Source organism: Aequorivita sp. CIP111184, assembly GCF_900489465.1.
Taxonomy (GTDB): Bacteria; Bacteroidota; Bacteroidia; order Flavobacteriales; family Flavobacteriaceae; genus Aequorivita.
This window is the reverse complement of sequence record NZ_UEFQ01000013.1, coordinates 749,729-865,071: the sequence shown is the minus strand read 5'-3', so window position 1 is coordinate 865,071 and position 115,343 is coordinate 749,729. Positions and strand designations below refer to the sequence as shown.

Below are 115,343 nucleotides of genomic sequence, written 5' to 3'. Positions count from 1 at the left end.
CTTCCTTCAACCTTCTTTCAATTTCAAAAGCTTCGGGGGCTTTTATATCTTCAAGATTAATTCCGCCAAAAGTTGGTGCAATGTTTTTTACAGTTGCTATGAATTCATCAATGTTTTCTGTACCTATTTCAATATCGAAAACATCAATATCTGCAAAAATTTTGAAAAGTAACGCCTTACCCTCCATCACAGGCTTGGAGGCTTCGGGACCAATATTTCCCAATCCCAAAACCGCAGTTCCGTTTGAAATTACAGCTACAAGGTTTCCTTTATTTGTGTACTTATACACATTATTGACTTCCTTTTCAATTTCAAGACAAGGATCTGCAACACCGGGTGAATATGCCAAGGAAAGATCCCGTTGTGTTGAATAACTTTTTGTTGGAACCACCTGGATTTTACCAGGTCTTGGTTTTGCGTGATATAGTAAGGCCTCGCGACGTTTGCTTTGCTTGCTCATAAGTTTCAATTTTGTAATTTACAAAGTTACTCGGTTAACCGAAAGGAAGCAATTTTAATGGTTAATCTTTCAGGAAGTTTATATTGCGCGTCAATCCAGAAAATTTTGTGCGTTTCACTGCACTGTTCTTAAATATTTTCTGAAAAACTTCTTCGGTTATTTCTTCCCAATCTTTTTTGGACATTGAGAGCATTTCAGGATTTGGATTAAAAAGTGGTTCGTTGTGCGGTTTACTGAAACGGTTCCACGGGCAAACATCTTGACAAATATCACAACCAAACATCCAATCTTTAAAATTACCTTTTTGAGATATTGGGATTTCATTTTTCAGTTCAATCGTAAAATAGGAAATACATTTACTGCCGTCTACAACTTTATCTCCAACAATTGCATTGGTGGGGCAAGCGTCTATGCAGGCAGTGCAACTTCCGCAGTGGTCTGTTACGGGCGTGTCATACTCCAAATCTAAATCAACAATTAATTCAGCAATAAAATAGAAAGAACCCAATTGCTTGGTGAGTAAATTGCTGTGCTTGCCAATCCATCCCAAACCGCTTTTTGCGGCCCAAGCCTTGTCTAAAACCGGCGCAGAATCTACAAACGCCCGACCGTGCACATCGCCAATTTCTGCAGAAATGAAATCCATTAATTGCTTCAGTTTTTCTTTTATGACGAAATGATAATCGGCGCCATAAGCATATTTTGAAATTTTATAGGTTTCTGAAGTTTGCATTTCCGAAGGAAAATAATTCAGCAATAAAGAAATAACACTTTTGGAATCTGGAACAAGTAATGTGGGATCCAACCTTTTGTCGAAATGGTTTTCCATATAGGCCGTTTCACCATGCATATTATTGTTGAGCCAATTTTCAAGACGCGGTGCTTCTTGCTCCAGAAATTCAGCTTTGCTTATTCCGCAGGAAATAAAACCAAGTCGTTTTGCCTCGGCTTTTATTAATTGCGAATATTTTGAAGAATTCTGAATCACCCAATTATCTTAAATTGAATTTTAAAATAGCATTTTTTGGCTTAAGGGTAATTAATGGTTTGATTTCAATTGGTGTTTTCTTTTCAGAAATTTTATATTTCCACATAATTTCTGCAATAGCCAAAACCATTTCATACATCGCAAAATTATTGCCAATGCACATTCTAGGACCGGCGCCAAAAGGAAAATATTGTCCAGAAAAATGGCTGGAATTAACTTCTGAAAAACGTTCGGGTTTAAACTTTTGTGGTTCGTCCCAGTTTTCAGGATTTGTATGAATTTCCAACAAGGAAAAAAGCAAACTTGAATTTTTCGGAATTTTCATTCCATTAAATTCATCTTCCTCAATATTCACACGATCAATAAAATAGGCTGGAGGATACAACCGAAGCGATTCTTCAATAACGTTTTTAGTGAAAGGACAATTTTTTATAAAGTCCATTAAAGTTTCTGATTCCTCTTTTGCTTCGGTTATTTCAGCATGAAGTTTTTCTTGAATTATAGGATTTCGGGCTAGCAACTCACAAGTAAAAGTCAGTGCGTTTGATGTGGTTTCGTGACCTGCCGTAAAAAGAATTAAAATTTCGTCAATCAACTGACCTTCTTCCATAGCGCTACCATCTTCATAGCGCGCATCCAAAAGCATATCTAATAAATCATCTTCACGTTTGCCAGAATTTCTTCTTTGATTAACGAGTCTTTTCAAAATTGTACGTGCTTCTTCAGTTTCTGCTATATGTTTTTTTATTTGTCCGCTTAATTTAAACCACCATCCCAAATAGGGTTGACGCAACTCTTTCACCAACATTTGCTGCGCAGATTCCGTTATTTGCTGAAGTTTGTTTATTTCATTTTGATCAACCGCACTACTGAAAAGTGATTTCACCACTGTTTGAAAAGCCAAATCATTAAAAACAGGGAAAATATCTATTGGTTTATCTGTTTCAATTTTCAGCAGTTCCGTTTTAATAGCTGCATCAATTGTGTCTAATAGATTTATCAATTGTTTTTTATGAAAAGCTGGCTGAATTAATTTGCGTTGTTTTTGCCAAAGTTCTCCTTCAGAAGTTAACAATCCAAAACCCACATATTTTGAGAGATCTCGAGTTTGGATTGGTGATTTTTTATAATTTCTATGATTTTTTTGAAGTGCATATTGCGCAAAACCAGCATCACGTGAAAAAATAACCGAATTTCCAAAACCTAATTTTAACCGAAAGGTATCACCTTTGGTTTCAAAGTTTTTATGGTGAAAAGGCAATGGATTTTTAAGGATTTGGGTTGAATGTACCAAAAACCGAAAAGCAGAAACAGATGGAATTTTTTTTGTTTCCATAGTATTATTTTAAAACAATCCGCCTTGGGAAGGGCCTTTTAACTTGCCAAGATGTTTGTAGGCAGCTTCTGTTACTTCACGGCCACGAGGCGTACGCATAATAAATCCTTGTTGAATCAAAAATGGCTCATAAACTTCCTCAATGGTTTCGGGACTTTCAGAAACCGCCGTAGCTATTGTAGAGATTCCAACGGGGCCACCTTTGAACTTTTCAATTATTGTTAATAGAATTCTGTTATCCATTTCATCTAAGCCATGGGCGTCAACGTGTAAAGCGTCTAACCCAAATTTTGCAATTTGGACATCAATTTTACCATTTCCTTTTATTTGAGCAAAATCACGGATTCTGCGTAAAAGTGCATTTGCAATTCGGGGTGTTCCCCTACTTCGTCCAGCAATTTCAATTGCGGCTTCCATTGAAATAGGCACGTTTAATATACCTGCACTACGTTGCAAAATTGTGGTCAGTAATTCTGTGGTGTAATATTGTAATCTGGAAGAAATTCCGAATCTAGCACGCATAGGTGCGGTTAATAAACCAGAACGTGTAGTAGCGCCGATGAGCGTAAAAGGGTTTAAATTTATTTGAACCGAACGTGCATTTGGTCCAGATTCAATCATAATGTCAATTTTATAATCTTCCATTGCAGAATACAGGTATTCTTCAACAATTGGGCTCAATCGGTGGATTTCGTCAATAAACAAAACATCTCGCTCTTCAAGGTTAGTAAGTAATCCAGCAAGATCTCCCGGTTTGTCTAGAACTGGTCCCGAAGTAACTCTAATATTTACATTAAGCTCGTTTGCAAGAATATATGCAAGGGTTGTTTTTCCCAACCCAGGAGGTCCGTGAAACAAAGTGTGATCCAATGCTTCACTACGCAAATTTGCTGCCTGCACAAAGATTTGAAGATTTTCCAAAGCCTGATCCTGTCCCGTAAAATCCTCAAAACTGAGAGGACGGAGTTTTTTTTCAATATCCAGTTCCTGTGGCGAGAGGTTTTCTCCGGTGGGATCGAGGTGTTCGTTCATAACACAAATATAGCAATCCTTTGGAAGCTACTTTAAAAAACAAAGCCATACTTTTCAGTATGGCTTTTGAATAAACAGTAGATTCCTCACTTCCTACATATTATTAACTCAATAGTGTAAAGATAATGCAAAGTGTCGAAAATTTTACTACGTAGTACTACGGATTTCTTTGCATAAAAAAAGCCTTTCAAAATTGAAAGGCTTTTTAATTTTATGTTTTCAAAAAAGATTAGTGGTCCATCTCGTCTTCATTATCTTGAAGCGGGACGTTCTGGGGAATAAAATCCTGTCCAGGAATCACGTAATCTGTTTCATCTTTATTGAGTTTACTATAATCGTAAGACCAACGGTACACGTGTGGAATAGGACCATCCCAGTTTCCGTGGATGTGCTTTATTTCGGAAGTCCATTCTAATGTTGTGGCATTCCAAGGGTTTTTCGGACCTTTTTTTCCGTAGAAAATAGAGTGGAAAAAGTTGTATAAAAATACTACTTGAACACTAATAGTAATTATTGCGAAAATGGTCATCACAACGTTTATATCTGCCAAATCATCAAAATAAGGAAAGTTTGTATTTGTATAATATCTACGTGGCAAACCTGCCATACCGACAAAGTGCATTGGGAAGAAAATTCCGTAGGCGCCAATGGCTGTTACCCAAAAGTGAATATAACCAAGTTTTTTGTTCATCATTCTACCTTGGAACATCTTCGGGAACCAATGGTAAACTCCTGCTAACAATCCGTAAAGTGCAGAAATACCCATTACTAAGTGGAAGTGAGCAACAACGAAATACGTATCGTGTACGTTAATATCAAGAGCACTGTCCCCAAGAATAATACCTGTTAAACCACCTGTAATAAATGTAGAAACAAAAGCTATGGAGAATAACATTGCAGTGTTCATCTGCAGATTTCCTTTCCAAAGTGTCGTGATCCAGTTAAAAGCTTTTACTGCTGAAGGAATAGCAATCAACAATGTTGTAAAGGTAAATACTGACCCCAAGAATGGATTCATCCCTGAAATAAACATGTGGTGACCCCAAACAATTGTTGAAAGGAATGCAATAGCGAGAATGGATGCGACCATTGCTCGATATCCAAATATTGGTTTTCGGGAGTTTGTTGCCATTACTTCAGAAACAATACCCATTGCAGGAAGAATTACAATGTAAACTTCAGGGTGGCCTAAGAACCAAAATAGGTGTTCAAATAATACTGGAGAACCACCTTGATGGTGCAATACTTCACCAGCAATATAAATATCTGAAAGGAAGAAAGAAGTACCAAAACTTCTATCCATTATTAACATTAATGCTGCTGAAAACAATACTGGAAAAGAAACAACACCAATAATTGCTGTTACGAAAAAGGCCCAAATTGTTAATGGCAGACGCGTCATGGACATACCTTTTGTTCGAAGGTTTATAACAGTAACTATATAGTTAAGTGATCCCAATAATGACGAAGCAATGAAAATTGCAATAGATGTTAACCAAAGAGTCATACCTGCACCCGAACCAGGGATAGCCTGCGGCAAAGCACTCAATGGAGGATAAATTGTCCACCCAGCTGATGCTGGTCCAGCTTCAACAAACAATGAAAATAACATTATTATGCTAGAAAGGAAGAATAGCCAATAAGAAACCATGTTCAAGAAACCGGAAGCCATATCACGTGCTCCAATTTGTAGGGGGATCAAAAGGTTACTGAATGTTCCGCTCAACCCAGCCGTCAATACAAAGAATACCATTATGGTACCATGAATTGTTACCAATGCAAGATAAATACTAGGATCCATAACACCATCTGGCGCCCATTTTCCCAAGAATATTTCAAAAATAGTGAATTTATGGTCTGGCCAGGCTAATTGTAACCTGAACAATAAAGACATTAATATACCAATAATACCCATGAACAAACCTGTAATTAGGTATTGTTTAGAGATCATTTTATGATCTTGGCTAAAGATATATTTAGTTACAAATGTTTCTTTATGATGATGCCCGTGATCGTCGTGGTGATCTTCTACTGCGTGGACCTGTGCGTGTGCTGACATATCTTTTTAAGCTAAATTTTATTTATTTTATTTGCTAAGTTGTTCTGCCAAGGTGGGCTGTTCTGCCAACCAGGCTTTATAATCTTCTTCTGATTCTACTATAATCTTCATCTGCATGTTATAGTGACTAACTCCACAAATTTTGTTACACAGAAGCAAGTAATCAAACTCATACGGGTCTAAAGTTTCTTGACCCGCGGCAGTAAGTGCAATATTTTTATCGGTTCTAATTTTATTTATTCGCGCCACTTTTTCAACTACTTTATCATTTTGCCTCATTTCTACAGTAGTTATTGTGGGGGTAAAAGCAAATTGAGTAATCATTCCTGGAACACAATTCATCTGTGCTCTAAAGTGTGGCATAAATGCTGAGTGAAGAACATCTTGTGAGCGCATTTTGAATAAAACCTTTCTACCTACAGGCAAATGTAATTCAGTAACTACTTTGTCATCCTGTCCGTTCGGATCTGCAGGGTCAACTCCTAATTGGTTAATACCTTCAATTAAACGAACATTCGCTTCCCCGAGTGTATTGTCGTTTCCGCCGTAGCGTGCCTTCCAGTTAAACTGCTGTGCATAAAGTTCAACAACCAGAGGGTCATCGTCCTTATCAACGTTCATAATATCTGTCCAAGTAAAAAGGCCATAAATAATAAGCCCTGCCAGAACAATTACAGGAATAATAGTCCAAATAAATTCCAACTTATCATTATCTGCATAGAAAGTTGCTCTTTTGGTTTTATTTCCTCTGTAAACAAAGGCAAAATAGTGCAACAACCACTGCGTAAGAATTCCGACGAAGAAAATAACAATCATCGAAATTAACATCAGATTATCTATTCTGGCTCCATGCTCTGATCCTGATTCGGGTAAAAGAACATCTCCCCAAAGCCAGAAAGTAACAATCGTTAAAATATACATAAAGGCGAGAAAGCCCATCATCAAATAACCGTTCATGTTATTGTCCTTATCTGATGCTATTTCAGAATGTGTTGATGGCTTAACCTTTGCCAGTTGGAATATTCTGTTCATTTGCCAAACAGAAATTCCAAAAAGGATGATTACTAGTATAACTAAAAATGCGGTCATCTTATAATATCTTCTTTAAACTAAATGATTAAAAATGGTAGTTTTCACTTTCTTTAATATACGGATCATTTTTCGGCCTTAAAGAAACTTTGCCGAGTCCTGTTCCAACAATAAAAATAAACAATCCCATAAAGAACAAAAACGCTGCTATTTCCGGAATTCCAAAACTCCAATTGTGACCCACCGTTGATGGCATTACCAAAAGGAAAATGTCTATATAGTGTCCTACCAAAATAAATACGGCTGCTATAACAACGAACCAAGGAATTCTCTTATAGTCGCTATTCATCAACACTAAAATTGGCATTACAAAATTAAGGATAAGCATTCCGAAAAACAACACTTTATATTCTTGTATTCTAATGATAAAATATGTTACTTCTTCTGGAATGTTTGCGTACCAAATTAACATAAATTGACCGAACCATAAATAGGTCCAGAAAATACTGAAAGCAAACATAAATTTTGCCAAATCGTGCAAGTGCTTATCACTCACAAAAGGTACCAGCCCCATGTTCTTTAAGTGAATGGTAACGAGAGCAATTACGGTAATTGCTGAAACAAACATACTTGCAAAAATATACCAAGCAAATAGTGTGCTGTACCAGTGCGGCGTCATGGACATAAACCAATCCCAAGACATAGTAGCTTCAGTAAGAAGGAAGAAAATCAAGAAGAACACAGACGCCTTAAAGTTTTTTCTGTGAGGTTCATAATTATTTGCTTCTGCTTGTGCCAATGAGTTTTTTCTTGAAAAATAGCGGTACAAGTTCCAACCCAGAATATAGATAACAGCTCGTATTAAAAAGAATGGAAAATTTAAATAGCCAGCTTTACCCTGAAGAATTTTATCATCAGCCACCAATTCGTGATTTTGCCAAGGATAAAAATGTGTTCCAGCAAAAACTACTATTAAAAATACTATTACAGAGCCGGGCAACAAATAGGAGGTAATACCTTCTATAATTCTATAAAGAACTGGAGACCATCCTGCAGACGAAGCATATTGAATAGCGTAAAAAACCAAAGCCCCCAAAGCAATCATCATAAAGAAAAATGCAGCAACAAAGGTTGCGGACCAAGGTCGTGTTTGTAATTGGTGCAGTACATGTTCTTCGTGAGAAGCTACTCCATGACCTTCAGGTTTTAAATCTGTTGCATGCTCCATGGCTGCATCAGAATATCCTTCTTGTCCACGAGCTTCATCCACAAAATTTGCAGTATTCTCTTCACCGTGGGTTACAACAGCATGTTCTTCGCCGTGATGACCTTCTTGTTCGGCCATTATCTCTTTTACATCGTCTATAGTTTTCGGTGTGGTTAAAAACCCGAAGATTATTCCTGCAAGCCCTAGGACTATAAGAACAATAGAAAACAGTTTTAAATTTCTTGGTAGCGTGTACATATCTTTAGCTATTCTCTTTTAAATCTTTATTTAGGTTCCAATTCTGAAGCAGTATTACCTCCTGCGGGCTCCATTTCAACTTTTGTAGTATCTGTTTTTGCGCCAGCTTGGTTAGTTTCCAAAAAACTTGGTTCTCCGTTAAGTGCTGCTTTAAGATCCATTACATGCATAGCAATTTGCCATCTTTCCTTTTCATTGGTTTGTGAAGCATACGAGCCCATTGCATTTAGTCCATAGTTTTCTACATGATATATACCTCCTGGCACAATATTACGTCCTGGATCTGCATAACTAGGAATCCCCAAAAACTTTTCGCGTGTTGCCAATATTCCTTTCCCATCACCTTTGTCTCCATGACATACGGCACAATATATAGTATATAATTGATTACCTACCGCTAAATTTTTTTCAGTTACTTCGTAAGGATTTTTTAACTCTGCTTTCGCAAGTTCCAATCCTTGAGTAGTATTTTCATAATCATAAGGTGTAAATCCACGTGGCACGGTATGCTCAGGCGGAGTCATTGCTTCCTGTTGATTTGGGAATACACCATACTCTCCATAAGTTTCATAGCCTACTGGGGCATACATGTTTGGAAAATACTGATAGTTCGGTTTTTTATCGTTAAAACAAGAAACCAAGGTTGCAGATGCAATAATGGCAATTCCTATGTTTATAAGTGTCTTCATATTAATGGTCTTGCTCGTTTTCAATTAAACTAATCTCCGATGCGCCCGTATCATATAAAAATTTAGTAAGCTTTTCAACATCGTGGTTCTCTACATCTATTTCCACTAAAAAATGGTCATCTGTTGTACGAACATCAGGATTTTCAGCTTTTTTAAAAGGCCAAATCTTACTTCTCATATAAAATGTTACAACCATCAAGTGAGCTGCAAAAAATACGGTAAGCTCAAACATGATAGGAATGAATGCCGGCATATTTTGATAGTATGTGAAACTTGGCTTACCCCCAATATTTTGAGGCCAATCTTGAATCATCATATAATTCATCATCAACACGGCAACACTTAAACCTATTAATCCATAGATGAATGAAGTGATGGCAATACGTGTTGGCGCTAATCCCACAGCATGGTCCAAACCATGTACTGGGAAAGGCGTGAAAACTTCAGATATATGATAATTTGCTTCACGGGTCTGCTTAACGGCCTGCAACAACAGGTCATCATCTGTATAAATAGCGTGTATCTTTTTTGAAGCCATAACTAGTTGTTGTTTTTTAGCATTAGTGCCTGTCCTGCCCAATCGTCGCGTTTAGCTCTTCCTGGGAAATCACTAATTATCTCGTCTAATAAATCATATTCGCGATCGGTCATTCTACTCACCTGTTCAAAAGTGAAAATTCCCAATTGGTGAAGTTTTTGTTCCATAACCGGTCCAACTCCATTAATTTTTTTCAAATTGTCTTGTTTTTGAAGGGCAGGATCGAATGTACCAACACTGGAAAGCAGGTTGTCTATTTTACCTCGATTAGCTTCAAAATTAATATCATTATTTTCTACATCTTCATTCGTCTCATCAAAAGCGCTATCAAAATGCTTTCCTTCCACATTAGCTGAAGGGCCAGCATCTGCTGGATACTCCTCTACAGTTTGTAGGTGACTATGGTCATCACCGTGTTGAGCACGCAATCTTTTAAAAGATTCTCCAGAAGATTTCAAAATTGTTTTTACTTCTGCCTGCGCAATTACTGGGAATGTACGAGCATAAAGAAGAAAAAGCACAAAGAAGAATCCAATAGTTCCCATAAACGTTCCGATATCTACAAATGTAGGCTGGAACATGGTCCAAGAAGAAGTCAATCTGTCTTTACTTAAATCCACTACAATTATATCAAAACGCTCAAACCACATCCCGATGTTAATTATAAGTGCAACAAAGAAAGTCCACATAATATTTCTTCTTAAGGATTTAACCCAAAGAGAAAGGGGGACAATAAGGTTACAGATAATCAAGGCCCAAAACGCCCACCAGTATGGTCCGGTTGCCGCACCAAAAGAAAGGTATGTATAGTTTTCATATGGTACACCAGAGTACCAACCAATGAAATATTCAGTAAGATATGCAACTGTTACAATACCTCCAGTCAGCAATATTACCTTATTCATATATTCAATATGAAGCACGGTTATATAAGCTTCAAGGTTTGATACTTTACGCATAATAATAAGTAGCGTTTGCACCATTGCAAATCCAGAAAAGATTGCACCCGCCACAAAGTAAGGAGGGAAAATGGTACTGTGCCATCCCGGAACTACCGAAGTAGCAAAGTCAAAGGATACAATTGTGTGTACAGAAAGTACCAAAGGCGTAGCCAAACCTGCCAAAACAAGTGAAACTTCTTCAAAACGTTGCCAGTCTTTCACACGACCGCTCCATCCAAAACTAAGGATTCCGTACATTTTTTTCTGAAATGGACTTGTTGTTCTGTCGCGAATCATAGCAAAATCAGGTAGCAATCCTGTCCACCAGAAAACCAGCGATACAGAAAGGTATGTTGAAATTGCGAACACATCCCAAAGTAGCGGTGAGTTGAAGTTTACCCAAAGCGATCCGAACTGGTTTGGAATTGGAAGTACCCAATATGCCAACCAAGGACGTCCCATGTGGATAATAGGAAACAATCCTGCTTGTACTACAGCGAAAATAGTCATCGCTTCCGCAGAACGGTTAACGGCCATTCTCCATTTCTGACGGAAAAGTAATAATACCGCAGAAATAAGTGTTCCGGCGTGTCCAATACCTACCCACCATACAAAGTTTGTGATATCCCAAGCCCATCCAATGGTTTTGTTCAATCCCCAAACCCCGATTCCGGTTGAGACTGTATAAATGATACAACCCAATCCCCACAAAAATGCGACAAGGGCAATGGTAAAAACAATCCACCAAGATTTATTGGCCTTTCCTAAAACTGGAGCTCCTACATCTACACTGATGTCATGATAGGACTTTTCTCCCAGAACTAACGGCTCTCTTATAGGTGCTTCGTAGTGTGACGACATATTTAATTCTTAAATAATTGGTTCTTGACTAAAATTTTTATACTTCCGTTGTATTCTTTATCATCGCGTGGTAAAACACATTAGGTTTGGTACCTACATTTTCCAAAAGGTGATACATACGTTTATCTTCCTTCATTTTCGCTACTTCAGATTCTTTATCATTAACATCTCCAAATACCATCGCTCCAGTTTCACAAGCGCTAGAACAAGCAGTATGGAATTCACCATCTTTAATTGCTCTTCCATCTCTCTTGGCATCAAGGATGGTTTTTTGGGTCAATTGGATACACATGGAACATTTTTCCATAACCCCTCGAGAACGAACTACAACATCTGGATTCAGTACCATTCTACCTAGGTCATTATTCATGTTGTAATCAAACTCATCATTTTCATTGTATAAAAACCAGTTGAAACGACGTACTTTATAAGGACAGTTGTTTGCGCAGTAACGAGTACCCACACAACGGTTATAAGCCATTTGGTTTTGACCTTGACGCCCGTGTGAGGTAGCAGCAACCGGACAAACAGTCTCACAAGGTGCGTGATTACAGTGCTGACACATTACAGGTTGAAATGCAACCTCTGGATTTTCATAAGCTGGAACTTCTACTACTTTATAACTATCAAAAGCAGGAAGGTTTTCAAGAGTTTCAATTTCTTCTTTGAAAGATTCGCCAGCAGAATAGTATCTATCAATACGCAGCCAGTGCATATCTCTAAATTTTCTAACTTCCTCTTTACCAACTACAGGAACGTTGTTTTCAGCGTGACAAGCTATTACACAAGCGCCACAACCAGTACAAGCATTTAAGTCTATGGAAAGATTAAAGTGAGGTCCTACAGTTTCGTCAAACGGGCTCCAAATATCTGCCTTTTTATCACGAACTGAAATTTCATTATGGTCATAATCTGTCACCGGAACAGAATTCCAATATTCTTTATCTTTAGTATTGAAAATTTCAAGCGTAGTTTCCTTTATAATATCATCGCTTCGACCCGCCATTGTGCTTTGCAACTGCACACAAGCAAATTCGTGCATTCCACTAGCTTTTTCAATAGAAACTTTTTGAATGTTAGAGAAGTTTTGATAAAGTGGGTACGCATTTACACCCGTCTGCATTTCTTTTTGAATGCCAACAGCAGTATTTCCATAACCCAAAGCTAAACCAACAGAACCTTTTGCCTGTCCTGGTTGGATTATTACAGGTATATTTTCAACTACCACATTCCCCATTTTCACATTTACATAGCTTCCATTTAAAGCTCCGTTGGAAACATGTGTATTCTCAAGATCTAATGCTTCAGCATCTGCTGCCGAAACTGTAAGGTAGTTATCCCAAGAAGCTCTGGTTATTGGATCTGGAAATTCTTGTAACCAAGGGTTGTTGGCTTGTTGACCATCTCCTAAACCTGTTGAAGTATATAAAGTAAGATCATAACCACCTTCTTGCATAAATGCTGAAAGTGCTCCATTGGAAGTACTTTCTTCCATCATCCCAGTTCCTTCGGCAGCAGAGTTTACTTCCTCCATTACCATTTCAACATCGCTGGCAATAAAACCATCGTGAAGGGCTTGGTTCCAAGAACCACCTGCCAACATGGAAGTAGTCCAGTTCTCTTTTATATAATCATAATATTTTTTTGAATTGCCTGTCCATTGCAAAATACTGTCTTGAAATTGACGCGTATTAAATAAAGGACGGATAGTTGGTTGCGCAAGGCTATAAGTACCTTTCTTTATTTGTGCATCGCCCCAAGATTCTAGGTAATGAGGTGTTGCAGCAACCATTTTTGCAAGGGACGCAGTTGCATCTTGCTTCATTGCAAATGCAAGAGTCATTTCAAGTTTTTTGTAGCCCTCTGTAAATTCTTTACTATTAGGGAAGGAATACACAGGGTCTACACCTACTGTGATTAGACCTTTAACACTTCCTGAAACAACACCATTAATAACGTTCATTACTTCAGTATTGCTACCTTGTCTTGTAAGTAATGGCTTATTAACATCAATAGCTTCACTGCCTGCATTAAAATTTAAAGCCATGGTTTGGGAAGCTAAATCTGGCAAACTAGTTATCAATAACGCTTTGCCTCCTGTTTTTTGTAGTTGTGCTTTTGCTTTGTTTACAGCATCAGCAATATTTTCTGGTAAGCCTGAAGCACTTCCGCCCGTCAAAGCTTTTAAAATCTCTAATTGTTGTGAAGGGGTTGCACGAACACGTTTATCAGCTTTTGCTCCTGTTAAAGTAAGGTTAGCCTCAAATTGAATGTGGCGAGACATCTTTCCGTTTTTAGGAACACGTCCTTGCGCGTATCCTTTGCTATAGCTTCCACCTTGCCAATCTCCCAAGAAATCTGCACCCACAGAAACAATTACTTCAGCTTTTGAAAAATCGTAATCTGGTAAAGCGCGAGTTCCGTATTTATTCTGAAAAGCATCTAAAGCTCCTGAACAAGAAACGGTGTCATAAACAACGTGGCGGATGTTAGGATATTTTGAAGTAAATTCAGAAATCAATTTTGAAGTAGATGGGCTTGCGAAGGTTTGCGTAAGCAAAACAACATCTTTCCCAACCATTTCATTCATCTTCTGCGCAACGGCAGTATCAAACTCTGGCCAGCTAACTTCAGCACCGTCCACCATTGGGCCGGTCAATCTATTTTTATCATACAATGATAGAACTGAAGCATGCACTCTTGCATTTACACTTCCGCCATTCACTGCTAAATCGTTTCTTTCAATTTTAATCGGACGGCCTTCACGTGTTTTCACCAAAATATTAGCAAAATCAAAACCATCAGCCATTGTTGAGGCGTAATAGTTTGCAATTCCAGGAACTATCTCGTCCGGTTGAACCACATATGGAATTGATTTCACTACTGGTCCTTCACATGCTGCCAAAGTTGCAGCAGCTGTAGTAAAGCCCACATATTTTAAGAAATCACGACGCGTGGTTGAAGAAGACTCCAACGCCGACTTATTGCCAAGAAATTCGTCCGTTGGTATTTCGGTTACAAACTCATTGTCCTGTAGTGCCTTCACTATTGGGCTGTCTTCGTTCAGCTCTTCAACACTTTTCCAGTATTTCTTGTTTGATGCCATATTAGTATATGTAATAATCCTTTTAATTAATTAATAGTGACATTTGCCACATTCCAATCCGCCCATTTCGGCGATTGTCAACTTTTCAACTCCATACTTTTTTGAAAGCTCCTCGTGTATTTTGGCGTAATATTCATTATTTTCCAAATTCACATTAGTCGTTCTATGGCAATTGATACACCAACCCATAGTAAGTGGGGCGAATTGTTCAACAACCTCCATTGTCTGAATCTCACCGTGGCAAGTTTGACATGCAACACCAGCAACCGTAACGTGCTGTGAGTGGTTGAAATATACGAAATCAGGCAGGTTGTGGATACGAACCCATTTTACAGGTTCAGTTTTTCCAGTATACTGCTGATTGGCAGCATCCCAACCTACAGCTTTGTATAGCTTGGCGATCTCACCATCGTAAAATTCTTTTGAGTATTCAGGAGTAGCGGTTTCTGGAGCAACTTCTGCAATATTTTTGTGACAGTTCATACAAACATTCAAAGAAGGTATTCCAGAATGTTTACTTTTTCTTGCAGAACTGTGGCAATAGTTACAATCTATCTGATTATCTCCAGCGTGAATTTTATGTGAATAATGAATTGGTTGAACAGGAGCATATCCTTGGTCAACGCCAACTTGCATCATATAGCCATAAGCAAAATAACCAGCAGCAAGGATTAAGAAGATTGAAAACACCAAAACCAAAAACTGGTTTTGAACAAAAGCTTTCCAAATTGGAGTACGCTTTTCTTTTTCTTCATAAACCACTCCGTTTGCCTCAGCAATTCTTTTCAAAGTGTTTGTCACCAAGAAAAGCATTATCACTAACAATAAGAAGATAAGTGCCAAAGCACCTAAAACCAAACTATTTGAAACACCACCTCCTGTATTTTGACCACCACCATCTGCTGGAGCCGCAACAGCTGCAGTAGGTTCAGCTTTTGGCTGACTGGTATAAGCAAGAATATTATCAATATCTGTTTCTGAAAGCGCAGGAAAAGCCGTCATTACAGTTTTATTGTTCTCTTCAAAGATTTTTACAGCAGTTGGATCACCTGAAGCAATAAGCGCAGAACTGTTATGAATCCATTTGTAAAGCCAATCTCTATCATATTTATCTGCAACATTACGCAGAGCTGGCCCAACTGCCTTCGCATCCAGTTTGTGACATGCGGCACAGTTTGCCTTAAATAAAGATTCGCCTGCAGCTACATCTCCACCAGCATCGGCTGGAGCCGCAACAGCTTCAGCAGCAGAAGCTACATCAGCAGGGGTATCCTGAGAATATATGGTAGTTGAAAAAGTTAGTAAAAACACTAACAGTAGAAGCGGCAATTTTGAGCGTAGATGTATAAAATTCACCTTTTTCATACTAATGGTTAAATTATGGTCGATAGTTTGGAACAGAATTAGTTACGAATAACTTAAATCTTTATGTTGATTCTGTACCACAAATAAAGGCACAAAAGTACATTATAAAGTCGATTTTGAAAATGCAAACAAAGTGTTAACTATTAATTTATATTTGTTCTAAATAATAATTTTGTGCCTCCTCAAGTTATTAAGTTTTACATTTGCACCAAAGATTTATTTATATGAATAGCCAAAATGTGTTCAAACTTTTTATAGCCAGTATTTTAATTATTTCTATTTCTGGTAAGACTCTTGCGCAAACTGCAACTTTAACCGTTAACCAAGATCCAAAAATCACTCAATTACTGGAGCTAAAAAAAAATCTTGAAAAGGAAAATAAACTTTCAGACGGCTATACCATACAATTGTATTATGGCGAGTTGGACAAAGCAAACCAAACACTCAGAAAATACAAGGGAAGCTACGGTAACTGGCCTGCTTCTATTGAATACGAAACACCGAATTATAAGGTTTGGGCAGGAAATTTTTCCTCGCGAATCGAAGCAGAAAGGGCATTGATTGAAATTCAAAAAAGCTTTTCAGCGGCATTTATATTAAAGCCGGAAAGAAGAAAATAAGGAATTATAATTTTAAGCGTTTTCGCTCTAAAAGCAGCGCTTTTTTTAGTTTAAACGCACTCGATTTGCAATTTAGATCAAACCTAACCTTAACCATATCTTACTCTAAATAATAGCTTACACGCAATAAAAGACCATTCAGCACTGTTTGATGCAGCATATTTAAAGTTAGTTTAAGAAGCTTATCCGCGAATTGCCTGAATAGCGCTCTATTCAACTTCTGCAAAATAGGATAAGCTGGCAAAAAACTTTGACAATAGAAAATCTGCAACCAAAACCATATTTAACGGTAAAGCATATTTAGGTCAATATTACTCGGTTAAAAATAGTTTCAACCTTTCCGTATCAATTGTCGTTACCTTCAACTTTAAGCTCTTCTTTCTGCTATTAAAACCCTTTAAAAGAATAAAGCTAAATCATCATTATAAATGCAATCCTTTTCGGTAAGTTCCATTTAAAATTTCATTCGATGAAGTCTTTCATCATTGAGCTAAAGCAGATTCTTATAGTTGTCATAAACAATTTTAATAACTGGTTTCGAGCTATCGGGAATGATTTTTCGTAATTCGGCATACGTTTAATCAGAATCGATTATTTCGTTTTGCTTGAACTCATAATTTAGAAAACAGTCTTTATGTTTGTAAATTCTGAAAAAAGAAGAAGTGTAAAAAAGAAACATTTTTTAAAAGAAATGTTTATCCAGAAATTCATTCTAATGGACATCCAAAAAATTTGAGGTTACTCTCCTATAGAGAATTTCCAGTTCTGCTTAAATAAAAAGCGACCTGAAAAAATGATTTTCAGGTCGCTTAAAAGTTTATTTATTACTGAATTATTTCAGTTTTTTCTTAATCATAACTTCTTGGAACGCTTCAATAACATCGTTCTCATAGATGTCGTTATAGTTTTTAACTTGAATACCGCAATCGTATCCTTTTGCGACTTCTTTCACGTCATCTTTAAAACGTTTCAATGAAGCAAGTTCTCCAGTATAAACAACGACTCCTTCTCGAATTAAACGGATTCCAGAGTTTCGGAATATTTTTCCGCTTGTCACCATACATCCTGCAATAGTACCAACTTTCGAAATTTTGAAAGTTTCGCGAATTTCAGCTGTACCGGTAATTTCTTCTTTCATCTCAGGAGAAAGCATTCCTTCCATTGCATCTTTTACGTCGTTTATTGCGTCGTAGATGATTGAATAAGTTCGGATATCTATTTCTTCCTTATCTGCAATCTGGCGTGCGTTACCCATTGGACGAACGTTGAAACCGATAATGATTGCATCTGAAGCCGAAGCCAACAAAACATCACTTTCAGTAATTGGACCAACTGCTTTGTGAATTATATTTACTTGAATTTCTTCAGTAGATAATTTCTGGAATGAATCTGTTAAAGCTTCTACAGAGCCATCGACATCCCCTTTAAGAATAATATTCAATTCCTTAAAGTCTCCAAGAGCGATACGTCTTCCAATTTCATCAAGTGTAATGTGTCGTTGTGTTCTCACAGACTGCTCACGCTGAAGTTGTGTACGTTTTGTAGCAATTGTTTTTGCTTCGCGTTCATCGTCAAATACGTTGAATTTATCACCTGCTTGTGGCGCTCCATCCAAACCAAGAACAGAAACTGGGGTTGATGGTCCCGCTTCCTTAACGTTGTTACCGCGTTCATCTTGCATTGCTTTAACCTTTCCGCTGTGTTGGCCAGCAAGAAGATAATCTCCAACTTTTAGGGTCCCGCCCTGTACCAATACAGTTGAAACATAGCCACGACCTTTGCCGAGGAATGCTTCCACAACAGTACCATATGCCTGACGATTTGGGTTTGCCGTAAGCTCAAGCAATTCAGCTTCAAGCAATACTTTTTCAAGTAATTCTTTTACACCCTCTCCAGTTTTTGCTGAGATATCATGGGACTGTATTTTTCCGCCCCAATCTTCTACCAAAAGGTTCATTTGAGCAAGTCCTTCTTTTATTTTTTCAGGATTTGCTCCTTGTTTATCAATCTTATTTATGGCAAAAACTATTGGAACACCTGCCGCTTGTGCGTGGCTAATGGCTTCCTTAGTTTGTGGCATTATGGCATCATCTGCTGCAACTACAATAATTGCAAGGTCAGTAACCTGCGCTCCACGGGCACGCATTGCAGTAAATGCTTCGTGACCAGGAGTATCAAGAAATGCTATTTTTTGGCCACCATCCAATTCTACACCATAAGCACCAATATGCTGGGTAATACCACCAGATTCTCCCGCAATAACGTTTTCTTTACGGATATAATCCAAAAGAGATGTTTTACCGTGGTCAACGTGACCCATTACAGTAACAATAGGAGCACGTGGCTCAAGATCTTCTGCCGCATCAATTTTTTGATCGACTGAATCGCCAATATCAGCAGTTACAAATTCTACTTCATAACCAAATTCTTCAGCAACTATACTTAATGTTTCAGCATCTAGACGTTGGTTCATTGTTACCATCATTCCCAATGACATACAGGCTGAGATAATTTTGGTTACTGGAACATCCATCATTGTTGCCATTTCACTGGCTGTAACAAACTCGGTAACTTTTATAAATTTGCTATCTGCTTCTTGTTGTGCTAGATCGTCCTCAGATTTTTGACGGTGTGTATCTCGTTTCTCACGTCGGTATTTTGCGCCTTTTCCTTTAGAGGATTTTCCTTGAAGTTTTTCCAAGGTTTCGCGCACTTGCTTTTGTACTTCTTCTTCGCTTGGCTCTTCTTTTGGTGTATTGCTACGTCCTTTTCGAGCAGGGCCACGATTATCTTTAAAGTTACTTCCACCGCCTGCAGCACCAGTTTTAGGTGCCTCTTTACTTATACGGCGTCTTTTGCCTTTTTGGGCTTTTTTATCGTCAGCTTTAACCTCTTTTTTCTTTTCAGGTTTTTTAAACTGCGAAAGGTCAATTTTTTGACCTGTAAAGTTTGGACCGTCAAGTTTACGATACTGGGTTGTAACCGTATCTGAATCTTTTGGTTTTTCTTCCTTAACTTCTTCCTTTGCAACAGGAGTTTCCTGAACTTTTTCAACAGGTTTCTCAACCTTTTCCTCTTTAACAGGAGCAGCAGGGATGGGAACTACAGGTTTTTCTTTCGGTTTTTCTTCAACCTTTTCAGCTTTAGGCTGTTCAGCTACAACTTCAGGCTTTTCAGGTTTTTCTTCTTTTTTGGCTTCCTTAACCTCTTTAGCCTCAACTGGTTTTTCTTCAGCTTTTGGCACTTCAGGTTTTGGCGCTTCTTTTTTAGCTTTTCCAGCATCGAGGTCAATTTTACCAACCTGTTTTGGCCCCTCTAGTTTAGCCTCCGCTCTTATAACACGGGAAGCTTCTTCCTTTTTATTCTTTTCTTCAAGCTCACGTTCACGCTCCAAACGGAATTCTTCCTTTTCTTTGCGCTTTTCTTCACCTACTTCTTTGGAAGCTACTTTTTTACTCTTGTCGGTTTCAAACTCTTCAAAAAGAACTTCGTACTCATCACCCGTTATTTTGGTGTTGGGACTTGCGTCCACATCGAACCCTTTGGCACTTAAAAATTCCACGGCACGATCCAACGAGATGTTGAACTCACGTAATACCTGACTTAGTCTTTTTGTTTTTACTTCAGCCATAAATGCTTTTTCCTATTTTGTCTTTTTAAAAAATTTGTATAAAAGTAATTAAAGTTTTAACTACTCTTCAAATTCTTCTTTTAATATATTTATTACATCACGAATGGTCTCTTCTTCCAAATCGGTTCGTTTTACCAAATCGTTGATGTCATGCTCCAGTATACTTTTAGCAGTATCTAAGCCAATTTTATGAAATTCTTGAATTATCCATCCTTCTATTTCATCAGAGAATTCGCTTAATTCCACATCTTCTTCTGCGCCTTCACGAAGCACATCTATTTCATAACCCGTTAATTGTCCTGCCAAGCGAATGTTGTGCCCGCCGCGACCAATTGCTTTACTTACTTCTTCTGGGCGAAGAATAACCTCAGCGCGTTTTTTAACTTCATCAATTTTTACCGAAGTAACCTTTGCAGGGCTAAGCGCCCTAGTTATATATAAGGTCAGGTTGCTGGTATAGTTAATTACGTCTATATTCTCGTTACCAAGTTCACGAACAATTCCGTGTATTCTAGAGCCTTTCATCCCAACACAAGCTCCAACGGGATCAATACGATCATCATATGAGTCTACAGCTACTTTTGCTTTTTCACCTGGAATTCTAACTACTTTTTTAACAGTTATTAAACCGTCGAAAACCTCTGGAATTTCCTGTTCAAATAATTTTTCAAGAAAAACAGGTGCTGCGCGGCTCATTATAATTGTAGGCTTGTTTCCTTTCAAATCCACGCTTTCAATAATTCCACGAACGTTATCACCTTTTCTGAAAAAATCTGAAGGGATTTGTTTTTCCTTAGGAAGAATTATCTCGTTGCCTTCATCATCTAGAAGAATAACGGCGCGATGACGAATGTGATGCACCTCCGCAGTATAAATTTCACCTTCAAGATCTTTGAACTGCTTATAGATAATGGTATTATCGTGTTCGTGTATTTTTGAAATAAGGTTTTGGCGAAGCGCCAAAATTGAACGACGACCAAGGTCAATCAATTTTACTTCTTCCGAAACATCTTCTCCAATTTCAAAATCCGGCTCAATTTTTTGAGCGGCACTCAATGAAATTTCCTCATTCGGGTCTTCCACTTCGCCATCTGCAACAACTATACGGTTTCTCCATATTTCAAGATCGCCCTTGTCTGGGTTCACAATAATATCAAAGTTGTCGTCGCTTCCGTATTTTTTTTTAAGAGCGTTTCTGAAAACGTCTTCAAGTATCGCCATTAGCGTTACTCTGTCTATTTGTTTATCGTCTTTAAATTCCGAAAAAGAATCGATCAGTGCTAAATTTTCCATATCAATCCAATTAAAATGTTATCATCACTTTTGCTTCTACTATATCTTTATAAGGCAGAGTCACCTCTTTTTGAACGGTCACTTTTCCTTTACCAACTGGTTTGGGCTCGCGTGCAGACCATGTTAAAGTACAACTTTCGTCGTCTGCGGAAATAAGTTCTCCTTCAATTTTCTCTTCTTTTTTGGTTTTCACCTTTAGGTTTCTACCAATATTTTTTTTGAACTGCCGTGGTAATGTCAACGGTTCTGAAGCTCCGGCCGACATAACCTCTAAAGAAAAATCATATTCCTCACGGTCCAAATTATGTTCAATTGCTCGGCTAACCGAAATACAATCATCTACCGTAACGCCTTTATCGCCGTCCAGAATGACCCGTATTTGGTTGTCTTCAGAAATATTTAGGTCGATCAAAAACATTGATTTGTTTTCGTCTAGCGCACTTTCCAGCAGTTGTGCTACTTTTTCACGCATCATTTTAAGCTATAAAAAGAGGGGACTTTAGTCCCCTCAGATAGTTTCGTATCAAATTCGGTGCAAATATACTACATTTTTTAATATTATAAAAACCAAGCTCAAACGATTTATTTTTGTAATTTAATGGTTCAATAAAACAAAAATAACCAATCAATTTATGAAACGAATTCTCGTCCCTACAGATTTTTCCGAACAGGCAGAAAATGCATTAAAAGTAGCCGTAAAACTCTCCAAAAAACACAATAGCGAAATTTACGTGCTCCATTCAATGGAAATGCCACTTCACCTTGCCTCATCATCAGATTCTGGAGCTCTTCCCGAGTCCCTTTTCTTTATAAAACTTGCCGAAAAAAGATTTAACGACCTTCGAAAAAGTACATATTTGGATGGAGCTGCAATAAATGAAGCAATAGGCCACAATGAAATTTATGAAGATATTGAGGAGGCCTGCAAAAAAAACAACATAGATTTAATAGTTATGGGCTCCAATGGCGCTAGTGGTTTTAAGGAAATGTTTGTGGGTAGTAATACCGAAAAAGTGGTGCGGACCTCCAAAATTCCCGTACTTGTAATAAAGAATAATCACCCTGAATTCAATATAAATGATTTTGTTTTCGCTACCGACTTTTCCGAAGAAGGCCGCGGATCATTAGACAAAGCACAAAAATTTGCTAAAAAAGTAGGGGCTAAAATGCACTTGCTCTTTGTGAATACTCCAGCAGATTTTAAAACTTCAGCACAAGCACATAACATTATGGAAAATTTCGTTAGGGGCATGGGAGTTGAAAATTACACGCTTAACATTTATAACGACACTTCAGTAGAAAAAGGTATTCTCAATTTCGCACAACAGATTAAAGCACAATTAATAGGAATGGGCACGCACGGCCGCAAAGGCATTTCGCATTTCTTTAATGGCAGCATCAGCGAAGACATGGTGAATCACGCTAATATGCCTGTGATAACCTTTAAAATTTAAACACTAAAAAAATATTTTTTTCTAAAGCCTGCGATCAATCAAATCGACAGGCTTTCTGCTTAATGGAGGGAACCGAATTACTTCTATATCTTGAGAAGAAGCAAATTCAATTTTTGGCGCCACACGTAATTTTGCGCGGAAATGATCTTTTATCTCTAGTAATAACTCTTCGGAAATAGTTGAAGAAGCAATCTTTATCAGTATTTCATCGGTACCCAATTCATTGTGAAAAACCTCAATAACATAGCTTTCTATTCCAGAAAAATCATTGAGAATATTATACATCGCTGGCGGATAAAGTGTGGTTCCTTTATATTTAATCATTTGCTTTTTACGACCTACCACGGGGCCTAAGCGCAAAGTGTTTCTGCCGCATTTGCAAGGTAAAGTATAAGCTTGAACCATATCGCCAGTTTTAAATCTGAGTAATGGCATAGCTTCAACACCCAAAGTTGTTATGGTCAACTCGCCTACCTCACCTTCAGGAACTGGTATATTGTTTTCATCGAGAATTTCAGCAATTATAAGTCCAGGATGGTGGTGGCCTCCTTTGTGAATTTCACATTCATTAAAAGCCGTACTCATTTCGGTGGAAGCATAAGTTGAAAAAAGTTCAATATCCCAATCCTTTATAATCTTTTTCGCCAAAATGTTCAATGAAAAATCTTGCTCACGAATGGGTTCTCCGATGCAAATAGCAGCTTTAACTCCTGTGTTTTTTAAATCGATATCGTGCTGCTGTGCATACTCAATCAATTTTAAAAGAAAAGAAGGGACAGTAATTAAATAGGTTGGCTTGAACTTCAAAATAGAATCCCACTGAAGCTCCGGAATTCCAGAACCAACACGAATAATGCCCGAGCCCAGTTTTCTAGCCCCTAAAAAATATGCTAATCCAGCCATAAATCGGCGGTCCATTGTTGTCATTAATTGCAAAGTATCTTCTTTGCCAATACCGCAACAGGCAAAAGAAATTGCTTCGTTATATGCCAAACGCTCTAAATCTTTATCTGTTAACGCAAATGTAACAGGATCGCCCAACGTGCCTGAGGTAGTTACATAATCAATAATTTCAGATTTAGAAACACAGATAAAATCATTGTTGAATTTTTGAAGATGATCCTTCGTTGTAACAGGAATTTTCTGGAGGTCTTCCAGAGTTTTTATTTCCGATATCTGAATGCCATTCTCTTTGAAAAAGCGTTTATAAAACGGAGAGTTTTCATTTAAATACTTGATCGTTTCCTTTAGTTTTTCTTCTTGAAAGGTTTTTATTTCAGCCGTTGAAGCTTTTTCTATTTCGGGAATCATTCTCCTAATTTTTTTAAATAATGGGCGATAATTTCTTTGTCTGGAACTGTTGTAATTTCCTTAGTCAAAGCTGTTTCAAAAGCTTTTTTAGCAGCAGCATCATACTTTTTTTCAAAGTAATACTTTCCTGTTAAATAATAGGCCTTCCAATACTCGGGATTTTTTTGTTGTAACCCAGAAAGAGTTTCGGCAGAAATAGTTTCCTTGTTTTCTATTGCAGTTTCAACCTTGCGCTCCAAAATTCGGTATTCTTCATAGTTTTTGTATTCTTTGGAATGCAAAAAAGGATCTTCGGGCACATTCCCTTTTTGGGTTGAAATAGTTTTTTTTGCAGGGTTTCCTTCCCTATTTTTGAAAATATCATTCAAATCATACTCCACAAATTCTCCCAACTGATACGGATTTGATGAAACCCAAACTTTTCTGCTTTCGGGCTTAAATACAATGCCATGGTGTGCCAGTAATTGGTTTAATGCCTTTTCGTTTCCGAATCCAATTTCTTTATTGTTTAATCCTTGTTTATTGCGAAGAACGGCAACTGCATCAGGCACATTCAGTTTATCTTCTTCAGAAATCAATTCCTCCATTCTTTCAAAACGATACATTGAGTGGCTTTCAGCAATCCATTTCAAATTTCGTTCGTCGTTTTTGTATGTTTCACTTTGAAAATGATTGCTACAAATCAATTCGTCTGTATTTTCAACTTCATAAACACCAAAATTATCTGGCGCGACTTCAATAATTGCAGCTTTTTTGTCCTTCGCGCTTCCCACAAAAATAGCTTCAGAAACAAAAACTTCGCGTTTTCTGGCAATGGCAACCGCTTCTTCAATGGTTGAAGCGTATTGTAAGATTTCCCGGGTTACTATGGAAATAGGAGTTTTTGCAACAAACGGGATTTCAGATTTTCCTGCATTGATAGTTACCGTTAAACCTTGATCGTTCATTCCCGAAACCACACCTATCATTCCTCCCCAAGTGACCGACATAAATTTGTGGCCTTCGGAAGGGTTTACGAATGCTATTATTTTTTCTTTTGCAAAATCATCACCCGCATAAAAGTCGAAATTTCTTCCTATTAGCAACTCACCGTCGGCAGTTTTATCGCCCCAAACAGCAAAAGCAGAACAGCCAACAAGCATCAAGTCCTGCAGCGCATGACCTATATCGTGTGCACCGTGCAAATAAAGTAACCGTAAATATGGTTCCCCAATCTCACTAAAATTTGAAGAAGAAAACTGTGAAAGACCGTAAATTTCAGTTTTGTATTCCTCCGGAATGTGCAGGTACATTTTGCGGTTATACCAAGCCAAAAACTTTCGAAGTAAATATTGCTGCGTTTTTGATGGCACCAAATTTTCCACTTTGTTGAAGAAAATAGCTTCTTGTTTTTGCATTAAATCCTGTGTTAAGCTTCCAGTGATTTCACCTATTTGCAGTGGATTCCCTTCCACGTAAAGCTCCCACTGGCCTTTTTTGTTTTTTAGAAAAAAATTGTTTCCGGCGACAAATGTTGAATCGTTTATTTTTACTTTTTGTGGGATTGTTGCATCATAACCACTAACATCGGGCCGATCGTGAAGGGATTTTGAAACTCCGCATGAGTTCAAAAAAGCTATAAGAAATGTAAACGCAAAAAACCGTTGCAAATACTTCATTTTAACTGCTTTGTTTTTTCAGTTTTTGTACTAGTTTGTTTGTTCTTTCAAAAGTTCGGTTTTCTTTATAATCAATCCATTTTTGGCCCATTGTTTTCCTCAATACGTTTTCAAAATTTCGCATAAAAAAAACATTGTAGAACATGTTCCCCAAACGGCCCAAATGTCTTGGAAAAGCACGAAGCGTCATGGAGAAACCGCCGTCCAAATATTTTATATAATGCCAATATCCGCTGGGCATATATAGCGCATCACCGTGTTTCATAGTAGTGTGAATACCTTCTAGATATTGTAGTGCGGGATATTTTTCAAAATCAGGATTGTCCAAATCTATGCTTTCCAAATTGTGTACGGCAAAAGGAATTTTGTACAAATATTTTGTTTGTTTGGGTGAAAAAAGTATCACGCTTTTTGTGCCGTGAAAGTGAAAATGGACCAAATCTGCCAAGTCCATATCATAATGCGGCAAGACTTTGGAACCTTCACCTCCGAAAAAAAGAACTGGAAGTCTTTTGAAAAATTTCAATCCAATGTCTGGGTATTCAAAATCCTTTAAAAGTTCGGGTAATTTTACTTTTAAATCATAAAAAAAGATACGTAAATCTGTTGGCTGTGTTTTTATCAATTCAATATAATCTGCCATTTTCATCTTTGTGGCAGGCTCGGCAGAGTTTTGATTTCCTTTGGTGGGTTCGTTATTGTAAAGCGGCACTATTTGATCTGCGGCGTGTTGTTGAATATAATCCAAATTCCATTTTTGGAAAGCTTCCCAATTTTGTGTCAAACCTTCAATAAGAACGGGCTTTTGCGGTTTATAATAATTTTCAATAAAATCTTTCTTTGAAATATTTTGAACTCGTTCTACCGGTGTTGTTTTAATATGTTCCATCTTTCCAAAGTCATTAAGTGATTTCTTCCTTTTTTGTAGCTTCTAATATTTTGTTAAGCAAATATTCGCTACCCAATATTTCCGAACAAGTAACCACACCACTTATGGTAACGCCCAAAATACCGTGCATATTTAAACTTTGACCCGTGAAATACAGATTTTTGATTTTAGTTCGAGGAGAAACAAAAGATTTTAAAGGATTGTTGGCATCCTTCACATAGCCGTACATAGAACCTTTATTACAACCAATATAATCGCGATAAGATAAAGGCGTTGAAGAGTAAACAGATTCAATACAATCACGAAGATTCGGGAATTTTTTCTCTAATTCTTTGATGATTATTTCAGATTTGTAGGCTTTAAATTCTTCGTAGGTTTGGCCGCGATCATTTTTTTGGGCAGCAGTATTAAAAGTATCTGCCCAAGGCGCAACTTCGTCAAAGTGCATATAAGTCATCACCGTAATATTATCCCCATATTCCTCCTTATCCTTTTTAATTCCCATAGAAATCATATAGGCTTCGGGCCAACTTTCCTGGGTATAATTATGGACATTCCATATGGATTTATAATCTTTGAAATGGTAATAATTATAGTTCAAATATTTAAAGCAGTTGGGTTTTAAAACCAGATAAAGACTGAAAGCGGCAACGGTGCTTTCAATATTTTCGATGCGACTGGTATATGATTTTCTGAAATTATCCTGCCCTATCATATCCAAAGTCATCTTTGGATCAACGTTTGAAATAAAGATATCGCCGTATATGGTTTTTCCGTTTGCAGTTTGCACGGCTGTCACCAATCCATTTTCTGTTTCAAATTTTGTTACTTCGTGGCGTTTATAGGCTTTTCCTCCTTTTTCACGAAATCGAGCCAATAGTGCTTTTGTTATTTGGCTTCCACCGTTGATGCAACGATATGAACTTTCAATGTATGAATTTACAGAAAGCGCATGCATATAAAAGGGTGTGCGCTCCCCTTCACCAGCATAAAGCAAATTGCTGCCGCCCAATACGGCGCGAAGCTTTTCGTTTTCTGTTATGGAATCTATAAATTCCTTTGCTTTTATTTCAAAAAGTGCGGTGTTTTCATAATAAGGTTTTCCAAGTTTTAAACCGTAAAGTGGGAAAAACCCGCAGGTATCTTGCATTTTTTGGCAATAGAAATTGATTGCTTTTTCCTCTTCGGGAAATTCTTCAAGTAGTGTTTTTTTGAAATTTTCGTACCCTTGGGCATGCCTATATTCCTTGGGGTCGTTGTCAAAAGTAATTCTGTCAAACCCATCCTCGTCCATTTTTTTTAGAGTGATATCGTCCAAAATATCCAAATACTTAAAATATTTGTACAAATTTTGACCTTCAGACAGGCCTCCAATGTAGTGAACACCTGTATCAAAAATGGTTTTATCTCTTACAAAAGTTTGCAGGTTACCGCCAAATTGTTGATTTTTTTCGAGCACACAAACGCTATAACCTTCCCTGGCAAGAATAATTGCAGAAACAAGTCCGCCAAGTCCACTACCAATGATAACTACATCATATTTTTCACTCATTCTGTTGGGTTTCCCGATTGTTTAAAGATACTAATATTAGTATTTCCGTACACATTTTGATAGCCTAAGGTACTAATATTTTCGGTTTGCCCTAAAATAGTTTCTTTTAATAAAACAATGGTTTCTATAGAAAGATTAGGCAATTGTTGTATCACTTCCGAAGCCATTTTTTCTGAACTGAAAATCAAAGTTTCAGTGTTTGGGGGCAATGTGTTTTGAATTGATTCTGCAAAATGAAGCCTTCCATATTTTTGGGTAATGTAACTGTTTTGAAGTATTGTTCGGGTTTCGGCATTTTCAATAAAACTATAAATTTTTCGATCGGGACCATCGAGGGTCAAAAGAAAATCAAGCTGACCTGAATCATCCGAAATGTGAGCAATAATTCCAGTTTTGTTCACGCGCCGGATGATTTCAAAATAACTTGGTGCGTTTATCTTTAAATCCTTTTTTACTTTTCTGTAAATCTCATCGCCTTTATAGCGATATTCTTCCAAAATTATTCTGTGGAAATACTTCGGACCTTCCATCTTTTCGCGAAGTTTCACAAATTCACTTTTAAAATAGACACCTATTTTCTTTGCCTGTTGGGTATGATTTTCACCAAAATAATTTTCGTTTGCCTTAATACGTGGTAAAATTTTAACCGTAATACTTCCGTCTTTTATAATTGGGCTACCCTTTGGATTTACCTCACTATTCCCATGAATTAAAACTGGCAGAATGTCCAAATTAAATTGATTTGCCAAATAAAATGCGCCTTTGTGAAAACGTTTTATTTTATTGCTATTGCTACGAGTTCCCTCTGGAAATGCCATCAGCGAGTAGCCTTGTTCTATTTTTTTCTGAAGTGGCCCTAAACTGTTTTCAATACCGCTAGAAACTGGATAAAAATCTGCCCGCTGCACGGCTTTTCCAAAGACTGGCGAATTATAAACCCAATCATTCACTAAAAAACAGATTTTTGGATGTAACATTCCAACCGCCAAAATATCAAGAAAAGAAGTATGGTTGGCTATAATGACAGCTGGTTTTGAGAAATTCTCTCCAGTTTCATTAATTACTTTTTTCTTCACAAAAGGATTTGTGTACAGTACAGATTTCATAAATTTTGCAATCACTTTATGAAACCAACCCATTTTAATTTTTTTGCTGATAGGCAATATCGGCATCAAAGTGATGCTATAAATTGATAGACAAATCCCGCCCAAACCGAAGTAGCCGAAAGAAAATAGCGAATGAATGAACATACGCGGTGTTATAGGGCGTTTTGTATTGCTGCCAATAAAAAGTTTAAAAAGCAAAGGCTGGACAGTAAACGACGTAAACATGGCTGAAAAAATACCAATGATCGAAACGATGGAGATGGAATACAGTGCAGGATGTTTTGCAAAAACTAAAACTCCAACGCCCAAAATCGTTGTCAACACCGAAAGCATAATCGAGGTTTTGTGGGTTGCCATAACTTTTTCGCCAGTTCGCAATTCCTTTAGTAAACCTTTGGTCATAAAAATACTGTAATCTATGCCTAAACCAAAGATAAATGTGGAAATGATAATATTGAAAATATTAAACTGAATGTGAAAAAGCCCCATAATTCCGAGCGTTAAAAACCACGTAATAAATATGGGAACAGCCGTAACCAGCGTAAGCGCAAAACTACGGAAGAAGAGGAAAAGTATAAAAAGGACTGCAATCAAGCAATATCCTATTAGGCTATTGAAATCACTTTTAAGGTTGCCCAGAAAAGTCTCGTTCATCTCTTGGCGGTCAATTACAATTGTATTCGGAATTTTCTTAAAAGCGCTTTTTATTTCAGAGGCATTGTCGTCTTCTAGTTTTATTAATGTAGTAATGGTCGTGAAATCTGCTTCTGTTGTTATGTAATCTTCCAAAAGCACAGAAGGAATTTGCTGGTAATCTTCGGGTTTCAGCGTATTAAAATCGTTATCCAAAAATGCATAAAACTTGATGAATGTGGTAGGTTTAAATCCTTTTTCCGCACCACTTTCAATCAAATTGTTTTCTGTGCTATCCTTTCTGGCTTCAGTCCAAAACTGTTCCCATTGCGCGATTTTTTTTCGTTGGTCCTTTTGCGAATGTACTAAGGCGCCTATTGAACTAAAACTACTTATTTTACCCTCCTCTTTCAGCAATTGCAAAGTTTCGTGGATGGAATCATTCAGCTGCAGCGTCCCCTCAACAGATTTTCCGTAGGTTGCCAAATAGACTGATTTTGATGAAATATCCGTTAGTTCATCCAAATGTTGCATTGCGGCTTTTATTTCCGCAGGTTCATAATTTAGTTTTGAAATGTCTTTGTTGAATTCTACTTTGTGATACGTAAAAATGCTTACAATCAACACCAATCCCAATCCAATAAGCAACCATTTATTTTTGTGAAAAGGATAGTCTGCTACTTTGTCCAAAACGTTGATTTGCTGTTTCCGCGAAAGCGGATTTTTGTAAACCAACGGAATAAAGAAAAGTGCAAAAACAGAAGCGCCTAAAACGCTAACTGCGGCAAAAATTCCCAAATCTTGTAAGGCTTGCGAATCTAAAAACAGCAGGCATAAAAATGCCAAAGCTGTAGTAAGACTACTCATCAAAATAGGCTCTGTAACGTCTTTGTATAAACCTTCTAGTGTTTCGTTATTACGGATATGAGTTAAAATATGCAGGGAATAATCTAGCGTTACGCCCAATAAAACAGAACCAATACCCAAAGAAATAGCCGAGATTTCTTCGCGAATTAAAAACAGCAAAGCAACAGCCAACAAACCACCGAATAGTGTTGGAATGAAAAGAATTATAGGAACGTAAAGTTTTCTATAGAAGAAAATGAAGACTAAAACAAGCAACGAGAACGCGATGCCAACGGTAAACTGAATATCTCTTTTAATTTGCTGCGCATTGGCGACTGCGATAAGCGCAGCTCCAAAATATTCACTACTAACATTTCCAGAATACTTTAGGTTCAATGCATTTTGAAGCTCGTGAAGTTCTTCAGCAAACTTGGTGTTTTTTGCCGTTTCACTACTTGAAAACTTGGGGGTAATAAAAAGAAGAATGTTTTTTTCGTCTTTGCTCACCAAAAAACCATCCTTTAAAACAAAGTCGTCTGTAACACCGAGCTGCCGTAATTTTTTTAATGCGATGAATGAAAAACCCAACGGATCTTTTAAAATAATATCTTTTGATACAATGCCCGATGGAGAAATGAGTGTTCTGTAATTAGCCTCCGTGATAGCTGAAATACTGTCTTTTTGAAGTTTTCCTGATATGTTTTTGTAATCTTTTTTATCTAAAAAAAGTGGAAGGTTTTCGTAAACAAAATCCATTGTTCTCAATAAATCGTCATCATTTACTTTTCCACGAATATTTTTTACATATTTTCCGGAATGAGCCTGCAGGCTATCCACAAATTCCGTGGCATATTGGGTAAGTTGATCTACAGTTGTTGTATCATCTCGATGGATGTTTACAATAATTTTATCTGTGAAATTTACTGTTTTAAGAACTTTTTGAAGATCTTGATTTTCACTATTTATTGGAATTAATTTCGAAATATCTTCTTCAAAACGAATTTGGGAAACCAACAACATAAGCCCAAAAAGCAACAATAGCAAGGCAAACGCACTTGCTATTTTATTTTTCAATAAAAATTGATATGTTTTGAAAAACCAGTTACCCATTATCAAGAATCTTTTTCCGTTCAAACAACGTTAAGAAAACGTAGCCCACAATTCCGCATGCTACAGCCGCTGTTACCGAAAGCGCCAAACTGCCGACAATATAGGATTTTAAATATTTCATCAGCTCCAAACTTGGATCAATCTCTGTCATGGATAGCACAAAATTTTCACCCAAAAGCCAGCTGCCCAATTTAAGACTGAAATAAAGTATTAACGGTATAAATGGAGGAAGACTCACATTTGAAAAAGCAAAGGCAATTACTTTATTTAAATTTAAAAGCAAAGCCAAAAAGATTACAACTATTGTGTGAAATCCCCAAATTGGAGAGAGTCCGATAAAAACACCCAGTGCGATGGAAAAAGCTTTCTTTTCAGAAGAGTCGTCACTTCCCAAAAAGTCCTCCATTATAAACCGTTTGAGTCCTTTTTTTTTTAATTTTCTGAAAAGATTTCGGGGCATTATATAAATAAAGGTAACAAGTACAAACCACGTATTTAAAATACTAATCCGCGTAAAATCTTTGAAAGGACGAAAATGTGAAACGCGATCTTCCAACTCGTAATGTACCTGAATTGGGATGTTTTTTACTTCGATATCGCTCCACGCTGCTTTTACAATTGCTTCAATTTCAAACTCAAACTTTTTAGTGTAAAATTTCAGTTTTTTCATCGCAAAAAGTGGATAAAGCCGAAAGCCAGATTGCGTATCCTGCAAACGTTTTCCTGTTTCTACCCAAAACCAAAAATTGGAAAATTTATTCCCAAAACTGCTCTTTTTTGGAACGCCAAGCTGGGTCATATTCCGCGAGCCGATGAGCAGGAGTTCTTTATTTGTTTCGTTTTCCAATGCTATAATAAACGCTGGAATATCTTCAGGAAAATGCTGTCCGTCACTGTCAATTGTAATTGCATAATTATAGCCCAGACTATCAACGTGCTTAAACCCCTGCCGCAGCGCGCTGCCTTTGCCTTTGTTTTCTGAAAGATGAATTTGTTGGATTTGCGGAAACTGACCCAATATTTCATATGTGGAATCTGTGGATCCGTCGTTTACAATAATAACATCTTCTGTGTAAACCAAAACGCCTTCAATAACCTGTTGCAGTGTTTTGTAATTATTATAGGTAGGAATAATTACACAACATTTCAGGGTTTTGAATTTTTCTGAAATTAGTTTTGGATCCATTGAGTGTTATTTTCAAAAATCTGAGAAAAAACCTGTAGCATTAATTATAAAAATACAAATCTAGTTCGGGCAAAAGTATGTTTTTCAACTATAAGTTTCAAAATTTCGGCAAATGTTTAAACACGAAGAGAAATTAGCTTTTCTCAATCCTAATACTTTTTTCTGCCAGCAGTCTATTATATGTTTTAAGAAGAGTCACTATTTTTTCGGCTTGCTCTTTTTCAAGCACCCGAATTACTAATTTCACTTTATCCACTTTTCCTTTTTTATCAAGAAAACCAACAAATATATTTATGAACGCTTCATTGGAGCGATAAGAAATATCCTGAAAATCATAAGCTCGTGAAAAATCGAATAAAATTGGTTTTGAATAAGGTTCATCACCCCTGCTTCTCATTATCCACAATTTTAAATAATCCCCCTCAAAGCTAGCGCGATACGGACGTGTAGTGCTTTTTGCATCAAACGTGTAACTGTTTATTTTTTCTAATATTTTAGACTTTAATTGCTCTATTGAAAGCGATGATGGCGGTGGGACATTTCGAAAAACTTCAACTGCGCCATTTTCAAAATTTATTTCTTTTATTTCTGATCGTGGAACTGTAAACGTAGGTCTGTTAGGATTATGAAGATATTTAATACTCTCATTGTCCGTTTCAACTATCTTAGCATTAATCGTTTTCTTTCCATTTAAGTAAATAATGTCTTGGGCAAAAGTGCTTGAAAAATTTAAAATCAATAAGATGAAGCAAAATTTGATAACCATACTATTCTTTCTTTAATAAAATTTTTGCTTGCGTAAACTGGGAAGCGGCCTCAAGAAAGGCAACCATTTTTTTCCAATTGGCGTTAGGTTCGTAATTGTGTTTATAGAATTTTTGAATTTCTATTAAAAGCTTGTTCTCATTAATTGTAGCCTTACTTAAAAAGCCACCGGTTTCGTTTTCAACATTGCTATTAAGGTTTTCAATTCCTGAAACTGAATAACCATCTGGAATATTAAGTGTAAGCTGATAGTTATAGGATCTGGGATAGCTCATATAAATGTTGTTTGACCTTCCCTTTTCTTTATTACTTAAATCCACTTGGCTTCCCAACATTTTTCCTAAATCCAATATATAATTTTTCCCTGCAGTTTTAATTAGATCGTTATCAATTGTAAATTCATCTGTATATTCAAAAGAATCTTTCTTTCCAAATCTTCCGTTTTTAGAAATTTTAAAAGAATAATTATCAATTTCCAAACTGTATTCGCCAGCGGTTCTTTCTTTGATTTTCTCCTGCTGTTTATCTTTCAAGTTTTTAAGTAATGCTGCGTATTCCTTTTTATATTTTTCCTTGTCCTTTTTGTTTCTCACTCTGTCAAGAATGGGTTCTGTTTCATATTTTTCGTGATCTTCGTAGACATAATCATAATACATCAGCATATTTTTTTGTTCGTCCAACTTCGTTTGTCCATTGTATTCAAATGATCTGTTTATAGAGATACCAGAAAAATCTGGTGCAATCGTCAAATTCGTTTTCTCTGTAGAATTGTTTTCTTTATAATTAGAGGTTGGCAATTTTACGGTTTCAATATCTTCAATATGTTTTCTATCAACAACTTTTAGCGCATAGGCACTAGTATTTTCAAGTAATGGTGAAATTTGGTTGGGCGTTGCGTATGGGTCGAAATTTTCTATATAAACAGGGTTTTCTGTGTTTACTTTCAGAATAAAACTAATGTTGCTTTCCAAGAGTAAATCTTTTATATCACCATTGTATCGTTGGGTGCCGATTATAATTTCATAATCTATCTTATTATCTTTTAAAAAGGCAGTAAAAAAACGAACAAACTCTTCGTCCTTATTGAATATTATTGGGTTTTTCCCGTACAGTTCAAAGGGGTACATTATGTTTGATTCGTCCATCACAAATGCCTCAATATAGTTTGTGAAATAAGCGTGGCGTATGTAATAGAATACTTCTTTTACCTTCTCTTCATTTGTGGCAAAGTTTTTCTTTTTTAAGAAACGTTCCACATCACCAAGATCGCCGTAGGGTTTAAATTTATCTTCATAAAGATTAAAAATTTCCTCTTTGGAAACATTTGTCTTTACAGTATTCACATCTTCAGGAATAAAGGCATAGGCTCTCTTTTCATATTTTCCAGAGCGGGCAAAAAGCACTTGAAATTTATAGGAAGGCAATTCCACCAAAGGAAAGAACCATCTTGGAAAATCGTTTCTTTCTACATTTTCGGCATTAAAGGAATAAACTCTTTTTTTATCCTTTTTTGTAGGCTCAACTGTTTGCTGAAGTTTTGGCGCGCCGTTGTAGGTATTAAAGCTTAAAAAGAAATCATCTTCAGTTTCCAATAAAAACTCGAATTTGGCGATTGGATAGGTGTCTCCAATGGTGTTTTCCACTGGTTTATATTGGTAAAGATCATTTTCTCCAACAATAGTATTTGTATAAAAATAATAGTCAATAATATCTCCTTTTTCCAAAGATGGGATTGCAATTTTCTTTTCTTCGTTATTGGAAACGGATTCTTGGTTTACATCTATTTCAATTTCTTCGCCATTAGGCTTAATAACTTTTACGCCTAAAAAAAAGGTATTTGTAACCCTACTCATTTCTCTATAAAAAACATTTCCTTCAGTATATTTTAATTCTGAATATTCTGTAATAGCAGCTTGATCCAATAGTTTTATCCGATCTCTTTCTATTTTAGTATATTCAATGCTGTTTCCAGGCCTGTTGTAGATATATTTAATGTTTTTTACAAGAAACACAGCAGATTCTTTTTTCCAGTTTTCTGGGATATCCATCGCCTTTTTGTAGGGATCATTATCATTCCAAACCAGGTTTTTTATTTCTTCTTGTTTTTCAAGGGTTTTTTTTGATTGTGCAATTGTCGTGATGGAGAAAAGCACTAAAAATGTAATGCTGAGAATATTTTTATTCATAATAAAGGAGCGGTTAGGTAAAATAAGGTTTAGTCTTTAACAAGAATTATTTGTTGATTGTAAATGGATTGAAGATTCTTTATGGTTTCGTTCCATTCTTTAAAATTCGCCTTTCTTACCACGGCATTCTTCATAACGAAGAGTTTTTTATAATGGAGCACGTTGTCGGTAATTTCAAAATCCACGAATATTTTATAATTCTTGGTGTTTACGTCCATTCCTTTAGGCAACTCTGTTACTTTGTAACCGTTGGGAAGTTCTAGGTTTATTTCCGAAGACAAGTATTCTTTATGTGCAAATTCATAATCTGTATTTCTTTCTTTAAAAAGCCATTTGCCGTATTCCTGATAATAATCCAGATTTATGTAGATTTCATCATCAAAAGAAGAAACAGCGTTGTCTTGCTTTAAATTATAAGTTATGGAAAGTTGATTATCACGATTTTCCAAATCTGAAGTTTTAATATTATTAACCAACATATTTCTGTCTGCACGGTTTAAATAATATTCTAAAGCTTCATTTTTCATTTCGGTTCTTAAGTTATTGAAGACATATAGAAATGTAGCCCTACTTTCGCCTGAATAGGTAAGCGAAACATCTCCTTCCAAAGCATTATTATTAATTTTTGCATTAAAAACATGGGTTTCTTTATTAAGGTCTGGGGTAACTACAGGAATAGTTTCCAATATATAAGAATCTCCATTTTCGATCATTACTTGCTTGCCCTGAATGCGTTCTGCATATTCACCATAGGGGTTAAATTTTTCGGTACCATCCAAAAATATTTTCTTCTTATTATTAAAAACAGTACAAATCATATGGTTGTCTACCGATAGGGAGGGGATTGAATAATCGTAAGCAATTCTCTTTGTGCCAAGCCAAGTTAAACGAGCATCAAAGCCCGCCTCTTTCAACATTTGCTTAGTGAGATTCGCCATTCCTTTACAGTCTCCATATCTTTTTTTAAACACATTTTGCGATTCATCGGGTTTAAAACCAGCTAGGCCATCTTCAAAAGCGATGTATCTAATATTGTCCTGTATCCAATAATAAATATTCTTTATTTTTTCTTCATCGGTTTTGGCATTTGCAGTAAGTTCCGCAACTTTATCCTTTAAAAAGGAAGAATCATCTTTCATAGAATCAACCAATGATTTGTACCAATTATATAAGTCTTTTGTTTCATTGAATAATGTATAACTCTGCCCTTCATTTGTATATGATTTTGCCAAAACCAACAAATGTGGATAAATGTAACTGGGACCCGGAGATTGCTCTTCTTGATATACAGCATCTAAACTCGAAACAGAATATGTTATAATATCTGCATTCTTGTCTTCATCAAAAATAGAGGTTTTTGAAATCTGGAAATCGTCAAAATTCATTTCTTTGATTTCAAGATTTAGCCATCTTGGAACGACCAAAGTGATTTCTTTTTTACTAATTGGATAAACATCCGTAAAATAGAGCGACGTAAAATATTTTACATCAAATATGTTTTGTGTGGCTTCAAAATAATATTTATAACCCTGCACCGGAAAATCTACATTCACATATTTTACTCGCGAATCATTGAAAAAAAAACCTTCCGAGGTGTAAGCTTCATCTTTAATAGGAAAATATGCCGCTTTTTGATTTCTGTATTTTAAACCGAAGTTGCTAATTTCAGATTGACCACTATAAAAAATATGTTTTTGAATATCTGTTCGTGAAGAAATATTTAACATCTCTTCACTAATTTTATGTGCTACAGTAATTTGACTAATATTTTTATTAAAATCAAACGTTATATAATCCTTGCTTTCCAAAAGCACGAGATCATCTTTTGGATATTGAATTTTAAGTAATTTTGCCTGATTTATTTCTTCGGGAGTAGGATCTGAATTTTTTTGAGCGACACAAATACCGGTGAAAAACAAAAACAGAATTAATAGCTTTCTCATTTACAGCGACTTAAAATTGTTCGTTTAAAAAGATGAACAAATGTTAAAGGAATGGTAAAATATAAAAAAATCAAGAGTACTATTAATCGAATTCGGTTTTATTTGAATTCAATTGAAAAAGCTATATATTTTGGAAAGAAGCTATTGTATTTTGCTAATTACTTAATCGACTGTTTTTCAGCAATATCAAAGTTCTCAGACTGTAAGATAAAATTCTTTATCACCTCTTTCAATTCTTTTGGTGAAGTGGAAACGTAATATTTTAAAAGAAACTGTTTGTCCTCTTCAATATTTTTATGATAACCTAGAAACCGAGGAGAGTTTTCTTGTACACTCATACGGAGGTAATGAATTTCAATATTTGAAGGCTCAGCCACTATAGCACTTTCTATTATGGAAATGCCTTCTTTGAAAAATTCTTTTTTATCACTTCTAGATTTAGCAAATTTTGCTTTCAATGTTGAAACAGCCCCTTTGTAAGCCACTAAAACAGGTTTGCTTGAGGTGTTTACCTTTGCAAAATCTCCATAAAATTTAGTCGCGATTTCAGAGCTTTCTACTGCTTTTGGATATTCGGAACGACACTCGTTCAAGTCTTGTGCAATTCCAGCAACAGAGATAAAAAAAATGATAAATAATAAATATTTCATCAGTCCATTACTTTAAATGTAGCGCTAAGTTTCAACGCTACAGTATTTTCAAAAGAAGTTACGTTTTTCACTTTTACTTCGCCATTTTCTTGAGCTATATCAATAGCAATTTGCAAATCGGGATTTTTTTCAGGGTTAATAATCGCCATAAATTTTATGTTTGAAGAAATGGCTAAAAACAAATTTTTGCCTGTTGCCTCTTCGGTAAGTTCCTTTATAATCTGAATCATACAAACACCCGGCATCACTGGGTTTCCCGGAAAATGACCTTTAAAAATAGCGTGGTCTTTGTTTAAATGTACTTTTGAGAGAATCCCTTCGGAAGTGTTTTCGGTTGCAGTAACTTTATATAATCCTTCGATAAGCATATTATTCCTTTTTAAATTTTTCCAAATCTATGGTTAACTTGATATTATTGTGTTTTATAGCGATGATATCTGCAATATTATCTTCGGAAGAAATAAAATCAATCTCCACTTTCTCTTTTGTTTTTGTAGTATTTACAATTTTTTTAAGCTTTTCAGACCTGTCTTCCAAAAAATAAAAATTGAAGTTTTTATCAGCTTGTGTTTTGTAAATTCTTTCATTTTTAGATTCATAAACTTCTAAAACCTTTGAGCTCTCGTTAACCAATACTTTGAAATCATCTTTTAAGATATTTACAATGAATTTTTTATCTAAATCTTCTGCTATGAAATGTTTTATAAAAGTATCGCCTTCAAACTGAAAATCAAATAGTTTGCTTCCGAATTCGGTTGTAAAAACAATACGGTGGTTTTCAGGTCCAAGTTTTTTTACAATCAATATACCACCTAAATTCTTTTTGTAAACTTCAATCTTTGCTTTGTAAACATAATCTATTTCTGAATTCGAAAAATAAGGATTTTCAACATCCACTTTGTTGAAATGCACTTGCCGTAATCCTTCCGTAGTCTTTAAGGAACACGAAGCCAATCCAAAAATTGACAGAAAACTAATTGCTAAAAATCGAATCATCTACTGTGTTGTTTAAATCGCGATTACTAAAAATAATTCGCGTGAAGTCCTGCGACGGCTCTATCATTTTCACTTCATACACCTGCGCATCATTTTTATTGAAAAGTAACTCAAAAGACGCTATGTAACTCGCTATTTTCTTGTCCTTTGGAATGAAAACCGCTTTGTTGTATTTTGAAGATTTAAAGAAAGAAACAGTAAAATCGGCATCATTGAACATATTGCCTTTTACGCTATTCACGATAAGTTGGTTCAATTTTTTAAAGAGTTTGCTGTTACCAATATCAACTTTACTTTTAGTTCCGCCATCATTAATTAGCAATTGATCTTCCTTAAAAATCACACTGTATTTATAGGGATTTGTGTATTCCCATTTTACCAAATTAGGTGCTTTAAAAACCATTTTCCCTGAAGTTTTAACATCATTCGCCAAAAAGTCGAGGTGTTTGTATTGTACAAAATCGGTTTTGATAGTTTTGGTCGTTTTTGCTGTGGCAATTACCTTTTCTTTAAAAGAAGTAATTTCTGAAGCACTCATCGCATTTTCCTGCGCCTGAATTGAGCTACCAATAACAATAAAAAAAAGCAATAAAAAATAATTACGCATAGGCTTCAATTTCAAGTAAGCGGTCCACTGGAACCGACTGTAATTTGTGCGAGGACAAAGTTAACAATAACTGTTCCAATACGGCAATGGTTTTTACACTGCTATCGTGCAGCAAAATAATATCTCCCTTTTTCAAATTGGATGTAATTCGTTTTAAAATTTTTTCTTCGGAAAGATTTGTCGTATCCAGGCTACGTTTGCTCCAGCCAATTGAAAAATGTTCGGTGTTTTTTAAAGCTTTTTTGATGTTTGGGTTTGTCACCCCAAAAGGTGGGCGGAAAAGTTTCAAATCCTCTCCAGTAATTTCTTTCAATATTGAATTTGTTTTTTTTAATTCAGCAGTAACTTTTTCCGCAGAAAAAAATCCGAAATTTTTAGAATGCGAATAGGAATGGTTTCCGATTGTATGTCCTTCTTCAATAATTTGACGGACAATTTCAGGATACCTTTCTGCATTCTCTCCTATTAAAAAGAAAGTAGCTTTTGCGCCGTATTCTTTCAAAATCGACAAAACTTTTGGCGTAAATTCTGGATTTGGCCCATCATCAAAAGTGATTGAAATACAGTTTTCTGAAGTTTTGTAATTGTGATTTAACGATTGAAAATGATAGTTCAATTTAATTTGAAACGATCCAATTGCAGTAATCAAAACCCAAATAAAAACAAACAGTACATACAGCCAAGCTGGAATATCACCAAAGAAACCTGCGAGCATCAGCCCAAAAAACACTACTAAAGCCAGCGCGTTTATGGTGTAAAATCGCATCATTTTTTTAGTAAAACAAGGCTGTGATTTTGGCCACGGTATTGGTTGTAGCAAAGAACCGTTCTAATTTCTGGAATTTTGATTTCGTTAATTTTTACAATTTCTGGAATTGTTTGGGTTTTTAAAATTTTCGAACCCAACCAAACACCAAAAGCGGAAACAGTATTGTTTTCACCAACCAAATGTTTGTAAAAAACCTGCTGGGTTTTGCTTAAATTCCCTTCGGAAAGCTGATTGTAATATGTATCAAAATCAACATCGCCGTTGTTTCCAAAAACTACTACATCAATGTCTTCAATTTTCAAATTGTTTTCAGTCAAAAAGCTTTCAATTGTTTCAGAAACTTTTTCTTTTTGAAGCGTATTAAAAGTTTCAACAGCTACCAATTCTGCATAGCAGCTTTCTTTTTTTTCATTGGAAACTACAAAGAAATTAGCTCCTTCGCTAAAAACCGCGCCTTTCGTTTTAGAGTTTAAAACCGTTGAAATAGTTACAGGCTTTGGCTTTATGTGATTAACAACCCGATGCACTTTTGTGGTATGATCTCCCAATTCTTCAACACCGCCCACCAAAATATGATGCGCTTCGTCGTTTTCGAGTTGCATTTTTGCGTCCAACAATGCAGATTCAAACGAAATAGCCGAATGTACGTATGTGAAATTATAGGCTTTACATTCCATTCCCAATGCAACCTGCCCGGCAACGGTATTGTGGGTACTTTGAATAAAAGATGTTGGCGTTAAATATTGCTCGTTATTGTCAATAATGGCACTCACAAATTTCTCGGAATCAATCATACAACCCATTCCGGTTCCTGTGATTATTGCATCCACAGTTTCTATTCCTGCTTCTTCCATTGCAATTTTGGAAGCAACCACGCCCATTTTTATTCCTTTTGCCATTCGGCGAGCGGCGGCAGGCGGAATGTATTGTTTGTAATCTGGATCGACAGCAAATATTACAGTATCGTTGTAATCGGTAATTTCATCCAAAAAAATAGTATTGTCAAAAGTTTTTTGAGGTGAAATGGAAGCGATACTATTTATATATACCTTCTTCATTACGCTTCTTTTGAAAATATTACTGTAGAACAATTCCCTCCAAAACCAAGTGAATTTGAAAGCACCGTGTTCAATTCTTTTTCTTTTAATTCCGTTTGTGGAATCATGGAAAATTCCTTCATTGGTGTTTTAAAATTCAAGTTTGGAAAAATCACATTATTTTGAAGTGCCAAAACGGAATAAACCGCTTCAATCGCTCCAGCCGCTGCCAAAGTGTGGCCGGTAAATGCTTTTGTTGAACTGAATTCTGGCAGATTAGCTCCAAAAACGCGAAGTATCGCCCTGCCTTCTGAAAGATCGTTATTGCCTGTTGCGGTGCCGTGGGCATTTATATAATCAATTTCCGAAGGATTTAAGCCTGCGATTTTCAATGCTTTTTCCATGGCTAAAGTCGCGCCATCACCATTTTCTGAAGAAGCAGTTTGGTGAAAGGCATCATTGGCATTTCCGTAGCCTTTTACGTAGGCTAGCACTTTTTTGTTTTCAGCTTTTACAACTTTATCACTTTCTAAAACCAGAAATGCTGCAGCCTCGCCAAGATTCAATCCTTTTCGGTTTTCATCAAAAGGAGTGTTGTAAGTATCGCTTAAAATCATTAAAGTTTTAAAACCGTTGATTGTAAATTTTGAAAGGCAATCTGCACCGCCGACCAAAACTCTATCCAATTTTCCAGATTGAATCAAACGCGCGCCAAGCATAATTGCATTTGCTGCGGAAGAACAAGCGGTACTAATTGTTGTTACCAAGCTCTCTTCAATTCCTAATTGTTCAGCGATTTTCTGTGTAGAATCGCCAGCGTGATGACTTTCAATATATTTTTGCGGCGCTTTTTCGGTAAGATATTCGTAATAATATTTTTCAGTCATATCCATTCCGCCAACGCTGGTTCCGGAAACGATACCTGTTTTGTATTTTTTGATGTTGGTTATTCCTGCATTTGTAAAAGCCTCTTTTGCAGCTATAGCACCAAGCATTGCTGTACGGGAATAATTATTTTCTGGCGGAAGATTAAGTCGGGCAATCAATTCATCATTCGTGAATTTAATTTCTCCAACCATAATTTCGTCTCGCTGAATAGTTTCAATATTTTCAACGCGGGTGATACCTTTTCTTCCATTTATAAGCGCGTCATAATTTTCCAGCACATTGTTGCCAATGGCAGAAATAATACCCATTCCGGTTATGGCTACGCCTTTGCCCATAAAATTTTATTTCGGAAGTTACTTTGTGCGGTGCTCTTCAATATAATCTGCCATCACTTGTACAGATTCAAAAATCTTTCTTCCTTCTTTTGGATCGCTCAAACGGATGCCGTAATCTTTGTCCAGCATTACGATAAGTTCCAAAGCATCAATGGAATCCAAGCCAAGGCCGTCACCAAAGAGTGCATCGTCGTCTGCAATTTCAGCTACTGAAACGTCTTCGAGATTTAACTGTTCAATGATTTTCGCTTTTAATTCTTCTTTCAATTCGCTCATAATATGTTGTATAATCTGGTTATTTCTTCCGTGTTGTGTTCAATTTTACCTACGTTTTCAACTAAATATAGAAACGCTTCATAGCTGTTGTCATCAAAATCTACCCAGCCACAAAGTACTTTTTCAGCCTTTCCACTTTGCAATAAACTGTTAGTGTACAGTTGCAAATGTTCTGCATTAAAGCGGTCAAAGATAAAAAAACTATTTTCAGAATAAAGCCTGTGTTTAATACTTATCTCGCCCAAACAAATATTTGGAAGAGTATATACAAAAACCGCCGGACTAGGGAAGTATTCAGCTTCATTCTCTATAGCCGCTTGATGTTTACGGTCTGTGTCTAAACTGGAAGCTTTGTTTGAAAATATGAGCGCAATGTTGTTTTCTTCTTCGTTTAAGTTTTCATTTTTCAACAATACATCTGCTGCCAAAAAAGCGAGTTTGCTTAAGTTATCCATTTTAAAAAACTTGGGATAATCCGTTTTTAAAAACTTGTAAGCATTTTTTATGAATAATGGAAAATCTTCATTTTCATCCCTAAAAATAGCTTGACCGTTTACTGAAACAGTTTGATTCTTTATATGGGAATAGCTTTTTATGTGAAATGTTTTGGTCAATTTTTACTTCTTTTTACAAACCAACATTGTGTGGTACTCACCCAGTTTTATATCTTCCTGAATTTGTAGTCCTGCTTTTTCTATCAACCTTAAAAAAACACTAGCCGGATACATTTTACTATTTCCGTTGGCAAGTACTGTAAAATAAAGCGAAGTAGCTTCCAAAATAAATTGTGTCGATTTAAAATGCTGTCTATCGGTAAAGGTTTCCACAATAATCAATTCCGCATTCCCATCCATAGATTCTGCACATGTACTTAGTACTTTCACTATTTCATCTTCCGAAAAGCAGTCTAAAAATTGACACATCCAAATTATGTCTGCTCCCTCGGGTATCTGCGGATTTTCAGAAAGCCAATCAATAGGGTGGCCAGAAATTCTATCTTTAAAACCATTGCTCGCTGCATTTTTCAATGCAATATTAAGTTGGCCAGGTAAATCGATGATTTTCACATCCACATCTTCATTGAAGTTACAGCATTTTACCGAAAATTTACCGGTGTTACCTCCAATATCAAAAAGTGTCTTTGGTTTTCTTTCAAATATTTTTTCGAGGGCATCTTCAAAAATACCGTCAGAATAATGATGGTCAAAATCAAACCAGGATTTCTGTTCGTTAGGTTTAAGTTTAGACAAGCCTTCGTAAATAGTATTCCATTGTCCCAATTCTTTCAACCCTTCAGGTTTTCCCGTTTTGATGGAATCGTTCAAATAAAACAAACCTTTGTAGCAAACATCATGGGTGAAATTTAGATTCACACTAGCAGTGGTATTATAATTCAAAAAATAGCCAACTTTGGTCAATTCAAATTTATTTTCTGCGTTCTTACTTACAATATTTGATGTTTCAGCAATTTCTAACAAAACACCAACGCCGTAAGGACTAAGTGAAAGTTTTTCGGAAATTTCATCAACTGTTGGGCCACCATCGTCCCGTTGGTCAAAAATATAATCGAGTATTCCAAGTTTGCGGAGCGATACCGAAGCTTGGAAAACAAAGGGTGCAAAAGCAATCCTGTGTGCTTCTTCCAAAGCCTCAATGGCATTCATTTTTTTAGTGGTTGGTTGCATTTATGGTTGGTTAGTTGTTGTTTTTTTGAAAATCACCGCCGTGTTACATCCACCAAAACCAGAGGCAGTTTTAAGGAAAACTTTTAACATTTTTGGCGTATTGCCTTTGATGATATTTATATGTTTTGAAACGCCAAGTTCGGTAAATCCTTTGGATGAAAAAAGTATATTTTTTTCCATAGAATGCATTCCCACAATGGTTTCCAACAAGCCTGAAGCTCCCAAGGTATGACCAAAAAATCCTTTTAAACTATTTAATGGAACAAGTTCCATTCCCAATCTACTGAAAGCAATGGCTTCCATTTCATCATTAAAAGGAGTTGCGGTGCCATGTGCAGAAATATAATCGATTTCTGCAGAAGTTATATTTGCTTCATTTAGCGCAGCCTTTACACTGCGGAAAAGTCCTTCGCCTGTTCGCGATGGACCAGAAATATGATTTGCATCATTTCTGGATGCATCGCCTAAAATTTCCACCGCTTCTGCAGGAAGACCTTCTTTTGAAGAAGTAACCAAAACACTCGCAGAAACTTCACCTAGATTAATACCAACCCTATATTTATCATAAGGCTTGCAGGGCTCTGCTGATAAAGCCTGAAACGAATTGAAACCGGAAAGGATGAATTTCGTTACCAAATCGCCGCTGGCAATAAATACGTTATCATATTTTCCTTCAGAAATAAATCGTTTTGCAACAGAAATAGCCATAACGCCAGAAACGCATGCGTTTGAAAGCACAATTGACTCATTTTTAAAACCGAAGAAATTTTGAATTATTTTTCCCAATTCGCTCAAATAAGCACGATTTTTAGGAAATTCACTTTCTTTTTCAAGTACATCTATATTCCCTTTTGTAGTTGAAATTATTAAACCTACTTTTTCATTTAAAGGAATATTTGAAGGATCAACAACTTTTTTTAGAGAGAGAATCATCATTTGCTCCAGCTTCGTGAATTTTGAAGCATCTCCAATTTTATTAAATTCGTCCTCTATTTTTTCGGAAGAAATTAGGGAAGCACAAAAGGGTCCAGGCAACAGCGAAGCATCTTCATATCTATCAAGCCCCGATAAACCTTTTGAAATATTTTCAACAACCGTTTCGCTGTTAAAACCTAAGTTGCTATGAATATTATTATATGAAAGATATGTCTTTGCCATTCTTTAAAGACCCATTTTCTCTTTCCAATTTGCGAAAAATTCTGGAGGCGTTAACGAAAGTTCCCCTTCTTCATTCAAAAAAACCTGGATGGTTTCGCCCAAACAGGTAAGTCTTCCTTTTGGATCAAATATTCGATATCGAAAAATCATTTTCGCAGCTGGAGAATTTATAAAGTTGGTCTTAATAGTTGCCACATCTCCATAACGCAACGGTAGCTTATGTTCGCACGTAGATTTTACAATTGGAGAAGTATATCCATTCGCTTTCTGTTCTAAATAGGAAATACCGTGCTCTCTTCCAAAAGCCTCGCGGCCATCTTCAAAATACTGGATATAATTGCCGTGCCATACAATTCCCAAGGGATCGGTTTCTGTAAAACGAACGCGGATTTCAGAAGTAAAGCTTATTTCATTTTTAGTGTCAGACGGCATTCTTTTTTCTATTATAAATTATTGCAATTATGATTGTTGTGAGGAAGAACAACAATAATAACGAAATTTCGGGAAGGATTTTAGCAAATCCCACATTTCTTAAAAATACATCGTAGAATGCTTCCAAACCCCAATTCATCGGGGAAATTTTGGAAACTAATTGCATAAACTTCGGCATTACAAAAACGGGGACCCAAACCCCACCAAGCGCAGCCAAAATAACAACCGACGTGGCTCCAAACGGAGCTGCTTGTTCCTGTGTTTTTGCAATGGTTCCCATAAGTAATCCCAAGCCTATTGCAGCCAAACCGGAGAAAAGCGCAACAATATAAAGCATTGGCAATTTCCCTGAAACATCAACTCCCGGAAGACCTATAGCTGGAAAAAGATAAATTCCAACAAGCAACATCAACGTAAATTGTATTAAACAAACACCCAAATAAACAATTGTTTTTCCGCCCAAAACGGTTGCGTAACTTACTGGATTAGTGCGTAAACGCACAAACGTGCCTTGATTTTTTTCCTTTACCAAATTGATGGAAAGTGGAACAATAATAAAGAAAATAGCAAACAGCGTCCACGCTGGAACGTTGTGCTGGGCTGAGTTTGGAATGATTTCCTCGTTGTTTTTTGTAGGAAGAATTTCTTTGAAAGCAATAAAGTTTTCAGTGTCGAAAATTGGTTCTGAATCTTCTTCGTCCAATTCCGTTTGAAAAGTTTTGTAAATGCTTTGTGTTTCAATTTTTGAAATCATTTTCTCGATACCGTTCTTTACCGAAGATTTGAAACTAACTTGTGTTGCGGGATCAAAATACAAACGGACTTCCTTTTGCGAAATAACTTCTTTTGTAATATTCAAAGTATCTTCTTCCAGTCCAAATTTTGATAAAATTCCTTCTACATTTTGGTCAACTTTCTTCTGAAGTGAGGCTGAAAGGTTTTCGGGAATTACTATTGCAAGCTGATATTTTCCAGAGAAAACTGCTTCTTTTGCTTCTTCTTCAGAAGATTTCTGAATGATTTCAAACGAGTTGGATTCTGCAAGGTTTTCAATAATATTTTTTGAAACTTCGCCATTGTCATTATCCACCAAAAGCACAGGGATTTTAATGTCACTGATGGTTTTGAAGGTACTGTCCTGAACCAAAGTAATCACAATCAGTAATAAAACTGGCATTATAAAAAGAATTGCTATTCCGCCCAAATCACGCACCAGCAAAAGCATTTCTTTATATGTGGAGGCCCAAAGTTTATGCATGATCGCGAAGTGCTTTACCAGTTTGTGCTAAAAATACATCTTCAAGATTGTGGGCGCCGGCTTGGTTTTTTATCAATTCGGAAGGAATGCCTTTTACAATAATTTCGCCATTGTCAATTATGGCTACATGGGTGCAGAAAAATTCCGCTTCGTTCAAATGGTGTGAAGTATAAACAATTGTAGTTCCTTGCGTATTTAGCAATTTTAAATAATCAATTATTACGTTTTTTGATTGTACATCTACGCCAACAGTGGGCTCGTCCAAAAACAACACTTTGGGTTGGTGAAGTATTCCAGCAATCAAATTTATGCGGCGTTTCATTCCTCCGGAAAAAGTATCTATTTTTTTATGGGCAAATTTTGAAAGCCCCATTACCTCGAGATGCTCATTGATGGATTTTTTAAGGATTTCACCTTTAATTCCATACATACTTCCAAAGTATTGTAAGTTCTCATACGCTGTAAGCGTTGGATACAATGCATATTCCTGCGGCACAATGCCAATCAATTGTTTTAATTGATTTTTGTTTTCCTTAAAATTCAAACCGTTAATTGTGAAGGAGCCTGAAGTAGGTTTCAGCAAAGAAGTTAACATTGAAATCAGCGTGGTTTTTCCAGCGCCGTTTGGACCGAGCAGGCCGTAAATTTCACCATCTTCAACTTTCAAATTAAGGTCTTTTACCGAAAAGAATTCGGCGCCTTTGTATTTTTTTGAAAGTTGGTTTATTTCTATCATTGTCCCCTAAATCCCCAAAGGGAACTTTTTAAATTGCCTTTTTTAGCTTCTTAAAGAACACTTTTTCCAAATCGGCAATATGGTCCAATTGGTCAGCGACTTTATTGTAGCTGTCAGTTTGAGCACTACGGTTTTTATAAATACGCGATGCTTCAAGGGCGAAATCTCGCCATAAATCGCCAATTTCTGTCATTTCTTTTGACAGTTCAATCAATTTTTCGTTACCAAGCAATTTCCCAGATTCCTGTAAAAATGCAGCATAAATATATCGAAAACCTCCACCGCCTGTGCCTATTTCTTCTTGCATTCGCACCACTTGTCCCAAATAATGATTTGCGGTTTTAATTCCTTTTTTCTTCGGCCATTTTCTGATTAAACCCGCTATTTTATGAATTCCTTTTACGCCAACAAAAGAAACTGGTGCTAGCATTGCTTTGCAGGTATCTTTAATTCCTTTTACGATTGCTTTTTCAAGTTCCAGTTTCTCGGGAAACGAAATTGGATAATACATATGCCCTTTAGGTGCAAAAGCGCCTTTTGCAAAACGCACTTTTTCCAATTCTTTTTCTGAAAGGGAAGTCACGTTTTCCATTACCGGATCACTGATTAAATAACGATTGTCTTGCTTCCCATAAACAACCATATTGTGAGCATTGAAATGAAAACGGTATTCATCCGGAAAATAAACTAAGTTGTAAATACCAACTTGTAGTCCAACAGGATTATTCTTTTCAAGATTTTCATCCAAACGTGTTTTAGCGTCTTTTGGATTGCTAAATTTTTCACGTTTCATTTTTACGCCTGTGCGCTTTGCGAACTTTTTAAAAATATGTCCAGGCATTGCGCGATACGTAATCACAGGAGCATGATTTACCTTTAGCAACGGAATATAACAAAACAACAAGCCGCTGCCAATACCAAAAACCATAGGCTCGCTCACGCTGAAACCGTTGTGTTTCATTAGGTTCGAAACCACTCCATTTTCGCAGTGGGCAGATTGGTGGTGGGTAAAGTTTATTTCCATTATTTTGAAATATTCTGAAGTTCTTCAACTGAAATCTCAAAAACCTCAGCGTATTTATTCAAAGTTTTACTGTTCAATTTTTTAAAAGTAGATGGTTTAAAATGTCTTTTCACTTTCCATTGCCAAAACCCAACGTAGCTCGCCAAAATGCCAACGTCCATTTTGTGTAGTTCCATGTAATATTCAATGGGGCTGGTTTCGCCTTTCATTACTCGGGCTTTCGCTTCATCAATCCGTTCGTTAATATCGTCAATTGCATTGTTTAACGCTACAGTTTTTGGTTCCCAGCCTGTACTGTTTTCTGTTGTGTATTCTCCGTTCTCGTCAACCGCGTAACAGAGTTCACGGAAATTTGCAGATTCCAAATTGCTTTTGTCTTGTGGCACTTCTTTTTTCTTCATAATCAGACCTCATGGATTAAAAAATTCATGGTAGAAGATACAATTAATTTTTCTGAGAGAAATGTTTGAGTTTCGAGGCTACACATTGTCATTTCGCCTGTATCATATCTTGAAAGAAGTTTTGCTTTTGTAATAATTGTTTCACCAACCTTTGGAAGTTCAAAAATCTCAACCTTTTTAATTGCGCTTATGTAGCCAACAAGTTTGTTGCCAGTTCCTTCCAAGTCGTCTTTTTCAAAAAAACTTTGTCCCACAACTGCAGATGCAGCTTGAGCAGCATTTTCAATAAGCCCAGTTTCTGAAAGCTTTTCTTCTTTTAAAAAGACACATTTTTCAGAAATATAAAATTGTGTTGAAACCGAATTGTCGTCAATTTCAAGTACCGAAGTAACCATTAGCATCGGCTTGCGATGCGGAAGAAAGTTGGAAATGTCTAAACTTGAAACATCCATTGCCTTCATTCCTAATTTGCTAATACGGTTTTCATTTCGCTGGAAGCGATTACTTTTCCATCGCACTCAGTTTCGGCTGTTACCAAAGTAACGCCCATAATATCGTGTAGAATTAGTACCGTTGTTTTAAGTTCTTTCCCAACGGCAGGAAGTTCAAAAATTTCTGCCTTTTTAATGGCGCCAATGTAGCCTGTTGGGGCATCTTCTTTTTTCAAAAAAAATTGGTAGCCTGTATAAAGCGCAACCGTTTGCGCCATATGCTCAATCAAGCCAGGACCAGTAAATTTATTGTTTTGGATAAAAATATTTTCTTGGGAAACAGTTAAGCCTGCAACCACTTTATTTTCTTCAAAATGAAGCAGTTTGTCCACCATTACAAACGGTGCTTTCTGTGGAATTAATCTTCCGATAAAATTTTTATCCGTTATTTTTTCGGTGAATACCTCCATTTAAACTACTGTCAAATATGCATATGAATATGCGAAGCGGGCACTTTCGGGAACTTGAAGAAAAATTCTATCCCCTTTTTTAAGATTCCCGGAATGCACCAATTCTTCTAACATAAGATAGATAGAACCAGCACCCACATTTCCAACTTTTTGAAGATTCAAAAACCATTTTTCCCAAGGCAAATGAAGGCCTTGATTTTCAATTTCGTTGTAAAGATTTTCCTTAAAATAATAGGAAGATATATGTGGCAAATAATAATCTATATCGTCTTCGGTGATGTTGTGCTTTTCCATGGCCAACTTCATACTGGCAACACCTTTTTGAAGGATGTTATCACCCAACAATTTCACATCCTGCTTCATTGCAAAAAGTGATTTTTTTCCCCAAACATCTGCGGGATATTCGCTCCACGGCTTTAGACTTCCATCTTCCAATTTATCACCGCCAGCATACATACAAGTATCAAGTTCAAAGGCATAACTGTAACCTTCCATCCATTCAATTTTCAATGGTGTTTTTCCGTTCGGTTCACTTTCCAAAAGAAATGCGCCCGCCCCGTCAGAAAGCATCCAACGTAAAAATTCTTTGTTAAAAGCAAGAATGGGATGCTCTTCTATTTCTTGTAAATGCGCTACTTCATCTTCAAAAATATCTGACTTCATCCAAGAAGAAGTACGCTCGGAACCTGTGCAAACAGCATTTTTCACTTGTTCAGATTTTATGGCCATATAGCCATATTTTAAAGCGTTCATTCCACTACAACAAGCTCCAGATGGAGAATTTACTTCAAGATTTCCATTCTTTAAAAAACCGTGAACCATAGCCGCGTGGCTTGGCAAAATCTGGTCTGGGCTGGAAGTGCCACAAGAGAGCAATTCAATTTCGTTTTTATTGAAAGTTTCATCACATAATTCTTCAACGGCTTTAGCGGTAAGTTGCGCGTTATTATGAGTTACGTTTCCATCTTTATCAATAGCGTAATAACGTGTTTTTATTTGGTTGTTTCGAAGGATAATTCGGCGGGCCTTTGAGGTTTTCCCGTTGATGATTCCTAGCTTTTCCTCCATCGCCTCATTTTCAACTGGCTCATTGGGCAAAAACTTCGCAATCCTTGTAATATATACGTTCTTCATTAATCTTGCTTTAATGCAACTGATGAATAATAGGCTTTATTTCGTTGTATTTTACGGTACATTGGAAAATAAGTGAGTAAAAATACAACAAATACAATTGGGGCTATAAGCCATATTGCAAATAACAAATAATATTTAAAATAAACGAGCCATTTCTTTCTTTCTTCGCCATCTTTTTTAATTAAATGGCTGGCCCATTTTGTGAAAACAACATTCCCCCGAATATCTGTGGCAATTAGTGAAGGATCTACTTTTACTGCGCCAACAGATAAAAGATTTTGTTGCAGGCTTGAGTATTCATTTTGAAGCAAAGCCTCTTTAATGGGAGTTCCAAAACGCGAAGACGCTTTAATATCATTATCAGAAACACCAGGTTTTGGGAAGACTCCTAACATTTTGGTTTTCTTTCCACCCATCAGCCAATGCACGATTGTTATTACGCTTATATGGTTCAGATTTCTATCTACCAAAGCAATATTCCCAACCAATTTTGCATTGTTTGCCACCAGCAATTTTTTTACTTTTTCCTGCGCCATTATCCACATATTTCTGCTGGCTGAAACTGTTACAACTGGTGTATTAGCAAGTAATGTCTTTGCGTCTTCAGATTTTAAAAATGAATTGACTGGTATGGATGGTGTTAAATACCAGGTAGTAAATCCCAAAATAACCAAATCATATTTTTTCTGGATAATTTCAGTAGGAATAACTTCTAATGGCGTGGGAATTTGAAGAAAGGTTTCGGGAAAGGCTCCGTAAAATTCTTCTTGCTTCCAGGGAAAAGGGAATTTTTTCTTCGGAAGAATTTCATAATAAGAAATATTCACGTTTTCATCTGAAATTGTGGAAGATATATTCTTCAGAATATCAAAAAGCTGTCCGGTTTGCGAATAGTATATTATTAGTACTTCCTTCATTTCTTAATCGTTTGTATCCCAAAAATCAAAATAGTTAAACCATTGAAGTGGATACTTTTTCAACATCCATTCCACGCTTTCAGTGTATTTTTTTAGTAGGCCTTGTGCATCGCGGTTTTTTACTTCCGCTTGCCGGGCATATAGATGATAATGCTTGTTTGTTTCTTTCATTACATAGACAAACAAAACCGGAACGTTCAACCTGCTTGCCAATAAAAAGGGCCCAGCGGGAAAATTTGCTTCTTTTCCCATCAACGATTCAGACAATACTTTTTGGCCTTTCATATATCTATCACCAGTAAAACATACCAATTCGCCATTAGTTAATGCGTTGTTTATTTCAAATATATGCGACATATCGTCCTTCACCAAAATAAATTTCACTTTGGAACGCACTGTTACTTTCTCCATGTACTCCTTTATGTTTTGATGTTCGGCGTCTGTAGTAATAAGGCTTATCTGTGAACGAGTATCAATTTCCTCGAAAAAAAATTCGGCAATCTCAAAATTACCAACGTGGGCGCTAATCATAATCCCACCCTGTTTTTTATCGAGAAGTTCAATGATGTTTTCCACTCCGTCACATTCATAGGTAAACTGATTTTTAAGACCTGAAGAAATGGCGGCCTTATCAATAATAGTTTTTCCAAATGTATAGTAGCTTTTATAAATGCTGAAAAAACTTTTAAAAGAAGGGTATTGGAGTCTTTTTTTAAAATAATAGTAGATGGAACGTGTGCTTTTTCCAGCAAAAAAAACATAATAGAGAGCTACAAAATAAAGCAGTCCATAAGCGGCGCGAACACCTAATTTTCTGATAAAGAATATAAAGATTTTATATCCTAAAACGGTTCCTTTGCTTTTGCCTTCCCATTCACCTGCCATAGATTAGTATTGCAATTTTAGGCGACTTTCTTTTCAATTAGATCATAAAAATCTTGAAGTGTTATAACATTAATGAAATCTTCACCAGTCAATTTCACGCCAAAATTGGCCTCAATGGCAACAACCAAGTCTACAAAGTCCAAGCTATCCAACTCTAAAGTCTCTTTTAAATTGGCTCTTGGTTCAATGTCTTCACTTTCTACCTCAAACTCATCTACCAAAAAGTAGTTTATCTTCTCAACTATAACTTCTTTATTCATTTTTAATATGTGCACTTTTTAATAATTAATGCGGAATTGGTTCCCCCAAATCCAAAAGAATTCGACAAAAATACATCAATTTTTCTATTTAACGTTTTGTTAACAAGGTTTAATTTTGAAGCAGCTTCGTCTGGTGTTTCAAGGTTTATATTTGGCGCTATGAAGGAATGTTCCATCATCAGCATGGAATAAATAACTTCACTAGCCCCTGCCATCCAGCACTCATGTCCTGTCATAGATTTTGTGGAGCTTACATATGGGCCATTTTCTCCAAATACTTCTGTAATTGCATGTGCTTCATTAGCATCTCCAACAGGTGTCGAGGTTGCATGGGCATTTACATAATCTATTTCAGAGGCTTTAATATTTGCTTGATCCAGTGCCATTTTCATTGCTCGGGCTGGGCCGTCAACGTTTGGAGTTGAAATATGCTCGCCGTTTGAAGAAAAACCGTAGCCTATAATTTCACCTAAAATTGGCGCACCTCGTTTTACGGCACTTTCGTAGCTTTCAATAACCAAAGTAGCCGCGCCGCCACTTGGCACCAAGCCATCACGGTCTTTATCAAAAGGACGGCATGCTTTTGCTGGATCTGCATGTGTTGAAAACACGCCAAGACCATCAAAACTACCCATTGCGAGTTCATTTATTTCTTGAGCTCCTCCTGAAATGATACAATCCTGCAGCCCATTTTTTATTAAAAAATAAGCCATTCCAATGGAGTGTGAACCACTAGCGCAAGCGGCGCTAATCGTAAAATTTATTCCTCTTAACTTAAAAATAGTTGAAAGATTCATCGTAACAGATGAGTTCATTGCTTTAAAAATTGCGCCTGAACCAACGAGTGTGGTATCTTTCTTTTCCCGAATTTTATCTACAGATTCTATTACGGATTTTGCAGTACTATCGTTTCCGTAAAGAATGCCTACTTCGTTTTCATCGAGAAATTGCTGGTCTATTTTAGCATTTCTTAATGCTTCAATGGTTGCCGTATAGGCAAATGCACCTTCTTCGCCTAAACTTACTCGCTCTCTTCTGGTGAGCATTTCTTTCAAATTTGGTTCCTCCACCCAGCCTGTTAAACTAGAGCGATACCCGAATTCTTTTCTTTTTTCGTCGGAAATAATTCCAGATTTCCCATTGTACAAGGACTCTTTCACCTCCTGCAAGTTTTTGCCAATGCAGGAATAAATGCCCATTCCAGTTATTACTACTCTTCTCACTTCTTTGTCAATTTAGGAATAAATTCCTCCATTAATATTAATCACTTCTCCGGTAATATAGGAAGATTTTGAAGAAGCCAAAAAACTAACTACATGCGCCACTTCTTCAGCTTCGCCGAAACGGTTAGCTGGAATCATTTTTTTAAGCTCTTTTTCATCAAGTTCAGCAGTCATATCACTTTTTATAAAACCTGGCGCTACTGCATTTACTGTTATATTCCGTTTTGCAACTTCTTGCGCTAACGCTTTTGTAGCGCCAATAACTGCGCCTTTTGCTGCGGAATAGTTTACTTGTCCCGGAGTTCCTTTCAAACCAGAAACCGAAACCATATTTATAACTCTTCCGTACTTATTTACCAATAATTTTTGAATCAATGCATTGGTAACGTTGTAAAACCCATTTAAACTGGTGTTTATAACACTGTGCCAATCTTCGGGTTTCATCCACATAAATAAGCCGTCTTTGGTAATCCCTGCATTGTTTATAATTACCTCAATGATAGCGTCTTTATTAGCTTCATGCCATACGTCAAATGCCTTATTAACAGCTTCAGCATTGGTAACGTCAAACTGTATTATTTCGCCTTTACCGCCAAGAGCTTCCACATCCTTCAAAGTTTGTTGGGCAGCTTCTTTATTACCGTTGTAATTTATAAGAAGGCTGTATTCCAAATCTTTCGCAAGTTGAATACAAACTGCGCGGCCAATACCACGAGAGCCTCCCGTTACTAATGCGTATTTCTGTTTCGCTTTTTTCTCTTCCATTTAATTTTTTCTAGCAAAGACAAAACGTTGTCTTTTCTCGTTTTTCTACTCTTATTTCTATTTTGAAGTATTCACAAAAGCCTCCGCATTTTGGTGCCATTTGCCAACTACATTCCCTTTTTCATCTATAAAACCCCACTCTTTGTTTTTCTTTACCCGGGCAAGACCATCAATAAAACCTTTATCGGATCCACTTTGTAGAAACCCAAACATTCCTATTGAAATATCATATTCCATAGGGATTACCAACTTGCCTGTTTTATCAACAAAACCCCAAAGTTTTTTCTCCTTTACGGGAGCTAAACCATTGTCAGAAAATATTTCGGCATCCCTATATTTTATATCGATAGCCTTTTCTCCCTTTTCATTAATATATCCCCATTCCTTGCCTTGATTAACTGGCGCAAGCCCTGCATTAAAAGCACGTACTTTATCATAAGCTGGCTGTATTACCCATTCGCCTTTTCCATTGATGAAACCCATCATTTTATTACTTCGAGCATAGGTTAATGGAGAATCATTGGTAAAATCCCAAATTTTATCTACACCACTAATTGGTTTAAAAGTTCCATTAATAAGCACTCCAAAGCTTTCCCCTTTTCTTGCCCAAATTCCATTTTTACTGAAATCACCAATTTCATTATAGTCTGCTGGAACAACAACTTCACCTTTTGTATTTAATAAGCCCCAAGTTTCACCATTCTTGAATTTTGCATGACCGTTGTTAAACTTTTTTATTTCATCATATTTTGGTTCTAAAATAGATTTTCCGCTTGTATCCATTAAACCAATTTTATCACCATCGCGGATTATAGCTACCCCGTTATCAAAATCATAATATTTATCTCTTGCGGGTGTATCTAAGGTCTCGCCTTTTGTGTTTATGTATTTCCATTGGTCGTTTTGCATTACCAAAGCATAGCCGGAATTAAATTCTTTCACTCGGTCATATTCGGGCTGGATTGCCCATTCACCGGAAGTATTTATAAAACCCCATTTTTTGTCTTTCATTGCAGCAGCCATCTTGCCAGAAAAACTATCTGCCTTTTCAAATTGGGGTTGAATAACGTATTCTCCAGATTTATTAATATATCCGAAGAGGTCATTGTCGCGAACCAAAGCCAGTTCCTGAGCGGAAAATGCAGTTATTCCTAATAAAAAAATAAGTACGGAAGAAAAAATTGTTTTCATAATAGTATCAATTTAAGTTAGTTGAAGTTAAAATAAACAATTTTGGAATATATCCCGCAGTTATTTTACAGAATCCATCAAAAAATCTTTCACCTTGTTTACGTATGGATACATAACTACATCTTCCTTAAAAACAGGTACAATCGCGCGGATTTCATCGTACATTTTTTTAGTTTCAGAAGAGACCTGATCTTGTACTTTTAAATATTCAATAGCCTGAATAATGGTTATGAGTTCTATTGCAACTACTTCAAAAGAATTTTCAATCACTTTTTTTGTAATCAATGCCGCATTAGTTCCCATACTTACAATATCCTGATTGTCGTTGTTGTTGGGAATACTGTGCACATACATTGGATTACTAAGCATTTGGCTTTCGGCAGTGGTTGAAGTTGCGGTGAATTGCACGCCCTGCATTCCAAAATTCAATCCTAATTTACCAAGATTTACGAACGGAGGCAATATGTCGTTAAGTTTAGAATTGAGCAAATAATTCAATTGACGCTCGGAAAGCATCGTCATTTTAGCAACTACTATTTTCAGCTTATCCATTTCCAAGGAAACATAATCGCCGTGGAAATTTCCACCGTGATAGACATTGCGTTTTTCAACATCTACAATTGGATTATCGTTAGCGGAATTTACTTCTTCAATCAGTATTTTTTCAACAGAATTGAGCGTGTCCAAAACAGGTCCCAAAATTTGAGGAACACAACGCAACGAATAGTATTCCTGTACTTTTTCTACAAAAATCTCATCGTTTACATTCCCATTGTATAAATGATGCTCACGCTTACGCGTCAAGCTACTGTCCTTTAAATGTTCGCGCATCATTTTAGCAATTTGGCGCTGTCCGTTGTGTTTTTTGGTTTGGTTCAGTTCAAAGGAAAGGTGATCATCATACGCTTTTACAATTTCATTTATAGCAGAAGATGCTTTAATCATCCAATCCATAATGCGTTTTGTGTAAAGCACATTTACTACGCCAATACCCGTCATTACTGAGGTTCCATTCATCAAAGCCAAACCTTCGCGAAGTTCTACTTTTATGGGTTGAAGATTTTCCATTTTGAAAACTTCTTCCGTATTTTTTCGATCCCCCTTATAAAAAACTTCACCTTCGCCAATTAGCACTAAAGCCAAATGGGCAAGCTGCACCAAATCGCCACTGGCACCCACGCCACCGTGTTCATAAATAAGTGGAATAATATTTCTGTTAAGCAACTCTCCCATTAATTTAATAACCGAAGGATGCACGCCGCTATTGCCAAGGCTCAAAGTATTAAGTCTTGCAAGCATCGCCGCGCGAACATATTGTGCAGGAATTGGGTTTCCAGTCCCAGAAGAGTGGCTGCGAATAAGATTATACTGCAACTGGATGCGCTCATCATCCTTAATTTTATACTGCGCCATTGGGCCGAAGCCTGTATTGACGCCATAAATAATTTTATTTTCAGAAAATTCTTTCAGAAAATCAAAACTGTTTTGAACTCTTTCTATTATATCTTTGTGAAGTTGGACAGTATCGTTTTTGAATATTATTTTATCAAAATCGTTTATTTCCAGTTTTCCTTGTAATGTTGGCATTTAGTGTTGAATCAATGGTTTGATTAAATTTTTGAGAGCTAATATAATTTAGTTACTTTAGAATGCAAATTTAGAATTTTTTAACAATCTATATATTTAATATGAATGATATTGTTGTTGATGTGTTAATTATTGGCGCTGGACCTTCGGGATGTGTAGCTTCTGCTTACTTAAAAAACAATGGAATAAGCTCGAAAGTAGTAGAAAAAAGTAAGTTTCCACGCTTTGTAATCGGGGAAAGTCTTTTGCCACGCTGTATGGACCATTTTGAGGAGACAGGTCTTTTGGATTGTTTGATGGAACAAAAATTTGAAATCAAAGCTGGTGCTAGATTTCTGAAAAATGATATTGTTTGTAATTTTGATTTTGGAAAAAAACATACTCCAGGTTGGAACTACACTTGGCAAGTACCACGTGCGGATTTTGACAACACACTCGCCAAAGAAATTGTAAAAAAAGGGGTTGATGTTTCCTTTGGGCACGAAGTAACAAACGTTCAGTTTGACGAAAATGGCCATTCAATCACAACTATAAAAAATGAAGAAGGCGAGGAATATAACATTAAAGCAAAATTTATAATTGATAGCAGCGGCTATGGAAGAGTTTTACCGCGTTTATTGGATTTGGAAAAATCTTCTACATTAAACCCCAACTCTGCAATTTACACACATATAAAAGAAACCGAACGCCCCGAAGGTGTTGAGGGAACTCTTATTACCTTTGATGTTGTGAAAGATGAAGTATGGCTTTGGGTAATTCCTTTTTCAAATGGAAATACAAGTATCGGTTTTGTAGGGCCCACGGAATTTATAGAATCTTTTGAAGGCACAAATGCAGAAAAAATGCGCGAAATGCTCAAAATTTCTGATTACTATTACGATAGATTAAAAAATCAAGAATTTCTTTTTGAGCCGCACATTATAAAAAATTATTCAAAAGCGGTAAAGCAACTTTACGGAAAGGGATATGCCCTTACGGGGAATAGCGCTGAATTTTTAGATCCAGTATTTTCATCTGGCGTTACCTTCGCTACAGAATCTGGATTAAAAGCCGCCAAATTAATCACCAAAGAACTCCAAGGAGAAAAAGTTGATTGGGAACAAGACTATACTGGTTATATTATGAAAGGTGTAGACGTTTTTAGAACCTATGTTAGTGAGTGGTACACGGGCAATCTTCAGAAAATATTTTTCCATCGCCCCGAAAATCCTGTAATAAAAGAACAGATTTGCGCAGTACTTGCAGGTTATGTTTGGGATGAAACTAATCCTTTTGTAAAAAACCACAACCGCCTTGTAAAGACGGTTGCGAAGGTTATTGATATGGAAAACGAGATGGCAAATTAATTATACTTAATACCTCTCCTCATTTTTTTTGCGAAAAATTTAGCAAGGTTCCAATAACCGTATGCTATTCTTTCTCCTTGATGAAAATCAAATCCTTCCAGTGTTGATTTATCTCCAGAATACGTACATTCTACATCAGTTATATTTGCTGAAAAGAGAATATTTTCAGTGTTTTCTGTTTCATAAATGGAAATGGTTATTTCAAGATTTCCACTTTTTCTTATAAAACCATTATTATATCCTGGGTAGATTTCTGTAGTATGGATTTTAATGGAATAGGGCAAATCTGACTGGTTTTTTATCACCTTTATCTCTTCATTTTTAAAATATTCATTAAAAGCTTTTATATATCTGGGCTCATATCTGTATGCTCTGTCACTAAACCATTCTTCACGGAACACACGTGCATTTCCGGATTTGGCTTGTTCTTTTTCCAACATTGTTTTTTGAAGATATGCTTCTTCGTTTTCAAAATCCTTTACAGCGAGATCTGAATAATCAAAAACCAAGTTGTATTCCGAAATATCCTTCAGATTTTTGAAACTGCCTGAAACTATATTGATTTCCTGGGCAAAATGACCGACTGACAAAAAAATAAATAGAATAAAAAAAATAGCAAATTTCATTTTGATAGAATTTAAACTTGAACAAAATAAACAATTTAACAAAACAGCCGCCTAAACTTGGCAGCTGTTTAATAATAATGTATTAAGTATTCTTAAGGCTAAAATTATTTAGCTTTTTTTCGAATGTTTGCCGCAAGTTCTTTTGCCAATTTTGCATAGGCTTCAGAAATTCTGTATCCAGAATCATAATCCATTCCGAAGGCTCCATTACCTTCAACTTTTGTATAGTTTCCTGAAAAAATAACATTGCTTGGGTCTCCAGTTTTGTAAATTGAAATAGTTGCTTCAATTTTTGAATTTTGGCGAACTACCCCTACGTTATAACCGGCATACATCATTGTAGTGTGCACTTTCATTGTATATTCTGCGCCAATGTTATTCCCTACCTTCACTTCACCATCATCAAAACGCTTGTTAAATGATTCAATAAATTTAGGCTCATAACGATTTGGACGATCAGCAAACCAAGATTCTTTGAATTTTTCACCAGATTCTGGATTCTTTTCATCTCTCTTAGCCATTTTATCCTCAAGAAACTCCTCTTCAGATTTGTATTTTGGAATGGAAAGATTTGAGTAATCAAACTCAAGATTGTATGCAGTTATTCCTTTTAAATTTTTAAAATCACCTTGGGTTACTTTTACTTTTTGTGAAAACATAAAAGTAGTGCAAAACAGCACGGCAATCAGCGTTAATTGTTTCTTCATAATTGTTTTAGTTAAGGTTTTACGTATTACAAACATATTGAAATATTTTTTTAATTGCTTAAATAAAAAATTCTACCCACTTAAACGATTAGGCTAAACGGAACAAATACGCTGGGAATTACAAAGTTTATTTATCCAATAAAACCAACCACTTTCACGCAGGACAATCAATTTAAATTTGTCGAAAAAGAAAATTCCAACCTTTTTCAAGATTGGAATACTTGATGAGAAAAGTTATATGTACAACTATCGGAGGCTTTTTCACTTTTCCACCCATAATGATTTGGGCTACTTTCCACAAGAACAGTTATAAATGAAAAAAGTCCCAATCTAATAATAGATTGAGACTTATGTTGGCCCACTAGGGCTCGAACCTAGACTCTTCTGTACCAAAAACAGACGTGTTGCCAGTTACACCATGGGCCAATTCAAAAAAATTTGGGCTTTCACCCACCGAAGCTAAAAATATTTTTTCGCCTAGGAGGTGCAAATTTAATACAAAGTTTGGCTTGTACAAATATTTTAATATAAAAAAATACAGTTTGTATTTTGCAGACCTTTATCTCGTTAAAAATATCACATCATATTGCACGTTACATCAATTAGATACTTGGGGCTATCTATATTATTAGTAAATTCGTCCCATTAAAATTTTATGCACTTATGGGTTCTTTCAACTTTACAAAATGGAACAAAATTACAGGCTGGATTGTATTTGCTATTGCACTCACAACTTACTGGCTTACAGTAGAACCTACCGCCAGTTTTTGGGATGCTGGTGAGTATATAACTACCGCTAGCAACCTAGAAGTTGGCCACCCACCCGGAGCTCCACTTTACCAATTGCTCGGTGCATTTTTCTCTATTTTTGCTCCAGACGCTTCTCACATCGCTTTAACAATTAACTTGATGTCGGTTTTCTCCAGTGCTTTTACTGTTTTATTTCTTTTTTGGTCGCTTTCCATATTATTGACGAACATTGTTTCAAAACACCAAGAAATTGATAGAAACAATTCCATCGCTATTATTGCCAGTTCAGCAATTGGAGCGCTTGCTTTTGGATTTACGGACAGTTTTTGGTTTAACGCAGTTGAGGCTGAAGTGTATGCAAGTGCCGCATTTTTAATGTCTGTGCTCTTTTACACAGCGCTCCGCTGGGAACGTGAAATGCTTGAGCCTCGCGGCAATCGCTGGGCGATTCTCATTGCCTTTATTATTGGGCTTTCTTTTGGGGTTCACTTTATGGCTCTGCTTACCATTCCAGCTATTGGGTTTCTGTATTTCTTTAAACATTATAAAACCATTACGGTTAAAAATTTTATAATTGCAAATATTGTAACCGTTGCCATTCTTCTTTTCATCTTCAAGCTTTTGTTGCCGATGACCATGAAGTTTTTTAGTGCTTCGGAATTGTTTTTCGTTAACAGCATGGGGCTTCCCTTCAACTCGGGGACCATATTTGCCGCATTATTATTTATTATCCTTTTTGTTTACGGACTGCGCTTAACACACCACAAAGGTTATAAGCAATTAAACACCTTGCTTCTTTGCGTTCTTTTTATATTTATGGGTTTTTCAAGTTGGTTGATGCTTCCAATACGCGCCAATGCGGGAACGGTGATTAATGAGAATAACCCAAACAATGCCCGTGAACTGTTAGCTTATTACAACCGAGAGCAGTATCCAGAAACGCATTTATTTTACGGCCCTCTCTTCACAGAAACCTATGTGGGTCTTGATGAAAACAATCCGTATAAGGATGATAAACCGAAATACGAAAAAGATGAAACCACTGGCAAATACATTATTGTAAACAACTTTAAAAACGCTAGTCAAAATACTGATGATTCACAAAAAGCTTTTTTGCCAAGAATGTGGAGCACAGAGCATAACGCCAATTATATGGAGTTCACTGGCGGACTTGATTTTTCTATTAAAAGTGAATATTTAAGTGAGCCCCGACTTGTTGAGGAAGTAAATAAATTTAAGCAAGCCTATAACCAAAACCTGGTTGACAAAGGTGATTACGATAAATTTTTAAAGAATTTTGGACAATATCTTGACATTAAGAAACCATCGTTTTTTCAGAATATGAAATTTATGTTCGAGTTCCAGTTTGGCTATATGTACTGGCGCTATTTTATGTGGAATTTTACAGGAAGACAGGATGATGTGCAAGGTCAATATACAGATCTTCATGGAAACTGGATTAGCGGCGTTAAATTTATAGATCAGCTCCGTTTGGGAAATCAAGATGAGCTCCCCAGTGATATGACAAGCAATAAAGCTCGGAACACCTACTTTTTCCTGCCTTTAATTTTAGGAATTATCGGATTGGTTTTTCACTTTAAAAATGATCAAAAAAGTTTTTGGGTGCTATTGGTTTTCTTCCTTTTTACAGGGCTTGCGTTAAAAATATACCTCAACGAAAGACCCTTCGAACCGCGTGAACGCGACTATGCATTAGTTGGAAGTTTTTATGTTTTCGCAATGTGGATAGGTTACGGCGTTTACGCACTTTTTGATCTTTTGAAAAATTATTTAAAACCGAAAATTGCACTTCCCGTTGTTATAATTGCGACAGCTTTGGCAGCACCTATTTTGTTGGCAAGCCAAAACTGGGACGACCACGACCGTAGCAACCGCTATACAGCACAGTCTATGGGAAAAATGTATTTGGATTCGTGCGATAAAAATGCAATCCTTTTCACCATTGGAGATAATGACACCTTTGCGCTGTGGTATGCACAGAATATTGAAGGCTACCGCCAAGACGTTCGTATTGTGAACACCAGCCTTTTCCAAACAGATTGGTATATTGATGATATGAAAAAGAAAGCTTTTACCAGCGATCCAATCCCTTCACAATTAACTCACGACAAATACCGATGGGGCACACGCGACTTTTTGATCTATCAAAAAACTACGCAGGATACCATTGACATTAAAACGTGGATGAATTTTGTTGCGAACGATAGTCCTGCCACACAAATGGAGTTGCCTAGTGGGCAACAAGTAAATACTTTCCCATCAAAAATTATTCGTGTTCCCGTAGATAAAGAAGCTGTGCTTCGCAGCGGAATCGTAGACCCGAAAGATGCAGATAAAATCGTTCCCTATATAGACATCAATCTTAAAGGAGATGTTTTATATAAAAACCGAATGTTGATGCTAGACATCATTGCCAATAATAATTGGGAACGCCCAATATATTTTAGCGGTGGAAGTTTTGGCGATGACGATTATTTATGGATGAAAGACTATCTGCAATTAGATGGCGTGGTTTACAAACTAGTTCCCATAAAAACTGCCATTAACAAGAGAAGTCCTTTTGATATGGGGCGTATTGACGCCGACAAAATGTACAACATTGTTATGTCCTGGGATTGGGGCAACAGTGGCAGCCCAGACATATACCACGATACCGAAACACGTAGAAACGGAATAACCTATCGCAGCAATCTTGCTCGCCTTGCAGAGACATTAATTAATGAAGGGGAAAATGGAAAAGCTGAAAAAGTGCTGGATTTGGCAATGGAGAAAATGCCCGTAGATTATTTTGAATACTACTCTTTGTTGGAGCCTTACGTTATTGGTTACTATGAATTGGATAAAAAAGAAAAAGCACGAAAAGTTTACGAAGATGTGTCTAAAAAATACCAAGAACATCTTTCGTATTATAATAGTCTTAAATTCAACAAACAGCGCGTCATTGCAGAGGAAATAATTAGCGATATGGAACGCTACCGAAGCTTGGTACAACTAGTAGTAATGTATGATGATGAAGCGTATGGCCGCGCCGAAGCAAAGAAGTTTAATGACTATTTAAAGCTGTTCCGTCATTTCTATTCTCCAGACGAAGCGATGGATTTGGACAAGGACGTTCAAAAGGATTCCACTATCGAGATTCCTTTAGATTCCAATCTTTTGAAACAAATGGAACGTGAACCCACCAAGCAAATTGATGAAGAAACACCCGTAAATTAATAAAATTTGCAACTACGTTTAGTAAAAATGCCCAGATTCATTCAGCGGTTATACCCTGAGCGGATTTGGGCATTTTCGCGTAAAAAGGATTCAGTCTATCTAACTTTTGATGACGGCCCAATTCCGGAAGTTACGCCGTGGGTTTTGGACGAATTAAAAAAGCACAATGCAAAAGCTACGTTTTTTTGTATCGGCGAAAATGTAAAAAAACATCCTGAAATTTTCAGAAGAATAATTGCTGAAGGTCATTCCGTGGGTAACCACACATTTAATCATTTAAATGGTTGGCAAACCAAAACAACACAATATATTGAGAATGTTGAAAAGGCTGAAAGAGAAATGATAAATAATTCAAAGATCAACAGTCAGCAATCAACAATCAGCAATCAACCATCTCTTTTCCGTCCGCCGTATGGAAAAATCACTTCAAAACAAGCTAAAATCCTTCAGAAAAAAGGATTTAAAATTGTGATGTGGGATATAATTAGTTATGACTACGACGCTACTATTTCTGAAGAAAAATGCCTACAAAATGTTCTAAAAAACATCAAGCCTGGGAGTGTTGTAGTTTTTCACGATAGCCTAAAGGCAGAAAAAAACCTTCGGTATGTTTTGCCGAAGGTTTTGGATAGAATTGAGGAGAAGGGATTGTCGTATAAATCTATTTGTTAATTGCCTATTTTATCTAGCAGTAAGATTTAGTGAAAGCGTTTGCATATTTCCCGAACCAGAATAGCGTTCAGCCCAGATTTCAATAAAATCACCTTTTGCCAACTCAATTGTGCCGATAATAGGCAAGGCTAGAATTCCCGCACTTGTAAAAAATCCAGTAGAGCCACGACCATAGACTTTGGTTTCTGTCACTACACTCCCGTTTTTGGCAATATAAAGTATAGCTGTAATATCGTCAGTTGCTTGGTAAGAAACGGATGCTGATATCTGAAAATATCTCTTTTTCGAACCGTCATATATAATTTTATTATCTCCATCTTTAATAAAACGAAAAAGACTGTTTGATGTAGTCGTTCCAGAAACTTTTTTTCTACTTCCAGTTCCGGTTCCTGAAAATGTGGTTAATGCTCCACTTCCAACAGCTGCATTTAAGTTAATATCTCCCGTAGCCACATCATCAGATTCCCTAGGAATTCCCGGACAGTTTACGGTCCAAGCATTACTAAAATTATATCCAGGATATGTGTTTGCAGCAGCATAACCTTTTATATAAGTAGTGCTTGTACCTGAAAATACTGTCCCAATTAATACACCATTTGACACAGCCAAACCTGTTGTACTTACATCAAGCGCCACGGCAGTTCCATTAGCAGTACTAAAACCACTTGCCTTTTCTACTAATCCAAAATTTCCAGTAAATTTCTCAAATGTTCCAATATTAGTAGAGAGCCAAGCTTGATTGCTTAAAAGTAAATTTCCAATATTGCTATAAGTAATTCCATTCGTATTATTTATAAATTGATTAATATTTCCAAAATAAAGACCAAAACCAGATATACTACCTACACTCGTTGTCATGCCGTCAACGATAGTATTTTGAATAAGAAGTGAGGTAGAAGTAGCAATTCCTGGCCCAGTTATATTAAATGCCTTCGCACCTTTAATAGTAATATTTCTTATACTTCCACCCGTATTTCCAGCAAAAACAGTTCCTGCCGTAAAGTCGAGAACATCTTCATTTGCATCAAGTCCAGAAATATATGCATTGTTCAAATCTATAGGAGCAGTCAATGTAATTGTACCATTGATTTCGTAATAAGTATTCGATGTAAGCTTATATGTAGATCCTCCCGCAGTAAGTTCTGGAGCCAAATCAGCCGCAGACTTTACCAATTTAAAATTATTACGTTGATTGGCAGCTGCATTTATTTTTATCCAACTCCCAGGTGCTGGAAGGACAGTTGTATCATAATAATAAAAAGATTTTAAAGTAATATCATAAACCAAAAGACTATTTGCAGGAGTAGTGATTGCCACACGCTCTGCAGTAGTCATTCTCGGCGCTAAAAGACCTTGAGTAGTAGATGTAATATCAAGTGCAGAAGAAGCAGCAGGGCTAGTATTTCCAATACCTACCTGAGCCTGTGAAATTGTCGAAAAAAGTAAAAATGTAAAGAGTACAAATCCTGCTTTAAAGCAAGATTTTGAGTAAGAAATATTCATAGCGCTAGGGTATTAAGTAAAGTTTTTCCGACAATAATAAACATTCTAATCGGTAAAAATTGCACTTTAACGATAAAATTAAATATTTTTAACTTTTGATGTAAGAATTAATATAGTGTAACTAAAGTTAAAAATAAAATAGGGAAACCTAAACGTTTAAATACCCTTAAACACGTTTAGGCAAAAAAGAAAAAAAATAAATTTGATTATATAGCTTTAGACGTATTCATTAACAAGCCCAATAAGTGTATTGGCATCTTGTTCTCCACTTTGGCGCCATTTCATTTCGCCATTTTTGTAAATCATAAGTGTGGGAAGTCCCTTCACCCGAAGTGCTTCGGCAAGTTCTTTATTCTTCTCCACGTCTATTTTAATTACGCGAGCCTTATCGCCCAATGCGGCGGCTACGTCTCTCAAAACGGGGTGCATTTCCTTGCAAGACTCGTCCCATTCTGCATAAAAGTCCAAAAGAACTGGGATACGAGTTTCAATTAATTCTCCAAATTTTGACATTCGCCTAATGTGTTAGTTGAACAATTGTATTACAAATATAACATTTCCCGATTATTATACGGTACTCTGTTTCTTTTTAAGTTGAATTACGGTAATCTCTGGCCAAATACCAACGCGCCCGGGATAGCCCAAAAAGCCAAAACCGCGGTTTACATTTATATATCTTCCAAATTCCTCATAAATTCCTGCCCAATTTTTATATCGATATTTTATGGGACTCCATTTTATTATTCCAGGTATTTCAATACCAAATTGCATTCCGTGCGTATGGCCACTCAACGTTAAATGAAAATGGCGCGGATCATCTTTTATCTTTGCTTGCCAGTGTGATGGATCGTGGCTCATCAAAATTTTGAAATCAGTCTCTAAAATTCCCTCACAGGCTTTATCGAGATCGCCGGCTTGTTTAAAACCATTTTCGCCCCAATTTTCAACACCAACCAACGCAATTTTTTGACCGTTTTTTTCGAAATATCTATTTTCGTTCAGCAACAGATCCCAACCCATTTCCTTTTGGAGTGATTTCAATTTATCGAGGTTTTCAGCTTTTTCAGTCGCACTTTCCCAGTTTACATAATCGCCATAATCGTGGTTCCCCAATACTGAGTAAACACCTCGGGGCGCTTTCAAAGTTGAAAAAAGAGCTTTCCAATCGTTCATTTCATCTGCAACATTGTTAACCAAATCGCCTGTAAAGAGAATCACATCGCTTTGTTGTTCATTTATTAAATTCACGGCATATTCCACTTTTTGGTGATTATCAAAACTACCGCTGTGCACATCGCTAATTTGCGTTAAGGTGAAACCGTCAAATTCATCTGGAAGATCATCAAATTCCAAAGCATATTTAAGCACTTTATAATTGTACTTTCCTTGAACCATTCCATAAATGAGCGATGCAAAGGGGATTGCAGCAATTCCAAGAGCGATGGTGCTTACAAATTTTCTGCGCGAAGGCATATAAAAAGACTGATCACTTCCCGCAACTTTCATAAAGACTCCCACAAAAAAACGAACAATGTCTTCCCCGAACATAAAAATAACGAGGATTAATTTTGGAATAAAAATAGCGAGGAAAATTCCGAAGAAATACATCTTCGGCGGCTCCATCATTTTTGCGGAACCAAAGAAGGACAGTTCATAAATTAATCCTGCTAAAACCCCCAGTGAAATAAAGACATATAACCCGTGAATCCACGGACTTTTTGAAATAGTTTTTACAACTTGAAAGGCGTAAATATCAACAAGAATGTAAATTATAATAAAGAGGAACCAACGCATAGAGTAGAAACAATTTTTAAAGATAGGTTGTTTCAAAAAACTGAAATGCTACTTCACTTTATTTTAACTGTTTTAGCAGCATACATTTTCTGAAATTAACGAAATTACTTCTTCAGACTATTAGAAATTAGTATTGGATTAAGTAAATATTGAGTGAAACGGAAAGTTTCAAAAGAAGTAAATCCATAATTATACTTTTCTAAGCTGTAATGGTCTGTTATGGTCTCTCTATTTACTTTGCAATATTAAAAAAGAAATAAAATTACAAATCCATTAAATTCAAGTTGTTATCTATTGCAGTTAATGTAGTATCTTAGAAAAAGATTATAAAAAACTTGAAAACCTCACTTTCACTTTTAACCTTACTTATAGGTTTTACTGGCTTTTCACAAAATGTGCCAGTGAAAAATACTACGGTTATAGATTCCATTTTAAGAGTGACCGAAAAAATTTCATCGGCAGATAAAAAAGTGATAGTCTTAAGTTAAGATAACGAATCATTGTTGCATAAAGAAAATACCAAACTCTGCTTAGGACTGAGGACCGTTGTTATGTTTGAATTTAATTAATAGGAAGAATAAAAGATAGTTTAGTTGAGGCAAGCCTTCAACTGTTTTTAATAAGAAAGCCGCATTGAGTGCGGCTTTCTTTTAAAAGTTTTTTTGATAATATTGAATTAAGGATAAGTTAATAGGCAACTATTAGTTTTGTTTCGAAATCAATCCTGATCAAATTGTTTTCATTTTTCAGTGTTAAAAAGTAAAGTCGCTTTTGAGGAGGAGCGGCTTTTGCTTTTTTATTGCGCAAAGATCATTTCACCACGGCTTTCCAGTTCCTTGAATTTCATTACAAGTTCCAATGCATCTGGGATTACATCGCTACAGCAAATAATTAAAGAACCTTTTTTGGCATTTTTAACCGCATGTGTAATAGCTTCTTTTTCTGAAGGGATAATCGTTGTTTTCTTATTAGGATCCTTCATTTTAATACCATCATTCAACATTTTTATTAAATCTTCTTCAGATTTTCCGCGTAGATTTTTGTCCTGTCTGATAATTATTTCATCAAACATTTCGGCGGCGATGCTTCCCAATTCATTTGTGTCTTCTTCCCTTCTATCTCCCACTCCTGCAATAATTCCTATTTTTTCAGTTGCTTCAAAGGTATCTATAAACTTCTGTAGAGCCCGCATTCCTGCAGGATTGTGTGCATAATCAAGTAATATGCTGAAGTTTTCAAACTCAAAAAGATTTAACCTTCCCGGTGTTTGTGAAGCCGAAGGAATAAATGTTTCCAGCGCTATTTTCATATCTTCAATTCCAATTCCACGAACGTTTGCGGCAATTACAGCTGGCAGAATATTTTGAATCATAAATTCAGCTTTCCCGCCATAGGTCAATGGGATGTTTTCCGCTTTCATAACACGCATTTTCCATGTACCGCGACAAAGCGTAACATACCCATTCTCATAAATAGCCGTAATCCCACCAAGTTTTTGAAGTGCTTTTATGCGCGGGTTTTCTTCATCCATAGAGAAAAGCGCAAGGTTACAATTAATAGTTCTTCGCATTTCGTAAACCAGATCGTCATCAGCATTCAAAATTGCATAGCCATCAGGCAAAACGGTTTCAGGAATTACTCCCTTAACTTTAGCCAACTGTTCTACGGTATGAATTCCCTTGAGCCCCAAATGATCTGCGGCAACGTTGGTTACAATCCCAACATCACATTTTTTGAAACCGAGCCCAGCACGTAAAAGCCCGCCACGCGCACATTCCAAAACTGCAAAATTTACTGTTGGATCTTTCAGTACAAACTCTGCACTTGCAGGACCTGTACAATCTCCCTTCATCAATAATCTATTTTGAATATACACACCATCACTTGTAGTGTAGCCCACTCTGTGGCCTTTCATTTTTGCCATGTGTGCAATAAGGCGTGTTGTTGTGGTTTTTCCGTTTGTTCCGGTAATAGCTATAATTGGAATTCTTCCCGTACCGCCTTGTTGCCCTTGCTGCGGAAATAATTTGTCAACAACAGGCGCCGCAACGTTTCTTGGCAAACCTGTAGTTGGCGCCAAGTGCATTCTAAACCCAGGTCCGGCATTAACTTCTAAAATAGCCCCACCGGTTTCACTTAACGGCTGGCTAATGTCTGTAGTCATTATATCAATTCCACAGATGTCAAGATCTATTATTTTTGAAATTCGTTCAGCCATTGAAACGTTGGAAGGATGTACAATATCTGTTACGTCTTCGGCAGTTCCACCCGTGCTGAGGTTTGCGGTGTCTTTCAAAATAACTCTTTCATCTTTTGCTGGCACAGAATCTTCCGTGTATCCATTGGCGGCGATGATAGTTTTGGTCAAATCATTGATAGTGATTTTTGTAAGCACATTTTCGTGTCCATAACCACGACGTGAGTCTTTGTTAACCTCATCGACCAATTCTTTAATAGTTGATTTACCATCACCAATAATATGGGCCGGTGTTCGCTTAGCAGCGGCAACCAACACATTATTTATAACTAGCAACCTATAATCTTCGCCTGTAATAAATTTTTCAATAATTACTTTTGGAGAAACAATTTTTGCAGCGTGAAATGCCACTACAGCGTCTTCATAATTTTTAATATTTACGGTAATTCCGCGACCGTGATTTCCACCAACTGGTTTAACTACCAAAGGAAAACCAACATACCTGCAGGCATCTTCTAAACTGCTTTCACGACTAATGATATCACCGCGCGGAACTTCAATCTCAGCTTGTTCCAAAAGGTATTTTGTATCTTCTTTATCGCAAGCTATCTCTACACCAATACTACTTGTTTCTGAAGTCACGGTGGCTTGAATTCTTTTTTGATTTGCTCCGTAACCCAATTGAACCAATGAGTATTTATTCAATCGAATCCATGGAATACCACGTGCTTCGGCCTCTTCAACAATAGAACCAGTACTTGGTCCTAAACGTTCATCTTCACGAATTTCGCGCATTCGCTGAATATCTGCTTCTAAATTATAACTATCACCAGTAATAAGCGCTTTACAAATTTCCACCGCAGCATTTGCAGCATAACGCCCCACATTTTCTTCCAAATAGGAAAAAACTACATTATAGACACCCTCTTCACCATAACCACGTGTTCTTCCAAAACCGGTATCCATACCAGCCAAAGTCTGAATCTCCAAAGCTATATGCTCAATAACGTGACCCATCCACGTGCCTTCTTCTACTCGCTGGAAAAAACCACCTGGCTCGCCTACGCTACAACGATGGCTAAACATACTGGGAAACATGATTTTCAGCCGATCGCTATAACCTTCAATTTTATTTGAAGGGAGCTCCTCCATTTCCTCAAGGTCTAAAACCATTACAATTAATTTATGACGACGGATAGACCAGTAATTTGGTCCTCGCATGGCGTTTATTTCTCTAATTCGCATACGTTAGCAGATTTGTTAGTTTAGTTCGAATTTGATAAATATATGATTAATTTTTATAACAATTAGCGTATTTTTGCCGGCAAATCAAATAAGTTCATGAGCGTAAAAGGCACACTAATCCCCATAGGTGGAAATGAAGACAAGGGCATTGAAGAAAGTGAAATATATACTTTAGAATATATCCAAGAAGGAATTCTTTCCCGTGTGGTGCGAGAGAGTGGCGGTAAAGATGCTCTTATTGTGGTGGTTCCAACCGCATCCAGTATCCCAAAGGAAGTGAGTGAAAATTACCTAGAAGCTTTTAGAAAATTGGGTTGTGAAAATATTCACATCATGGATATCCGCACTCGTGAAGAAGCTGAAAATCCGCTTCATCTTGATTTAATGCAAAAAGCAGACTGTGTGATGTTTTCCGGCGGAGACCAGTCTAAAATAGTTCAATATATCGGCGGAACGAAACTGCATGCAATTATTCAAAACCGATACGTAAAAGACAATTTTGTAATTGCAGGGACCAGTGCAGGTGCTATGTGCATGAGCCAAGAAATGATTAAAGGTGGTGGTATCAAAGAAGCATTTACAAAAGGCGCGGTTTTAATGGGAGAAGGCATGGGCTTTATTCCAAACTTGATTATAGATTCACACTTTATTCGTCGGGGCCGTTTCGGAAGGCTTGCCGAAGCTGTTGCACGTTTTCCAAAGCTTATTGGCATCGGATTGGCTGAAGATACCGGACTCGTTATCAAAAAGTGCAATATAGTTGAAGTGATTGGCTCAGGAATGGTCATCCTTTTTGATCCTAGAAAATTGAAGCACAACAACCAAGCATTGGTTGAGAAAGGTACACCAATGTCTCTAAATAATCTAAAAACCCATATTTTAGCAAACGGCGACCGTTTTGATATTAAGAAAAAGAAGCTTAAAATTTCGCCATATCACCTTCGTGTAGTTGAATCTCAAATTTTATAAATATCAATTTCCTTTTTCCCTTCGGAAGTTTTAAATGCCCGATACATTCCTTCGGTATTGAATGGCATTGCTATATTTCCATTGGCATCAACGGCAATTAAACCACCATCACCGCCAATTTCTAAAACACGCTTATTTATTACTTCGGAGGCAGCCTCTTCCAAAGTCATTCCTTTGTATTCCATTAAACACGAAACATCATAAGCCACCACACCGCGAATGAAGAATTCGCCACTACCCGTACAACTTACTGCACAGGTTTTATTATTGGCATACGTTCCAGATCCAATCATAGGGCTATCGCCTATTCTTCCCCACTTTTTATTGGTCATTCCACCAGTTGAAGTTGCGCCGGCAATGTTACCATTCTTATCGCAGGCCACTGCTCCTACAGTCCCGAATTTGCCTTCTTTTTTCATACTGTGGTCCAGCTCAAAGGTATCGCTGTCCTTTATGTTTTGCCACTGTTGATAGCGGTGCTCGTCGTAAAAATATTCCGGAGATTCCAATTTGTAATTCAAACTTTTTGCAAAACGCATGGCGCCATCGCCTGCCAAAAACACGTGGTCGCTTTTTTCCATTACATCGCGAGCTAAAGTAATTGGATTTGAAATTCCGGTAATCAATGAAACGGCTCCGGCCTTTAGATTTTTTCCATCCATAATGGCGGCATCCATTTCGTGAGTGCCGTCGTTGGTAAAAACACTTCCTTTTCCCGCATTAAAAAGCGGGGAATCTTCTAAATAGTTTACCGCAGTTTCAATAGCATCCATTGCGCTTCCGTCATTTTCAAGAATTGCATATCCTTTTTCCAATGCTTCATTTAAAGCTGCTTTGTACTCTTCTTCTTTTTCTGGAGTCATTAATCCTTTTACGAGCGTTCCGGCACCGCCGTGGATTACTAGGGAATGTTTTTTCATTTTTTATGCCGTATTTCGACTCCGCTCAATATAAACTTAGGCGGGTATCTTTTGATTAATAGTTCTTAACTTTAATTTCACAAAAGTAAGCTTTGGTTTTAAATATCGAAAAGAAAAGACCTGTCAGGTTTTCAAAACCTGACAGGTCTAAAGGGCTTCTTAATTGCAAGTAAAACACTCTTCTATTTTTAGACTTAAATAATAACAAAAAGCTACTTGATAGTCTCGCGCTCTTCAAGGTTTGCTTCGACATCCTCCTTAGTAAGCAACGCATCTCGCATTTCTTTTTTTGCAAATAAATCTAGTTGATCGCCTATATGTTTACTCCCTTTTTGGCTTGCATTGCCAAATGTCATTAGAACCTTTGCCGTAGGTTCTTCGCCAAATTCAGTAGCGCATACATATCCATCACCCATATACGCATAAGATTTTCCATCCTCACCGGGTTGAAAATCGAGGGTTCTAAAAACACCAAAACTGCCAATACCTCCATTCGCCGGAATCTCCCGTTCTCCTATTTTTATTCTGTACAAATCGCCATACGGAATCTCCAAGCTACCATACCTTTTTTTAAAATACTCCGTAAATCCTTTTAATATCTTAAGTTTTTTCTCTGGATCTTTAATCCCATCTGGAGTACTCAATGGCGCATCTGCGGACCAATCTATCTCCCAAAAATTGGAATAATTAATGAAAGGAGAAATAAAGTATCCGATAAAAAAAGCTGCCTGCATATTATCCGCATCAAAATTTCCATTCCACGAAGTCAGCGCATTTAAACCTTCGAGAGTCGCTGGGTCTGTGGTTAATTTCTTCATGGCTTCCAGTTCATCCTTGATACGGAAGAAAAACAAGCAGGATGTAGAATTTTTAAGACCAATAAATTTTTCCAATGTCAGATCTTTTGCCTCGCTTATCAATTGAATGGATTGTTGCGGCCTGAAACGAATTTTGGATTCCGAAATATCTTCATCATAATCTGAAGCCTTAATTTCTTGAGGATAGGTAGCAAAATAAGGTCCGTCGTTTGCATTCTGAAGCCAGCCACTTTTTGGGTTTTTTAATTTGGGTAATTCTGAATAGGAATGGTAACTATCCCATATCAAATCGCTTTCGGCACCGGAAACCTCATTTTTCCAATCTGCCCAATCGCCTTTTTTCTGGGGAACATTCCCTGCAAAGGAGTAGAAAATATTTTTATCCTTATCGACATAGATAACATTAAAAAGAGGAAGGGCATTTTGTTTTAATGCTGCTTCAAATTCATCAAAATTTTTCGCTTGGCCCATATCATACCATTGCTTTACCATCTGCGGCGGATCGGTCATATAAGGGTAGCGCAAGGCAAGGGCATTATCGCCCTTCTCTGAAATGATTACACCATGTTTTGAAACTTTTCGTTCTATCTTTTCTTCGCTTATTTCACCGTTTTTATCACGTGATTTTATGGTTATTTCAGAAATATCAAAATCGTGGGATGTTCCATCAAGTATATATTTACCGTCCTTTACTTTAATATCATAAAGATCAACATTGTCCAATGGATTTACTGTATGTGTCCACCCCAGGTTATGGTTGAAGGCAATTCCCAAGATTGGAACACCAATTAGGGCAACGCCATACTGCATATTATCACCCCGATTGAGCTGAGCCTCCATAAAACGGTAGGAAGCCATTTCATCCAACCATGGCATATGTGGATTGGCAAGTAAAATTGAATTTCCACTTACAGTGAGTTTTGGCCCTACCGCCCATGCATTGGACCCAGGACTCCAACTTTTACCTTTTCCAATTTCTGGACTTATTAAAAAATCATAATAAAGTGTCCGCAATAAATGGGCTAAAATATCATCGGGTTTAACAGGAAGAACAACCTTCAACTCTTCGGCAATACGGTCGGGATTCTGTTGGGCGTATGCGTTCATTCCGGAAACAAATGAATCTACGATGTTTTTAAGGTTGCCGTTGAGTTGATTATATTCGGTCTTTCCCAATTCGGGAAAATTTAGCAGATGCAGCATTTTGTCCTGTTCCAGTTTTGTGCCCCAATATTCAGCGGACCTGCCGCGGGATTCGCCGTATAGCCGTAATATAAGATCTGCGTGGTTATGCATCTGCGCCCAACCAAAGGCCTTGTACAATGAAGATTCGTCATTAGCATAAATATGGGGAACCCCATAAGTATCCCAAAGAATCTCTGTATTCTTGTCTTGTCCCACGAGGCTTGAGACGAAAAGAATAAAAATTAATAGTATTATTTTCATAATATTTGGATTTAGCTGTTCATAAATTTAATTTAAAATATTGAATATTAGCGATATATAACGATGTAAATCACTTTATCAAAAAAAAATATTTCTTCCCTATCCAAAAAGATAAATCGCTCCACTTATTCAGTCGATCAATAAATCTGGAAACAGTAATTTCTTTTTCAGGGAAAAGCGCTCGATTCTGAAGCGTTCTTTTTATTTTTGGGGCTAATCACTTTTTGACTAATTGTCCCACTGAGCTTGTCGAAGTGCTTCCGAAGTAATTTATATTCTTCTTAAGATCGTTTTCGACAAGCTCAGACTGACAACTCAATATTCTTAATATTATGTCCACCCAAAAACGCCTTTTCCTTCTCGATGCTTATGCCCTAATTTTTCGCGGGTATTATGCGCTTATAAAAAACCCAACCATAAATTCCAAAGGTCAGGACACCTCGGCCGTTCTGGGTTTTATGAATTCACTTTTTGATGTTATTCGCCGTGAACGGCCGGATCATCTCGCGGTTTGTTTTGACAAGGACGGAAGCGCGGAACGGACCGAACTTTTCCCGGATTATAAGGGAAATCGCGACGCGACGCCAGATGTTATCAAACAATCAATTCCAATTATTCAAGAAATCATTAGAGCAATGCACATTCCGTGCGTAGAACTTTCCGGTTTGGAAGCAGATGATATTATAGGAACACTAGCCCAACAAGCCGAAAAAGAGGGCTACCAAGTTTTTATGGTGACGCCCGATAAAGATTTTGGGCAGTTGGTTTCGGAAAATATTTTTATGTACCGTCCGGCACGAATGGGCAACGCCATTGAAATCTGGGGAATTCCCGAAATACAAAAACGTTTTGGCGTGGAGCGTCCCGAACAGGTGATTGATTATTTGGGGATGATGGGTGATGCCAGTGATAATATTCCCGGACTGCCCGGCGTTGGCGAGAAGACCGCGAAGAAATTCATTGCTGAATTCGGTACGATGGAAAATCTTTTAGCAAATACAGAAAAGCTGAAAGGAAAAATGAAAGAGAAAATTGAAGAAAACGCTGAACTCGGTTTGCTTTCCAAAAAACTTGCAACCATCTGTGTAACCTGCGATGTTACTTTTAATGAAAAGGATTACGAACTCTCAATGCCAGATGGCGAAAAGGTGCAACAAATCTTTGAAGATCTCGAATTTCGAAGATTAAAAGATCAGTTTTTAAAATTGTTTTCTGAAGAAGGTACTTCCGAAAGAGTGACGCAGATATCAAACTCTGAAAGTGCAAAGAAAGCAACTTCATCGTCAGCAGGTAGCGGACAGTTTTCACTTTTTGGCGGCGAAGGAGAAGCTGCTGAAGAAATAAAAAATTATAACTCGCGCGCTACCATAGAAAATACGGAACATTTCTACCAAACCGTACAGCCAGGAATGGGAACCAAGTTGTTTCTTCAAAATTTGATGAAGCAAAAAAGTGTATGTTTTGATACTGAAACTACAAGTTTGAATCCATTGGAGGCAGAATTGGTTGGCATCGCTTTTTCTTGGGAAAAAGGAAAGGGTTTTTACATTCCTTTCACCGAAAATAAAGAAGAGGCACAACAACTTTTGGAAGAATTGCGACCCTTTTTTGAAGACGAATCCATTCAGAAAATAGGTCAAAACCTTAAATATGACATTAAGGTTTTAGCGAAATACAACATTTCAGTAAAAGGAAAATTGTTTGATACCATGCTCGCGCACTATCTCATAAACCCAGATATGCGCCATAATATGGACGTTTTGAGCGAAACCTATTTAAATTATACGCCCGTTTCCATTACAGAATTAATTGGTAAAAAAGGTAAAAATCAATTAAATATGCGCGATGTTTCGGTTGAAAAACAAACCGAATATGCTGTGGAAGATGCAGACGTAACTTTTCAGCTAAAAGAACATTTTGTAAATGAACTTGGCGAGGCGAATACTCAAAAACTCTTTGATGAAATTGAAGTTCCGTTACTTCGCGTTCTTGCTGATATGGAATTGGAAGGCATAAACCTTGACGAGGAATTTCTGAAAAAACTTTCCAAAGAATTGGATACAGATATTCTTCAGCTCGAAAAAAATATTTATGAAGAAGCTGGAGAAGAATTTAATATCGCTTCGCCAAAACAGTTGGGCGATATTCTTTTCGGAAAATTAAAATTAATTGACAAACCGAAAAAAACCAAAACGGGACAGTATTCAACGGCAGAAGATGTGCTTTCCTATTTGGCAAAAGACCATAAAATTATTCGCGATGTTTTGGAATATCGCGGTCTTGCAAAGTTGAAAAGCACCTATGTTGACGCGCTTCCCGGGCAAGTTGAAAAATCTACAGGCCGCGTGCACACAGATTATATGCAAACGGTTGCCGCCACAGGCCGTTTAAGCAGTAACAACCCAAACCTTCAAAACATTCCTATTAGAACTGAGCGCGGGCGTGAGGTTCGGAAAGCTTTTATCCCGAGAAACGAGGATTACGTTTTGATGGCGGCGGATTATTCACAAATAGAATTGCGTATTATAGCAGCTTTGAGCGAGGAAGATACAATGATTGAAGCTTTTAAAAATGGGGAAGATATTCACGCTTCCACCGCTTCAAAAGTTTTTAATGTTCCTTTAAATGAAGTTTCGCGAGAACAACGAAGTAACGCAAAAACTGTAAACTTTGGAATTATTTATGGCGTATCCGCTTTTGGGTTGAGCAACCAAACCGATCTTTCCCGCGGCGAGGCAAAAGATTTGATTGACACTTATTATAAAACCTATCCAAAACTTCGTAATTACATAAGCGAGCAGATTCAGTTTGCGCGTGAAAACGGGTATGTAGAAACTGTAATGGGAAGAAGACGCTACCTAAAAGACATAAACGGAAGCAACCAAGTAGTGCGTGGCGCCGCAGAGCGAAACGCCGTGAACGCTCCAATACAGGGGAGTGCTGCGGATATCATTAAAATTGCGATGATAAATATTCATAAGAAACTGGAAACGGAAAACTACAAAAGTAAAATGCTACTTCAAGTACACGATGAACTTGTTTTCGACACCTACAAACCCGAACTCGAAAAATTAAAAACAATGGTAAAGCACGAAATGGAGAACGCCTATAAGCTCACCGTTCCGTTGGATGTAGATTTAGGGGTTGGGGAAAATTGGTTGGAGGCGCATTAAGCCCCCTAACCCCCGAAGGGGGAACTCTGCCCCAAATAAACACGATTTTAATATTATTTTTTCGATATTTATAATCTTTTAAATCAATATCCTTTTATGGCTGCTGTTCATTCTATATTCGATTTATCTGAACATCTTTTTTGGGACGTGAATAAAGCGGATCTTGATTTTGAAAAATCGAAGGAATTTATAATTCACAGGGTTTTGGAGTACGGATTGATGGAAGATTGGGAGCTTATTAAAGAAATTTATGGGCTGGAAACCATTAAACAGACATCACTTTTATTTAGGGAATTGGATGCTGTGACGCTCTCATTTCTATCGGCCATTTTCGATATTGATAAAAAAGAATTTAGATGCTATACACACAAAACGTCGATGCCAAGCTTTTGGAACTCTTAGATGGGTTGATGCAATCAGATACTTTTAAAGGCTTCAATCTTGTGGGTGGTACTGCGTTAGCGCTTCAAATTGGGCACCGCCTTTCGGTAGATATTGATTTATTCGGGAATTCTGAAATAAACGAGATAGAATTTGCCCAAGAACTTTCCCTATTTGGAAAAACCATTGTGCTTAAAAAAAGCAAAAACATTATAATTTATACCGTTAATGGTATAAAAATAGATTTCGTAAACTATAATTATCCACTTTTGAAAAAAACTGAAACAGTTGATTCTATCAGATTAGCTTCATTGGAAGATATTGCCGCAATGAAGCTAAATGCAATTTCTGGAAGGGGAAGTAAAAAAGATTTTATCGATCTGTATTTTCTGCTGAAAAATTTCTCATTAAAAGAAATGATTGATTTCTATGCTAAAAAATACGAAGACGGCTCCTCGTTTTTAGTCATTAAAAGCTTGACTTATTTTGAAGATGCCGAAAAGGATGAAATGCCGATTATGACCAAACCAATAACTTGGGCGAATATTAAAGACAGCATACTTCGTGAAGCTACAAAGCTTAAATAATGGTTTTTGATAAAAATTAAATAAACCTCAAAACAACGTATTTTATTTTTTAGTTGCTTATATATATATTGCACCCCGAAAACCCAAATAAACTTTATTATGAAAAAGACAATTACCCTTATAGCACTGTTGCTTTTCACTTCTGTCATTTATGCCCAAGACCCAAATATTCTTTGGCAGCGTACTATTGGGGGGAGCGATAAAGACCTAATATATTCAATAAATAAAACAGACGACGGTGGAATAATTTTGGCCGGATTTTCCATTTCTGACATTTCTGGAGACAAAACAGAAAATCGTATTGGATCATGGGATTTTTGGATAGTTAAACTGGATAGCAATCAAAATATTGAATGGCAAAATACTATTGGAGGCACTAGTGATGATCGTCCATATTCGATTTCTCAAACTGCGGATGGCGGTTATATTATTGGAGGATTATCTATATCAAACGCTTCAGGGGATAAATCTGAAGATTGTTTGGGATTTGTGGACTATTGGGTAGTAAAACTAAATGCTTCCGGAAATATTGAATGGGAAAATACAATTGGCGGAGGAATTTTCGGAGATAATGATTATGAAGTTCTTGAATCCATAATTCAAACTTCAGATGGTGGATATATTTTAGCCGGTTCTTCTGACAACGATATTTCTGGAGATAAAACCGAAAATTCAAAAGGGAGTGTGGATTACTGGATAGTAAAATTAAATTCTGCTGGCATTATACAATGGCAGAAAACTATAGGTGGCTCTTCTTATGATGCAGTATATGACATTGCCAAAACAAATGATGGAGGATTTGTTTTAATAGGATCTTCAGAATCGAATATTTCTGGAGATAAAACCGAAAATTCAATTGGAGCTTCGGATTTTTGGATTATAAAATTTAATGCATCTTATAATATAGAGTGGCAAAACACTATTGGCGGAGATAATTATGACCAAGGATATCGTATCCAGCAAACAACTGATGGAGGTTATATTCTAGGTGGAACCTCCCGTTCTGACATTTCAGGCGATAAAACTGAAAATTCGTTTGGAGATTTGGATTTTTGGGTAATAAAAACAAATAGTATTGGTAATATTGAATGGCAAAAAACCATTGGTGGCGAGGATGAAGAATTGTTGAAATCAATTACCCAAACTAATGATGGAGGTTATCTTGCAGGAGGGTATTCAAATTCAAATATTTCAGGAAATAAAACGGAAAATTCAATGGGGGAAGAAGACTACTGGATAGTAAAAATTAACAATGTTGGTATAATAGAATGGCAAAATACTATCGGTGGCGCTGATGTTGACGTGTTATATTCTTCTTTTCTATCAAATAATGGTAGTCTAATTTTAGGAGGGTATTCAGATTCAAATATTTCAGGAGATAAAACTGATAATTCAAAAGGGAATTTTGATTTCTGGATCATAAAACACGCCCAAACATTAGGCCTAGAAGAAAACCCCTTCGCCACCGCTATAACGATATATCCAAACCCGGCAAAGAATTCGCTACAAGTCAACACCCAAGACAAAACCATAGACCAAATAAACATTTATACAATAGCGGGCAGCAAGGTTTTGGAATTGGATATTGATACGGTTTCTCCAACTGTGGATGTTTCCAGCTTAGCTTCTGGCGTTTATTATGTGCAGTTGTATTCTGGGAAAAATGTGGCTTTGAAAAAGTTTGTGAAAGAGTAATCTTTTGAAATCGAAATAGAAATCGAAAACGAATTATAATTTTTCGGTCTTTTGTCTTACGTCTTTCAGCACAGCGGTCCTACGTCCTTATTTTAAATCCATACCTTTAGTAAATATTTACTAAAGAGATGAGCAAACTGATTTCAAAAAAGAAACCCGCCTACCCTATTACCGAAGCGCTTTCAAAATATCTTACCCGCCATGGACGTAATATAAAAATTCCTATTTATTATGACGACCTTATGCGTTTTCAAGGCTCGGTGAACATTTATGACAAAAACGGGAATGACACGCTGTGGGTTAGTGTGTATTATTCTGAGTTTGAAGCCGAAGAAATAAAACTCAGCCTAAAAAGAATGTATTCCATATTACATTCTGATGGAAGTGATATTCTGCTACCCTATTTAAATATTGACAGTATAGACTTTTGCACGTTTGGGAATTCAAAACCTTTTCGCGTGAAAGTCCGTAATATATTGAACGACAACTATCTTTTTCTCTACATAAAAAAAGCCGATGCTTCCCGTATTTATGGTTTGGAATTGGAACACCTTCTTTCACCCAACCACATCAACTTTTTGGTTCACGGAAATACGTTGATTGAGGAACACATTTCTGGCATTCCAGGAGACGATTTTATCGAAAATAACCTCGACACATGTTCTGAAAGGGATAAAAAGGAAATAGCAAAAGAGTTTGTAAAATTTAACGAACGGTGTTTTGTCCGCCTCTTGGGCGATATGCGGTCCTATAATTATGTAATGGTGCTAACCCACGATTTTGACCGGATTCAATATAGAATCCGCGCCATAGATTTTGACCAGCAAAGTTATGAGGGCAATGCAAAGGTTTACCTTCCACAGTTTTTAAAAGAAAACAATAAATTGGTAAAAATGACTTCCGAATTACTACAGGAAGCATCAATAGAACAGTACAAAAACGAAGAGCGTTCCTTATTGGCAAAAAGGGCTACTAGCGAAAAAAATCGTCTTAAAGAACTTATGGATTGTATGCTAAACGACCATATTTCTACACCTCAAAAAATTAAAGAATTAAAGATGGATTTATTCAATTTGACGGGAGACGTAAAGTTCAAAAAATCCAAGAATATGGGCGAAATTTTAAAAAGCGCACTGGATTTTATTATACGAAATTATAAAAGTGAAAACCCTTACATAATTTCTTAGCGATAAAATGTTGATAAATAAGCTACACTTATTTATTATGCGTGCATAGTATTTTCTATCTTTATCCAGACGGGTTATATTTTGTATATTCTAAAAATTAAAAGTCTTTTTCCATGGAAATTAAAAAAGTGTTGGTCGCCAATCGCAGTGAAATTGCAATCAGGATATTACGTGCCTGTACAGAAATTAATTTGAAGACGGTCGCCATTTTTACTTATGAAGACCGCTATTCACAACATCGCTATAAAGCAGATGAATCATACCAAATAGGCGAAAACGATCAACCTTTAAAACCGTATCTCGATGGCGATGCTATTATTGCATTGGCAAAATCTAAAAACGTAGATGCCATCCATCCAGGATATGGATTTTTATCTGAAAATTCAGAATTTGCGCGAAATTGTGCTAGAAACGGAATCATTTTTATTGGCCCGGACCCAAAAGTTATGGATGCTCTGGGCGATAAAATAACCGCAAAAAAAATCGCCGAAAAATGCAAGGTTCCCATTATAAAAAGTAACACCAAAAAGCTATCTTCTTTAAAAATTGCCCTTTCCGAAGCCAATGCCATTGGCTATCCGTTAATGCTCAAAGCAGCATCTGGCGGTGGCGGAAGAGGAATGCGTATAATTAGAACCGATGACGATTTAAAAAACAACTTTGAGTCTGCAAAAAGCGAATCCTTAAATGCTTTTGGGGATGATACGATGTTTCTTGAAAAATATATTGAGAATCCAAAACACTTGGAGGTCCAGATTGTTGCAGATAATCACGGAAACATCCGTCACCTTTTTGAGCGCGACTGCTCTGTACAGAGAAGACACCAAAAAGTAGTAGAAATTGCACCCTCTTTTAATGTCTCGGAAAATGTTAAACAAGCACTTTATAAATACGCCATCAGTATTGCCGAAGAAGTGAATTATAACAATGTTGGGACTGTAGAATTTTTAGTTGATCAGAAAGACGACGTTTATTTTATTGAGGTAAACCCTCGAATTCAAGTAGAACACACTGTTACCGAAATGGTAACGGGCATAGACCTTATAAAGACTCAAATTTTTGTTGCGGGCGGCTATAAACTTTCAGACCAACAAATAAAAATTTATGGCCAGGAATCGCTAGCCACCTATGGTTTTGCACTTCAATGCCGCTTGACCACCGAAGATCCCGCAAATAATTTTACGCCAGATTACGGCACAATCACCACCTACAGAAGTGCCGCGGGCATGGGCATACGTCTGGATGCAGGGAGTATTTACCAGTCCTACAGCGTAAGCCCGTTTTTCGATTCGATGCTCGTAAAAGTATCGGCACATGGAAGGACTTTGGACGGAGCCGTTCGCAAAATGGTTCGCGCCTTAAAAGAATTCCGCATACGCGGGGTAAAAACAAATATCCATTTTCTTCAAAATGTAATTCAACACGAAACATTTAAAGAAGGTAAAGCTACCGTCAATTTTATTGGCAATACGCCCGCCTTGTTTGAGATTAAACTTTCGCAGGACCGAACTTCAAAAATCGTGAATTACTTAGGCGAAGTAATTGTAAATGGAAACCCCGATGTAAAAACTTTTGATAAAAATAGAATTTTCAGAACCCCCAAAATTCCAAGGGTGGAGCCAATGGAAAACTTTCCTAAAGGAACCAAAGATATGCTCACAGAAATGGGGCCTGAAAAATTCTGTGCTTGGTTGAAAGCTGAAAAAAAGATACATTATACAGACACCACGATCCGCGATGCCCATCAATCTTTACTTGCAACTAGGATGCGTACCCACGATATGCTTAACGTGGCAGAAAGCTTCGCCAAAAACCATCCCAACATTTTTAGTATTGAAATGTGGGGCGGTGCTACTTTTGATGTTTGTCTTCGGTTTTTAAATGAAAGTCCATGGACACGTTTACGCGAACTTCGAAAATTGATGCCAAATATCCTCTTCCAAATGTTGCTTCGCGGTTCCAATGGCGTTGGCTATAAAGCGTATCCTGATAATCTTATTGAAAAATTCATCGAAACTTCCTGGGAAAATGGAATTGATATTTTTAGGATATTCGATTCCTTAAACTGGGTGAAAGCCATGGAACCGAGCATAAATTATGTTCGCAACAAAACTGGCGGAATTGCCGAAGCAGCCATAAGTTACACAGGTGATATTTTAGACCCCAAAGAAACCAAATACACCTTAAAATATTACACCCAACTTGCAAAAGACCTTGAAAATGCTGGTGCCCACATGATTGCAATTAAAGATATGGCTGGATTGTTAAAACCTTATGCTGCCACCGAATTGGTTTCGGCATTAAAGGACACGGTAAATATTCCGTTGCATTTACACACCCATGATACTTCCTCCATTCAATCTGCTACTTACTTAAAGGCAATTGAAGCGGGCGTAGATGTGATTGATGTTGCTTTGGGCGGGTTGTCGGGCTTAACCTCACAGCCCAATTTCAATTCAATTGTTGAAATGATGCGAAATCAGGATCGTGAAAACAAGTTCGACATAAATAAACTCAATGAATTTTCTAATTATTGGGAAGATGTACGCGAAATGTACTATCCGTTTGAATCTGGTTTAAAAGCTGGAACTGCTGAAGTATATCAGCATGAAATTCCGGGTGGACAGTATTCAAATTTGCGACCACAGGCAGAAGCATTGGGCTTGAGCAACCGTTTTGATGACGTGAAAAAAATGTACTCGCGAGTAAATGAAATGTTCGGGAATTTAGTGAAGGTTACTCCCAGTTCAAAAGTAGTGGGCGATATGGCCATTTTTATGGTAACTAATAATTTATACCCCGAAGATGTTATGGAGCGCGGAGAAGATATTTCGTTTCCAGAATCTGTTATCAATTTCTTTAAGGGTGACTTGGGACAACCTTTGGGGGGCTTTCCTAAAGAGCTTCAAAAGATAATTCTGAAAAACAACAAGGCATATACAGATAGGCCCAATGCCCATTTGGAACCCATAGATTTTGATACGGAATTTAAAGTTTTCAGTAAAAAATTTCAGCAAGGTTTTACAAGACCTATTGAGTTTGAAGATTTTCTATCCTATAGTTTGTATCCAAGAGTTTTTGAAGATGCTCACGAAAAATATAAATTATTTGGAAATGTGGCCATTCTCGCTACCCAAAATTTCTTTTTCGGAATGAAGCTTCAGGAAGAGGCTATTATTGAACTTGAGCCAGGAAAATCTATTATTGTAAAACTGCTTTCTGTAGGAATCCCAAATGATGATGGTGTGCGTATCGTTTTCTTTTCGGTAAATGGTGAAAACCGTTTTATAGAAATAAAAGACAAGTCTATTAAAGTAGAAAAAGAGGTTCATGTAAAAATCGATCCGCAGGACACCAACCAATACGGCGCTCCATTACAGGGAAGCTTGTATAAAGTATTGGTAAAAAAGGGACAGGAAATAAAAAAGAACGATCACCTCTTTATTATTGAAGCGATGAAGATGGAAACCACGATTACCGCGAACAAACCTGGAAAAATAAAATCTTTATCTTTAAAACCTGGTACAATGGTAATGAAAGATGATTTAATCTTGACTTTGGAATAGCTGTAAAATCAATACTCTGGCTTCACTAAACAACCAAGATTTTGAAACTGAAATTGAATGCTTTGCGGCTTTGTGTGAAAAAAATTTCACACAAAGCCGCAAAGTTATTTTATCAACAAAAAAAGTCTTTATTCATTTGCCTTTCAGTACAGCGGTCTTTTGTCTTAAATTTTATTCTCACCCCTTGCTTTTCAAATAAATAACATTACATTTGCACCCCTCTTAGGCAAAATCCGTTTTGTTTTAGGTGAGAAAACAATGAATTATTAACAATTGACAAAGACTAAATGGATACATTAAGTTACAAAACAGTATCTGCCAACAAAGGAACCGTTGTAAAAGAATGGTTATTGGTAGATGCGGACGGGCAAACATTGGGTCGTCTTGCAAGCGAAGTTGCTAAATTACTTCGCGGTAAGCACAAACCTAGTTTCACCCCTCACGTAGATTGCGGTGACAACGTAATTATTATTAACGCTAGTAAAATAAACCTTACTGGTAACAAATGGAATGACAAAACGTACATTCGCCACACTGGTTACCCAGGTGGACAACGTAGCCTTACTGCTACAGAGATGTACAAAAAAGACCCTGCAAGGCTTGTTGAAAAAGCTGTGAAAGGAATGCTTCCTAAAAACAAATTGGGCGCGGAAATCTTCAGAAACCTAAAGGTTTATTCTGACGCAAACCACGGTCAAGAAGCACAAAAACCTAGAGCTATTAACTTTAACGACAACAAGTAATGGAGACAATTCACAAAATAGGCAGAAGAAAAACCGCTGTTGCACGTGTGTACCTTAAAGAAGGTAAGGGAAACATTACTATCAACAAGCGTGAGTTTGAAAACTACTTTCCTACTGGAACACTTCAGTATAAAGTAAAACAACCTTTAGTACTTACAGAAAACGAAACTACTTTCGACATTACCGTAAACGTATTTGGTGGTGGAATTACTGGACAGGCAGAAGCCATTCGTCTTGCAATTTCTCGTGCTATGTGTACACTTAATGACGAAAACAGAGGTATCTTAAAACCAGAAGGTTTGCTTACAAGAGACCCAAGAATGGTAGAGCGTAAGAAATTCGGACAGAAGAAAGCTCGTAAGAAATTCCAATTCTCTAAACGTTAATATTACTCAACAAGATTGGGTATCTCACTTGGGATACCCAATTGCAGTTGAAAAGTTCATATTCATTATTAATTAAAAAAGCTGTTAACCCGAAAAATTCGGGTGTTAGTTTAGCATCTAAACCAAAGTTCTGCTTTGGTTGCTATCCTTTCACAGAACGTAAACTAAAACAAAAATGGCAAGAAAAATTGAAGTAAAAGACTTACTTGAAGCTGGTGTGCATTTTGGCCACCTAACCCGCAAATGGAACCCAAACATGGCGCCGTATATCTATATGGAACGCAACGGGATCCACATTATCAATCTTTACAAAACCGCTGCAAAAATTAGCGAGTCTAATGAAGCTCTTAAAAAAATTGCAGCTAGTGGACGCAAAATCCTTTTTGTAGCTACTAAAAAACAAGCAAAAGACATTGTTGCTGAAAAAGCAAAAGCCGCAAACATGCCTTACATCACTGAAAGATGGCCTGGCGGAATGCTAACTAACTTTGTAACTATCCGTAAAGCCGTTAAGAAAATGGCTTCTATTGATAGAATGAAGCAAGACGGAACTTTCATGACCCTTTCTAAGAAAGAGCGTTTGGCAGTAGATCGTCTTCGTGCTAAATTGGAAAAAAACTTAGGTTCTATTTCTGATATGAGTCGTCTTCCTGCAGCTCTTTTTGTTGTAGATACAACTCGCGAGCACATTGCAGTTGCTGAAGCGTTAAAATTGAACATTCCAATTTTCGCAATGGTTGATACAAACAGTGACCCACGCGTTATTGATTATGTAATTCCATCAAACGATGATGCTTCAAAATCTATTGACGCTATTATGAGTTTTGTTTCAGAAGCCGTTATTGAAGGTCTTTCTGAAAGAAAATCTGGAAAAGATGAAGACGAAGATGATGAAGATGGAATGGCAAAAAAAGCTAGAGTTCCTAAAAAAGACAAAGAAGTAAAAAAGGCAAAAGCCGAAGTTCCTTCTAAAGACAAAGAAGATGTTGAGGCAATGAAAGAGGCAAAAGAGCCTGTGCGTCAAAAATCGAAAAAAGAAGTTCTAAACGAAGAAGAATAATAACCGTATCTTAAAATTTAAAAGTCGTTTAGTTCTTTTCTTTATTGAAAATTTATTGAACGACTTTTTTTAATATTAAACTTAAAAATTTATACAAATGGCAAACATAACAGCCGCAGAAGTAAATAAACTGAGACAAGCCACCGGAGCTGGAATGATGGACTGTAAAAAGGCATTAGTAGAAGCAGACGGAAATATGGAAGAAGCAATTTCAATCCTTAGAAAAAAAGGACAGAAAATTGCCGAAAAGAGAGCGGATCGCGACTCTAGTGAAGGTGTTGCAACCGCAAAAGTGAACAGCGACAACACAAAAGGTGTTGCTATTTCTTTAAATTGTGAAACTGACTTTGTTGCTAAAAACGACTCATACGTTGAAATGGCAAATAAAATGGCCGAAATTGCACTAACTACTTCTTCCAAAGAAGAGTTTTTGGCTGCAGATTTTGATGGAATGACCGTTGCTGAAAAGCTAACTGAGCAAACTGGTGTTATCGGTGAGAAAATAGAAATTGGTGGTTTCGAAATTTTAGAAGCTCCATATGTAGGTTCTTATGTACACGTTAACAAAATTGCTGCTTTAACTGGTCTTTCAAAAGCAGTTGATAATGCTGAGGAGTTAACAAAAGATGTTTCTATGCAAGTTGCCTCAATGGGTGCAACTACACTTTCTTACAAAGATTTTGATGCAGAATTTGTAGCTTCTGAAACTGAAGCAAGAATCGCTGTTATTGAAAAAGATAATATTGAATTGGGTCGTTTGGGCAAAACGCTTAAAAACGTACCTAAATATATTTCAAGAGCACAATTGACTCCAGAAATTATGGCTCAGGCTGAAGCGGATGCAAAAGCTGAATTGAAAGCTGAAGGCAAGCCAGAGCAAATCTGGGATAAAATCCTTCCTGGAAAAATTGAGCGTTTCATTAGTGACAACACTACAATGGATCACGAAAAAGCGTTGCTTGACCAAAACTTCATTAAAGACGACAAAAAGAATGTTGCAGATTACGTAAAAACGTATGGCGATGTTGAAATAGTTGGCTTTAAGAGAGTTTCTTTGGCGTAAGCTTTTGAGATTTATTCTATAAAAAACGAAAAGAGGCTGATTGATTTCAGCCTCTTTTTTTATTCTCAGTTTTATATACTTATTTCTTTAAAATTTTCTTAACAACTCTTTTCCCTTCAGAAAAAATAACGACCATGTAAACCCCTGCTTTTAAACCTTCCATATTTAGCTCGGTCTTTTCAGCGAAAGGTGAAACCTCTATAATTTTTCGTCCCAAAAGATCAAATAATTCAACTTTTTCAAGCGTTGAATTTGCTTCAATGTAGATAGTATTTGAAGTAGGATTGGGATATATTGTAATTTCTGTAATTTTCAAATCTTCTACTCCCAAGTTAGTATTCACGCCAAAAATTGTTTCATAATTATTTCCCTCAAATTCTGCGGTAATGGTATAAACGCCATCTGGCCAAGTGCCATCTACAGGAAACTCCCACATTGCAGAAGCTCCAGTATAATTAGGCCAAGGTGAGGTGAAAATATAATCGTATAAAATAGAATTGTCGGGTTTTTTAACAACAATATGTGTATTGCTATCGGTTTGAATATCTCGGTAAAAAATTCGAAAATAAACCGTTTCTCCTAGTTCAAAATTTAATTCTTCGTAAGTATTTTCCACCACACCACAATCCGTATCAAAATTTGCAGAATTATGGGTTGAAAGCCGGTTTATTGAAGGCACAAAGTAATCTGGTTGATCAACAAACCAAGAGTCTGCATTCATGTTATTACACGAGCCCTCATAAGGATCTATTAAATTATTGCTTGCATCATACACTTCAAAATGTAAATGGGGAATGGTACTACTGCCAGAACTTCCCGCAGCACCTAAATATTCACCTTCGGCAACTGTATCACCAATATTTTTAGTGGTTATGGCGCCATCTTTAAAATGCCAATACCAAGCTTGCGAGCCATCTGCATGTTCTATAATAATTCCATTCCATAGCGGGTTGCCGTTGTTTACACAATTCAAATCGAAATTGCCGTCGCGTTTATCTATAATCGTTCCAGGGGCGGCAGCAACTACTTCCATAATTTCCTCTTGCATCCGCTTCCAAGGGTAAGGCCAAAGCACATAGTCTGTACCTTCGTGATTCCCGTTTACCCAATCATAAGTCCGTTCGCCACATTCATAATCCAGCAAGTGTCCATTAGGCGTTAAATCGTGATCCACTTGATTATTAACAATATAATACCCATAGTCACCAAACCCTGCTTTAGCACGTAGGGGCATAATAAATAATGGCGAGTTACCTTTTCGCTGAAATGCATTTGGGTTTTGTTGAATTATTGCATGCTTATTTAAAGCAATTTGTTGCCGCACTTCTTGTCGCTGCGAAGCAGTAATGCACTCTGTCTTCTCTATTTTTGTCAATTGAAGTGTGGGATTATTTAACGGGGTTCGTCTTCCTGTATTTTGGGAAATCATCACTGTTGATATTCCAAAAAACAAATAAAATAATGTTGTTCTCATAATATGAAATTTTAAGGATTAATAGTCTACACTATCACATCGTAAAAACTTATAAAATGTCATCACGAAATCTATTTTTTTTATTTAATAGATATTTCTTGTAAGCAACTAGTTTTTTATTTCCTTCCACCGCATCAATATTTTTCTTTATTTTTGCCCCAACAAACCCAAACTATGCATTATAAAAGAATTCTTCTAAAATTGTCCGGCGAAGCCTTAATGGGCAATCAACAGTATGGTATTGATCCCATTCGCCTTCAAGAATACGCCCACGAAATAAAACAGATCACTGAAAAAGGTGTGGAAGTGGCCATTGTTATTGGAGGGGGTAACATTTTTAGAGGTTTGTCTGGGGCCAGCAGCGGCATGGATCGTGTGCAGGGCGACCATATGGGGATGCTTGCAACCGTGATAAACGGCCTTGCACTGCAAAGCGCATTAGAGAATGAAGATGTGCCAACACGTTTGCAGAGTGCTATAAATATTAACGAAGTTGCAGAACCATTTATTCGCAGGAAAGCTATCCGCCATTTAGAAAAAGGGCGCGTGGTTATTTTTGGTGGCGGAACTGGAAATCCTTATTTTACAACAGATTCTGCAGCCGTTTTGCGAGCAATTGAAATTGGTGCCGATGTAATTTTGAAAGGAACCCGCGTAGATGGAATTTACACAAGCGATCCCGAAAAAGACAAACAGGCAACAAAATTTGATTTTATCAGTTTTGAAGATGTGTTGCAGAAAGGCTTGAAAGTAATGGACACCACAGCTTTCACCTTAAGTCAGGAAAACGAATTGCCCATTATAGTTTTCGATATGAATACTAAAGGAAATCTTTTAAAAGTTGTTTCCGGAGAAAAAATTGGCACTAAAGTGAATTTGTAAAAAATATATTTAACCTGTCACCCTGAGCGAAATCGAAGGGTTGAATTTTGAAACCTATGGAAGACGAAATAGATTTTATAATTGATGGTACGCGTGAGGCAATGGATAACGCGTTAAAACATTTAGAAAAAGAATTAATAAACATTCGCGCTGGAAAAGCTTCACCATCAATGGTTGGTGGCGTAATGGTTGATTATTACGGAAGTCAAACCCCCTTAAGCCAAGTGGCAAACGTGAGCACGCCAGACGGGATGACCATCACCATTCAGCCTTGGGAAAAAGGAATGATACCAGAAATAGAACGTGGAATCCATCTTGCTAATATTGGCTTCAACCCTATGAATAACGGAGAAAGCGTAATTATAAGCGTTCCTCCATTAACTGAGGAACGAAGGAGAGACTTGGCTAAACAGGCCAAAGCTGCTGGTGAAGAAGCAAAAATAGGCGTTCGCAACGATCGCAAAAATGCCAATAATGATTTAAAAGTACTGGAAATTTCAGAAGATTTAAAGAAAAGTCTTGAAGAGGACATTCAAGAAATGACCGATCAGCACATTAAAAAAATTGATGAAATCTTGGCTAAAAAAGAAAAAGAAATAATGACTGTGTAATGCAATTTTCGTTAAACTAAATACAATAAAGCGGCATAACAGCCGCTTTATTTTTACATTTAAGCTACTTAAAACTCACCTTTCCGAATGCGAAAACTTCTTTTTCTTGTTTTTTTTAGCCTTGGTTTTTATGTTGTTGCACAAGAGCCAGCAATACAAACTGATAAAGATTCCATTTCAAGTGTTGCCGACAAAAAAGAACATCCACTTTCATCAGGTTATTACCCTGTTGGTTTTTTTGATATTGATCTTAAAACCTTAATAAAATATAACAATTACGAATCATTTCGTTTGGGAATTGGCGGCTTAACCAATGACAAACTTTTTGAAAAATACAAACTGGGAGGTTATGTGGCTTATGGTTTTAAGGACAAAGCCCTAAAATATAGTTTAGGTGCCAGTGCCCGCGTTAATAAAGAAAAGAAAGCCTGGTTAAGTGTGTATTACGTTGATGACATAAAGGAAATTGGAACTTTTGATTTTCTAACCGATGCCCGCGTATATTCTATTTTTGAACCAAGACTGGTTAATATCATTCAATTTTACAAATACCGAAAATGGTACGCAAACATTACAAGCGAGCTTTCTCCAAAAATACTTAGTGAATTTCGGGTGGAGCATAGCAATGTGGAGAATATTGAGAGCTATTATTTTATAAAAGATGGGAGACCATATAAAGATTATCAGTTAGCTGAGGCCACAGTTTCTTTAAGGATAAGTCCGAAGACGAATTTTTTCACCAATGAAGATGGCACCAAGGAATATTTTGACGGTTTTCCTAAGATTAGTGCACAGATTACACAAGGATTTAAAGACGTTGCAGGCAGTGATTTCAACTATACCAAATTTGGTTTGAAGTTAGACTATTATATAAAACGTACCGATTTATCTTCCACCAATATTCTTTTAGAAGGTACACTGGCCACGGGCGATGTGCCTTTAACACATTTGTTTCACTCCTACCCCAATCAGCCAACAAAAGATGAAATTTTACAACGTTTTTCTGTAGCTGGAGTACAGAGTTTTGAGACAATGTATTTTGGCGAATTTTTTTCAGATAAATTGACAACTTTGCAAGTAAAGCATAGTCTTAGACGTTTTAAACTTACCGAGAAGTGGAAACCAGAACTCGTGTTAATTACACGCCACGCTTGGGGTGATATGGCAAATACTGACCGTCATTTCGGCATCCCTTTTAATACGTTGGAACATCTTTATAACGAAAGCGGTTTTGAGGTGAACAAGATTCTTTTTGGCTTTGGCCTTAGTGCTGCCTATCGCTATGGCTACTACAATCTACCAAGGTTCTCGGATAACATTTCTTTTAAGTTTACTTTTTATTTGAAGATTTAATCGGTTCTGCGTTCCCAGTTGTGAGTTGTTGACAATTGTATTAATTTTCAATTTTCTCAATCATCTCTTTAAATAACTCTAATAAAAATTTTAGTTTTCCAGCATCGCCAGAAGCGTTAAATTTTTGGTTCTCAATTTTTACACCATACCAATCGTGTGCTCCATTTTCGTTAAGTATCCATTCAATATTAATATTCGCTATTGAAGTGTTTGATATATCAATTTCAACTTCCCACCCAGGGTTGTCCAAAGTTGTGATTTGAATACCTTCACCCTGTTCCCAATCGCCGTCACAATTATTCTTAAACCAATTCTGTATCCATTCTAAAATTTCCATTTGTTTTGTGTTATGAAATTGAGTGGTTTATAATTATTAATTTTTATATGCAACATGCATATCTATTTTTTTGTTTGTAAAGCTACAAAAAGGGTTTGTTATGCTTTCACCTTTTAAAATACCACACAAAATAAATCCCCCACTAATTGGGAATACTTACCTTTGCTAATTCTATAAAAAATTGCTTTGAACAAACTTTTCAGCATTGGGTTTTGGGGCTGGGTGGCCCGCTTTATTTTACGGAATCGTACCGTGATTTTAATAGTTATTGCAGTTATCACCGTACTGCTAGCACTTCAGTGGAAAAATATGCGCTTCACATATACCGAAGCCAATCTGCTGCCAGATGATCATCCCATCAATCTTGAATACGATCAATTTCTTTCTCATTTTGGCGAAGAGGGCAACCTGATTGTTATGGGGGTGAAAGATTCCTCCATCTTTACGCCCAAAAAGTTTGCAGCTTGGAACCAACTTTCAAAAGATATTGCAAAATTCAATGAGGTAGAGCTTACGCTTTCAGTAGGCAATCTTCAAAAACTTGAAAAGAAAATTGATACCACAGGTTTTGAACTCGTCCCTTTTATAAAAGATTCCGTTTTTACGGATGCAAATCTTGCGGAATATAAAGACGAGCTATTCAACAAACTTCCTTTTTACGACGGACTAATTTACAGTCCAGACAAGCAGAGCATCCGCTCGGCCATTTATATGAAAAAGGACATTGTAAATACTGCTGCACGAAAGGATTTTGTGATTGAGGATTTGATTCCGCTAATCAAAAAATTTGAGGAAGAAACGGGCGTTAAAGTTCATACATCCGGAATGCCCTACATTCGTACGCTGAATTCGCAAAGCATTATTGATGAAATTGGACTTTTTATTGCCGGAGCACTTTTTGTTACTTCGCTTATATTTTTCTTCTTTTTCCGCTCTTGGCGCGCTACCTTTATTTCTATGTGTACTGTAATTATTGGGGTGATGTGGGCTTTCGGATTTTTAGGACTGATGCATTATGAAATTACAGTACTAACGGCTTTAATCCCTCCTTTGATAATCGTGATTGGAATTCCAAACTGTATATTCCTCATCAATAAATATCAGCAGGAGATAAAATTACACGGAAACCAAGCTAAATCATTACAACGCGTCATCACAAAAGTGGGTAACGCCACCTTGATGACTAACTTAACCACGGCTTCAGGTTTTGCCACTTTTATTTTGGTGAAGAGTGAACTGCTGAGTGAATTTGGTATTGTGGCTTCAATCAACATTGTAGCTATCTTTTTATTGAGTTTGCTTATCATCCCCATTATTTACAGCTTTATGTCGGTGCCGAAAGACAAGCACCTAAAACATTTGAACAAAACGTGGATCAACAAATTTGTAAATTGGATAGAGTGCATGGTAAAAGAGCGCCGTATCACGATCTATATTATGGCTGTTCTTCTTCTTTGTGTAAGTATTATTGGAATTTTCAACATAAAAATTTCGGGAAGTCTAATTGAGGATATGCCGAAAAACACTGGTTTTTTTGACGATATCCGCTTTTTTGAAAAGGAATACGAAGGCATTATGCCCTTAGAAATAATGGTGGATACAAAAAAACCAAAAGGCGTGATGAGCCTAGCCACTCTAAAACGTATTGACGAACTGCAGGACCATATTAAAGAAATTCCTGAGTTCGCGAAACCGCTTTCTGTGGTAGAATTAGTGAAATATTCCAAGCAGGCCTATTATAACGGCAATCCGGAATACTACCAACTTCCAAATAGCCAAGAAAAGAATTTTATACTTAGTTACGCAAAAAGCAGCAACACAAACACCAACCTATTGAATAGCTATGTGGACAGCACGGGACAGTTTGCCCGTATTACCACATTTATGAAAGACACCAAGCCAGATAGGTTTAACAATATTGAAGAAGATCTTCATAAGGAAATAAATAAGGTTTTCCCGCCAGAGCGTTATAATGTTTCGGTTACTGGAAAAGCATTGGTTTTTCAAAAAGGAACGCATTATTTGGTAAATAATTTAATCCTTTCGCTTTCACTAGCCATTTTCTTAATTGCTTTATTTATGGCGTGGATGTTCCGAAGTTTTAAAATGATTTTAATTTCGTTGATTCCAAATCTTCTTCCATTAATTATAACGGCTGGGGTAATGGGTTTTGTAAGCGTTCCCATAAAACCGTCTACTATTTTGGTATTTAGCATTGCGTTTGGAATATCGGTGGATGATACTATTCACTTCCTCGCAAAATACAGACAAGAACTGATAGCCAACAACTGGAAAATAAAGAAGTCTGTATATGCAGCACTCCGCGAGAGCACGGTAAGCATGTTTTATACTTCAATAGTGCTTTTCTTTGGATTTTCAGTGTTTACTATTTCCAGTTTTGGAGGCACAGTGGCTTTAGGGGCATTGGTCTCAATGACGTTACTTTTTGCGATGCTTTCCAATCTTTTACTCCTTCCAACGCTTCTACTTTCGCTAGAAAGAAGTATTGCAAATAAGGAAACGATGAAAAAACCTGCAATCGAGATTTTGACGGATGATGAAGAAGATGTTTCATAATTCTCAATTCAGAATTAAAAAAATTATATTTGCTCTTCTTAAAAAACGACCATGCAAGACAAGACTATAGATGAATTGTTGAAAACCGAACCGACCCATCACGATGTAATTGTTAGCGGTTGGGTACGCTCTTTTAGAAGCAACAGGTTCATAGCTTTAAATGACGGATCTACCATAAAAACGCTACAATGTGTAGTGGATTTTGAAAATTTTGAAGAAGAAATTCTAAAAAAAATAACCGTTGGTGCTGCAATTGAAGTTTCTGGTATTTTAGTAGAAAGCCAAGGACAGGGCCAAACGGTGGAAATACAGGTTTCAAAATTGACTATTTTAGGAGAAGCAAATCCGGAAGATGTTAAACTTACTATCCTTTCACCAAAAAGACATTCGTTGGAAACGTTGCGCGAGCAAGCCCATTTGCGAATCCGCACCAATACATTTGGCGCCGTGATGCGAACGCGTTCTAAACTGGCTTTCGCGGTTCACGAATATTTTCAGAAAAACGGATTTAACTATATGCACGCGCCCATCATTACGGGAAGTGATGCGGAGGGTGCTGGGGAAATGTTTCGCGTTTCAGCTTTGGATGCTAAAAATCCGCCGCTTGATGAAAACGGAAATGTAAATTATAAAGAAGATTTCTTCGAAAAAGAAACCAATCTTACGGTTAGCGGCCAATTGGAAGCTGAAACCTATGCAATGGCGCTTGGCAAAGTTTATACTTTCGGTCCAACTTTTAGGGCCGAAAACTCAAACACGAGTCGCCACTTGGCAGAATTTTGGATGATTGAGCCAGAAGTTGCTTTCAATGATTTGGATGCGAACATGGATTTAGCGGAAGATTTTATAAAGTATGTAGTAAACTACGCTTTAGAAAACTGTGCCGATGATCTTGAATTTCTTGAAAACCGTTTGCTTGAAGAAGAAAAGAACAAGCCCCAGGACGAACGCAGCGAAATGAATCTTCGTGAAAAACTTCGTTTTATACTGGAAAACAATTTTAAACGGGTAAGCTATACTGAAGCGATAGAAATTTTAAAACGCTCCAAGCCAAACCAAAAGAAAAAATTCAAATATATTATTGATGAATGGGGTGCAGATCTTCAAAGCGAGCACGAGCGATTTTTGGTTGAAAAGCACTTTAAATGTCCGGTCATTCTTTTTGATTACCCCGCAAATATAAAATCCTTTTATATGCGTTTAAATGATGACGGTAAAACCGTTCGTGCAATGGACGTACTTTTTCCAGGGATTGGAGAAATTGTTGGCGGTTCACAACGTGAAGAACGTTATGATGTGTTGCTACAAAAAATGAAGACCATGAACATTGACGAAAAAGAATTGTATTGGTATTTGGATCTTCGCAAGTTTGGAACAGCTGTGCACAGTGGTTTTGGACTTGGTTTTGAGCGTTTGGTTCAGTTTACTACAGGAATGGGCAACATTCGGGATGTAATTCCTTACCCAAGAACTCCCGGCAACGCAGAATTCTAATCAAAATAACATAAGATTGTATTAAAACTGGTTACTTCATTATTTTAGTAGCTGGTTTTTTTTAACTTTATGAGGTAGTAAATAGAACCATGTTAAAGCAGCAATTAAATTTTAAACTTTCTCAAAAATTATCGCCTCAACAGATACAGTTGATGAAGATGATACAATTGCCCACGCAAGCCTTTGAGCAGCGTATTTCTCAAGAATTAGAGGAAAATCCAGCTTTGGAGGGCGGAAAAGAGGAAAGCGATGAGTTTGATGATGAATTTAACAACGACGAGTTTGACGATAATTATGACGAAGGCAACGAAGTAATAGAAACGGATATAAACGTTGACGATTACTTAAGCGATGACGAAGTGCCAAGTTACAAGCTTTCGGCAAATAACTACAGCGCAGATGATGAGGAACGGCAAATGCCTTATGCCGCAGGGACTTCGTTCACCCAGAATTTGATGCAACAATTGAGCACGTATCGCATGGACGATGAGGAAGAGGAGATAGCAACCTTTTTGGTTGGCAGTGTTGATGAAAGCGGCTATATACGTCGCGAGCTTCAGGATATCGTTGATGACTTGGCTTTCACACAAAATGTTTACACTACAATAGAGAAGGTTAAAAAAGTGCTAAAAATAGTTCAAGAGTTGGATCCTGCGGGTGTGGCGGCTCGTGATCTTCAAGAGTGTTTATTGATTCAGTTAGAGCGAAAAGAGCATAATCCAGCTGTTGCTTTGGCAATTGAGATTATAGAAGACTCTTTTGATCATTTCAGCAAAAAGCATTACAAAAAGCTTATTCAAAAGTTTGATATTACTGAAGATCAACTGCGCGATGCTATTCATGAAATTGAAGGACTTAATCCTAAACCTGGCGGAACCTATTCGGGAAACAATAGAATTGTAGAACATGTAGTTCCCGATTTTGCAATAAAGATCGTTGATGGCGAATTGGATTTAACTTTAAACGGAAGAAACGCTCCCGAACTTCATGTGAGCCACGATTATACAAATATGTTGAAGGGCTACAAAGAATCGAAAGATAAATCTAAAGCGCAAAAAGATGCTGTGATGTTTATTAAGCAAAAACTGGATGCTGCAAAATGGTTTATAGACGCTATTAAACAACGCCAGCAGACGCTCTTTGTGACTATGAATGCAATTATGCACTATCAGGAAGAATTCTTTTTATCGGGTGATGAGCGCAAGCTGAGACCCATGATATTGAAAGATATTGCAGATGAAATTCATATGGACGTTTCAACTGTTTCACGAGTTGCGAATAGTAAATATGTAGACACACCCTACGGAACAAAGTTGATAAAGGAATTTTTTAGTGAGTCAATGAAAAATGATCAGGGGGAAGATGTTTCGACAAAGGAAATCAAGAAAATTCTAGAGATAACCATTTCCGAAGAAAACAAAAGAAAGCCGCTTACAGATGATAAATTAGCTAAGATTTTATTAGAAAAAGGATATCCTATTGCACGACGCACCATTGCAAAATATAGGGAACAATTAGACTTGCCAGTAGCACGGCTTAGAAAGGAAATTTAATGAGACTATTTCTTAAAGCTGCTTCCTATATTTTTCATCCACTATTGATTCCACTTTTTGGAACCATTCTTTATTTTATAGTTACACCGCGATATTTAGATTTTCAATTGGTGCGTGTAAATATTTTTGCAATTATTATTATAACTATTCTAATCCCAATTGTTATATTTTTTCTCCTTAAAAACTTAAGAGTTGTTGAAACCATTTATTTAAAGGAAGTAAACGAACGCAAGTTTCCATTGATGATTCAATGCATTCTTCTGTTGCTTATCATTAAAATGGTTTTTGATCCGTATGACGATCCCGAACTTTATAACTTTTTTGTCGGTATTTTATTTTCAGCATTTAGTGCATTAGTACTGGTGTTTTTTAAAGTTAAAGTGAGTTTGCACCAAATGGGAGTTGCCGGTATTTTAATGTTCATCATTGGATTAAGCGCCCATTTCAAAATAAATCTTTTGATCTCAATAAGCTTTTTTCTATTTGTAAATGGCTGGGTTGCATCTTCGCGATTAGAGAATGATTCGCATACATATCCAGAACTCGGGATTGGCATTTTATTGGGGACATTACCCCAGTTGATTCTTTTCAATAATTGGTTATAGAATATAGAACATCAAACCAACTTTAAGGGTTCTAAAATCTACTTTTTCACCATCTGTTGTTATTGCATCTTTGAAGAAAGGGTTAATACTATAAGATGCAAAAAAATTAAAAGTATTATACCCAAGGCTTAATGTAGCAGCCATGCGAAGCCTATCAAATTCTGGAATTTTTGTTTGGCTAATATTATTTCCAGACTGTTTAAAGGTGGCTTTATACCAATAAGCATATCCAACTCTAAAACCGGCATAAACTCTCCAAAATTTATAGTTTGTAGGAGTAGAGCTTCTCCATCTTAACTCAATGGGAGCTTCAACTACGGCCGTATTAAAACGATTTCGAGTATATTCTACATTATTTAAAACACGAAATATTGTTTCACCATTAGGAGTTTCCCCTATTAAAAGGTTTTGTCCAAATTGATCTATAGATATACCACCACCAAGAGCGACAGCAATTGTGCGTTTTTCATTAATGGGCATATCGCGTAAAAAACCAAACTGAAATCCTCCGGAAAGTCCACGAATGCTTGCTCCTGAAGGAAGGTTTAAAAGCACATTATAGGTAACACCTACATAAAACTGATCTTCTCTATATAAGGAATCAGCGACAGCGGGCTGAATGGTATCTTGGGCTATTCCATTAAAGGAAACAAAGCCTAAAAATATGGTAACACATAATTTAAACACCTTTTGCATACCTATAAAGATAAATGTATTTTCAAAATAAGCAAAAAAAAACGCCTTGATCCCGAAACCTAGGAGCAAGGCGTTTTCAAATTAAAATCGAATAATCAGTCTATTGGTTTATTTCATTTCCAGGAGTGGTAATATAAATAATCTTCAACATATTAAGATCACGTAATTCCTGTTTAATGTCTGTAACCATCCCAGTATTTGTCTTTTCATCAACCTTAAGCGCAACCATTACTTTATCCTGTAGTTCAGGAAGTAGTTTTTCTCGTGCTTCGGTTAATGCAAACTTAATATTGGTAATATCAGTGTATTTATCACCAATCTGTATTTTAGGCTCTGAACCATATTTGTCCACATATCTGGAACTTGGTTTTCCTGCATAAATATATACAGATCGATCTTTTTTCAATTTCTCAACCTGATCTGCTTTTGGCAATTTGTTCTGAACAAGCAAATTGTCATCACGCAATACTGTTACCACCATAAAAAAGAATAGTAACATAAATACAATATCCGGAAGGGATGCTGTGTTTACGGGAGGTAATTCGTTGCTTTTTTTCTTTGTGAATTTTGACATACTCTTATTGTTATTGTCCAGATTTTTTAGGTTCTGCTTCAGAGAGTTTTAAAGGAAATAATTTTTGAACTTCTTCTAATTGTTTCTGAAGTGCTTCTTTAGTTGCTTCTCCTTTTATTTTTCCTTCATCAAGATCTTTGGTCTTTTCAGTAAACTTCCATCCATAAAGCCTTTGTGACTCTCTATCTCTCAAAAAGTTATATGCTGCTACCAATTCATTCTGTACAGCAATATACATCTTGTAAGAAGTAAGCCTGTCGTTCTGTACAGAAATTACAGCTTTATCTGGGTTATCTGAAGATTCTGGATTTCTTTTACCCTTGCAATAATTGCAATATTCTGGGCTTCCAGATGATGCTCCTCCATTATCAAGAAAAGCGATTGCGGCCTGACGAAGATCTTTGAGTTCCATCAATTCTTCCTCAACCAACAATTGATCGTTCCTGTTTACATTTACAATAAACAAGTTTTTTTCTTTGATTTTTGGCGGGTCAACAACATCTTCCTTTGGCGGCAACTGTCTCGCGATACCCTTGTCTTTTTCAATGGTAGTTGTTACCAAGAAAAAGATAAGTAGTAGGAAAGCGATGTCCGCCATAGACCCTGCGTTTACTTCGGGTGTTGCTCTTCTTGCCATTATTTAGTTACTTTTTTAATTCCGCTGAAAACCATTGCTCCAACAGCTATTACTGCTAATATATAAAAAGCATATAATCCTGTTCCAACCCATTTTGAACCACTTGCTGAAATGGTCGAGCCATCTTGCAATTCCATTGCATTTCCATCTGCTAAAACGTATGATATAACTCCTATAAGTAGAAAAGCCCCTACTGATATCAGCGTATTTTTGATGTTTCCTTCGAAAATTCCTTTTATTACGAAGAATAGAACAAAAACAATTGTAATAGCAAATGTTATATAAGCAACATACAAGAAACCATCAACTCCTTCACCAGTTGCAGTTACAGCCGTATCACCTTTAGCGATGATCATTGCAAGAAAAATAATCCCTGCAACGCTAAGAAGCAATGCTACTATTTTTAAAATTTTATGTAATGCCATCTTGTGGTTTATTTTAGATTTTGTTTTTTGTTTTGTAGTCGAACAACATGTCGATCAAAGTGATAGAAGCGTCTTCCATACTGTTAACGATACTATCAATTTTAGCAATAATATAATTATAGAAAATTTGAAGTATAATAGCCACGATCAAACCGAATACGGTTGTTAAAAGTGCTACTTTAATACCACCTGCCACAAGAGAAGGGTTCATATCACCCGCTGCCTGAATTTTATCAAATGCAATAATCATCCCGATTACTGTACCCATGAAACCAAGCATTGGAGCCAATGCAATAAAAAGGGATATCCAAGAAACGTTCTTTTCCAATTGTCCCATTTGTACACCACCGTATGCAACAACTGCCTTTTCAGCAATGTCAATACCTTCGTGGGCACGATCTAGGCCTTGATAATAGATTGAGGCAACAGGACCTTTTGTGTTTCTGCACACTTCTTTAGCAGCTTCAATACCACCACTGTTTAAAGCGTCTTCAACATCCTGAGCCAATTTTTGGGTATTTGTTGTAGAAAGATTAAGGTATATAATTCTTTCAATAGCAATTGCCAATCCAAGAATTAAACACAATAGAACGATCCCCATAAATCCGGGACCACCTTCTACGAAACGATCTTTTAACTCTTGGTGAAATCCTTTTGCAGGTTCGGCAGCTGGAGCCGTTTCATCTTGAATAATAGAAACTGTAGCTGCTGTTACCAGAGCTTGTGAACTGGTTGGCAAAGTTTGCGCTGTTGCAGCGTTCGCGTTTAACGTGCCTACAAAAACGATTGCGGCAACCGCCATAATAGAAAATAATTTTTTCATTGCTATCGACTTAAAGTTTGTTTTTAGTTAAAGGTTTAAAGATATAAAATAATTTAGTTAATCTGCAAGAATATTAATTGACTCTATATAATCGAGTGTTATAATAAACTAAAAGTTTGTTGCAGAGAGGAAGGGATTCGAACCCTCGATACGCTTGTGGCGTATACACGCTTTCCAGGCGTGCGCCTTCGACCGCTCGGCCACCTCTCTATTAATTTCAGCCATTTTTTGAATGGAGTGCCAAATATCAAAAAAAAAACAACGCTATAAAATTATTTAAGAGGTTAATTTATTGCATTTCTCCACGCAAAGAGGTTTCGAATATGGTTTTGAAGCTGTTAGCCGAAATTTTTTGTCCTAACAAATACATTAATTTTGCCAAAGCAGCTTCAGTAGTGCAGTCTTTCCCGCTTATAACACCTATTTTTTTAAGTTCTGTACTAGTTTCATAAAGCCCCATATTCACACTTCCGCCAGAACATTGCGTTACATTGATTACAGGAATTCCTTTTTTTATTACTTTTTTGAGTGAATTTATAAACCATTCTGCATTGGTAACGTTTCCGCTTCCGTAGGTTTCAAGCACCAATCCTTTTATTTCTGGGTATTCAAAAAGATATTTTATGGTTGCTTCATCTATTCCTGGAAACATTTTTACCAAGAGAATATTCCGCTCCAACATTTTGTGGACTTTTAACTTTTTTCTCCGGTTAGGGCGGTAAAGAGCTTCATTATTTACAACTAAATGAACGCCACTTTGCACCAAATCTGGATAATTTAGCGAGGCGAAAGCTTCAAAATGTTCTGCGTTTATTTTCGTTGTTCTGTTTGCCCTATATAATTTGTATTCAAAATACAGACAAACTTCAGCAATTTTTGAAACTCCTTTTTCCTGAAGTGAAGCAATCTGTATTGAGGTAATTAAATTTTCTTTTGCGTCTGTTCTTAAATCCCCAATGGGTAATTGCGAACCTGTGAAAACGACGGGTTTGCCTAAATTCTCCAACATAAAACTCAAGGCTGAAGCTGTGTAACTCATGGTATCACTGCCGTGAAGTACTACAAAGCCGTCCATTTTTTCATAGTTATCTTCAATAATTGTTGCAATATCTATCCAATACTTTGGATTCATATTGGAACTATCTATAGGCTTTGGGAATGTAGTGGTTGTAATGTGGCAGTCCAACAGTTTAAGTTCGGGGATATGATTCAACAATTCATTAAAATTGAAATTGCGCAGTGCGCCTGTTTCAAAATCTTTTATCATCCCGATAGTTCCGCCGGTATATATAAGGAGTATGTTTGGTTTTTTTGTCATATTTATTATGCCTTTTTATATACCAAAAACTGCTTTTGAATTTTTAGTGGTTATGTGCGCTATTTCTTCTTCCGAGACATTGTAAATCTCCGAAAGCTTTTTAGAAACCAATTCCAAATAACTGCTTTCATTGCGTTTTCCGCGGAAAGGCGCTGGGGCAAGATAGGGCGAATCTGTTTCCAAAACGATGTTCTCTAGAGGAATTTGGTTCAAGAAAGTATCAATTTTTCCATTTTTGAAGGTAACAACACCGCCAATGCCCAGTTTCATATTATAAGAGATTGCTTTTTCTGCCTGTTCAAAAGTTCCAGTGAAACAGTGAAAGATTCCAAAGAGATCCTCACTTTTCTCGGTTTCTAGCACTTCAAAAATTTCATCAAACGCATCGCGGCAGTGAATGACAATGGGCAATTTAAACTTCTTTGCCAATTGAATTTGCCTTCTGAAAGCTATTTTTTGGATTTCCAAAGTAGATTTATCCCAATAAAGATCAATGCCTATTTCGCCCACCGCATAAAAGTTTCTTTTTTTGAATTGTTCCTCAACATGTGCCAATTCCTCCACAAAATTTTCTTTTACTGAAGTTGGGTGCAAGCCCATCATTAAAAAAACATTTTCTGGATATTCCTTTTCCAAAGCATACATGGATTCTGTATAAGCGGAATCTATAGCTGGAATGAAAAAACGTTTTACATCTTTATCAAAAGCGCGCTGCATCATTTCTTTGCGGTCTTCGGCAAAGGCATCGCTATACAAATGTGTGTGTGTGTCTGTCAACATAGGTGCAAAGCTACTTATTTTGTTTACTATCTTTACACAAAAAAGTTGATGCAATTACGCGAATTTATTGAAGCTCAAGAATTTTATCGTGTTCCACTGAAAATGCTTGCTACGGGCCACTATCTTTTTTCAGCAAAAATAAATGGTGTTTTGGGCGATTTTATACTGGATACAGGCGCTTCCACAAGTTGTGTAGGCTTTACTGATAGCGCCCATTTTTTGTTGATAAGCGAAGAAAGTATCATTAAAGCCGCGGGAGCTGGTGCTGTAAATATGGAAACCATGCTTTCTAGAGGAAATGTGTTCAGCATAAAGAACTGGAAAATAAAAAATATGGATTTTGTGCTTTTTGACCTCTCGCATGTTAACGAAGCACTTTCACAAGTAAATGAAAAACCTGTGCATGGTATTATTGGCGCAGATTTTTTAAAACAGCACCGAGCAGTGATTGATTATGGCAGAAATTGTTTTTACTTAAAATAGAATGCTTTTCAGATATGGTTTATTTCCAATAATTTAAGTACTTTTATCTTCACTCCAGATAATTCAGCGGTATTGAAAAAATTATTGGTTTTACTTTTTATAATTACACTTTATCCTCTCTCAGGATACTGCCAAGATGTTTCATATTTTGAAAAAATTGTAAACACAACTCGTGACAAATCCCTAAAATTAGCAGCATTGGACAGCCTGTTAATTCGAACTTTTTCAACAAATCCAGAATATTTTATTAATTATAGCCTTGAATATATAAGTTTGGCTCAGGAAATAGACAGCATTGAGTGGGCCGCCAAAAAGGCAATGAATCTTCAGAATCCTCTTACCAATTATGCAAACGATCCGCTAAATGCGATAACAATAATAAATAGTGTGCTCGCCCGAAAGTACAAGATAAAAGACAGCCTATTGCTAGGAGGACTCTACATAAAACGCGGAAAAGCCAACACAAAAGTTGATCTCAAAAAAGCGATTGAAGACTATAATCTCGCTCTTAAAAATTTTTCGTCCATAGATTCTTTAAATATAGCGGACACTTATCTTTTTAGGGGTCAAGCAAATTCACAATTGGGAAAATTTGTTTTGGCTGGTGAAGATTTCACAGAAGCTTATACCATTTACGAGGCCAAAAAGGAATACACCTATATGGTTTTTGCACAGGAAGGCGTCATCACTATGTTCAGTATGAATGGTTTTTATGAAAAAGCCATGAAAGAGAGAAATGCTCTTATTGAAAAGATGAAGGGTTTAAACCTAAATTCATTTTTACCAAACGAATATTATAATCAAGCATTGGATTACAAAAAGATGAACGAGCGTGATTTGGAGTATAAATCACTGCTTTTAGCAGAAAAACTTTTTGATAAAAAAGCTTCAGATAAATCTATTTTTATAGGCATCCACTCACGTCTTATTGAATACTATTGTGAACACAATCAAATTATAGAAGCAAAAAAACATTTGGATCTCATAGAAAATCTGGATTTTGATTTTTCCAGAAATCCTTCTGCCATGCTCAACTATCTTGGCGGAAAGGCCAAATATCTGCAATCTACAGGAAAGTATGACGAAGCATTAGCTCTCGCAAAGGAAAAACTGGATGTTGCTAAAAAATTAGGCATGGAAGACGAAATAATGGGCTCTTATTCCTTTTTGTCTGAAATATATTTTGAAGTAGGCGATTATAAAAAAAGCGTGGAATATAACCAAGCTTCTAACGCCATAAAAGATTCTATCTACAATAGAAGTACCGCAAACGCACTTGCTTATTATCAAACGCTGTACGAAACAGAAAAAAAAGAAAAGGAACTGGTTGAAAAGACATCAAACATTACCTTGCTTGAAAAGGACAATGAAAGTTTCAAGAAAGCAATGCTTTTTGGAGGAATTGCAATTTTGTTGGGATTTGGGGTAATATTGTTATACCGTAATCAAAGACATTTAAAAAGTAATAAAATTTTACAGGAAAAATTCAGTCAAGAATTACTGGTTTCACAGGAAGGAGAACGAAGAAGAATATCAAAAGATCTACACGACGGTATTGGCCAGCAACTATTGGTTATCAAAAACAAACTTATTGCAAGCGGTGATGAGGATACAAAAAAGATGGTGGATTATACTATAGAAGAAATACGTACCATTTCCCGAGACCTGCACCCTTTCCAACTTCAGGAACTAGGCATCACTAAAGCAATTGAATACACTATTAATTTAATAGACGAAAATACAACACTTTTCATTTCAGCCGAAATTGACAATATTGACGATATATTTTCAAAAGAAGACGAGGTAAATATTTATAGAATTATTCAAGAAAGTCTCAGTAATATACTGAAACATGCACACGCCGAAGCGGGCAAGGTTTCCGTGAAAAAATTCACAAACAATATTCTTATTTCAATCCGTGACAACGGGGTGGGCTTTGACTTTACAGAAAAATACCAAGATGTAAAATCTTTGGGCTTAAAAACACTTTTAGAACGCACTAAATTTTTAAAAGGCCAAATGAAAGTAACCTCAAAAAAAGACACAGGCACCATCCTTGAATTTCAATTTCCTTTATGACTAAAACTACACCATCCATTATTATTGCAGATGATCATCCACTTCTTTTAAAAGGTTTAAGCGATTTTTTAATTGAGAAAGGTTTCAATTTATTGGGAAGTGGCAAAGACGGCAGGGAAGCATATAATTTAATAATTCAAAATGAACCTGACATTGCCATATTGGACATTCAGATGCCCTATATGTCCGGACTTGAAATTGCTCAAAAATGTAAAACTATTGATATTGAAACAAAAATAGTTTTAATAACCCTTCATAAAGAAAAAGAACTCTACCAAAAGGCACAGGAGCTTAATATTTTTGGATATATTCTGAAAGAGTTTGCTCTTGAGGAAATTGAAAACTGTATCAAAACCGTTACTGAGGGGGTTCCCTTTTTCAGTGAAAAAATAAAAGAACTTATTGGTGTTGTTTTATTTGAAGACAGCGATTTGAACACACTTACTCCTTCAGAAAAAAAGATTTTAAAGTTAATAGCTCAAGACAAGACTAATAAAGAAATTGCATCGCAACTCTTCATTTCTTACCGCACAGTAGAAAAACACCGAAGTAATATTATTACAAAACTCAACATTGAACCCAAAACAAACAGTCTACTTATCTGGGCGAAAGAACATCATAAAAAGCTGCTTTAGAAATATTTAAAAGTAAAAACACGAAATTTACGTGTTACCACGTATTTTATATTTCTATAAAAAGACTGATATTTACAATATGAAAGATTCAGTCTTTATAGAAGATCAAGAAAAAGAGTATGCTACTTCGGCAACCACAAAAAAACCAATGGTTGTTGTTCTTATCATTTCGGTCATTTTAATAATTTCACTGAATCTAATTAATACAATTATTTTTTATTAAGAAGATATTAAGCTAACTAACCAAAAAAATCCGGCCATTGGCCGGATTTTTTATTTCAATAAATTAATAGAATTTATAATTCCAAGGCTCGTTTTACATTGTTATCCATTAAAAGCTCTTCAGGACTTTCCAAAGCTTCTTTGATGGCAACCAAAAATCCAACCGATTCTTTGCCGTCAATAATTCTGTGATCATAAGAAAGCGCTACATACATTACTGGCGCTACTACAATTCCACCATCGCGAACTATAGCTCGGTCTACAATATTGTGCATTCCTAAAATTGCAGACTGCGGTGGATTAATAATTGGTGTGGAAAGCATGCTTCCAAAAACACCCCCGTTAGAGATCGTGAATGTACCACCCGTCATTTCATCAACTGTAATCTGCCCATCGCGTGCTCTAATTGCAAGTCGTTTCACTTCATCTTCTACACCTCTAAAACTTAGATTTTCTGCATTTCTAATAACGGGAACCATTAATCCTTTTGGTCCCGAAACAGCAATGGAAATATCTTTAAAATCATAGGTAATCATATAATCTCCATCAATCATAGAGTTTACGTCTGGATAAAGTTCCAGTGCGCGAACCACTGCTAATGTGAAAAATGACATAAAACCAAGTCCTACTCCATGTTTTTCTTTGAACTGTTCTTTATATTGGTTTCTCAAATCATAAATAGCGGTCATATCCACTTCGTTGAAAGTGGTGAGCATTGCAGTTTCATTTTTTGCTGAAACTAGACGCTCCGCTACTTTTCGGCGAAGCATAGAAAGTTTTTTGCGTTCGCTACCTCGGCTCCCAGTTCCCGGCGTTCCCATAGAAGGAGTTGCATTTGAAGCATCCTCTTTAGTAATCCTACCATCGCGGCCACTGCCTTTTATGTCTTTTGAAGACATTCCTTTTTCATCAAGAATTTTCTTGGCTGCTGGAGAAGGTGAGCCTGTGGCATATGTTTTTTTATCCTGCTCTTGATTAGGAGTAGAAGATTTTGAAGGGGTTTGTGTTTTGGCATCCGCCTTTTTGGGTGTATTTTCTTTTGGCTCTTCCTTTTTATCTGAAGAATCATCTCCACCAGGTTTTTTGGCATCAGTATCAATAATGCAAACAACATCTCCAACGGCAACCGTATCTCCTTCTTCAGCTTTCAAAGTAATGATACCACTGGCTTCGGCAGGAAGCTCTAGGGTTGCTTTATCGCTATCCACCTCAGCAATTGCTTGATCTTTTTCAACATAATCGCCATCTTTTACTAGCCAAGATGCTATTTCAACTTCGGTGATGGACTCTCCCGGAGAGGGGACTTTCATTTCTAATGCCATAGTATTGTTATTTAATATAAACCCAAGTTTACAATTCTTTAAATTTAATTTCTTTTTGTCTTTCTTAAAAATTTTTAGAAAAACTAATCCATATTTTTATCGAAAACGCTTTCAATAACTTTAGCGTGTCGCGCTTTTGATCTTACGGAGCTACCAGCTGCAGGCGCTGCATACATTTTTCTGCTGCAAACCCTAAAATTTCTGGCTTCCTCAAAATGCATCATAATATGTGAATAGGCACCCATATTTTTAGGCTCTTCCTGTGCCCAGACCACATCGTCTGCATTTTTATATTTTTTAATTGTTTTTTTCATTATATCCGTTGGTAATGGAAACAGTTGCTCCACACGAACCAACGCTACATCATCTCTTTTTAATTCTTCTCTTTTCTCTAGCAAATCATAATAGAATTTTCCAGTTACAAAAACCAAGGTTTTCACTTTTGCAACTTTCACTTCAGCATCGTCAATTACCATTTGGAAACTTCCGTTTGCAAATTCTTCTTTAGTGGAAACTACTTTTGGATGGCGCAACAAACTCTTCGGCGTAAATACAATTAACGGCTTGCGATAATTCACTTTTAATTGTCTTCTAAAAAGGTGAAAAAGATTCGCTGGTGTTGTTACATCTGCCACAAACATATTATCTGTTGCGCAAAGTTGAAGGTAACGTTCCATTCTAGCCGAAGAATGCTCAGCTCCCTGCCCTTCATACCCATGAGGTAAGAGCATTATTAAACCATTCTGCAACTTCCATTTATCTTCTGCTGCTGAAATATATTGATCTATCATTATCTGCGCCCCATTGCTAAAATCGCCAAACTGTGCTTCCCAAATTGTAAGTGTATTGGGGCTTGCCATAGCATAACCATAGTCAAAACCAACAACACCATATTCCGAAAGTAATGAGTTGTAAATATAAAAATCACCTTGATCGCCTTTCAAATTGTTTAAAAGCACAACTTCTTCTTCGCTATCCTCTACTTTTATAACTGCGTGGCGGTGCGAAAAAGTTCCGCGCTCCACATCTTGTCCGCTCATTCGCACATCGTGACCTTCTTTTAAAAGGGTTCCGTATGCAAGTAATTCGCCCATAGCCCAATCAAGCTTGTTATCTTCAAAATACATTGTGTGTCTTGCTTCAACAAGTTTGGCTATTTTCTTTAAGAATTTTTTATCTTCTGGTAATTTCGTGATTACTTCAGCAATTTCATCAAGCTCTTTTAGGTCAAACTTCGTGTCGACCGTTTCCATCATTTTATCCTCTTCTGCATATTCATACCCTTCCCACTCATCTTGCATAAATGGGGTAATCGTGGTTTTATCTTCTTTTCTGGAGTTTTCTAAACTTTCCTCCAACTTATTTTTATATTCCTGCTCAAGTTTATCGGTATACCCTTTTTCGATTACGCCTTGCGCAATCAGCTCTTCTGCATAAATGTCGCGAGTATTATCATGTTTGGAGATTGCCTTGTAAAGTTTTGGTTGTGTAAACCTAGGTTCATCACCTTCATTGTGTCCATATTTTCTATAACCCAATAAATCGATAAAAACGTCGCGACCAAATTCCATTCTAAAATCTAAAGCAAAAAGCATAGCGTGAACCACAGCCTCAACATCATCTGCATTTACGTGAAGTATGGGTGAAAGGGTGACTTTTCCAACATCTGTACAATAAATTGAAGAGCGTGCGTCTAAATAATTAGTTGTAAAACCGATTTGGTTATTTACTACAATATGAATTGTTCCCTGCGTTTTGTATCCATCCAACTGTGCCATTTGCACAATTTCATAAACAATACCTTGGCCAGCAATTGCTGCATCACCATGAACTATTATTGGCAAAACTTTGTTGGGATTATCTTTATGGTGATCGTCCTGTTTTGCTCGGGCTATTCCTTCAACCACTGCACCAACGGTTTCTAAATGTGAAGGATTGGGGGCTATATTTAAATTTATTTCTTTACCTGATTCTGTTTTTCGTTTTGAAGTCCAACCCAAGTGATACTTTACATCGCCATCAAAAATATCTTGCGCATAATCCTTTCCGTCAAATTCGCTAAAAATATCTTTTGCACTCTTTCCGAAGATATTCGTCAATGTGCTCAAACGACCGCGGTGTGCCATTCCCATCACAAAATCTTCTACGCCTCTTTCGGCTGCATTTTCAATTAAAGCATCCAAAGCAGGAATCAAACTTTCGCCACCTTCAAGTGAAAATCGTTTTTGACCTACATATTTTGTGTGAAGAAAACTCTCAAAAGCCACAGCTTCATTAAGTTTTTTAAGAATATGTTTTTTATGTTCTTTTGAAAATTTTGGCTGATTGTCATTAACGTTCAGCTTATTTTGAATCCATTGAATCTCATTTGGCTTGCGGATATACATATATTCAATCCCAATAGAATCGCAATAAATGCTTTCAAGGTGTTTTATAATTTCTTCAAGTGTAGTCTCGCCAATACCTATAATCTCGCCGGCTTTAAAAGTAGTTTTAAGATCGTGCTGAGAAAGGCCAAAATTCTCCAAAGCGAGTGTTGGCGTATATTTTCTTCGTTCGCGAACGGGATTGGTCTTGGTGAAAAGATGACCACGTGTTCTATAATCATCAATTAATCTCACCACCTGAAATTCTTTCACAACATCCTCACAATTCGCTCCTTCGGCGTACTGAGGTATTTCTGCAGTTTCCGTAGTGCCGAAAAATTCTTGGGCACTATTCTCAGAGCCAAAGTCAAATCCTTGGAAAAAAGCTCTCCAACTGGGTTCAACGCTATCTGGGTATTGTAAATATTTTTCGTAAAGTTCCGCGATGTATGATGGGTGAACCGCGTTTAAGAAGGAAAATTTATCCATGGTAAATGTACAAATGGGTCTTTTTGATAAAACGGTACAAAAATACAATAATTACATTAACTAGCTGACCGGTTTGTTTATATTTATATGACCCACACTCTTAAAATATTCATAAATACATTCAACGCTAAAATCTGAAATTACCTATCCATTTTTAAACATTTCGCTGCATTAAGCTATTTCCGAACTGGTGTAACATTTCTTTTTTTTCTTCAGAAATATGTATGGTTTCCAAAAGGGAATAAGCGTGATTGCTATATTTTTCAATCTCATCGCGTGTGGCTTCTGCAGCACCGGAGGTTAAGAAGATTTCTCTAACTGTTGAAATTTTATCAGTGGGGTCTTTCGGATTGATGCTGAAAAGATGCTC

98 protein-coding genes and 2 tRNA genes (2 of these 100 running past the window's edge) are annotated in these 115,343 nt (G+C 36.7%); 28 read left to right on the top strand and 72 right to left on the bottom strand.

What is annotated here, in order from left to right; all coding sequences use genetic code 11:
- The 12 genes from AEQU1_RS04015 to AEQU1_RS03960 form a co-directional block, all read right to left on the bottom strand.
- Positions 1-460 carry the start of an NADP-dependent malic enzyme gene (locus AEQU1_RS04015; protein WP_111878949.1) on the bottom strand. It extends 1,823 nt beyond the left edge of the window, so 460 of the gene's 2,283 nt are visible here — the first part of the coding sequence; the start codon lies at positions 458-460; the stop codon falls past the left edge of the window.
- A gap of 61 nt (positions 461-521) precedes the next feature.
- Positions 522-1,448, bottom strand: coding sequence for a tRNA epoxyqueuosine(34) reductase QueG (gene queG, locus AEQU1_RS04010; protein WP_111878948.1), 927 nt, complete (start codon positions 1,446-1,448; stop codon positions 522-524).
- A gap of 4 nt (positions 1,449-1,452) precedes the next feature.
- Positions 1,453-2,784: a cytochrome P450 gene (locus AEQU1_RS04005; RefSeq protein ID WP_111878946.1), complete on the bottom strand. Its 1,332-nt coding sequence runs from the start codon at positions 2,782-2,784 to the stop codon at positions 1,453-1,455.
- Between the two features lie 9 nt (positions 2,785-2,793).
- Positions 2,794-3,816 carry a Holliday junction branch migration DNA helicase RuvB gene (gene ruvB / locus AEQU1_RS04000; RefSeq protein ID WP_111878944.1) on the bottom strand — a complete coding sequence of 341 codons (1,023 nt, stop codon included), beginning with the start codon at positions 3,814-3,816 and terminating at the stop codon, positions 2,794-2,796.
- A 229-nt stretch (positions 3,817-4,045) separates the two neighbouring features.
- The gene (locus tag AEQU1_RS03995) at positions 4,046-5,875 is read right to left on the bottom strand and encodes a cbb3-type cytochrome c oxidase subunit I (protein WP_111878943.1); all 1,830 of its coding nucleotides are present in this window, start codon (positions 5,873-5,875) and stop codon (positions 4,046-4,048) included.
- A 27-nt stretch (positions 5,876-5,902) separates the two neighbouring features.
- Complete coding sequence (locus AEQU1_RS03990; RefSeq protein ID WP_111878941.1) at positions 5,903-6,964, bottom strand: cytochrome c oxidase subunit II; 1,062 nt, start codon at positions 6,962-6,964, stop codon at positions 5,903-5,905.
- Between the two features lie 28 nt (positions 6,965-6,992).
- Positions 6,993-8,369, bottom strand: a complete 1,377-nt coding sequence (locus tag AEQU1_RS03985) for a quinol:cytochrome C oxidoreductase (RefSeq protein WP_111878940.1) — start codon at positions 8,367-8,369, stop codon at positions 6,993-6,995.
- A gap of 26 nt (positions 8,370-8,395) precedes the next feature.
- Entirely contained in the window at positions 8,396-9,058 is a 663-nt protein-coding gene (locus AEQU1_RS03980) for a cytochrome c (RefSeq protein ID WP_111878938.1), read from the bottom strand.
- A 1-nt stretch (position 9,059) separates the two neighbouring features.
- The gene (locus tag AEQU1_RS03975) at positions 9,060-9,596 is read right to left on the bottom strand and encodes a DUF3341 domain-containing protein (RefSeq protein WP_111878937.1); all 537 of its coding nucleotides are present in this window, start codon (positions 9,594-9,596) and stop codon (positions 9,060-9,062) included.
- Between the two features lie 2 nt (positions 9,597-9,598).
- Positions 9,599-11,398, bottom strand: coding sequence for an NrfD/PsrC family molybdoenzyme membrane anchor subunit (nrfD, locus tag AEQU1_RS03970; protein ID WP_111878935.1), 1,800 nt, complete (start codon positions 11,396-11,398; stop codon positions 9,599-9,601).
- Between the two features lie 37 nt (positions 11,399-11,435).
- Positions 11,436-14,504 (bottom strand): TAT-variant-translocated molybdopterin oxidoreductase, encoded by a 3,069-nt coding sequence (locus AEQU1_RS03965; RefSeq protein ID WP_111878934.1) that lies wholly within the window; start codon positions 14,502-14,504, stop codon positions 11,436-11,438.
- 30 nt (positions 14,505-14,534) lie between these two features.
- Positions 14,535-15,869 (bottom strand): c-type cytochrome, encoded by a 1,335-nt coding sequence (locus AEQU1_RS03960; protein ID WP_111878932.1) that lies wholly within the window; start codon positions 15,867-15,869, stop codon positions 14,535-14,537.
- Positions 15,870-16,093: 224 nt separating this feature from the next.
- On the opposite strand from AEQU1_RS03960, the gene AEQU1_RS03955 reads away from it, so the two are divergent.
- Positions 16,094-16,489 carry an SPOR domain-containing protein gene (locus AEQU1_RS03955; RefSeq protein WP_111878930.1) on the top strand — a complete coding sequence of 132 codons (396 nt, stop codon included), beginning with the start codon at positions 16,094-16,096 and terminating at the stop codon, positions 16,487-16,489.
- A gap of 832 nt (positions 16,490-17,321) precedes the next feature.
- Here AEQU1_RS03955 and infB read toward each other — a convergent pair.
- From infB to rimP, 3 genes are read right to left on the bottom strand one after another with little or no spacing between them, the layout of a single operon-like run.
- A complete protein-coding gene (infB, locus tag AEQU1_RS03950; RefSeq protein WP_111878929.1) occupies positions 17,322-20,120 on the bottom strand; it encodes a translation initiation factor IF-2 in 2,799 nt (932 codons plus the stop codon).
- Between the two features lie 60 nt (positions 20,121-20,180).
- Positions 20,181-21,413: a transcription termination factor NusA gene (gene nusA, locus AEQU1_RS03945; protein ID WP_111878927.1), complete on the bottom strand. Its 1,233-nt coding sequence runs from the start codon at positions 21,411-21,413 to the stop codon at positions 20,181-20,183.
- 10 nt (positions 21,414-21,423) lie between these two features.
- A complete protein-coding gene (gene rimP / locus AEQU1_RS03940; protein WP_111878925.1) occupies positions 21,424-21,888 on the bottom strand; it encodes a ribosome assembly cofactor RimP in 465 nt (154 codons plus the stop codon).
- A gap of 157 nt (positions 21,889-22,045) precedes the next feature.
- On the opposite strand from rimP, the gene AEQU1_RS03935 reads away from it, so the two are divergent.
- Positions 22,046-22,867 (top strand): universal stress protein, encoded by an 822-nt coding sequence (locus AEQU1_RS03935; RefSeq protein ID WP_111878924.1) that lies wholly within the window; start codon positions 22,046-22,048, stop codon positions 22,865-22,867.
- A gap of 21 nt (positions 22,868-22,888) precedes the next feature.
- Here AEQU1_RS03935 and AEQU1_RS03930 read toward each other — a convergent pair whose 3' ends face one another.
- From AEQU1_RS03930 to hutH, 35 genes are all read right to left on the bottom strand, one after another.
- Complete coding sequence (locus tag AEQU1_RS03930) at positions 22,889-24,178, bottom strand: phenylacetate--CoA ligase family protein (RefSeq protein WP_111878922.1); 1,290 nt, start codon at positions 24,176-24,178, stop codon at positions 22,889-22,891.
- On the bottom strand, positions 24,175-25,836 hold the full coding sequence (locus AEQU1_RS03925; RefSeq protein ID WP_111878920.1) for a C45 family peptidase: 1,662 nt from the start codon (positions 25,834-25,836) through the stop codon (positions 24,175-24,177). Before AEQU1_RS03925 ends, AEQU1_RS03930 begins: the two co-directional genes overlap by 4 nt.
- Position 25,837: 1 nt before the next feature.
- Entirely contained in the window at positions 25,838-26,725 is an 888-nt protein-coding gene (locus tag AEQU1_RS03920) for a cupin-like domain-containing protein (RefSeq protein ID WP_111878919.1), read from the bottom strand.
- Between the two features lie 13 nt (positions 26,726-26,738).
- Positions 26,739-28,277: an NAD(P)/FAD-dependent oxidoreductase gene (locus AEQU1_RS03915; RefSeq protein ID WP_111878917.1), complete on the bottom strand. Its 1,539-nt coding sequence runs from the start codon at positions 28,275-28,277 to the stop codon at positions 26,739-26,741.
- On the bottom strand, positions 28,274-31,936 hold the full coding sequence (locus tag AEQU1_RS03910; protein ID WP_258455110.1) for an MMPL family transporter: 3,663 nt from the start codon (positions 31,934-31,936) through the stop codon (positions 28,274-28,276). Before AEQU1_RS03910 ends, AEQU1_RS03915 begins: the two co-directional genes overlap by 4 nt.
- A 28-nt stretch (positions 31,937-31,964) precedes the next feature.
- Positions 31,965-33,158, bottom strand: a complete 1,194-nt coding sequence (locus AEQU1_RS03905; RefSeq protein WP_111878913.1) for a DUF2062 domain-containing protein — start codon at positions 33,156-33,158, stop codon at positions 31,965-31,967.
- 133 nt (positions 33,159-33,291) lie between these two features.
- Positions 33,292-33,924, bottom strand: coding sequence for a hypothetical protein (locus tag AEQU1_RS03900; protein ID WP_111878912.1), 633 nt, complete (start codon positions 33,922-33,924; stop codon positions 33,292-33,294).
- Between the two features lies 1 nt (position 33,925).
- Complete coding sequence (locus AEQU1_RS03895) at positions 33,926-36,109, bottom strand: DUF3857 domain-containing protein (RefSeq protein WP_111878910.1); 2,184 nt, start codon at positions 36,107-36,109, stop codon at positions 33,926-33,928.
- A gap of 29 nt (positions 36,110-36,138) precedes the next feature.
- Positions 36,139-38,052 (bottom strand): transglutaminase family protein, encoded by a 1,914-nt coding sequence (locus AEQU1_RS03890; protein WP_111878909.1) that lies wholly within the window; start codon positions 38,050-38,052, stop codon positions 36,139-36,141.
- Positions 38,053-38,210: 158 nt separating this feature from the next.
- Entirely contained in the window at positions 38,211-38,702 is a 492-nt protein-coding gene (locus AEQU1_RS03885) for a hypothetical protein (protein WP_111878907.1), read from the bottom strand.
- Positions 38,702-39,070 (bottom strand): 3-hydroxyacyl-ACP dehydratase, encoded by a 369-nt coding sequence (locus AEQU1_RS03880; protein ID WP_111878905.1) that lies wholly within the window; start codon positions 39,068-39,070, stop codon positions 38,702-38,704. Before AEQU1_RS03880 ends, AEQU1_RS03885 begins: the two co-directional genes overlap by 1 nt.
- Position 39,071: 1 nt before the next feature.
- On the bottom strand, positions 39,072-39,698 hold the full coding sequence (locus AEQU1_RS03875; RefSeq protein ID WP_111878904.1) for a hypothetical protein: 627 nt from the start codon (positions 39,696-39,698) through the stop codon (positions 39,072-39,074).
- Positions 39,676-40,305, bottom strand: a complete 630-nt coding sequence (locus AEQU1_RS03870; RefSeq protein WP_111878902.1) for an outer membrane lipoprotein carrier protein LolA — start codon at positions 40,303-40,305, stop codon at positions 39,676-39,678. Before AEQU1_RS03870 ends, AEQU1_RS03875 begins: the two co-directional genes overlap by 23 nt.
- Positions 40,298-41,074, bottom strand: coding sequence for a polysaccharide deacetylase family protein (locus AEQU1_RS03865; protein WP_111878901.1), 777 nt, complete (start codon positions 41,072-41,074; stop codon positions 40,298-40,300). The genes AEQU1_RS03870 and AEQU1_RS03865 overlap by 8 nt, the downstream gene beginning before the upstream one ends.
- Positions 41,071-42,132 carry a beta-ketoacyl synthase N-terminal-like domain-containing protein gene (locus AEQU1_RS03860; protein ID WP_111878899.1) on the bottom strand — a complete coding sequence of 354 codons (1,062 nt, stop codon included), beginning with the start codon at positions 42,130-42,132 and terminating at the stop codon, positions 41,071-41,073. Before AEQU1_RS03860 ends, AEQU1_RS03865 begins: the two co-directional genes overlap by 4 nt.
- Entirely contained in the window at positions 42,132-43,334 is a 1,203-nt protein-coding gene (locus AEQU1_RS03855) for a beta-ketoacyl synthase (RefSeq protein WP_111878898.1), read from the bottom strand. The genes AEQU1_RS03860 and AEQU1_RS03855 overlap by 1 nt, the downstream gene beginning before the upstream one ends.
- Before the next feature lie 18 nt (positions 43,335-43,352).
- On the bottom strand, positions 43,353-43,610 hold the full coding sequence (locus AEQU1_RS03850) for a phosphopantetheine-binding protein (protein ID WP_111878896.1): 258 nt from the start codon (positions 43,608-43,610) through the stop codon (positions 43,353-43,355).
- The gene (locus AEQU1_RS03845; protein WP_111878895.1) at positions 43,607-44,224 is read right to left on the bottom strand and encodes a 3-oxoacyl-ACP synthase; all 618 of its coding nucleotides are present in this window, start codon (positions 44,222-44,224) and stop codon (positions 43,607-43,609) included. The genes AEQU1_RS03850 and AEQU1_RS03845 overlap by 4 nt, the downstream gene beginning before the upstream one ends.
- Before the next feature lie 3 nt (positions 44,225-44,227).
- Positions 44,228-45,295, bottom strand: coding sequence for a methyltransferase (locus AEQU1_RS03840; protein WP_111878893.1), 1,068 nt, complete (start codon positions 45,293-45,295; stop codon positions 44,228-44,230).
- Positions 45,296-46,453 carry a beta-ketoacyl synthase N-terminal-like domain-containing protein gene (locus tag AEQU1_RS03835; RefSeq protein WP_111878891.1) on the bottom strand — a complete coding sequence of 386 codons (1,158 nt, stop codon included), beginning with the start codon at positions 46,451-46,453 and terminating at the stop codon, positions 45,296-45,298.
- A gap of 3 nt (positions 46,454-46,456) precedes the next feature.
- Positions 46,457-46,885 carry a thioesterase family protein gene (locus tag AEQU1_RS03830; protein ID WP_111878890.1) on the bottom strand — a complete coding sequence of 143 codons (429 nt, stop codon included), beginning with the start codon at positions 46,883-46,885 and terminating at the stop codon, positions 46,457-46,459.
- Positions 46,875-48,143, bottom strand: coding sequence for an ABC transporter permease (locus tag AEQU1_RS03825; RefSeq protein ID WP_111878888.1), 1,269 nt, complete (start codon positions 48,141-48,143; stop codon positions 46,875-46,877). Before AEQU1_RS03825 ends, AEQU1_RS03830 begins: the two co-directional genes overlap by 11 nt.
- A complete protein-coding gene (locus AEQU1_RS03820) occupies positions 48,136-48,879 on the bottom strand; it encodes an ABC transporter ATP-binding protein (RefSeq protein ID WP_111878887.1) in 744 nt (247 codons plus the stop codon). Before AEQU1_RS03820 ends, AEQU1_RS03825 begins: the two co-directional genes overlap by 8 nt.
- 28 nt (positions 48,880-48,907) lie before the next feature.
- A complete protein-coding gene (locus tag AEQU1_RS03815) occupies positions 48,908-49,903 on the bottom strand; it encodes a BtrH N-terminal domain-containing protein (RefSeq protein ID WP_111878885.1) in 996 nt (331 codons plus the stop codon).
- The gene (locus AEQU1_RS03810; RefSeq protein WP_111878883.1) at positions 49,903-50,304 is read right to left on the bottom strand and encodes a hypothetical protein; all 402 of its coding nucleotides are present in this window, start codon (positions 50,302-50,304) and stop codon (positions 49,903-49,905) included. The genes AEQU1_RS03815 and AEQU1_RS03810 overlap by 1 nt, the downstream gene beginning before the upstream one ends.
- A 2-nt stretch (positions 50,305-50,306) precedes the next feature.
- Entirely contained in the window at positions 50,307-50,765 is a 459-nt protein-coding gene (locus tag AEQU1_RS03805) for an ABC transporter permease (RefSeq protein ID WP_111878882.1), read from the bottom strand.
- Between the two features lie 2 nt (positions 50,766-50,767).
- Entirely contained in the window at positions 50,768-51,205 is a 438-nt protein-coding gene (locus AEQU1_RS03800) for a hypothetical protein (protein ID WP_111878880.1), read from the bottom strand.
- Entirely contained in the window at positions 51,206-52,339 is a 1,134-nt protein-coding gene (locus AEQU1_RS03795; RefSeq protein ID WP_111878879.1) for a beta-ketoacyl-ACP synthase III, read from the bottom strand.
- Positions 52,339-53,256, bottom strand: a complete 918-nt coding sequence (locus AEQU1_RS03790; RefSeq protein WP_111878878.1) for a hypothetical protein — start codon at positions 53,254-53,256, stop codon at positions 52,339-52,341. Before AEQU1_RS03790 ends, AEQU1_RS03795 begins: the two co-directional genes overlap by 1 nt.
- A gap of 3 nt (positions 53,257-53,259) precedes the next feature.
- On the bottom strand, positions 53,260-54,141 hold the full coding sequence (locus tag AEQU1_RS03785) for a lipid A biosynthesis acyltransferase (protein WP_111878876.1): 882 nt from the start codon (positions 54,139-54,141) through the stop codon (positions 53,260-53,262).
- A gap of 17 nt (positions 54,142-54,158) precedes the next feature.
- Positions 54,159-54,401: an acyl carrier protein gene (locus AEQU1_RS03780; RefSeq protein WP_111878875.1), complete on the bottom strand. Its 243-nt coding sequence runs from the start codon at positions 54,399-54,401 to the stop codon at positions 54,159-54,161.
- Positions 54,402-54,403: 2 nt separating this feature from the next.
- The gene (locus AEQU1_RS03775; RefSeq protein ID WP_111878873.1) at positions 54,404-55,624 is read right to left on the bottom strand and encodes a beta-ketoacyl synthase; all 1,221 of its coding nucleotides are present in this window, start codon (positions 55,622-55,624) and stop codon (positions 54,404-54,406) included.
- Positions 55,625-55,636: 12 nt separating this feature from the next.
- Entirely contained in the window at positions 55,637-56,389 is a 753-nt protein-coding gene (gene fabG, locus AEQU1_RS03770) for a 3-oxoacyl-ACP reductase FabG (RefSeq protein ID WP_111878871.1), read from the bottom strand.
- A 57-nt stretch (positions 56,390-56,446) separates the two neighbouring features.
- Positions 56,447-57,580: a WG repeat-containing protein gene (locus AEQU1_RS03765; protein ID WP_111878870.1), complete on the bottom strand. Its 1,134-nt coding sequence runs from the start codon at positions 57,578-57,580 to the stop codon at positions 56,447-56,449.
- A 60-nt stretch (positions 57,581-57,640) separates the two neighbouring features.
- Positions 57,641-59,167 (bottom strand): histidine ammonia-lyase, encoded by a 1,527-nt coding sequence (gene hutH / locus AEQU1_RS03760; RefSeq protein WP_111878868.1) that lies wholly within the window; start codon positions 59,165-59,167, stop codon positions 57,641-57,643.
- A gap of 101 nt (positions 59,168-59,268) precedes the next feature.
- On the opposite strand from hutH, the gene AEQU1_RS03755 reads away from it, so the two are divergent.
- Complete coding sequence (locus tag AEQU1_RS03755; RefSeq protein WP_111878867.1) at positions 59,269-60,513, top strand: NAD(P)/FAD-dependent oxidoreductase; 1,245 nt, start codon at positions 59,269-59,271, stop codon at positions 60,511-60,513.
- On the opposite strand, the gene AEQU1_RS03750 is transcribed toward AEQU1_RS03755, so the two are convergent.
- The 3 genes from AEQU1_RS03750 to AEQU1_RS03740 form a co-directional block, all read right to left on the bottom strand.
- Positions 60,510-61,139, bottom strand: coding sequence for a hypothetical protein (locus AEQU1_RS03750; protein WP_111878865.1), 630 nt, complete (start codon positions 61,137-61,139; stop codon positions 60,510-60,512). The two genes, AEQU1_RS03755 and AEQU1_RS03750, sit on opposite strands and share 4 nt — an antisense overlap.
- A gap of 104 nt (positions 61,140-61,243) precedes the next feature.
- Complete coding sequence (locus tag AEQU1_RS03745; RefSeq protein ID WP_111879050.1) at positions 61,244-61,846, bottom strand: hypothetical protein; 603 nt, start codon at positions 61,844-61,846, stop codon at positions 61,244-61,246.
- 353 nt (positions 61,847-62,199) lie between these two features.
- Positions 62,200-62,272 (bottom strand) — tRNA-Gln (locus AEQU1_RS03740).
- A 237-nt stretch (positions 62,273-62,509) separates the two neighbouring features.
- Between AEQU1_RS03740 and AEQU1_RS03735 the strand changes: the two genes are divergently transcribed.
- Positions 62,510-65,833, top strand: coding sequence for a DUF2723 domain-containing protein (locus AEQU1_RS03735; protein ID WP_111878864.1), 3,324 nt, complete (start codon positions 62,510-62,512; stop codon positions 65,831-65,833).
- Positions 65,834-65,860: 27 nt separating this feature from the next.
- Entirely contained in the window at positions 65,861-66,505 is a 645-nt protein-coding gene (locus AEQU1_RS03730) for a polysaccharide deacetylase family protein (RefSeq protein ID WP_111878862.1), read from the top strand.
- Between the two features lie 9 nt (positions 66,506-66,514).
- On the opposite strand, the gene AEQU1_RS03725 is transcribed toward AEQU1_RS03730, so the two are convergent.
- The 3 genes from AEQU1_RS03725 to AEQU1_RS03715 all read right to left on the bottom strand — a co-directional run bounded on the left by AEQU1_RS03725 (position 66,515) and on the right by AEQU1_RS03715 (position 69,802).
- Complete coding sequence (locus AEQU1_RS03725; RefSeq protein ID WP_111878860.1) at positions 66,515-68,008, bottom strand: hypothetical protein; 1,494 nt, start codon at positions 68,006-68,008, stop codon at positions 66,515-66,517.
- Positions 68,009-68,224: 216 nt separating this feature from the next.
- Positions 68,225-68,521, bottom strand: a complete 297-nt coding sequence (locus AEQU1_RS03720; RefSeq protein WP_111878859.1) for a co-chaperone YbbN — start codon at positions 68,519-68,521, stop codon at positions 68,225-68,227.
- A gap of 54 nt (positions 68,522-68,575) precedes the next feature.
- Complete coding sequence (locus AEQU1_RS03715; protein ID WP_111878857.1) at positions 68,576-69,802, bottom strand: metallophosphoesterase; 1,227 nt, start codon at positions 69,800-69,802, stop codon at positions 68,576-68,578.
- A 335-nt stretch (positions 69,803-70,137) separates the two neighbouring features.
- On the opposite strand from AEQU1_RS03715, the gene AEQU1_RS03710 reads away from it, so the two are divergent.
- Entirely contained in the window at positions 70,138-70,290 is a 153-nt protein-coding gene (locus tag AEQU1_RS03710; RefSeq protein WP_181566700.1) for a hypothetical protein, read from the top strand.
- Between the two features lie 308 nt (positions 70,291-70,598).
- Here AEQU1_RS03710 and cphA read toward each other — a convergent pair whose 3' ends face one another.
- Positions 70,599-73,244, bottom strand: coding sequence for a cyanophycin synthetase (gene cphA, locus AEQU1_RS03705; protein ID WP_111878855.1), 2,646 nt, complete (start codon positions 73,242-73,244; stop codon positions 70,599-70,601).
- A gap of 96 nt (positions 73,245-73,340) precedes the next feature.
- Here cphA and AEQU1_RS03700 point away from each other — a divergent pair, with 96 nt between their 5' ends.
- On the top strand, positions 73,341-74,213 hold the full coding sequence (locus AEQU1_RS03700) for a cyanophycinase (protein ID WP_111878854.1): 873 nt from the start codon (positions 73,341-73,343) through the stop codon (positions 74,211-74,213).
- Here the strand turns inward: AEQU1_RS03700 and AEQU1_RS03695 are convergent.
- Together AEQU1_RS03695 and AEQU1_RS03690 are read right to left on the bottom strand one after the other, a co-directional pair.
- On the bottom strand, positions 74,201-75,133 hold the full coding sequence (locus tag AEQU1_RS03695) for an isoaspartyl peptidase/L-asparaginase family protein (protein ID WP_111878852.1): 933 nt from the start codon (positions 75,131-75,133) through the stop codon (positions 74,201-74,203). The genes AEQU1_RS03700 and AEQU1_RS03695 overlap by 13 nt on opposite strands.
- Positions 75,134-75,345: 212 nt before the next feature.
- Positions 75,346-77,397: a penicillin acylase family protein gene (locus AEQU1_RS03690; RefSeq protein ID WP_111878850.1), complete on the bottom strand. Its 2,052-nt coding sequence runs from the start codon at positions 77,395-77,397 to the stop codon at positions 75,346-75,348.
- A gap of 332 nt (positions 77,398-77,729) precedes the next feature.
- Between AEQU1_RS03690 and polA the strand changes: the two genes are divergently transcribed.
- The 10 genes from polA to tsf all read left to right on the top strand — a co-directional run bounded on the left by polA (position 77,730) and on the right by tsf (position 91,238).
- The gene (gene polA / locus AEQU1_RS03685; protein ID WP_111878849.1) at positions 77,730-80,570 is read left to right on the top strand and encodes a DNA polymerase I; all 2,841 of its coding nucleotides are present in this window, start codon (positions 77,730-77,732) and stop codon (positions 80,568-80,570) included.
- 96 nt (positions 80,571-80,666) lie between these two features.
- Positions 80,667-80,972 (top strand): DUF6922 domain-containing protein, encoded by a 306-nt coding sequence (locus tag AEQU1_RS03680; protein WP_111878847.1) that lies wholly within the window; start codon positions 80,667-80,669, stop codon positions 80,970-80,972.
- Positions 80,927-81,538 carry a nucleotidyl transferase AbiEii/AbiGii toxin family protein gene (locus AEQU1_RS03675; RefSeq protein ID WP_111878846.1) on the top strand — a complete coding sequence of 204 codons (612 nt, stop codon included), beginning with the start codon at positions 80,927-80,929 and terminating at the stop codon, positions 81,536-81,538. Before AEQU1_RS03680 ends, AEQU1_RS03675 begins: the two co-directional genes overlap by 46 nt.
- A 99-nt stretch (positions 81,539-81,637) precedes the next feature.
- Complete coding sequence (locus AEQU1_RS03670) at positions 81,638-83,233, top strand: T9SS type A sorting domain-containing protein (protein ID WP_111878844.1); 1,596 nt, start codon at positions 81,638-81,640, stop codon at positions 83,231-83,233.
- Between the two features lie 128 nt (positions 83,234-83,361).
- Complete coding sequence (locus AEQU1_RS03665; RefSeq protein ID WP_111878842.1) at positions 83,362-84,420, top strand: hypothetical protein; 1,059 nt, start codon at positions 83,362-83,364, stop codon at positions 84,418-84,420.
- Between the two features lie 113 nt (positions 84,421-84,533).
- Positions 84,534-87,986 (top strand): pyruvate carboxylase, encoded by a 3,453-nt coding sequence (locus AEQU1_RS03660; RefSeq protein ID WP_111878841.1) that lies wholly within the window; start codon positions 84,534-84,536, stop codon positions 87,984-87,986.
- Positions 87,987-88,273: 287 nt separating this feature from the next.
- A complete protein-coding gene (gene rplM, locus AEQU1_RS03655) occupies positions 88,274-88,729 on the top strand; it encodes a 50S ribosomal protein L13 (RefSeq protein WP_111878839.1) in 456 nt (151 codons plus the stop codon).
- Positions 88,729-89,115, top strand: coding sequence for a 30S ribosomal protein S9 (gene rpsI, locus AEQU1_RS03650; RefSeq protein WP_014781730.1), 387 nt, complete (start codon positions 88,729-88,731; stop codon positions 89,113-89,115). The genes rplM and rpsI overlap by 1 nt, the downstream gene beginning before the upstream one ends.
- A 175-nt stretch (positions 89,116-89,290) precedes the next feature.
- Positions 89,291-90,175 (top strand): 30S ribosomal protein S2, encoded by an 885-nt coding sequence (rpsB, locus tag AEQU1_RS03645; protein WP_111878838.1) that lies wholly within the window; start codon positions 89,291-89,293, stop codon positions 90,173-90,175.
- Positions 90,176-90,272: 97 nt separating this feature from the next.
- Entirely contained in the window at positions 90,273-91,238 is a 966-nt protein-coding gene (gene tsf, locus AEQU1_RS03640) for a translation elongation factor Ts (protein WP_111878837.1), read from the top strand.
- 79 nt (positions 91,239-91,317) lie between these two features.
- On the opposite strand, the gene AEQU1_RS03635 is transcribed toward tsf, so the two are convergent.
- The gene (locus tag AEQU1_RS03635) at positions 91,318-92,712 is read right to left on the bottom strand and encodes a T9SS type A sorting domain-containing protein (protein ID WP_111878835.1); all 1,395 of its coding nucleotides are present in this window, start codon (positions 92,710-92,712) and stop codon (positions 91,318-91,320) included.
- A gap of 174 nt (positions 92,713-92,886) precedes the next feature.
- Between AEQU1_RS03635 and pyrH the strand changes: the two genes are divergently transcribed.
- From pyrH to AEQU1_RS03620, 3 genes are all read left to right on the top strand, one after another.
- Positions 92,887-93,594, top strand: a complete 708-nt coding sequence (gene pyrH / locus AEQU1_RS03630) for a UMP kinase (protein WP_111878833.1) — start codon at positions 92,887-92,889, stop codon at positions 93,592-93,594.
- A 56-nt stretch (positions 93,595-93,650) separates the two neighbouring features.
- Positions 93,651-94,205 carry a ribosome recycling factor gene (frr, locus tag AEQU1_RS03625; RefSeq protein ID WP_111878832.1) on the top strand — a complete coding sequence of 185 codons (555 nt, stop codon included), beginning with the start codon at positions 93,651-93,653 and terminating at the stop codon, positions 94,203-94,205.
- Between the two features lie 87 nt (positions 94,206-94,292).
- Complete coding sequence (locus AEQU1_RS03620) at positions 94,293-95,558, top strand: DUF5686 family protein (RefSeq protein WP_111878830.1); 1,266 nt, start codon at positions 94,293-94,295, stop codon at positions 95,556-95,558.
- Between the two features lie 40 nt (positions 95,559-95,598).
- Here the strand turns inward: AEQU1_RS03620 and AEQU1_RS03615 are convergent, their stop codons facing one another.
- Complete coding sequence (locus tag AEQU1_RS03615; protein WP_111878828.1) at positions 95,599-95,895, bottom strand: immunity 53 family protein; 297 nt, start codon at positions 95,893-95,895, stop codon at positions 95,599-95,601.
- Positions 95,896-96,081: 186 nt separating this feature from the next.
- Between AEQU1_RS03615 and AEQU1_RS03610 the strand changes: the two genes are divergently transcribed.
- From AEQU1_RS03610 to AEQU1_RS03595, 4 genes are all read left to right on the top strand, one after another.
- A complete protein-coding gene (locus AEQU1_RS03610; RefSeq protein ID WP_111878827.1) occupies positions 96,082-98,472 on the top strand; it encodes an RND family transporter in 2,391 nt (796 codons plus the stop codon).
- Between the two features lie 51 nt (positions 98,473-98,523).
- On the top strand, positions 98,524-99,966 hold the full coding sequence (gene asnS / locus AEQU1_RS03605) for an asparagine--tRNA ligase (RefSeq protein WP_111878825.1): 1,443 nt from the start codon (positions 98,524-98,526) through the stop codon (positions 99,964-99,966).
- Positions 99,967-100,055: 89 nt separating this feature from the next.
- Positions 100,056-101,519 (top strand): RNA polymerase factor sigma-54, encoded by a 1,464-nt coding sequence (gene rpoN / locus AEQU1_RS03600; protein ID WP_111878823.1) that lies wholly within the window; start codon positions 100,056-100,058, stop codon positions 101,517-101,519.
- A complete protein-coding gene (locus tag AEQU1_RS03595) occupies positions 101,519-102,124 on the top strand; it encodes a hypothetical protein (protein ID WP_111878822.1) in 606 nt (201 codons plus the stop codon). The genes rpoN and AEQU1_RS03595 overlap by 1 nt, the downstream gene beginning before the upstream one ends.
- Here AEQU1_RS03595 and AEQU1_RS03590 read toward each other — a convergent pair.
- From AEQU1_RS03590 to AEQU1_RS03555, 8 genes are all read right to left on the bottom strand, one after another.
- On the bottom strand, positions 102,119-102,820 hold the full coding sequence (locus tag AEQU1_RS03590; protein WP_111878820.1) for an outer membrane beta-barrel protein: 702 nt from the start codon (positions 102,818-102,820) through the stop codon (positions 102,119-102,121). The two genes, AEQU1_RS03595 and AEQU1_RS03590, sit on opposite strands and share 6 nt — an antisense overlap.
- 100 nt (positions 102,821-102,920) lie before the next feature.
- Complete coding sequence (locus AEQU1_RS03585) at positions 102,921-103,394, bottom strand: biopolymer transporter ExbD (protein WP_111878818.1); 474 nt, start codon at positions 103,392-103,394, stop codon at positions 102,921-102,923.
- Positions 103,395-103,404: 10 nt separating this feature from the next.
- Complete coding sequence (locus AEQU1_RS03580; RefSeq protein ID WP_111878817.1) at positions 103,405-104,031, bottom strand: biopolymer transporter ExbD; 627 nt, start codon at positions 104,029-104,031, stop codon at positions 103,405-103,407.
- On the bottom strand, positions 104,031-104,456 hold the full coding sequence (locus AEQU1_RS03575; RefSeq protein WP_111878815.1) for a hypothetical protein: 426 nt from the start codon (positions 104,454-104,456) through the stop codon (positions 104,031-104,033). Before AEQU1_RS03575 ends, AEQU1_RS03580 begins: the two co-directional genes overlap by 1 nt.
- A 13-nt stretch (positions 104,457-104,469) precedes the next feature.
- Positions 104,470-105,279: a MotA/TolQ/ExbB proton channel family protein gene (locus AEQU1_RS03570; RefSeq protein WP_111878813.1), complete on the bottom strand. Its 810-nt coding sequence runs from the start codon at positions 105,277-105,279 to the stop codon at positions 104,470-104,472.
- Between the two features lie 122 nt (positions 105,280-105,401).
- A tRNA-Ser gene (locus tag AEQU1_RS03565) sits at positions 105,402-105,489 on the bottom strand.
- A 79-nt stretch (positions 105,490-105,568) separates the two neighbouring features.
- The gene (locus AEQU1_RS03560) at positions 105,569-106,597 is read right to left on the bottom strand and encodes an asparaginase (protein WP_111878812.1); all 1,029 of its coding nucleotides are present in this window, start codon (positions 106,595-106,597) and stop codon (positions 105,569-105,571) included.
- Between the two features lie 15 nt (positions 106,598-106,612).
- Positions 106,613-107,377: a TatD family hydrolase gene (locus AEQU1_RS03555; protein WP_111878810.1), complete on the bottom strand. Its 765-nt coding sequence runs from the start codon at positions 107,375-107,377 to the stop codon at positions 106,613-106,615.
- Between the two features lie 48 nt (positions 107,378-107,425).
- Between AEQU1_RS03555 and AEQU1_RS03550 the strand changes: the two genes are divergently transcribed.
- From AEQU1_RS03550 to AEQU1_RS03535, 4 genes are all read left to right on the top strand, one after another.
- On the top strand, positions 107,426-107,860 hold the full coding sequence (locus AEQU1_RS03550; protein ID WP_181566699.1) for a TIGR02281 family clan AA aspartic protease: 435 nt from the start codon (positions 107,426-107,428) through the stop codon (positions 107,858-107,860).
- A 72-nt stretch (positions 107,861-107,932) separates the two neighbouring features.
- Positions 107,933-109,939, top strand: coding sequence for a sensor histidine kinase (locus AEQU1_RS03545; protein WP_111878807.1), 2,007 nt, complete (start codon positions 107,933-107,935; stop codon positions 109,937-109,939).
- Positions 109,936-110,574, top strand: coding sequence for a response regulator transcription factor (locus tag AEQU1_RS03540; protein WP_111878806.1), 639 nt, complete (start codon positions 109,936-109,938; stop codon positions 110,572-110,574). The genes AEQU1_RS03545 and AEQU1_RS03540 overlap by 4 nt, the downstream gene beginning before the upstream one ends.
- A 79-nt stretch (positions 110,575-110,653) precedes the next feature.
- Positions 110,654-110,797, top strand: coding sequence for a hypothetical protein (locus AEQU1_RS03535; protein WP_181566698.1), 144 nt, complete (start codon positions 110,654-110,656; stop codon positions 110,795-110,797).
- A 73-nt stretch (positions 110,798-110,870) separates the two neighbouring features.
- Here the strand turns inward: AEQU1_RS03535 and odhB are convergent, their stop codons facing one another.
- From odhB to AEQU1_RS03520, 3 genes are all read right to left on the bottom strand, one after another.
- Positions 110,871-112,118 (bottom strand): 2-oxoglutarate dehydrogenase complex dihydrolipoyllysine-residue succinyltransferase, encoded by a 1,248-nt coding sequence (gene odhB, locus AEQU1_RS03530; RefSeq protein WP_111878804.1) that lies wholly within the window; start codon positions 112,116-112,118, stop codon positions 110,871-110,873.
- An 83-nt stretch (positions 112,119-112,201) separates the two neighbouring features.
- Positions 112,202-114,973 carry a 2-oxoglutarate dehydrogenase E1 component gene (locus AEQU1_RS03525; RefSeq protein WP_111878803.1) on the bottom strand — a complete coding sequence of 924 codons (2,772 nt, stop codon included), beginning with the start codon at positions 114,971-114,973 and terminating at the stop codon, positions 112,202-112,204.
- Positions 114,974-115,127: 154 nt separating this feature from the next.
- On the bottom strand, positions 115,128-115,343 hold the final stretch of the coding sequence (locus tag AEQU1_RS03520) for a polyprenyl synthetase family protein (RefSeq protein WP_111878801.1). Its footprint extends 759 nt past the window's final position; the window shows 216 of its 975 coding nt (coding positions 760-975); its start codon lies off the right edge, out of view — the gene reads right to left on this strand; the stop codon is at positions 115,128-115,130.

Excerpts from the sequence above, each read along its gene's own strand:
- AEQU1_RS04005 (WP_111878946.1), bottom strand. The coding sequence starts at position 2,784 with ATGGAAACAAAAAAAATTCCATCTGTTTCTGCTTTTCGGTTTTTGGTA.
- ruvB (WP_111878944.1), bottom strand. The coding sequence starts at position 3,816 with ATGAACGAACACCTCGATCCCACCGGAGAAAACCTCTCGCCACAGGAA.
- AEQU1_RS03995 (WP_111878943.1), bottom strand. The coding sequence starts at position 5,875 with ATGTCAGCACACGCACAGGTCCACGCAGTAGAAGATCACCACGACGAT.
- AEQU1_RS03990 (WP_111878941.1), bottom strand. The coding sequence starts at position 6,964 with ATGACCGCATTTTTAGTTATACTAGTAATCATCCTTTTTGGAATTTCT.
- AEQU1_RS03985 (WP_111878940.1), bottom strand. The coding sequence starts at position 8,369 with ATGTACACGCTACCAAGAAATTTAAAACTGTTTTCTATTGTTCTTATA.
- AEQU1_RS03980 (WP_111878938.1), bottom strand. The coding sequence starts at position 9,058 with ATGAAGACACTTATAAACATAGGAATTGCCATTATTGCATCTGCAACC.
- AEQU1_RS03975 (WP_111878937.1), bottom strand. The coding sequence starts at position 9,596 with ATGGCTTCAAAAAAGATACACGCTATTTATACAGATGATGACCTGTTG.
- nrfD (WP_111878935.1), bottom strand. The coding sequence starts at position 11,398 with ATGTCGTCACACTACGAAGCACCTATAAGAGAGCCGTTAGTTCTGGGA.
- AEQU1_RS03965 (WP_111878934.1), bottom strand. The coding sequence starts at position 14,504 with ATGGCATCAAACAAGAAATACTGGAAAAGTGTTGAAGAGCTGAACGAA.
- AEQU1_RS03960 (WP_111878932.1), bottom strand. The coding sequence starts at position 15,869 with ATGAAAAAGGTGAATTTTATACATCTACGCTCAAAATTGCCGCTTCTA.
- AEQU1_RS03955 (WP_111878930.1), top strand. The coding sequence starts at position 16,094 with ATGAATAGCCAAAATGTGTTCAAACTTTTTATAGCCAGTATTTTAATT.
- infB (WP_111878929.1), bottom strand. The coding sequence starts at position 20,120 with ATGGCTGAAGTAAAAACAAAAAGACTAAGTCAGGTATTACGTGAGTTC.
- nusA (WP_111878927.1), bottom strand. The coding sequence starts at position 21,413 with ATGGAAAATTTAGCACTGATCGATTCTTTTTCGGAATTTAAAGACGAT.
- rimP (WP_111878925.1), bottom strand. The coding sequence starts at position 21,888 with ATGATGCGTGAAAAAGTAGCACAACTGCTGGAAAGTGCGCTAGACGAA.
- AEQU1_RS03935 (WP_111878924.1), top strand. The coding sequence starts at position 22,046 with ATGAAACGAATTCTCGTCCCTACAGATTTTTCCGAACAGGCAGAAAAT.
- AEQU1_RS03930 (WP_111878922.1), bottom strand. The coding sequence starts at position 24,178 with ATGATTCCCGAAATAGAAAAAGCTTCAACGGCTGAAATAAAAACCTTT.
- AEQU1_RS03925 (WP_111878920.1), bottom strand. The coding sequence starts at position 25,836 with ATGAAGTATTTGCAACGGTTTTTTGCGTTTACATTTCTTATAGCTTTT.
- AEQU1_RS03920 (WP_111878919.1), bottom strand. The coding sequence starts at position 26,725 with ATGGAACATATTAAAACAACACCGGTAGAACGAGTTCAAAATATTTCA.
- AEQU1_RS03915 (WP_111878917.1), bottom strand. The coding sequence starts at position 28,277 with ATGAGTGAAAAATATGATGTAGTTATCATTGGTAGTGGACTTGGCGGA.
- AEQU1_RS03905 (WP_111878913.1), bottom strand. The coding sequence starts at position 33,158 with ATGGATCCAAAACTAATTTCAGAAAAATTCAAAACCCTGAAATGTTGT.
- AEQU1_RS03900 (WP_111878912.1), bottom strand. The coding sequence starts at position 33,924 with ATGGTTATCAAATTTTGCTTCATCTTATTGATTTTAAATTTTTCAAGC.
- AEQU1_RS03895 (WP_111878910.1), bottom strand. The coding sequence starts at position 36,109 with ATGAATAAAAATATTCTCAGCATTACATTTTTAGTGCTTTTCTCCATC.
- AEQU1_RS03890 (WP_111878909.1), bottom strand. The coding sequence starts at position 38,052 with ATGAGAAAGCTATTAATTCTGTTTTTGTTTTTCACCGGTATTTGTGTC.
- AEQU1_RS03885 (WP_111878907.1), bottom strand. The coding sequence starts at position 38,702 with ATGAAATATTTATTATTTATCATTTTTTTTATCTCTGTTGCTGGAATT.
- AEQU1_RS03880 (WP_111878905.1), bottom strand. The coding sequence starts at position 39,070 with ATGCTTATCGAAGGATTATATAAAGTTACTGCAACCGAAAACACTTCC.
- AEQU1_RS03875 (WP_111878904.1), bottom strand. The coding sequence starts at position 39,698 with ATGATTCGATTTTTAGCAATTAGTTTTCTGTCAATTTTTGGATTGGCT.
- AEQU1_RS03870 (WP_111878902.1), bottom strand. The coding sequence starts at position 40,305 with ATGCGTAATTATTTTTTATTGCTTTTTTTTATTGTTATTGGTAGCTCA.
- AEQU1_RS03865 (WP_111878901.1), bottom strand. The coding sequence starts at position 41,074 with ATGATGCGATTTTACACCATAAACGCGCTGGCTTTAGTAGTGTTTTTT.
- AEQU1_RS03860 (WP_111878899.1), bottom strand. The coding sequence starts at position 42,132 with ATGAAGAAGGTATATATAAATAGTATCGCTTCCATTTCACCTCAAAAA.
- AEQU1_RS03855 (WP_111878898.1), bottom strand. The coding sequence starts at position 43,334 with ATGGGCAAAGGCGTAGCCATAACCGGAATGGGTATTATTTCTGCCATT.
- AEQU1_RS03850 (WP_111878896.1), bottom strand. The coding sequence starts at position 43,610 with ATGAGCGAATTGAAAGAAGAATTAAAAGCGAAAATCATTGAACAGTTA.
- AEQU1_RS03840 (WP_111878893.1), bottom strand. The coding sequence starts at position 45,295 with ATGCAACCAACCACTAAAAAAATGAATGCCATTGAGGCTTTGGAAGAA.
- AEQU1_RS03835 (WP_111878891.1), bottom strand. The coding sequence starts at position 46,453 with ATGGCAAAGACATATCTTTCATATAATAATATTCATAGCAACTTAGGT.
- AEQU1_RS03830 (WP_111878890.1), bottom strand. The coding sequence starts at position 46,885 with ATGCCGTCTGACACTAAAAATGAAATAAGCTTTACTTCTGAAATCCGC.
- AEQU1_RS03825 (WP_111878888.1), bottom strand. The coding sequence starts at position 48,143 with ATGCATAAACTTTGGGCCTCCACATATAAAGAAATGCTTTTGCTGGTG.
- AEQU1_RS03820 (WP_111878887.1), bottom strand. The coding sequence starts at position 48,879 with ATGATAGAAATAAACCAACTTTCAAAAAAATACAAAGGCGCCGAATTC.
- AEQU1_RS03815 (WP_111878885.1), bottom strand. The coding sequence starts at position 49,903 with ATGGAAATAAACTTTACCCACCACCAATCTGCCCACTGCGAAAATGGA.
- AEQU1_RS03810 (WP_111878883.1), bottom strand. The coding sequence starts at position 50,304 with ATGAAGAAAAAAGAAGTGCCACAAGACAAAAGCAATTTGGAATCTGCA.
- AEQU1_RS03805 (WP_111878882.1), bottom strand. The coding sequence starts at position 50,765 with ATGAAGGCAATGGATGTTTCAAGTTTAGACATTTCCAACTTTCTTCCG.
- AEQU1_RS03800 (WP_111878880.1), bottom strand. The coding sequence starts at position 51,205 with ATGGAGGTATTCACCGAAAAAATAACGGATAAAAATTTTATCGGAAGA.
- AEQU1_RS03795 (WP_111878879.1), bottom strand. The coding sequence starts at position 52,339 with ATGAAGAACGTATATATTACAAGGATTGCGAAGTTTTTGCCCAATGAG.
- AEQU1_RS03790 (WP_111878878.1), bottom strand. The coding sequence starts at position 53,256 with ATGAAGGAAGTACTAATAATATACTATTCGCAAACCGGACAGCTTTTT.
- AEQU1_RS03785 (WP_111878876.1), bottom strand. The coding sequence starts at position 54,141 with ATGGCAGGTGAATGGGAAGGCAAAAGCAAAGGAACCGTTTTAGGATAT.
- AEQU1_RS03780 (WP_111878875.1), bottom strand. The coding sequence starts at position 54,401 with ATGAATAAAGAAGTTATAGTTGAGAAGATAAACTACTTTTTGGTAGAT.
- fabG (WP_111878871.1), bottom strand. The coding sequence starts at position 56,389 with ATGGAAGAGAAAAAAGCGAAACAGAAATACGCATTAGTAACGGGAGGC.
- AEQU1_RS03765 (WP_111878870.1), bottom strand. The coding sequence starts at position 57,580 with ATGAAAACAATTTTTTCTTCCGTACTTATTTTTTTATTAGGAATAACT.
- hutH (WP_111878868.1), bottom strand. The coding sequence starts at position 59,167 with ATGCCAACATTACAAGGAAAACTGGAAATAAACGATTTTGATAAAATA.
- AEQU1_RS03755 (WP_111878867.1), top strand. The coding sequence starts at position 59,269 with ATGAATGATATTGTTGTTGATGTGTTAATTATTGGCGCTGGACCTTCG.
- AEQU1_RS03750 (WP_111878865.1), bottom strand. The coding sequence starts at position 61,139 with ATGAAATTTGCTATTTTTTTTATTCTATTTATTTTTTTGTCAGTCGGT.
- AEQU1_RS03745 (WP_111879050.1), bottom strand. The coding sequence starts at position 61,846 with ATGAAGAAACAATTAACGCTGATTGCCGTGCTGTTTTGCACTACTTTT.
- AEQU1_RS03735 (WP_111878864.1), top strand. The coding sequence starts at position 62,510 with ATGGGTTCTTTCAACTTTACAAAATGGAACAAAATTACAGGCTGGATT.
- AEQU1_RS03730 (WP_111878862.1), top strand. The coding sequence starts at position 65,861 with ATGCCCAGATTCATTCAGCGGTTATACCCTGAGCGGATTTGGGCATTT.
- AEQU1_RS03725 (WP_111878860.1), bottom strand. The coding sequence starts at position 68,008 with ATGAATATTTCTTACTCAAAATCTTGCTTTAAAGCAGGATTTGTACTC.
- AEQU1_RS03720 (WP_111878859.1), bottom strand. The coding sequence starts at position 68,521 with ATGTCAAAATTTGGAGAATTAATTGAAACTCGTATCCCAGTTCTTTTG.
- AEQU1_RS03715 (WP_111878857.1), bottom strand. The coding sequence starts at position 69,802 with ATGCGTTGGTTCCTCTTTATTATAATTTACATTCTTGTTGATATTTAC.
- cphA (WP_111878855.1), bottom strand. The coding sequence starts at position 73,244 with ATGCGAATTAGAGAAATAAACGCCATGCGAGGACCAAATTACTGGTCT.
- AEQU1_RS03700 (WP_111878854.1), top strand. The coding sequence starts at position 73,341 with ATGAGCGTAAAAGGCACACTAATCCCCATAGGTGGAAATGAAGACAAG.
- AEQU1_RS03695 (WP_111878852.1), bottom strand. The coding sequence starts at position 75,133 with ATGAAAAAACATTCCCTAGTAATCCACGGCGGTGCCGGAACGCTCGTA.
- AEQU1_RS03690 (WP_111878850.1), bottom strand. The coding sequence starts at position 77,397 with ATGAAAATAATACTATTAATTTTTATTCTTTTCGTCTCAAGCCTCGTG.
- polA (WP_111878849.1), top strand. The coding sequence starts at position 77,730 with ATGTCCACCCAAAAACGCCTTTTCCTTCTCGATGCTTATGCCCTAATT.
- AEQU1_RS03680 (WP_111878847.1), top strand. The coding sequence starts at position 80,667 with ATGGCTGCTGTTCATTCTATATTCGATTTATCTGAACATCTTTTTTGG.
- AEQU1_RS03675 (WP_111878846.1), top strand. The coding sequence starts at position 80,927 with ATGCTATACACACAAAACGTCGATGCCAAGCTTTTGGAACTCTTAGAT.
- AEQU1_RS03670 (WP_111878844.1), top strand. The coding sequence starts at position 81,638 with ATGAAAAAGACAATTACCCTTATAGCACTGTTGCTTTTCACTTCTGTC.
- AEQU1_RS03665 (WP_111878842.1), top strand. The coding sequence starts at position 83,362 with ATGAGCAAACTGATTTCAAAAAAGAAACCCGCCTACCCTATTACCGAA.
- AEQU1_RS03660 (WP_111878841.1), top strand. The coding sequence starts at position 84,534 with ATGGAAATTAAAAAAGTGTTGGTCGCCAATCGCAGTGAAATTGCAATC.
- rplM (WP_111878839.1), top strand. The coding sequence starts at position 88,274 with ATGGATACATTAAGTTACAAAACAGTATCTGCCAACAAAGGAACCGTT.
- rpsI (WP_014781730.1), top strand. The coding sequence starts at position 88,729 with ATGGAGACAATTCACAAAATAGGCAGAAGAAAAACCGCTGTTGCACGT.
- rpsB (WP_111878838.1), top strand. The coding sequence starts at position 89,291 with ATGGCAAGAAAAATTGAAGTAAAAGACTTACTTGAAGCTGGTGTGCAT.
- tsf (WP_111878837.1), top strand. The coding sequence starts at position 90,273 with ATGGCAAACATAACAGCCGCAGAAGTAAATAAACTGAGACAAGCCACC.
- AEQU1_RS03635 (WP_111878835.1), bottom strand. The coding sequence starts at position 92,712 with ATGAGAACAACATTATTTTATTTGTTTTTTGGAATATCAACAGTGATG.
- pyrH (WP_111878833.1), top strand. The coding sequence starts at position 92,887 with ATGCATTATAAAAGAATTCTTCTAAAATTGTCCGGCGAAGCCTTAATG.
- frr (WP_111878832.1), top strand. The coding sequence starts at position 93,651 with ATGGAAGACGAAATAGATTTTATAATTGATGGTACGCGTGAGGCAATG.
- AEQU1_RS03620 (WP_111878830.1), top strand. The coding sequence starts at position 94,293 with ATGCGAAAACTTCTTTTTCTTGTTTTTTTTAGCCTTGGTTTTTATGTT.
- AEQU1_RS03615 (WP_111878828.1), bottom strand. The coding sequence starts at position 95,895 with ATGGAAATTTTAGAATGGATACAGAATTGGTTTAAGAATAATTGTGAC.
- asnS (WP_111878825.1), top strand. The coding sequence starts at position 98,524 with ATGCAAGACAAGACTATAGATGAATTGTTGAAAACCGAACCGACCCAT.
- rpoN (WP_111878823.1), top strand. The coding sequence starts at position 100,056 with ATGTTAAAGCAGCAATTAAATTTTAAACTTTCTCAAAAATTATCGCCT.
- AEQU1_RS03595 (WP_111878822.1), top strand. The coding sequence starts at position 101,519 with ATGAGACTATTTCTTAAAGCTGCTTCCTATATTTTTCATCCACTATTG.
- AEQU1_RS03590 (WP_111878820.1), bottom strand. The coding sequence starts at position 102,820 with ATGCAAAAGGTGTTTAAATTATGTGTTACCATATTTTTAGGCTTTGTT.
- AEQU1_RS03585 (WP_111878818.1), bottom strand. The coding sequence starts at position 103,394 with ATGTCAAAATTCACAAAGAAAAAAAGCAACGAATTACCTCCCGTAAAC.
- AEQU1_RS03580 (WP_111878817.1), bottom strand. The coding sequence starts at position 104,031 with ATGGCAAGAAGAGCAACACCCGAAGTAAACGCAGGGTCTATGGCGGAC.
- AEQU1_RS03575 (WP_111878815.1), bottom strand. The coding sequence starts at position 104,456 with ATGGCATTACATAAAATTTTAAAAATAGTAGCATTGCTTCTTAGCGTT.
- AEQU1_RS03570 (WP_111878813.1), bottom strand. The coding sequence starts at position 105,279 with ATGAAAAAATTATTTTCTATTATGGCGGTTGCCGCAATCGTTTTTGTA.
- AEQU1_RS03560 (WP_111878812.1), bottom strand. The coding sequence starts at position 106,597 with ATGACAAAAAAACCAAACATACTCCTTATATATACCGGCGGAACTATC.
- AEQU1_RS03555 (WP_111878810.1), bottom strand. The coding sequence starts at position 107,377 with ATGTTGACAGACACACACACACATTTGTATAGCGATGCCTTTGCCGAA.
- AEQU1_RS03550 (WP_181566699.1), top strand. The coding sequence starts at position 107,426 with ATGCAATTACGCGAATTTATTGAAGCTCAAGAATTTTATCGTGTTCCA.
- AEQU1_RS03540 (WP_111878806.1), top strand. The coding sequence starts at position 109,936 with ATGACTAAAACTACACCATCCATTATTATTGCAGATGATCATCCACTT.
- AEQU1_RS03535 (WP_181566698.1), top strand. The coding sequence starts at position 110,654 with ATGAAAGATTCAGTCTTTATAGAAGATCAAGAAAAAGAGTATGCTACT.
- odhB (WP_111878804.1), bottom strand. The coding sequence starts at position 112,118 with ATGGCATTAGAAATGAAAGTCCCCTCTCCGGGAGAGTCCATCACCGAA.
- AEQU1_RS03525 (WP_111878803.1), bottom strand. The coding sequence starts at position 114,973 with ATGGATAAATTTTCCTTCTTAAACGCGGTTCACCCATCATACATCGCG.